Here is a 115,343-nt window from a genome sequence, read left to right on the forward strand (position 1 = left end):
TACGTATAAACCGACGACAGCGCCTGCACCGCGGCGATAATGGCGCCACGATCATCAGCGATCATCCGGACCTCCTTGAGGTCAATCCCCACCTCGTTCAACTGTCCTGCAAGGTGGTGCATGTTGCTGTCGCGGGTGCGCCCGGACAGGATTTCGTCACCGATAACGATCATTGCGGCTGTGGGGTTTGGCATGCAGGTCGCTCCTTGAGGCTGGCATGACTTGGGTATAGGCCGCTGCCCATGCGCTTTCAAACCCAACTTGTCCCCGCCCGCCTGATCCGCCGATACAAACGGTTTCTGGCGGATTGCGTGCTGGAAGAGACCGGCGACGAGGTAATCGCCCACTGCGCCAATCCTGGATCAATGATGGGACTGGCCGCGCCGGGGATGCGTATCTGGCTGGAGCCTAACGACGATCCCCGCAAGAAGCTGAATTACGGCTGGCGGTTGGTGGACCATGAAAATGGGCATTTCACCGGGGTTGATACCGCGCTGCCCAACCGTGCCCTGCGCCACGCCCTGATGGCACGCGCGCTGCCGCAACTGGCGGCCTATGATGTGGTGAGGCCCGAGGTAAAATACGGTGAAAATTCACGCATTGATTTCCTGCTGCAGGCTGATGGCCTGCCCGATTGCTATGTCGAGGTGAAATCGGTCACCCTGTCGCGCACGCCCGGACGCGCGGAATTTCCCGACAGCGTCACCGCGCGCGGTACAAAACATCTGGGAGAATTGGGCCGTATGGCGCAGGCTGGGCATCGCGCGGTACTGCTGTATCTTGTGCAGCGCACCGATTGCGCGGACATGTCACTGGCCGCGGATATTGATCCCACATATGCCGCCGCGTTCGAAGCTGCCCGTGCGGTCGGGCTGGAAACCATCGTTATCGGCACCGATATCACGCCCGAAGCGGTCACATTGGCCGCGCCTCTTGGGTTCGTGGGGTGACAGAGGCTGGCCCTTGGCCGCCGCCCGCGCTAGATAGCAAATAAGCAAATATGGAGAGACCGGTGAACAATACCCACCGCGGCCGCCAGACCAAGGACGGCATACGCATATACGACCCATCGGATTTTGCCGGGATGCACGCCGCTGGCCGCCTCGCCGCGACCATTCTCGATGAAATCGCCGAGCATGTGATCCCCGGCCAGACAACCGGAGCGCTGGATCAGATGATCGAGGACAAGGTGACCGCCGCCGGGGCAAAGTCGGCAACGATCGGCTACAAAGGGTATCAGCACGCCAGCTGCATTTCCGTGAACCACGTGGTCTGTCACGGTATTCCCGGCGACAAGCGGCTGAAGGACGGCGATATCCTCAACATCGACGTGACAGTGATCGTCGACGGGTGGTTCGGCGATACCAGCCGCATGTATGTGGCGGGCAAACTGCCGCGCAAGGCTGAGCGGTTGATCCAAGTTACCCATGACAGCCTGATGCGCGGGATCGAGACGGTAAAGCCCGGCAATACCTTTGGCGACATCGGCCACGCCATTCAAACCTTTGTCGAAGCGCACCGCATGTCGGTCGTGACTGATTTCTGTGGTCACGGATTGGGGCAGGTATTTCATGCGCCGCCGAATGTGCTGCACTATGGCCGCCCCGGCACCGGGGCCGTGTTGGAACCGGGGATGTTTTTCACCATCGAGCCAATGGTGAACCTAGGCCGGGCCGAGACCAAGACATTGGCCGACGACTGGACTGCCGTGACCCGCGACAAATCATTGTCGGCGCAGTTTGAGCATTCCGTCGGTGTGACCGAGGACGGGGTGGATGTTTTCACGCTGTCGCCGGGTGGGTTGTTTCATCCGACCTACACGCAAGACTGAACTGGCTGGGGGGCCAGCCCCCCAGACCCCCCGAGGGTATTTATGACCCAGAAAAGCTTGTTAGGTGGCGCCACTAAAGCGCAATAGGGTGACGTGGGTATCGCCGTATTTGCGTTTGTCGATACGCGTAAAGCCAAGTGGGGCATTCATTGGCGCGTTTTCTTCCCAGACAACCATGGCATCAGGGGCAAGCCACCCTCCCCTCGCTGCCGCGCTCAACGCCGCCTGGCCTAGGGATTTGCCATAAGGCGGGTCAAGGAAAACCAGATCGAACGGCGCCATCGGCCAGGCCCCAAGGCTCGTGGCATCATTGCGCATGATGGCTGTCAGGTCCTTTACGCCAAGCTTTTTGATATTCTGTGCAATCAGGCCTTGGCTCACGCGGCCATTTTCCACGAAACAAACTGATTTCGCACCCCGCGACAGCGCCTCTAACCCCAGCGCGCCGGTGCCTGCGAAGAGGTCGAGCACCCGCGCGTCGAGGATCACGTCGTGATGGGTAAGCATGGAAAACAAGCTTTCACGCACGCGGTCGGACGTCGGGCGTAGGTGGGCATCGGCATCCCCTTTGCCCACGTCAGCCAGAACAGAGCCGCGATAAGTTCCTGCAATGATCCTCATGGCCGCAGCAGCGCCTTGAGATCGGTTTCGGGGTCAGCGATCAACGCAGGATCAGGGGATCTTCCGCCTTCGATCAGGCGTTTGCCAACCATGAAACCGCGGGGATCATTCATCGCGTCCACCGCCAACAATTCCGCACCCCGGTAGTACCAAAAAGCCACGCTATCGGCGTCGGCGCGGCGGGTGATCACGTTGTCGTAGCCTGTATTCAATCCGGCGATCTGCAATTTCACATCGTATTGATCTGACCAGAACCACGGCTTTGCCACATAGGACTTTTCCGCGCCCATGATATTTTCCGCGACCAGTTCTGCCTGATCAATTGCGTTTGGCACGCTTTCGAGCCGGATGCGCGTCTCGCGATACGGAAAAGAGGTGCAATCGCCCGCAGCCCAGATGCCGGGGGCAGAGGTGCGGCCCATTGCATCCACCTTGATCCCATTTTCAATCGTCAGTCCCGCCTGTTCGGCCAGCGCCGTCGCAGGGGTAATACCCACGCCCGCAATAACAAAATCGGCCGCGATTTCAGTGCCGTCGCTGAGGCGCGCACCGGTTACGTGCCCGTCGCCAAGCAGCTTTTCCAGCCCCACGCCCTCGCGGATGTCGACACCATGCGCGCGGTGCAGGGCGCGGAAAAAGTTGCTGGTTTCGGGGGCGGCGACCCGTTGCAGGATACGATCCGCCATTTCGACAAGCGTCACCTGCAAGCCCAGCTTGGCGGCCACCGCCGCCGCCTCAAGCCCGATATAGCCACCGCCAACGATGACAAGCCGCGCACCGGGTCTGAACGCCGGCGCCATAGCATCGACATCCGCCAAATCGCGGACCACAAAGACACCTGAAAGGTCTCCACCGATGCTGGCGGGCAGGCGGCGCGGAATAGATCCGGTGGTCAGCACCAGATCATCGAAAGGGATCGTTGTGGCCTGGGTCGTGATCGTCTTTTGGCCCGGGTCAATCGCTTGCACGTGGGTGCCCATGGCCAGATCAATACCTTGATCGGCGTAAAAACTTTCGGGCCGCAGAAAAAGCCGCTCTCGGGTCATTTCACCAAGCAGGTAGGCTTTGGACAGCGGTGGACGTTGGTAGGGGGGCACCGGCTCGGCCCCTATTAGGGTGATTTTCCCCTCGAACCCACCATTGCGCAGTTTGGCCACACAGGACGACCCCGCCTGCCCTGCCCCAATCACCACCACGTTCCGCACAATGAAACTCCTTCGTTTACTCTGGCCCCGCTTCGGGCCAGACCCTATATCTTGGCGCAAGACAACCGCAATGACATGAAAGGTCTATCCATGACGATTTCCCAAGGTGATACCCTGCCAGACGCTACATTGGTTCAATTGGGCGCTGACGGACCCGCGCCAGTGAAAATGGCCGATAAGGTCAAGGGCCGCAAGGTTGTGATCTTTGCCGTGCCGGGCGCTTTTACACCCACCTGCCATTCGGCCCATGTGCCCAGCTTTGTGCGCACAAAGGATCAGTTTGATGCCAAGGGCGTGGACGAGGTGATCTGCGTGTCGTGCAACGACCCGTTTGTGATGAAAGCCTGGGGCGAGGCCACGGGAGCCACGGAGGCCGGGATCACGATGCTGGCCGACGCAAGCAGCGAATTCACCCGCGCCATTGGCATGGATTTCGACGCCGCCCCCGCCGGGTTGATGGCCCGCTCAAAGCGCTATGCGATGCTGGTGGATGACGGCAAGGTCACGCTGTGGCAGCCGGAAGAAAATTCAGGCGTTTGCGAGGTGTCTGGCGGCGAGGCGCTGCTGGACAACATGTAAAATGATCGGGCCGGGCAACACATGCCCGGCCCGTTTGCATCTTTATTCTGCGGCCTGCACAAGGGTGCGTGTAGGAAACGGAATATCGACCCCACCTGCATCCAGCGCCTCTTTGACCTTGCGGGTCATATCGGCCTTGAAGGCAAAATAGTCGCCCGCGCTGCACCAGACACGGACCAGAAAATCAACCGAACTGTCGCCCAGATTCGTGACCTGAATAAACGGCTCGGGATCACTGTGCGCGCGATCGTCTGAAGTGATAGTCTCGCGGATGATGTCTTCGGCGGTTTTCAAGCTGGCGCCGTAGCCCACCCCGAATGTCCATTCCGCGCGACGGGTCTGGTTAACCGAATAGTTAGTAATAACATTGCCCCAAACTTCGGAATTGGGCACGATCACCTGTACATTACTAAGGTCTGCCAACTCGGTGTAGTTCAGATTAATCTGCCTAACCGTGCCCATCTGATCTGCGATTTCAACGAAATCACCAATCTTGATCGGTCGGAACATAATCAGCATAACTCCTGCCGCGATATTCGACAGCGTGCCTTGCAGCGCCAGACCGATGGCCAGACCGGCGGCACCGACAACGGCAACAACCGACGTTGTCTGCACCCCAAATGTGTTGAGGACAAACAAGATCGTAAAGCCAAGCACCACGTAACGCACGATCGAGGCCAGGAAATCAAACAGCATCTCATCAAGGTGCCGGTTCCGCTTGCCTAGGTTCTGCACCCGGTTCTGCAACCAGCTGGACACGATCCAGCCCAGCAACAGAATTGCGATGGCACCCAAGACAGAACCCGCAGTGCTGGCGAGAAACTCAAGGGTCAGCAGATCGGCAACGGTTTTGCCCTGCCATAATTCTGTGTTCAATAGATCTTGCATCAGTATCCTTAATCCTTCGTCGTTTCGTGCAGACCGTCCATCTTGCGCGCCAATTTGGCATCAAGCGTGCTTAGTCCATCCATATCATGCGTGATCAACGTCACGTTTACCCGGTTGTAAACGTTGTTCCATTCAGGATGGTGATTCCATTTTTCGGCCCAAATGGCCACCCGCGTCATCCAGCCAAAGGCGTCGGCAAAGTCGTGAAACTTGAACGACTTTTGGATCGCGTCGCGGTCATCGGAGAGTTCCCAACCGGTATCGAACAGCGGTTGCAGCACAGTTTTTCGGGTCTCGTTGCTCAGTCGTTCAGTCATTCCTGTTCCTCGATTCTGGCCCGTTTGAAGGGGCCGTATTCTGTCAAAACCTCAATCTCTTCTTCGACGGCCGCACGCTCTGCCTGCAGATAATCGCCCACCGCCGCGGCAAACCCGGGGTCGCGCATCCAGTGCAATGACCAGGTCGGCGCGGGCAGGTATCCGCGGGCCAGCTTGTGTTCGCCCTGTGCGCCGGCCTCGACCCGTTGCAGGCCAAGGGCAATGGCCAGATCAATTGCACGATAATAGCACAGTTCAAAATGCAGACAGGCATGGTGTTCGACACAGCCCCAATACCTGCCGAACAGCGCCTCTGCCCCGATGAAATTAAGCGCACCTGCCACCCAGCGCCCGTCGCGTTCGGCCAGAACCAGTGCCATGTCATCGCGCAACGTCTCCTGCGCAATGTCGAAAAAGGCGCGGGTCAGATAGGGCGTCCCCCATTTGCGCGCGCCTGTGTCCTGATAGAACCGCCAGAAGGCATCCCAATGTTCCGGTTCAATCTGATCACCGATAAAGGTGTGGATACGACCGCCGAAATCCTGCGCCTGCGCGCGTTCCTTGCGGATGTTCTTGCGTTTGCGCGAATTGAGGCTGGCGAGAAAATCGTCAAAACCGGCATAACCTTTGTTGTGCCAATGAAACTGCTGGCTTTTGCGCGCCATCAGCCCTAGCTCTGGCGCCCTTTCAGCCTCTTCAGATGTGCAGAAGGTGATGTGCAGCGACGACAGGGCGTTGCTATCAGTTAGCTGTATCGCGCCCTGCACAAGTGCGGCCATGCCCGCCTGTTCAAATCCCGGTCGCGTCAGAAAACGCCGCCCGGTGGCAGGCGTATGCGGCACGGCAATTTGCAGTTTCGGATAATAGCGCCCGCCCGCCCGCTCATAGGCGTGAGCCCAGTTGTGATCAAAGATGTATTCGCCCTGGCTATGTGATTTGGCATACATGGGGGCCACCGCAATAAGCTGTCCAGCGATGCGCGCCGTCAGGTATTGGGGTTGCCAGCCCGTGCCGGGGCCGACCGACCCGCTGCGCTCCAACGCACTTAGGAAACGGTAGGTCGTGAACGGATCAACGGGCCGCCCGCCCGCCGCCGTTTCGGGACAGGCACAGGCATCCCAATCGGCTTGTCCAATCTGGGCAAGTTCCGGGACAACCGTGATTTCAATCTCTTGCGCGCTCATCTCTGCCTTGCCAGCCTTGGGGTTCTATGTGTGGCGCGCAGGCCGTGGATCAAGGCTGCGTCGGTGCGAGGTAGCCCTCAAAGGTGATGTTATCCGCAATTTCGCGGGCGGTAGCTTCCTCTTCGGGGCTGCGGATGGTCCAGCACAGCACAGCGGCCCCAGCCTGTTTCAGCGCCCCAACGCGAGGGCGGGACAGATCAAAGGATTCGTGGCTGATAAAACACGCACCCGCTGACGCGTAATCCGGAATTTCGCGCAGATGATCGCAGGTTTTGGCGGGCAGCGGCCAGTCTTCGGGTAAGTAGGCGCTGGTGGTGATGCCGCGCGGCACCTGTGGCAGCAGCCCGGCCATTTCGCCCACCGAATGCGGATTGAATGACATCAGCGCCACGTCGCCGCGGTAGTTGACCAGCGCGGCGGCAGTTGCGGCCTCCAGCGGGCCGATGTCGGGGCCCATGCCGCCGTCCTGATCCTTGATTTCGATGAGCAACGGCACGCGGCCACCGACCAGCGCCAGAACCTCGTCCAGCGTTGGAATGGTTTCATTATTCCCGCCGGTCAGCGGAATTTGCGCCAACGCCGCCGCACTGCGCAGCCGCAGCGCGCCGGTTTCAGGCGTCAGGCGGTCCAGCATGTAATCGTGGAACACCATCGCCACGCCATCGGCGCTGAGCTGCAAGTCAATTTCGATCCCATAGCCGCCCGCGATGGCTGCACGTATTGCGGCGCGGCTGTTTTCCGGGCGGTGATCGGTAACGTCATGCAGCGCGCGGTGCGCCAGTGGCGTGGTCAGAAACGCGGACGGTAGATTCATTTGATCTGAAAGATGCCTTCGATTTCAACTGCCACACCCAGAGGTAGCGATGCCGCCGACACGGCAGATCGGGCATGACGGCCCGCGTCACCCAGCGCTTCGGCAAGGAAATCCGACGCGCCATTGATAACCTTGGGCTGGTCGGTGAAATCGGCGGTGGAATTCACGAAACCGGTCAGCTTGATCACCTTCACCAGCCGCTCGATATCACCACCACAGGCGGCACGCACCTGCGCCAACAAATTGATCGCGCAGGACTTTGCCGCAGCCGCCCCTGCATCCACATCCATGCCGTCACCCAGACGGCCCTTGATCAGCCCGTCCGGCCCGTTGGAGATTTGACCGGAAACATAGAGGATATCCCCGACCTGAACAAAGGGTACGTAATTGGCGGCAGGCGCCGGGGCATCGGGTAGCGTGACCCCAAGGTCGGCAAGGCGGGCGGTGATGGACATGGCGCATTCCTTTGGCAAATGGTTTGCGCGGACGCTAGCGGCGATGCGCGCAAACGAAAAGGGGGGCGTTGGTTTTTACCCTAACTTTCACGAAACGCGCGGGCAAAATAATCTGCCATCGGCTTGATCAGATAGGCCATGGGTGACCGTTCCCCAGTGCGGATGAACGCCTCGACCGGCATACCGGGCAACAGAATGGTGCCTTCAGCCAGCTTGTCAATCTCGCCGGGGTCAAGCGCGATTTCCGCACGGTAATAGGATTGGCCCGACGCCTCGTCTTCAATGGCATCGGCAGAGATTTGCAGGACCTGCCCGACCAGCTCCGGCGTGGTGCGCTGATCCAATGCAGACAGGCGCAGGTTCACCGCCTGGCCGACCGCGATTTGGTCGATGTGAATGATCTGCACCCGCGCGGCGATGACCAGGGGTCGGTCTTGGGGCACGAGGTACATCAACGGTTCTGCCGCGCGCACGACCGAACGCGGGGTTTGAACCTGCATCCCATAGACGATGCCCGACACCGGAGCACGAATATCGAGGCGGTCAATCTCGGCCTGCAACGCACGGCGCTGCTCGGCCAGTTCCAGTTCACGATACCGCAGGTCGCGCAGGCGGGTGATCGCCTCTTCGCGGCCCGCCGAGCCAAGTTTCAGAACGTCGATGTCAATTTCGGTGATGCGTTCCTGCGCCTGCGCCTTGGATGCGGCGAGTTCGCCAATCTGCCCGCGCAACCGGGCCTGTTCGCGTTGCAGGGTCAACACCGCAGAGGCTTGGGTCAGCCCCCGGTCAAGCAGGGATTGTTGATTGCCCAGCTCTTCTTCAATCAGGTCCAACTGCCGCTCCAGCGCAATCTCCTGCGAACCAATGCCGTCAATCTGAGAGCCGATCTGCAAGCGGCGCTTGCTGAGTTGATCAATCTCTTGCGCCACGGACACCCGACGCGCGTCGAACAGGTTGCGCTGACCATCCATCAGCTCCTGTAGATCCGGATTGATTTGCCCCACGGCAATCAATTCGTCGTCAAAGACAATCTCATCGGTCTCGTCACGTTCGGCATCAAGCCGTCCGCGACGGGCCATCAGTTCAAAAAGCTGCCCTTCGGTGATGGCCAGTTGCGACGCCAGTTGTTGGGGGTCTAGCCGCATCAGCAGATCGCCCGCCGCAACACTGTCGCCCTCGTCCACGGTGATTTCGGCCACCACGCCACCGGTTTCGTGCTGAACGATCTGGCGGTTGCGGTCGACTTCGATCCGGCCCGACGCGATGATGGCGCCGGCAATCTGTGTTGTCATGGCCCAGGTGCCAAAGCCACCAAACAGCGTGATCAGCGCGACAAAGCCAAGGATGACAGGCCGCTTGGCGGACCAGCGGTTTGCGGGCGCGCCGATCATGTCACACCCCCGGCGCCTGCAGGGGCCTGCCGGATTTCGCGGTGGTTCTGCACCATGTCGGCGAGCACCTGATCCTTGGGGCCAAAGGCTATGCGCACGCCACCGTCCAGCACCAACAGCATGTCACATTCCTGGATCGCAGCGGGCCTGTGCGCCATGATCAACACCGAACGCCCGGCGGCCTTCATCGCGCGGATCGCGTGGTTCAGCGCCTTCGAGCCGGTGTTGTCGAGATTCGAGTTCGGTTCATCCAGCACCACGATTACCGGATCATCGTAAAGCGCGCGCGCCAACCCGATGCGCTGCATCTGGCCGCCCGACAGCCGCACCTGCCCGGCGCTGATCAGCGTGTCATAACCCTGAGGCAGTTCCAGGATCATCTCGTGCGCCGCGGCCATCTTGGCGGCCGCGACGACCTTAGCATCGTCCGGATTGGGCGACAGCCGGGCGATGTTTTCCGCGATCGTGCCGTCGAATAGCTGCACGCGTTGCGGCAGGTATCCGATATGCCGGCCCAGCGTATCCGGACCGTATTGATCCAGTGCCGCGCCATCCAGACGCACAAAACCACCCGCCGCAGGCCAGACGCCCATCAAAGTGCGCGCCAGCGTTGATTTCCCGGCACCAGATGGGCCAATGACACCTAACGCCTGCCCCGGCTCGACCGCAAAGCTGACCGATTTCAGCGCCGCCTGCTTGTCACCGGGGGCGACGACCGTCAGCCCTTTGGCGACGAGCTTGGCGCGCGGCTTGGGCAGGGTGGTGCGCACAGGCTCTATCCCAACGGCGCCCAAAAGTTCGGTTAGGTTGGCCCAACCGGTGCGTCCGCGCTGCACGATCTGCCATTGGTTCAACGCCAGCTCAACCGGGGCAAGCGCGCGCCCCAGCAGGATGGAACCCGCGATCATGGCACCTGCCGTCATCTGGTTTTGCAACACCAGATAGGCCCCAAGCCCCAGCATTGCGGATTGCAGGAACAACCGTAGTGTCTTGGTCATCGCAGAAAAGGTGCCGCCGATATCCGTGCTGCGCAACTGCTGCTCAAGCGCCTGCCCGCGGGTCGTCTGCCAGCGCGAAAATGCCGCCTCGCGCATGCCCATCGCCTGCACCATCTCTGCTTCGACCCTGATCTGATCCGACACTGCTCCGGCCATCTGTCCGGCAACGCCGGCCTTGGCCTGACTATCGCGCGACAAAATCTGGTTGGCAAAAGTGATACCGATTAGAACGGCGGCGCCGCCCACGGCCAGCCAGCCCAGCAACGGGTGAAAGAGGAATATCGCGGCGAAAAATATCGGCGTCCACGGCATGTCAAAGGCGGCCATGAGAACCGGAGAGGTGATCAACCGCTGCACCGCTTCAAGATCTGCAAGTCCTGCATTGGTTTTCACATCCGGGGCCACGGCGGATTTACGGACCACGGCATCAAAGACCCGGCGGTCCAAATCCGCCTGAAACCGCGCGCCGACGCGGGCCATGATCCGGCTGCGGGTGTGATCCAGTACCCCCATGACCCCGTAAAGAAACACAATCAGGATCGACAGCGCGATCAGCGTTTCCTCGGACCCCGATCCCAGCACCCGGTCATAGACCTGCAACATGTAGAGCGGACCGGTCAGCATCAGCAGATTGGCAAAAAGGCTGAACAGGCCCACGGTCCAATACAGCGCGCGGCTGCGGCTGCGCACTTGGCGCAGTTCGGCCTCTCCTCGCTTTACCAGATCATTCGGCATCAGCACCTTCAACATGCTCCCAGGCTTTCGGGAAAACCTGAACAGGCTGGCCCAACCCATAGACTAAGCCATAATTAGTTTAACAGCCAATTTCCAATTCTCGGTCCCCCCGTTGGACGGCGGCCAGGTGCGCGCAGTCACCAGCTGCGCGGACCTCCTATCTGTCTGATGGTCGCGGTGCCGGGGCGCCGCTGCCGCCGCCGCTACTGGTGTTGCCAAAGATGTCTCGCAGGACCTGATCAATGATATTGTCAGGTGCCCGACCTACCGGCGCCGGTGCCGAGGGTTCGGGTTCTTCGCCCAGACCGCTCCGCGGGGCCGGGGCCGCCATTGGAAGATCGGACAGCGGCACCCCCTCATGTACGCGGCTCATGGTTTCGCGCCAAATCTCGGTCGGCAGGCCGCCGCCGGTGACACCGGTCAAAGGTGTATTGTCGTCGTAGCCCATCCAGACCCCGGTCACGTAATCGGCGGAAAACCCGACAAACCACGCGTCTTTGTTGGCCGAGGTGGTGCCGGTCTTGCCCGCCAGTTGCCGCCCGCCAAACTGGGCGCGCTGGCCCGTGCCTTCGGAAATCACCTTTTCCATCATATAGACCAACTGGCGCGCGGCCTCTTCTTGGATCACCCGTTCACCAATACCGCCGCCGGTGCCCATCAATGCCTCTGTCTCGCCCATCAGGCGCAGATCGATCAGACCGTAGGGCGTGACCGAAGAGCCGCCGTTTAGGATCCCCGCATAAGCGCCTGTCATTTCCAACAATGTGCTTTCGGACGCACCCAAGGCGAGGGCGGGACCCGCTGCCAAATCGCTTTTGATGCCAAACTGGGTTGCCACCTGACTGACCAATTCGCGGCCGACGCTTTCCGATACCTTCACGGCTGGAATATTAAGCGAGTTTTTCAGCGCATCCGTCAGCGTTACGGTACCCTCGAACCTTTTGGTGTAGTTTTTGGGGCACCACTCGCCCGAACCGGGGATATTGAGGCAATATGGCTCATCAACGATCAGATCGTTGGGGGAATAACCCAGATCAAGCGCGGCGGCATAGACAAAGGGTTTGAATGCCGATCCGGTTTGCCGCATCGCCTGCGTGGCGCGGTTGAATGCCCCTGCCACCTTGGTCTTGCGCCCGCCGACCAGCGCCCGCACAGCGCCATCAGCGGACATCACGACAATCGCCGCCTGCGCCTCTGATCCGTCGCGCACCTTGTTGTCAAAGACCCATTTCAACCCGTCCTCGGCGGCGCGCTGCATGCGCTGATCAAGGGTCGTCTTGATGATGACGTCTTCGGTCGTGTTGCGGGTGAAAAATTCGGGGCCCGATGACATGACCCAGTCAGCGAAATAGCCACCTGCCTGCGCCTCGGCTGCTTCGGACAGTTGTGCAGGGTCTGCAATCGCTTGTTCTGCTTCAGCTTTGCTGAGGTATCCCTGATCCTGCATGAGGCGGATCACCGTTGCCGCGCGGCTTTGCGAACGGTCAAGATCATTTGTCGGTGAAAGCGTTGTCGGCGCGGTCAACAGACCGGCCAGCATCGCACCCTCCGCAGGCGAAACGGCAGAAGCCGGTTTGCCAAAGAAACGCTGCGCCGCGGCTTCGGCACCAAATGCACCGCCGCCCATATAGGCGCGGTTCATGTAAATCGACAGAATATCGTCCTTGGAATACTTGACCTCCATCGCAATGGAAAAAAGTGCTTCCTTGGCCTTACGGCTGAGCGATGAACGACGGCAATCGGCCTCGTACTCGCGTTCCGTCCGGCCCGCGCTGGGGTCGAATGGTTCGCCAAGACACAGCAGTTTTGCCACCTGTTGAGTGATGGTTGAACCGCCATGCCCCTGCAACGGCCCACGGCCCTCGCTCATGTTAATGCGCACCGCCGATGCGATGCCCCTGGGGCTGACCCCGAAGTGGCGATAAAAGCGTTTGTCTTCGGTTGCGATAACCGCGTTCTTGAGGTGCTTTGAAACGGAGTCAGCAGTGACCACGCCGCCAAATTGATCGCCCCGCCAGGCAAAGACATCGCCATCGCGGTCCAACATGGTCACGGAACCGCGCGCGCGGCCGTCCAACAGGGCCTCCAGAGGGGGCAGCGTGGTGTATAGATACCCGACCGACACGGCGAGCGCGATCAGCACCAGCGCGGATATCCGCCAAGTGATCTTCCAGATCAGCCGCCAGAACCAACCCACCAACGCGGCAAGCCATCCGATAGGACCACCGCGCCGAGGCCGTTTGGCCCGCACGGCTTTGCGCCGAGTCGGTGTCGGCTTCTTTGCGGTTGTCTTGGTCGGTTTCTTGGCCGCCGCTTTACCCCTACCCGGATACCGCCGGTCCGCCACGAGTGGGCGCTTACGCTTGGATGAATCGCTCATAATTTATGCCTGCCCGGCCAGAATTTTTGCCATCCTATCCTGCCTGCGCAGGATTGTTTAGCAGTGCATTCTAGAATCGGCGGCAAATTTATGCCAATTTTTTAGGCACAATTCGCCAATCGCATAAATTTTAGGCAATCAGGCGCTCTTTTTCCGCCCAAGTATCGCCCAACGCTATCCTAAGGGCCAGGTTTTCCGGTTTGCTGCACTTGCATCATCGCAGGTCACGCCTGCCAAACAGGAAAGGGACAGTTAGGTGAAACTGATCATCGCAACGATAAAGCCGTTCAAGCTTGAAGACGTGCGCGAGGCGCTGACGACGGCGGGCGTGCGCGGGCTCATGGTCTCCGAAATCAAAGGCTTTGGCGCACAATCAGGCCACACGGAAATCTATCGTGGCGCGGAATATGTCGTGAACTTTGTGCCAAAGATCAAACTGGAACTGGTCGTCGCAGATGCGCTGGCCGACCAGATCGTCGAAGTCATCACCAAAACCGCCCACACCGGCAAGATCGGCGACGGCAAGATCTTTGTTCTCGACGTGGAACAGGCCGTGCGCGTGCGCACCGGCGAAACCGGCGAAGACGCCATCTGAACCCGCTTTAAGGAAACACACAATGACACGTATCCACACTTTACTCCTTGCCGCGGCGCTGATGGCGCTACCGGGGCTGGCCTTGGCGCAGGAGACAGAATTTGCGACCCTTGCCGACACCACGTTCATCTTCAACACGCTGCTATTCCTGATCGGTGGCTTTCTGGTTTTCTGGATGGCGGCCGGCTTTGCCATGCTCGAGGCGGGGTTGGTCCGGTCAAAGAACGTCACCACGCAGCTGACGAAAAATATCGCGCTCTTTGCACTGGCCGCGATCATGTACTGGCTGGTCGGCTATAACATCATGTATCCCGGCGACGGTAACTGGATCATTCAGGATGTCGTTGGCGCGATCGGCCCAAAGGACATCAAGACCGACATTGACGCCGGCGGCTATTCCAATGCTTCTGACTTCTTCTTTCAGCTCATGTTCTGCGCCACCACGGCCTCCATCGTGTCGGGTACATTGGCCGAACGGATCAAACTATGGCCCTTCCTGATCTTCGTGATCGTGCTGACCGGCTTTATCTATCCGATGGAAGCATCGTGGCAGTGGGGTACGGGTTTCTTGGCCGATATGGGCTTTAGCGATTTTGCGGGCTCGACACTGGTGCATGCCGCCGGGGGTTTTGCCGCGCTGGCAGGGGCCATCGTACTGGGGCCACGTCTGGGCAAGTACAACAAGGACGGTCGCGTCGTGCCTATGCCGGGGTCAAACCTTGCGCTGGCGACGCTGGGTACGTTCATCCTGTGGCTGGGCTGGTTCGGCTTTAACGGTGCATCGCAACTGGCGATGGGCACGATTGCCGATGTCGATTCCGTGGCGCAGATCTTTGCCAACACCAATATGGCCGCTGCCGCCGGGGCTGTTGCGGCGCTCATCCTAACGCAGCTTCTTTATGGCAAGGTTGACCTCACGATGGTGCTGAACGGCGCGCTGGCAGGTTTGGTATCCATCACCGCCGGGCCACTGGACCCGACACTTTTCGGCGCGCTTTGGATCGGTGCTGTGGGTGGTGTGATCGTGGTCTTCGCCGTGCCGTTCCTCGACAAGCTCAAGATAGACGATGTGGTTGGCGCAATCCCGGTACACCTGATTGCAGGGTTTTGGGGCACGCTGGTAGTGCCGGTCTACACCGCTGACACATCCTTTGTGACGCAGGTGTTTGGTTTTGCTACCGTCGGCGCCTTTGTGTTTATCGTCAGCATGGTTGTCTGGGTTATCCTAAAGTCCACCATGGGCATCCGCGTCAGTGAAGAAAACGAAATCAACGGTTTGGACATGTCTGAACTGGGGATGGAAGCCTATCCTGAATTCTCAAATGGCTGACCCCCAACTCTAAGAAGCTTAAAAGCCCGGCAACCTTGCCGGGCTTTTTGCCGCCAGTTGGCAGCCGGGGTTATTTGCCTGGCGTCATCCGCTTGGGCGCGCCGCTGGCCATATCAGTCCCCATATAGGGCTGCTTGGCCTCTTTCCACGCGCCAAAACCACCACCAAGATGCGCTACCGGGTCCATTCCTGCGGCAATCGCCTGTCGCGCTACCTTCTCGGACCGGACGCCAGAACCGCAATGGAACACGATCCGCTTGCCATCTTGGGTTGGCAACGCCTTGGCATCAAAAAAGGCCAGCGGCATCAGCAGCGCGCCTTCGATATGCTCCAGCATGTATTCCTGCGGCGTGCGCACGTCGATCAGCACAATTTCGCGCTTTTCCAGCGCGTCGGCCACCTCGGCCACATCCCATGTTTCCAGGGTGGCGCCATCTGCTTGTTCTTTTTTCATCGTTCTCTCCTTCGCTGGATTTTCAAGTTCGGTAACCTCACCCTGCAACGGGGCGCACGTTCCACTGCCAGCGCGCGCGATCATGCTCTGATGCTATCGCTCAGGGGAACGCTCCACTCCGACAGGTGTCAGAGTGGTAACGCATTCACAGCCAGGAATGTTTCAGATGCCGACGTCGATAATCGCTTTGGCAAGGATCGGCACGCTGTCGCGGTTCAGCCCGGCGATGTTCATGCGGCTGTCACCTACCATGTAGATCCCGTGCTTCTGGCGCAGCGCCTCAACCTTGTCAGGCGTCGTGCCAAGGCGCGAGAACATGCCACGGTGTTGCGCGAGGAAGCCAAAGCGATCAGACCCGGCAAGCCGCTGCAATTCTGCGGCCAGTTGACTGCGCAGGTCCAGCATACCGTTGCGAACGTCTTCCAATTCGGCCATCCAGTCGGCCTTTAGCGCGGGGTCGTTCATGATTGTGGTCACGATGCGCGCACCGTGGTCGGGGGGAAAGCTGTAGTTCTGGCGGTTAAGAAAGGCCAATGTACCCTGGTTCAGTCCCTGCGCGCCATCAGAGGCCACCATCATCAGGATACCGGTGCGTTCCCGGTAGATGCCAAAGTTCTTCGAACAGCTGGCCGCGATCAGACACTCAGGCACCGCAGCGGCAACCTTGCGGGTGGCGGAAGCGTCGGCTTCCAGCCCGTCACCAAAGCCTTGATACGCGATGTCGATCATCGGCACGGCACCTGTTTCCAGCAGCACGTCAACAACGGCCTGCCATTCGGTATCGTTCAGGTTGGCACCGGTCGGGTTATGGCAGCAGCCGTGCAGCAGAACCACATCGCCTTTCTTGGCGGTTTTTAGGTCCGCAATCATGCCATCGAAATCGACACCACCGGTTTCACTATCGAAATAGCGGTAATTGACAACATCCATGCCCAGATAAGACAGAATCGACAGGTGGTTGGGCCATGTCGGGTCAGAGACAAAGACACGCGCCTCGGGGCGGGCCATCTGGATCAGCTCAAACGCCTGGCGCACGGCGCCGGTGCCGCCGGGTGTGGCCGCAGCGGCGACATTGCCGCGCGGCACGGCATCGCCCAGCACCAGCGAAACCATCGCATCCGCAAACGCAGGGTCGCCCGCCAATCCGGTATAGGCCTTGCTGTCTTGATCCTGCCAAATCTTCTGTTCTGCGGCCTTGACGGCGCGCATCACCGGCGTCAGCCCGCTGGCATCCTTGTAGACGCCCACCCCAAGGTCGATCTTGGTCGCGCGGGGGTCGTCGCGGTACATCTGAACTAGGGCGAGGATTTTGTCAGCGGGCTGAGCCTTGAGCGTCTCGAACATGGCGAAGAAAGTCTCCGGTTTGGGGAAAAAGGAATATCAGGCGGCGCCGGTGGCAATCGGCACGGTGGGGAACATGCCCCATTCGGACCACGACCCGTCATAAAGCGACCATTTCTGGTGGCCCATCCGTTCCAACGCCAGCGCCAGAACAGCGGCAGTGATGCCAGAGCCGCAGGAGGTGATCACGGGCTTGGACAGGTCCACGCCCGCCGCCTCGAAAATGGCGCGGGTCTGGTCGGGGGTCTTCATCGTCTTGTCGGCGTTCAGCAGGTCGGTATAGGGCACGCTGCGTGCCCCGGGGATATGGCCCGCCCGCAGGCCGGGGCGCGGTTCAGGTGCATCACCGCGAAACCGCGCGGCCGCGCGGGCGTCAACAATCTGCGGATCACCCAGTTTGGACGCATGGGCCACTTGTGTCACATCACGCACCAGATGATTCTGGAACCGCACGGTCATGTGGCGATCGCGCGGGATCGGGGGCATGTCTTCTACTGGGTGACCTTCGGCCTGCCATTTCGGCAATCCGCCGTCCAGCACCGCCACGTTTTCCTGACCCATCAGCCGGAACAGCCACCAGACGCGCGCGGCAGACATTAACCCCGCCCCGTCATAGACCACCACCTGATGCCCGTCGCCTACGCCCATAGCCCGCAGGCGCGACATGAATTTTTCAACCGGGGGCGCCATATGCGGCAGATCAGACCGCGCATCAGAGATATCATCAATGTCAAAGAACCGCGCGCCAGGGATATGATCGGTGGCGTATTCGGCCTGGGGATCGCGGCCCGCATCGGGCAAATACCACGACCCATCCAGAATCCGCAGATCGGGGTCCTTTAGGTGTTTCGCCAACCAGTCAGTTGAAACCAATGTCTTGGGATCGTCGGCCATTGGGGCCTCCTTCGTCGCGCGCTTTGTTCCTGACTATAACCGCCGCGTCATACTGGCAAGGGCAGCGGCACCGGCAAGCCGTCAATCCTGCGCAAAGGGGTCAGTCTGACGCAGACTGGGGCGGTGCGCGATCTGCGCCCACCAAGATGCAAGTGCGGGATACCTCGCCAGCGCCGCCGCCCCCTGGGGTGCCATCGTGAAGTAAGCCATCATCGGCGCAAGCTGCAGATCGGCCAGCGAAAAGGCGCCCGATGCCAGTTGCAGACCTTCGGCGGCGATTGCGTCAAGCGCGCGCAGTGCCGGCACGGAGTGCGCCAAACCATCGGTGATCTTTGCCGCCTCCACATCCAGACCATGTTGCGCACGATAGACCGCGTGCGAAAACACCTGCCGCACCATCGGTACATAGACATAGGCATCGACGATCCCGATGACCTGCGCCATGCGGGCGGCAGCATGCGGCGCTTGGGGTATCAGTGAAGGATTGGCGCTGAGCGTGTCGAGATAACGCAAGATGGCCGCTGTTTCGCTAAGCGTAAAATCGTCGTGACGCAGCACAGGCACCCGGCCAAACGGGTTGGCGGCCGCCAGTAAGGGATCAGGCGTATCGGCAAAAGGGTTCACTTCGATATACTCGGCGGTCAGACCCATCTCGATCAGCGCCATGCGCACAACGCGCGTATAAACACTGTCGCGGAAACCGATTAGCGTCAGCTGCTCAGCCATGATCTTTCAGCAGGCGCGCCTTTTGGCGTGACCAGTCACGCTTGGCCGCTGTTTCGCGCTTGTCATGGTTTTTCTTACCCTTGGCGATGCCGAGCTTGATCTTGGCCATGCCACGATGGTTGAAATACATCACCAACGGCACCAGCGTCATCCCCTTGCGCTGTGTCGAATTCCACAGGTCCGCCATCTGCTTGCGCGACACCAGCAGCTTGCGCCGACGCCTTTCGTCATGCTGAAACGTCTTGGCCTGCGCATAGGGGGCGACATAGGAGTTGACCAGCCAAAGCTCGCCCTCCTCGACCGCAGCATAGCTTTCGGCGATGTTGGCCCCGCCCATACGTAGGGATTTTACCTCGGACCCTTCAAGGATGATGCCACATTCAATGTCATCTTCGATCGCGTAATCAAACCGCGCGCGGCGGTTTTCAGCGATCACCTTGTAGTTCGGATCGGATTTTGTGTTCGACTTGACCTGTGACATGCCACTGGATGTAGAGCGCACCCCGCCCCGGCGCAAGATGGCCGCGTGCTATTCCCCACAAGCCGCCGTTGACAGACAGCCCGCCAACCGCTTTGATTTCCCACAAAGCAGGAGGGATACGCGGTGGCCGGTACATGGGTTCAGCAGATTGTCTGGAGCAAACCTCACAGCATCTATCAACTAACCGCCACACATGGCGCCCGCGGCGACGTTCCGCGCGTGCCGGGCTATTATGCCTTCGTCGAAGGGGCGCGTGCGCCGAACGTGGATCACTGCCTCTATATCGGCATCGCGGCCGGAAAGGGCGGGCTGTATCAGCGGCTGGGATCGTACCTGCGCACCTCTGTGACAGAACATAAGGCCGCTGGCATGAAGCACGAAGGCAAGCTGCGGCTGTCGTTTGCCCGGATCAAGGGCATTGAGGGCATGGGGGCCGCCACCAAAAACACCGCATCGAACGATCGCTTTATCCACGTCTGCTGGGCGGTTTCGCCAATCGACGTAACCGACAGCGGCGGGCGCGAGATGGCCTATCTTCTGGAGCGCGCGCTGATCGACTACTATCGGCCCCTGTACAACACCGCCGCCTGGGACCGCGACATGGACTTCGATCTGGAAGACACGGCATTCTGATCAGGCTGCACCCCAATCCGTTAACCACATTGTTGCCTTAATCAGAACACAGTTTTTCAACCCTGAAGCGTGCGTGAAGCCGGGCCGTACCCTATGCTGCACAAAGCGCCCGCGAGTCGCTCAGCAGCATAAAGGCCGATATCATGCGCATCCTAGCCGCCAAACTAAGCATTTTGTTGTTGATGATCAGCGCTTTGTGCGCAAATGCCAAGGAACCGATCCAGGTTCTGGTGATGGGCGACAGCTTCATGACGTCCAATGGCAGCGATGATCTGGCCGTGCCGGACTTGATCGAGCGTCATCTTGGGGCGCAGGTGCAGTCACGGGCGGCCACAGGTGCGCGTTTTGTTTACAAGTTGCCGATCACAGGTGCGTTGGGGCTTAACATATCCAAACAATACCGCCCCGGTCGCTGGGATTGGGTCGTGATGAATGGCGGCGGCAATGACCTGTGGCTGGGCTGTGGCTGTACCCGCTGCAAGGATCGTCTGAACCGGCTGATTTCGCCCGATGGCACGCGCGGCTATATCCCCGCGCTGGTGGCACGGGCGCGCCGTTCGGGGGCGCAGGTGCTTTATGTTGGCTATCTGCGCAGCCCGGGTGTGGGATCACCGATCGAACACTGCCGCGCCGCCGGTGATGCGCTGGAAGCCCGCGTTGCCGTGATGGCGAAACGCGATGGCGGTGTCAGTTTTGTCTCGCTTGCCGACATGGTACCGCATGGGGACAGATCGTTTCACGCAGGCGACATGATCCATCCGTCGGCCAAGGGCAGCCAAGCGGCGACCACGCGCATCGTCGAGGCGATGATGGCCGTGCAGTAACGGCAAGGGAAACGCCCTGCCGTTACGCGGTGATCGGGAAGACGCAAGCGCACGCGCGCCGGGTTAATCACCCAGCTTGGCGTGGACTTCACCCAGATCAATTTCGCCAACGGGCATCTTGTTGCCCGGATTGTCGAAATCATATTTGAACAGCTCAAAGTCACGCTTGTAGATTTCGCGCACCAGATGCATCGACAGATCGTCAAAGTAATCCTCGACCGGGTGCAGGCGTTTGGGGCCGTGGCCCTCGCTTTCGTTAAAGCGGGGAATTTCGGCCAGTTTTACTGCATGAGGTGTCTCAATCGCATCCAGAACGTCCTGCATCCCATCGTTGAAGCTTTCGGTCCAGACGATTTTGTCATAGGTGCCGCCGTTCACGATGAAGGTGCTGACATGGCCTGACATGGCCGACCAGTGGATGTCAGGGTCCATGGGCCGCCGCCACCGGATTGTATCACGGGCGAACAGCAGAAAACGGCGAAAGCTGGCAATCTGGTCAAATTCCTGTTTGCCGTCTTCCCCGCCCACCTCGATCCCGTATTTCTGGATCAACAGCGGCACAAGGTTGCCGCGATAGCGTTTGCCATTGCGCTGGATGCCGCAGATTTTGTCAAAGAACGACGACAGGATGCGCGTGTAGGGGTTGCGCACGCAGGTAAAGGCATAAGATTGGTGCCCGGTTACATTCCGGGTGATCGGCTCTTGGGAGGGCTCTAGCGCCCACTTGTGCATCCCGGACTGTGCATCGTGAATGTCGCCGTCGAAAAACGTGCCGTGGTCTGAGTAAAACATGATCTGACCGATAGTCGAACAGGCGCATTTGGGCACCACACGGTACACCACGCTTTCGCTCTCTGTCATCCACGTACCGGGAAAACCCATGCTGATCTGCCTCCTGCTGACCCTGACTGTTTTTGGCAACAGTTTGGCGTTGCCTTAAAAAAGCAAATTTATGCTGTTTATTCAATCAGTCTTCACCATTATCTAGGTAAACAATCAATCGCAAAGAGGTGGATCGTTTCCCCGTATGGCCAAGATTGCCTATATCCTGCTGTGTCACAAAGACCCAGCCGCCATTATCAGGCAGGCAGAGCGGCTGACGGCAGTGGGCGATTACATGGCCATTCACTTTGACGCCTCCGCCGATCCTGCCGCGTTTCAACTGATTTCAGAGACACTTGCCGATAATCCGAATGTAACATTCGCACGCAAACGCATCAAATGCGGCTGGGGCGAATGGTCTCTGGTGCGGGCAACGTTGTGCGCAGTGGAATCTGCGATCGAAGCGTTTCCCCGCGCCACGCATTTTTACATGCTGTCAGGCGATTGCATGGCCATCAAATCGGCGGAATACACGCACCAGTTTCTAGACGACAACGATGCAGACTTTATCGAAAGCTATGATTACTTCGAAAGCGACTGGATCAAGACCGGTTGGAAAGAAGAAAGGCTGATCTATCGCCACTGGTTCAACGAACGCGTTCAGCGCAAACGTTTCTACGGCATGTTCCAGCTGCAAAAGCGCCTCGGGCTGACACGCGAAATACCTGCTGACCTGCAAATCCAGATTGGCAGCCAGTGGTGGTGCCTGCGCCGCCGCACGATCGAATGGCTGCTGGATTTCGTGAAACAGCGCCGCGATGTGGTGCGGTTTTTCCGCACGACATGGATACCGGACGAAACCTTCTTTCAAACTCTCGTGCGCCACCTGGTGCCAGAGGAAGAAATTCGCACCCGCACGCTGACCTTCCTGATGTTCACCGATTACGGAATGCCGGTGAATTTCTACAACGACCACTACGATCTTTTGCTGGGTCAGGATTATCTCTTTGCCCGCAAGATCAGCCCGGATGCCCAGGATCTCAAGCGTCGGCTTGGCCTGCTATATGCCGCCCAAGGCGTGCAATTCCAGATCAGTAACGAAGGGCGCAGCCTGTTCAAGTTCCTATCGGGTCGGGGCCGGATCGGACGGCGGTTTGCCACGCGGTTCTGGGAAACGGAATCCACATTGGGCCGCGAGCGCGAGTTGTTGATCGTCATCTGCAAGAAATGGCACGTCGCCAAGCGGGTGCTGGAACGGATCAGGCAGGTCACAAACGTGCCTGCCATCGAATATCTGTTCAACGAGGAAGACACGCCGCTGCCCGATCTCGGCGGCATCCAAAACACGCTTGAAAAACGCACCCGCCACCGCCGGGCGCTGATGCGGATGCTGTTTGACTATTACGAGACCGACAGGCTGATCGTCTGCATGGACCCCGGTAACCTTGACCTGCTGAACGACTTTGCCTCTGACCGCTCAGTCACGAGGATGCTGGAGATTGAATGTCAGTTTTCCGATGATTACCTGACCGGCCACGCCACGCGCGTCGGCCTTGCCGGTGAACAGACGTCATACGACACGCTGGAACGGCTGTTGCCCACCATTCGCAATGATATGGTGCACGAAAGCGACCGCATCCGCGACGCGCAATTCGAAAACCACCACCGTCTACGCGAATCCGCCGACGAGGCGACCAACGCTGCCGCGCTCAGCCAATTCCTGATGATCCCGGAAGACAAAGCCCGCGAGATCGCGGTCACGGACCATCTGTTTGCGGATTAAGAATTAGCCCGTCAGCCTTGAACAAAGGCTGACGCTGGCCCTACTTCTTTGTTCTCCAAGTGTCCAACCAGCGCGACATCCGCCCCCGGCGATCGGCGAAATCATCCTCAATCGCCTCTAGCGTCGGGTCGATGCGCGCCATGCGGAAGCGCCGCCAGCGCACCCAGATCGCATAAACAATCGCAAAGAACAGCGTCAGGATAAAGATGTTCAGGAACGGTATCCCCTTGGACGCGTCTGGACCATCGACAGCCCGGACCGAGATGGCGTTGGGGAAGATCGTCATGAACTCGTTGCGCCAGCCATAGTGCTTGAGCGCATAATATTGCGGCGCGCCGGTCGTGCTCTTGGCGTCCGCCGCTTCGGCCTGCAGGTTCGACGTGTCAAACTTGAAATAAGGCGGCCAGCCCCAGCCCGTGTCCTCGTTGCGATAGACCATGACATCGCCCTTCGCCCGACGTGTCTGGATGAAAAAAACATCGCGGTTTATCGCCGTGCCATCGGTGCCCACATCCGCCGCCGCCCAAAAGATCGAATTTTCACCGAAGTCCATCCGCTTTTCATAGGTGTCCGTCACGCGCACGATGTCGACCTGCGGCAAGGTATAATGGAAAAACGCCCCCACCAGCAGCCACACCGTGACCCAGAACACCCATTTAACAATCGCCATATCGAGGCCCTTTCAGGAAAAATTCGTGAGGTAGATGACCACCCCGATCAGCACCACCGGCACCACATAGACGCCCAGGATCAGCTTGCGCCGGATCGAGCCGTCGTATTTCTCTAGCCCGCGCTGCACAAATGTGTCGCGGTCCACCTTGCGCGGCCCGGCGTCCCACTTCTGCAGCAGCTTTCCCTTGCGCACCGACCGCGAATAGAACGACAGGCAGACATAGATCACCGTCAAAACAACAAAGCCCATGACGATCAGGCGCAGCAGTGCAAGCATCCTATCTCCCCCTTACGGCGCCCCATGGACCGACCCGCGCGATCAGATCATCCACCGGGGCAGGCTTTTGCGCCACCGGCTCTTCCATCGCCGCATCATGCCCGAACAGGGCCGCCCGCGCACCTGCCTTATCCACCTGATACTCGGCGGCAAGGAATTCAGCAACATAAGCGCGCTTGTTCTCAGGCCAGCCGGCGTAGGTGCGGTAGAACAACTCCTTGTGACAGATAAACATCTGCCGCGCGTCCTTGGGGGCCAGCTCGGCCAGCAGCATGTTCACCAGCGCCGTGTCCTTGCCGCGTGCCGCGCGCAGCGTATAGAAATACGCCGGATGATCAGAGGTTATGCGCGGCCAAGCCCCACCATTTTCCGCCCAGTTCACCAAGGCACCAAGCGTATGAAACTCCTCCGGCAGCTTATCATGATGCTGCCGCGCCAACCGGCGCATATCGGCGCGGGTGCAATCGGTCAGATCAACTTGCCTGTCGGCCACCGCATCGACCAGTATAAAATCCATCTTCTGCCGCAGGATCGCGGCCGAATTGATCCCCCGCGCCTCGATGATGGTTTCGGTGAGGCCGTTGAGTTCAAAGAATTTGGCGACCTGATTACGCTGCGTCGCGTCGAACACATGCTTGATCGGCAGATCGTCCAGCCCCGCCTTCCCGCCGGGCGCGATCACCGCTGGATGCTCAAGATCCTGAAACAGATACAGCCCACCGAAATGCGCCGTCCAGAAATTGCGCTGATCAAACGACATCTGTTTTAACGTCACCGGGTTGCGCACCACGTCGCCGGTTTTGCCGGCAAGTGTAATCATGTCGACGATCAGCACATCGTCAAACCAGCCGTCCGGCTCGGTCTTGAACCGATCCACCAGATCACCCAACTTACCCGCATCGCGCACGGTGCCAGCGGTGGTATCGGCGTCGATGGTAATGCGGCGAATGTCGAACAGGCGTTTCGGCGATCCGACATCATAAACCGAATTCACCAACTCCCCCGCCACCGCATCACGCGCCGTCAAGGCAAACAACTGCGCCTCGTTTTCCGCAATAAACTGTTGCAGAATGCCGCGCGAGGTGGAGAATTTCATGTGCAGCAACGGGCAATGCCGCTGCTCCATGCTCAACAAGATAAACTGGCGGTTCACACCTGCGTGGTTGAGGTAAAGCGGGTCACCCAACTCATCTCCAACCTCGGGGGAAAAGCCGGAGATATCGACATGGAAATCGGTCAGTTCGGTGCGTTTGCCGGTGAGGTGATGCAGCGCACGGTTATAGCGATCGACCAGCGCGGGTGAGGCAACGTGGAATAGATTGCCGAACATGAGACCGTGGCGGATGAGGCGTTTCATTCGGGATTCTTCACGTAGAAAATCGGTGTCAATTTCTTTGATAGGTCTCCGACAAATTCTTTCGGCACATCATAGGAAACTGGTGTCAAATCACAACGGCCTAGCGGCTCAAAAATAAATTTTTTGGCAAACTTTGCATGCACGTCCAATAGCCAGTCAGTGGCTATAATATTGAAATCTAACCACTCCAAAAATAGCTTGTTTCGCTCAGCCTTAGAGGGCGTGGTTACCCATTTCCTATTTAACCTCGCCTGGAACATCACCTCCTCACCTATTGGATAGAAGTCATTTCCACCGGTATCGTGCGTGTAGAAATTATAATCCCCACTTTTAAATGCGTGCTTAAGGTTTTCTCTCGCTGACTTAAACGAGTAGTGATGTGAAGCTTCGTTTCGGATATGCCTCGCAACATCTGCACCTCCCCCGAAACTCAGCACATCAAAGCTCTCACTAGCAATACGAGCCATCTGCAGCAATTCTTCGTCTTTAGTTTCTTTTTTGCGGTGAATTTTATTAAGAGTTTCAACTGACTCAAATAATTTTGAGCTCCACGTTCGCAATATTAAAAACTTGTTAATATTACCTGCGCTGTCAATGCCCTTCTCATTAATATAAGGATGGGAGATAGATATGTAACTCTTACGAAGTACATTTATTTCACTAACTGCAAAACTCAACATTGAGAATGCCGCGACTTGATCTGCGGGCAACTTCTCTAGTTCCTCCCAAGCCAGCTTGAACTCCAGAAATTCAATTTTAGTTCGATTCACCCCTCACCCCCACTCAAATACCGCTTCTTCGCCGCCTCCATCCGCTGCATCTCCCGCACCGCATTCTCAATCGCCACCTCGTCCGACTTATCCGCATACCTAAACTCGGAATCCGCGTAGCGGTTGATCTCCTGTATCACCATCTCCACCGTGATTGGCTGCCGCATGTCGTTGATCATCGCCAGCTTCTCGTCATACCCTTTGAACAGGAACAAATCCGGCTCGGCCATCCATTCGTCCGGCAGTTCAAAATCCATCGCCCGCACCTTCACCGCGTCGGTGATGTTCTTGATCGCCCGGCCGGTAAACCGCGGATCGGCCTCTTGGATCGCCTTCAGATAGGTCCCAAGCTTCGCTATCGTATCCAGCGCCCCGATCTTGGCCGATACCTGATCATAAACCCGCAGCAGGCCGTCCTCATGCGGATGGGCATGCCCCTCAAAACTCGCCGCCACCGCGCGTTTGATCTCTTGCGCGGCGAATGCCTCGTGATCGCCCAGCGGAATGTCGTGGTTGCGGCCCATCAGCAGGTTCAGGATGTCGATGTAATCCTCCCGCGTCTGCGGCCCATCCACCAGAAACCGCGCCCCGGCCCGTTGGCGCAGGGCGTCGTCGACGTTTTCGGGATAGTTGGAAAACATCCCAAAGGTACAATTCCCGCGCACCACCGTATTGGCGCCGGCGAACGATTCCATCAGCACCGCCGTAATCTCCAACTGCCCCGCGCTTGACTGCCTGTCGCCGCGTTTGCCGGCCAGTTGGTCGATGTCGTCGATGGTGCCAAAGCCGATCACCGACGGGTCGATGATATTGTTGATAAACGCCTTGGCGTTTTGGCCCGATTTGCCCTGATAGCTATCGATATTATCGGTGCTCAGGTTCTGATAGCGAAACGGATAGCCCGCATTTGTGCAATACTCAGACACCAGCCCCGCCATCATCTGAATGAGCGTGGTTTTACCAGTCCCCGGCGCGCCGTCGCCCATGAACGTAAAGATGAACCCGCCCAATTCGGCAAAGGGGTTCAGACGGCGCTCAAAGTCATAGGCCATCAGCATTTTGCTAAGCTTCATCGCCTGATATTTCGCGATGTGGTTGCCCACAACCTCATTGGGTTTCTTGAACGTCATGGTCAACGTGGTCGATTTCGCCTTTGACGCAGGCGAAAACCCGGCGCTGGTGAAATCATCGGCCTCGACACGCCACGTGGCGGATTTGAACGCCTCCAGCCTGGGGGTCGTCTGGGCGCGCAGGGCGACTTTTTCCATCAGCGTCTCGGCAAAGGCGGCGACTGTGGCCACCAACCGGGCATCGTCACTCGCATGGGCCGCAATATCCTGATCCAATTCCCACAATGCGCCGTGCAGGGCGGTCTGGCCATTGTCGGTCAACACCTCATCGACATCGCCAACCTCCACGGCGACCTCGGGCAGATGCGACGACAGCAAATAGGCGGTCGCATTGCCAAACACATATAGCGTCACCAACGCATCGGCGGCCAGCAGTTCACTGAATTCAGCCCTGCGTGCGGCGGGCAAAGACCCCTCGAGATTGGCGCGTTTCAAATCACCCAATCCCGAATGTTCGGCCGCGTTTTCGGCCACAGCCAGCGCAATCGCGATGGCCCGGCGCAGGGCGTGCAGCACGGTGGATTGCAGCGGCGTCATCAGCGCGTCGTCATCAGCCCCATCAACGCGCGCCATCAACTGCACCGCCCCGGCGGGCGTGCGGCGCTGCGTCACCAGCCCCGGCGTGGTGCTGCGAAACCGCCGCCGCGTGCCGATGCCGGATGAGCGTTCGGCCTGCGCCACCTCGGCCGTCTTGGCGATACGCGGCGCGTGGTCGAACCCTTCTATCAACGACTGCGCCACACCGAGATGTTTGGCGATGTCTTCCTCACGAAGTTCCATAGCGTCTGATGTCTGGCTCATCTTTTCCGTCCCCCATTCGCTTCGCCAAATAAATTCTCGCCGAAGGCACAAAAGTTAATACTGCAACACCCGGCCCTGCGGGCTGACAACGAATTTCCGCACCGACCCAAAACCGGGCGGATTCTTCTCTTCCAAGACCTGATAGGGCCGCTGCGGCAGGATGATGCTGCGTTCAGTGGTTGTGGCCCCCAGATCGGCGTTTTGAATGCCAAAGGGATCAAGCGCAAAAACCTCGCGCTCCACCGTCGAAAACCAGCCCGATTTTTCCTCGATCACCCGGTCGCTGATCAATTCCTCTTCGGTCCAGACCAGCGCCCAATCTTGGCCCTCGGGTGCCCGCGCCTCGGCCAGCACCTCGCGCAGCGGCCCGGCTTGGCGGGTGTATTGATGGCTGTACATCGGTCCCAGATGAAACCGGCGCAGGCGTTTGGGATGCAGATCGTCAAAATCCTGATCAAACCCGCGCGCGATGGTGACCAATTTCAACCCGCCCAGCGCCTGCGCGCTCAGATGCGCCTGCACATTTGGCCAGCGGCGTTCGTCCTTGGGCAGGGCGATGCGGCCGGTGTCCTCCAACTCCATCAGATAGATCACCGGCAAGTTCACCTGACTGTCGTAGGTCGCCCAATGCAGCCGAAATGTGCGCCGCCCATCAGGCGCGTTGCCGATCCATTCGGCCTGCGGATCATTGCGCACCCAAAACAGATCGCCGCGCGCCAATTCTTCGTAATATAGCCGCTGCGACAGGGCGAATTGCAGTTTGGTGGGGATTTGCCGGTCACCCAAAATGGTCTGCACCATCTGGTCTTTCAATCGCTCTGTCGATGGCATGTTTTCCAGATGCGTCGCCGCCTGTTGCGCGTCATTGGCCATGGTCATAATTTCTTCGGCCACCGGAAACCCGCTGTCACGCTCGTCCATCGTCAACGCGCCGAAAAAACGCCCAGTCTCGCGGCCCACCATGAGGTACTTGAGGGACAACGCGCGGAACGTATGGGTCAACTTGGCGGCATAGCGCGTGAGGATTTCAACCTCGTCGGAGTTTAGTTTTCGCTCCGCCTCCATCACGCCAGCCACATGCAGCATATGGGCCATGATGCCCTCAAACTTGCGGAAGTAGCGGCGGCTGGCGAAGGTGTCGGTCAGGCCGATGTGGTCTGATGCGGGGTCAGTCATTCTTCGCCTTCAATCCGTCGATAACCCTCTTGCGCATAGCATATTGCTTTTCCCCCTCCGACCGCGTCGACGCGCCAAACGTCCAATACAAGCGAAATGCGAGAGCCAAGAAAGCTCCGACAACCAACAAAGGCAGTAATAGCCATTTGGGTACAAAAACAAATGGACTAACGATCATCAGGAAAGTTGCCAAAGCGATTAAGCCCAGGGGCCACAGCACTGGACCAGTTACCCGCTTACCCGCCATACTGATTGCTGTCATGCTTTTCGATGATCGCCGCAAACCGCCGGGCGAAACGTTCGTCGGCTTTGGCCTTGGCCTCCAGCACTTCACGGGCAAACACCATGTGGTCCTCATGTTTTTCCATCATCTCGGCCATCCGCGCGTTGGTGGCGGCCCCGATCCCTGCCATGGCGGATTGCGCCTCTTGGTCGGTTTTCACGCCGATTTCGTTGATGCGGTGGGCCACGTCCTGTTGTTGCGCGGTTTTCAACGATTTGGTCAGGGCGTCATACAGCACCACACGCTGCTTGGTGTCTGTCTGCAATTTGTTGATCAGCACCATCTGGGTAGCCGCCTGATTTTGCAGGGAATCGATCCAGGTTTTGCCCTTTTCGATATAGCGTTCCAGCGTCTGCGATTTCGCCAGCTTAACCTGCTCGTCCTGCACCAGCGCGTTGTATTTGCTGTTGGCTTCGGCCAGTTCAGTCTCCAGCTTGGTGCGTTTGGCCGCGTCTGCCTCTGACGCGATGGCGTTCTCCAGCTTGATGATCGTCGGGTCCATGCCGCCGATCTCGGTGCGGATCGCCTCCAGCTCACCCACCGTCATCTCACGCTCATCCAGCGTTTCGGTCAGGTTGGTTTCGACCTTGATCTTCTGTTCCTCCAGCATTGCCAACTGCCCTTCTAGCAGTTGCACGATCACGTCGGACTTGCTGATCAGGTCCTGCAATTTATCGTCGATAGAGGCAGAGCGCACGCGCTCCTGGCGCATACTGTCTGCCTTGCCACGCGAAAAGATACCGATAAAGGTTTCCATACTGGTCTTGTTGCGCATCTCGTCGAAATCGCGGCTGAACCCGGCGGTGATATCGTCCAGCCCCATGATCAACTCGGCGATATTGGCGTTCATGATGTCCGTATGGGCATGCACATCCTCAAGCGACGCATTCTCGATGTCGATCATCGCGTCATCGCCAGTCTTGAGCTTGGCACGCGCGGTTTCGATCCGACCTGTCAACTCGGCGATTTTGCTTTGCGCCTCCGCTACCTGTGTCTGAGATTCCTTAACCTGTGCATCTAAACTGGCCATAAAACGCTCCTGTCCATCAATATGTTAAAGTGAATATAGGCAATGTTACGATGATTTACATCTGGTATTCTTCAAAATTTTGCCAAGTGTCGCAAATGCCGTGGTTTTTGGAAAGGGTGAAGGTTGCACGCTACTGTGGGGGCTCGATCCCCACGCGGCGGGTGGTGACCAGCAGTGCGGAAAAACACGCCCCGCCGATCAACACATACCACGTCAGCGCCTGCTGAATGTCGCCAAATCCCATCGCATCCCCACCCGGCAACTGCCGCGATACAATCAACAGACTACCCGCTAGCAAAACCCTTCCACCCAAACTTTGAACCGACAGAAAAGTGGCGCGCCCGGCATCGCTAAGCAGCGGCTGCATACGCGCAATGATAAAGGGGCGGGCGAATGAATTTGGCACCATACGCAAAAACAGCACGGCGATGGCCAGCAGCGATTGTGTTGCAGCAAGCACCGCGATCAGTGCGATCTGCATGCCAAATGCCAGCAGCAATATCCGCGCCAACCCCAAGCGTCGGCGCAGGGCGAGCGCGATCAGCGAGGCACCAACTGAAACGATCATCATGATGGCCGACACCGTACCGCTGACCAGCGGCGCCTCGTCCTGCCAGCCGACGGTTTCCAGTGCTGCCGCGATAAAGGGCTGACCAAAGACAAAGGGCAGGTGGCTGAACGCATACATCAGCAGGCTCAGCGCAAACAGCCACGCCAGCACGGGGCGGCGCAAGGCCGCACGGATCAGCGCACCGTGTTCTGCCAGCGAAATATGCGTGCTCTGCTGGTCGGCGCGCGGTGGTTCGGTGAAACGCCACGCGATGCTGCATGCAATCCCCAGCGCAACCGCGCCACCAGCAAAGGCGATGGCATAGCTGTATTGCGCCACGACCCCACCCGTAAATGCCGACAGGGCAAGCGCGGTCAGTGAGAACCGCCAGCTTCGGGTTTCCTGCGCTTCGATCTCTTCTGCCCGGCCTGCCACCGCCAGGGATTCGTATAAAAACGCGCTGTCGGTGCCAGAGACAAAGGCAGCGCTTGCCCCCATCAATATCTGCGCCACGACAAAGACGGTGAAACCATCCCCGAGCGCCAGCAACGACACCCCGGCCGCCCCGGCCAATGTCGCAGCGATCAGGGTCAACCTGCGCCCCAACCTGTCGGACATATAGCCCGACGGCACCTCCAGCACGGTGGTGCCGATATCGTAGATCGCATACAGCAGCACCGCTTCTGCAGCAGACAGTCGGCTTTGGAAAAACAGAAACCAGATGGCCTGCCAGAACAGAAGGTTCAGACAGAATCGGAACCAAGGATAGAGCCGGATGTTACGGCCCATCGATTCTGCCAATTTGGGGTCGGTCATGGTCAATTTACTGCCCGATCATGCATGCGTGCGCCGCCTTTATTTGCCTTTTAGGTCATGAACGGGTGAATGGCGCAATGTTGTCAACAATTTGTCCAAAATTGCCCCAATTGCCCCGTCATTACTGGCGCTCAAATCAGGCCAGTTTCGGGTGCGCGCGATGCCTACTACCTTCAATGTGATCAGCTTGGGCACATTTGCCAGTATTGACCCTACAGAGGGCAATACGATCGCGGAAAACGCCAGCTCGCTTGTCGGGCGGACGATGGGCACCGTGCACGACCCCCTGTGGGAACAGGTACAGCAGTTTTCGCCCGGCACGGGGGGTTTCGGCGGCGGCACCAGCACAGCCTATGATCAGAACAACAACCTAGCCAATGAACGGTTTCGCATCAACGGCGGGCCAAACCAGACCTTTGATGCCAGCGCGATCTACAACGCGACGATCACCTATACCAATGGCACCACGGCCAATATCACCGCTGTGATATTTCAAGACACCGCCGGAAACACCTACCTCGCCCCCGAGTTTTCCAACAATTCAGACCAAACCGCGCTGCAGGCCGGACCTATCCGTTCGCTGCGGCTCAACTCGCTTGAGGGCAATAACTATTCGGGCCTGACGGGCGACCGCCAAGCCACCAATTTTGCGGTTTGCTTCGCCGCGGGCACCATGATCGACACCCCCGAAGGTGCGCGCGCCGTGGAAACGCTCACGGCGGGCGACAGCGTGATCACCCTCGACCACGGCGTTCAGACGATCCGCTGGATCGGCGGACGGACGGTGCCGGCAATCGGCCCGATGCAGCCAGTGCATATTGCGGCGGGGGCATTGGGTCACGGCCTGCCGACCCGCAGGCTGACCGTATCGCGGCAGCATCGGATCATGCTGCGCAATTCCATCGCCGAAAAGATGACTGGACGGGCCGAGATTCTGATCGCAGCGCGCAAGCTGACTGCCCTGCCGGGCGTAGAAGACGCCACCGACATGGGTTTTGTCACCTACTGGCATTTTCTGTGTGACACCCATGAAATTGTCTATGCCAACGGGGTGCCTGCCGAAACCCTGTACCTGGGCACCGAAACCCGCAAACGCCTGCCCAGGGCGGCGCTTGAGGAAATCGCGGCGCTGTTTCCCGCGCTAATGGCCCAGGCAGACGCTTGGGTCACCGCACGGCCCCTGTTAAAACACGCGCAACAAAACCGTCTGATGGACCGGCTTCGACGCAACGGCAAACCCGCGTTGGCCTAGGCCTGCGCCTCGGCTCAACTGCCCAGCAACGCCTTGGTCATGTCGCTGTCAGGCTCTGCCAGCGGGTCTATCACATCAAAGTGATGCTGCCCCTCGGCCACCACCTGACGTGCGCCCCAGGTACGGGCGAATTTCTCGGCCTGTTCCAGAAATGCCGGGCGCTCATTCGCCCCAACCCACACCGTGACGTCGACCCCATGCGGCGGGCTCATGTTGATCGGGCTTTCGGCTTCGGCTTCGGCCTCATCGATACGCAATATTTCGTTCATTTCAGTCTGCATCAACGGCGCCAAATCGGCCACAGGAGAGATTGACACGATGCGCGTCACGCGCCCGCGCACCTCGCCGGGCAGCAGCAGCGGATCCATCATTCGCGCCACCAGATGCCCCCCGGCGGAATGACCGACAAGAACAATGGTTCCCTGTGTGCGGTTTGCTACCTCGGTCAACGCTGCCGCGATCTGCATGGAAATGTCGGAAATACGCACATCGGGGCACAGGTCATACGATGGCATCGCCACCGCCCAGCCACGGCTCAGCGGCCCAGCGGCCAAATGCGACCAATAGCTTTTGTCGAAGGCCTTCCAATAGCCGCCATGTACAAAAACTACCGTGCCGCGCGAAACGCCCTCCGGCTGAAAGAAATCAAACAGCTGCCGGTCAGACGGACCATAGCGCACACCGATTTGCGCGCGCGCGCCCAAACCATCGCGGAACGCGGCCGCCTCTTGCTGCCAACGCGGCGGAAAACTGTCTGCCCCGTCGATATAGGCGGCGTTGGCATAGGCATCATCAAGCTTCATCTAAGGTCTCCCAACCGGGTTTCGTCGCAAAGTGGAACTGGACAATCATACCCGTTGTTGCTTTGGGTGCCATAGACAATAGCGGAGAGACCCAATGACCGATGCTAAAACTGATCTGAAATCGAAGCTAAAAGACCCCAGCCTGCTGGAAACCCGCGCCTATATCGGCGGTGAATGGGTGGATGGCGACGATGGCACCTTTGACGTAACCAATCCGGCACGTGGCGATGTCATCGCCAAGGTCGCCAACCTGTCGCGCGCCCAAGTCGCCGGTGCCATCGCACAGGCCGAAGCCGCCCAAAAAGAATGGGCCAAATGGACCGGCAAGGAACGTGCCGCCGTGATGCGCAAATGGTTCGATCTGATGATGGAAAACCAGGCCGATCTGGGTGCGATCCTGACCGCAGAGCAGGGCAAGCCTTTGGCCGAAGCCAAGGGCGAAGTTGCCTATGGCGCGTCCTTCATCGAATTCTTTGGCGAACAGGCCAAACGCATCTACGGCGAAACCATTCCCGGCCACCAGCGTGACAAACGCATCACCGTGATCAAACAGCCTATCGGTGTCGCGGCATCGATCACACCGTGGAATTTTCCCAACGCGATGATCACCCGCAAGGCCGCACCAGCACTGGCTGCTGGCTGCGCCTTTGTTGCGCGCCCTGCTGCGGAAACACCTTTGTCGGCCATCGTCATGGGCGTACTGGCCGAACGCGCCGGCATCCCCGCAGGTGTGTTCAACGTGGTGCCTTCGTCGTCCTCCTCTGCCGTGGGCAAGGAATTCTGCGAAAACCCCGCCGTGCGCAAACTCACCTTCACAGGCTCCACCGAAGTGGGCCGCATCCTGTTGAAGCAGGCCGCCGACCAGGTAATGAAATGCTCAATGGAACTGGGCGGCAACGCGCCGTTCATCGTGTTTGACGATGCCGATCTCGATGCTGCCGTCGAAGGCGCGATCCTGTGTAAATTCCGCAACAACGGCCAGACCTGCGTCTGCGCCAACCGGATCTATGTGCAGGCGGGCGTCTACGACGAATTTGCCAAACGCCTGACCGCGCGGGTCAAACAGATGAAGGTCGGTGACGGCTTTGAGGATGGCGTGGACCTTGGTCCGCTGATCAACTCCGCCGCCGGTGAAAAGGTACGCGAGCACATCGAAGATGCGGTGGCCAAGGGCGGCACCGTGGTGCTGGGCAACGATGGTTCGATGGATGGCAACTTCTTGGCGCCCACCATCGTCACGGGCGTCACCCAAGACATGAAAGTCGCGACCGAAGAAACCTTTGGCCCGATGGCACCGCTGTTCAAGTTCGAAGACGAGGACGAGGTGATCGCAATGGCAAATGACACGATCTTTGGTCTCGCCTCCTACTTCTATGCCAAAGACCTGAGCCGTGTGTACAAGGTGGCCGAAGCGTTGGAATACGGCATCGTTGGCGTGAACACCGGGATCATCTCGACCGAAGTTGCACCCTTCGGCGGGGTAAAGCAATCCGGCCTTGGCCGCGAAGGCAGCCACCACGGCATCGAAGACTATCTGGAGATGAAATACATCTGCATGAGCGTCTAAAACACGATAGCGGGACGGGCCGAATGCCTGTCCCGCGCCAGCATGTCCCGCTCTGCGCGTGTCAGGCGATGGATTGCCTGCTCTGTATCCCCACCGCATTTTTCCAGCGCCCTGCACCAGACGCGGTGCGCCGACTGCGGCGACCACGGCAAGGCCGCCTGCGCCAGCCAAGCACGAAGCCTTGGCGGAAGCCGATCATAGGACGCCATGCCATCGCCCTGCCGTCGCCGCCGCTTTAGGCTGCTGCGCATGTTGTCCTGCCTGCCCATGAGCGCCACCACACCTATCCCAAGGCTGCGGGCCTGACTCATCACGAATATTTCCCATGAGTCAGGCCACAACCTCTCACATTAGTGCGCCTGCATTTCCGCCGCGATGTCCGCGCCACTCAGGTCTGCTGGGAAATATGTTGGCCAATTGGTCAGCTCTTCCAACAACGCCGCACGATCATCGCCCCAATAAAGGTGATAATGATCGGCCCTGTCTGGGGCGATGCGGTGGTCACTGAACTGAATGAAACCCGGAGCGGCATCGTCGCCACTCACTTTTTCAAAGACAAAGCGTACACCGCGATTGCCCTTTTCGTAATTCAACACCGCATAGCTGTCATTTTCGTATTGCGCCTGCACCGGTGTGCCATCGCGGAAGAATGTGACTGCGTCACCCTCGATCAAAATGCGGTCCACGTCCGTGGCATATCCGACGTCATAATAGGCTTTGTACTCTTCGGCGGTCTTTTTGCCGTGTTCGGCCTTGTGCTGCATCACGCCATCCAGCGTGCCATCTTGCAAAAAGGGATAGACTGACTGCCAGTCGCCCGCCCAGTCGGACAGCGCGCGGTCCTTGATCTGGGAATCGTCAAAGTAGCCTTTGTAGATGTCGTCAGAACCATGGTCGTGCTTGGCACTCTCACTGGTTGTGGTGTCAGATTTGGTTTCAGCACTGACAGGGGCCGAGAACACCAAAAGCGCGCCAATGGTCAGGGCGCTGATCTGTTTTGCGACTGGGTTTTTCATATGGATACTCCAGATGTGGCCAAGCGGCCATGTGATTCGATATGTTATATCATAACATTTATGTGGAGTAACGCATCTCTGCCCACTGCGCAACTGCCCGACTGCGCACGCTACAGAAATGTCAGCCCGGTAGACGCAGTGCAGCAAACCCGATCACTACAGGTGACAAGAATTTCCGGGGCAACGACACTGCGCCCAACAAGGTAAGACAGCTCCGCGATTATCCCGGAAACGCCGTCATCATCGCGGCATCAAAGCGCGCCCATGTCATCGACGCCTTGTTGCCTGCATACCCGTCATAATGCGACTTGCCGCTACTGTTGGGCAGTCCTGCCCATATCTTTGCAAGGTTGTTCATGAACGCAAGGCGGCTGATTTCGCCCGCACGCACCCGGTTCAATCCCGCCTCGGCCAGCAAAACATCAGCAAGCCGATCCTGCATCCGCTTTGAAAACCGCTGTGCCGGATCAACGCCCAGTTTGTTCACCACCCGCTCCAGCGTTTTGGGAATGAATTGATAGCGCCCTATGGCATGCGGCTGGCCCGGTGTGGCTGCGATCCATGCATAGATTTCGGCCACGGTCATCTGTGTCGGCCTTTTCGGCGGTTTGATCCGCGCGCCGTGCTGCACAGCGTCATAGCCATCACGCCGCGATTCCGCCTGCCCGATCAGATGACGGATGACGTCAACATCCCTACCTCCATCACCAATTGCCGCATCATCGGCATAAACGGGGTCATGGGCGGGGCGATCCGCAAACAGGCTGGCACCGCTACGTCCGATAAACAGGCTCGAACTCATACCCGCGCCGTCCGGCGACACGCTGGCTTGATACAACCCACCACGCGGTGCCATCTGCGCGCTGAACAGCGAAACAGCCTCGGCCACCGCAAGCTGCGGCAAAATGCCGGGCATCATTAGCAATGCCCAAAAAATTCGCCCGCTTTGCATGACGCCCCCTTCTGGTGGTGTTGCCGTAAACTGCCGCCAAATCATTTAGATTTCGTTGGCCGCAAATTTTTTCCGCACACACCCAAGGATTGACGGCTGGCCCGCGTCATACGTAGGTGATGTTGATGACACCCGAGGACACCTCTTTGGCACTTGCCGCAGCGGGGGGCGATGCCGCCGCCTTTGCCACGCTATTGGACCGGCAATATGATCGGCTATTCCGACTGGTCTTTCGCCTGACCGGATCGCAGGCAGACGCCGAAGATTTGACGCAAGATATCTGCGCCGCCCTGCCCGCCAAACTGCGCAGCTATCGTGGTGATGCGGCCTTTACCACCTGGCTCTACCGACTTGCCGTCAACGCCGCTCACGACCGCCGCCGCCGCGCCGCAACCCATGCCCGCGCCGCCAGCGGTTGGGGCGATTGGGAGGTGAACCGTCAGGCCGCAAACGCCGAAACCGCCGAAGCCGTCGACTGGCTGACCCGCGCCATGTGCGCGTTGCCCGACGATCTGCGCGACACACTGGCGTTGGTGCTGGACGACATGACCCATGCACAAGCGGGCAGCGTGCTGGGTATTTCCGAAGGCACGGTCAGTTGGCGCATCTCTCAGGCCAAGAAACATCTGGCGCAGCTGCGCGCGGAGGACGACACATGAACGACGAGCTGGACGATCTCAAGGCGATGATGGACGCCGCCACCCCGCGCCCCGACGCCGCCCGCCGAGCGGAAAATCTGACCCTCGCGCAGAAAAACTTCGAAACGCTCCAAGGATCGCCGACCGGGGCGCGTCCTACTTCCAATCGCCCAATGACGGGCCTTTGGACAGGAGCGAAAACCATGTTGAACACCCTCACCTCCCGCGCGGGCCTGACAGCCTCAACCGCCATCGTTGCCGTTGGCCTGGTGGCCTTCTTGCCGCTGGACGGCATGTTGCAAAATGATGCGGGCCGTGGCGGCACCTTTGAACCTACGCCGCTGCCTGCGCCTGAACCACCAGCCGTCGAAATGGCCGAGGAAGAGACGCAGCGCGGCGACCTGAACAGCAGCTTGCAAAACCATGCGCCCGCCCCCACCACCGTCGCCCCCGCGCCGCGCGCCAAGCGGGCCGCCCCCGCAGACAGCGTCGCGTCTGGCGCGATCGTGGCCCAAGAGTCATACGCGCCCCCCGTCGTTCTAGACGACATGCGCCCAACACCTCAGCCCGATACCGAAGCCTTTGCCAACGCCGATACGAACCCGGTGCAGATCACCAGCGAAACCCCGGTTTCGACCTTTTCCATCGACGTCGACACCGCATCCTACGCCGTGATCCGAAACGCGTTGACCCACGGCCAGATGCCGCCGCGCGATGCCGTGCGGATCGAAGAGATGGTAAACTATTTCCCCTACGACTACGCGGCACCCACCGACGGCACCGCCTTCTTACCCACCGTTTCGGTCAGCCAGACACCGTGGAACCCTGACACCCAACTGGTGCAGATCGCCCTGCAAGGCGCGCTGCCCGACATCGCTGATCGCGCACCGCTCAACCTGGTGTTTCTGATCGACACCTCCGGTTCGATGAACAATCCCGACAAGCTGCCGCTGCTGAAACAGAGCTTCCGCTTGATGCTGGGCCAGTTGCGCCCCGAGGATGAGGTATCCATTGTCACCTACGCAGGTTCTGCCGGACAGGTCCTTGCCCCCACACCTGCAAGTGACAGCACAACTATCCTCGCAGCGCTTGATATGCTCGACGCAGGTGGGTCAACCGCCGGAGAGGCCGGGCTGCAACATGCCTATGCCACCGCCGCAGCAATGGCCAAGGACGGCGAGATCAGCCGCGTGATTCTGGCCACCGACGGGGATTTCAACGTCGGCCTAGCGAACCCGGACGCGCTGAAAGACTACATCGCGGACAAGCGTGACAGCGGCACCTACCTGTCGGTCCTAGGCTTTGGACGGGGCAATCTGGACGATGCGACGATGCAGGCGCTGGCCCAGAACGGCAACGGCATCGCCGCTTATATCGACACGTTGGCCGAGGCGCAGAAGGTGCTGGTTGATCAACTTACCGGGGCGCTGTTCCCCATCGCCAACGACGTGAAAATCCAGGTCGAATTCAACCCTAACCAAATCGCAGAATACCGGCTGATCGGCTATGAGACCCGCGTCCTGCGCCGCGAAGATTTCAACAATGACAAGGTCGATGCCGGGGATATTGGCGCGGGCCATCAGGTAACCGCATTGTACGAGGTCACACCCGTCGGATCACCCGCAGTTCTGAACGATCCGCTGCGCTATGGCGCCGGGGGACAGACGCCAGATACCACCGATGAACTGGGGTTCCTGCGCTTGCGGTACAAGGCACCTGGGGCGGAGGAAAGCCAGCTTATCGAAGCGCGGATACCAGCGGATACCAGCGCCGAACCCGGATTTGCCGCCGCCATCGCAGGCTTTGGTCAATTGCTTCGCGACGACGGCTATTTGGGCAAATGGTCCTATGCCGAGGCCATCGCGCTAGCGAATGCAACAAAGGGGGATGACCCCTTCGGCTACCGCGCCGAAGCGGTGCAACTGATGCGCCTCGCGGCCAGCCTGTCGGGGGAGTGAGGAGGGAGAGGGCCACCGCCTGCCCGTGGGGTGGCGATCTCAAACGGTGTTCCGTCCCACTTTATGGCGCAGCCTTGGCGCGCTCTATCAAACTTGATCCCCGCCTCACCAAATCGCCTCCCCGTGGGGCGGGCAGGCGATGGCCCGGCGCTTCGCTTGTTCCGGGCTGAGTTACCAACAACAAAGGCCCGCCAAAACGGCGGGCCTTCCTTGGTCTGGGGGAGGTCAGACCTTAGTTCACAGCTTTGCTGTCAACCACATCCTTCTCGATCGCCTTCACATCAGACGCGATCTGGATCTGACGCGGCTTCAGCGCCTCTGGCACCTGCCGCTCCAACTCGATGTGCAACATGCCATTGGCATGGGCCGCACCTGTGACCTGCACGTGATCGGCCAGATGGAACCGACGCTCGAACGCGCGGGTGGCAATGCCGCGATGCAGATAGGTCTTTTGCTCATCCTCATCCGCCTTGCGGGCCGATACGATCAGGGCCTTTTCGCGCACTTCAACGCTTAGATCCCCATCGGCGAAACCGGCAACAGCAATCGAAATGCGATAGGCATCACCATCAAGTTTTTCGATATTGTAGGGGGGATAGCTGGGGGTTGCCCCATCATTGGTCAGCGCCCGGTCCATCATGCTGGCGATCTGGTCGAAACCAACGCTGGACCGATAGAGCGGTGCAAAATCAAATGTACGCATGTGTTCATCCTCATCTTTGAGCGATTGACATATCGGGCCTTCCACCATTGGACAGACCCGCTTTTACAAACGCCGAAGCCCTATTAGGCACCCCGGCTCAACTCATGTGGGAATAGAATTAACCGCTTTCAAGACCCCTCAAGGCCGGACAAATTTGGCGCCGGTCTGATGCTGCTCGCCCACGGAAATGCGCTTGCTTGCGGGGCCTGCCTCTAGGAACACACCCTTGCCCGCCACCAGCTCGGCCTGCAACAACGCCAGCGGCGCGCCCAGTGCCGTACCCAGCGACACATGTTCGCCCTCGACCTCGGCCATGGCCGACACCACGGAAACGATCTGCGGCACCCCGTTGACAAAACTGAATATCGGCGCGCCGCTTGATCCGAAATCAACCGAACACGAGGTGACCAGTACCCCCTCCTGCTGGGCCAGAACCTTGCAGACCTCCTGCAACGACGGCGCCTCGGCGCGGTCGCGAGCATAGCTGACGACGCTTACACTGTCGCCAGGCCGGGGCCGGGCGGCTGTACTGAACGGCTGTATCGTCGTGTTCTGGATCGGACGCTCAAGCTCCAGCAGCGCCAGATCATTACGCACGCGGCGTGATGAAACATCACCGTCATAGACATAATCGGGATGTACCACCGCCCGGCGAATATTGCGGTACGCGCCGGCCCGCCCGTTTCGCCACCCGGCCAGAAACTGCACCTTGGCGTGGTCGATCCGCTGCTTTGTGTCGCGGTCAAATAGGCAATGTGCCGCCGTGAGCACCAAACGCGGCGCAATCAGCGCCCCGGTGCAAAAACCGGTCCCCCCAAGGTCCAGCCGCCCCACGGCTTCCCAGGCAGCGGCATCAACGCCACTATCAAGCCGTTTGAGCGGCGCATCCTGCGCACCCGCTGTCGAAGTGATGAACATCGCCATCAAGGAAAGAGCCAGCAAGCGCCGCAAAATATCACCTCAAGTTCAAGCTACCCCTGTGCGATACAGACGAGTTGCGGCAGAAATAGGGCAATTTGGTTAACGCAGGCGCGGAATTTCAGGAGCCTGATCCCGCCCCTTGGTCAGGGCCGGCGGTTTCGGACCACCCGTCGCCCAATCCAGCAGTTCGACACTATGCACCACAGGCACCCGCGTGCCCGACCCGATCTGCATCATGCAGCCTATGTTGCCTGCTGCAATGATATCGGGCGACTTCTCCTCCAACGTATTGACTTTACGCACTTTCAACTGCTGCGAAATCTCTGGCTGCATCAGGTTATATGTCCCGGCAGAGCCACAGCACAGATGGCTGTCTGCCGGTTCAACCACGGTAAAACCCGCCTGTTTCAACAGCGTCTTGGGGTGGGTCTTGATCTGCTGGCCGTGCTGCAATGAACACGCCGCATGATAGGCCACAACCAAACCGGCGTGATCTGGAGTTTGGCCAGATTGTGGCAGATCAAGCGTGACCAGCAGTTCCGAAATATCCTGCGCCAATGCCGCCACCCGCGCGGCATCTGCCGCCAGAGGATCATTGCGGAACATATGGCCGTAGTCCTTAACCGTCGTGCCGCAGCCCGAAGTGTTGATCACAATCGAATCGATCCCCTCGCCGTCCATCTCGGCGCACCACGCCTTGATGTTGCGCGCGGCGGCGGCATGGCTTTCGCCTGTCTTGCCCATGTGATGTGTCAGCGCGCCACAACAGCCCGCCCCCTTGGCCACCACCACCTCGCAGCCCGCCCGCGTCAGCAGCCGGATCGTTGCATCGTTGATATCCGTGTTCAGCGCTTTTTGCGCGCAACCGGTCATCAGCACCACCCGGCGCTTGCGTGCCCCCTGCGCGGCAAACGTCTGCGGATCGTCGTTGCGGCTGACGGGCGGGATCACCTTTGGCGCCATTTCCAACATCGCGCGCAACCGCGCATCCGGCATAAGCCGCGCAAACGGCCGCCCGATCTTCGCCCCCAGCAACGCAACCCGAAACCGCATCGGATAGGGCAAGATGCGCGCCAGCAGCCACCGCAGCGCCCGGTCACTGAAAGGCCGCTTGTAGCGTTGTTCGATATAGGCACGGGCGTGGTCGACCAGATGCATGTAATGCACCCCCGACGGGCAGGTCGTCATGCAGGCCAGACAGGACAAGCAGCGGTCGATGTGTTTGACCGTCTTGGCATCCGGATCACGGTCGTTCTCCAGCATATCCTTGATCAGATAAATACGCCCCCGCGGGCTGTCCAACTCGTCGCCCAGCACCTGATAGGTCGGACAGGTCGCTGTGCAAAATCCGCAATGCACACAGGCGCGCAAGATGTCATTGCTGCGCCGTATCTCAGGATCGCGTAGTTGATCGACGGTAAATGTGGTCTGCATCTCTGCTCCGGTCGTGAATGAATGAAAGTTCTAGCCGCGCATCAACTCGGCAAAGACCAGGCCGAACCATGGCACCGTGGTACCGGCCGCACCGACTGCAGATGTCCAACGCTGCATCTTCAGACCGGGATCGGCCCGCCGCAACGCCTGGACAACCAGCGCAATCGCGGCGATCCACGCCCCCCAGACCAGCGCGATCCAGACACCGATGAACAATGGGCTGCCGCCCCAGCGCGCGCTGCCCAGATAGCGCAGCATCACCGCCGCCGCGAAACATCCGATGCAGAACACCGCCAGCAGCCGCAGGGCCCTGATGCCGGGCTTGGGTGCCGTCAACCGCTGAAAAACCATCGGCCCCACCAGAAAGATGATCAGAAAAACAACTGTCAGCGTCATGTCACGTCCTGCATCAGCCCCGCATTGAATATGCCCGACGGATCAAACCGCGCCCGCAACCCGGCGCTCAGGCGCGCCACCCCGGCGCTCTCAGGCTCAAACCGGCCCCGCGCGGCCAATGTGGCCGCGTCCGCCCGGATCAGGGTCGCATGACCATCATAATACCCCAAGCGGCTGCGCAGGTCACAGCCCGCGGGCATCGCCAGCCAGACCAGTCCACCGGCCCAATCAAACAGATGCGCCTCGGCCCCTGCGCGCGCGGCAATCTCGGCGCCTTGCGTGGGGCGGCACGACACCCGCCAGATGTCGCCCGGCACCCCTTGAAATGCAAGCAAATCGCGCTGCGCGCGCCAGCATTCTACCGTCGCTGCATCTTCCAGCACCGACATCTCGGCCCCGCAATCTGCCAACCACAGCCGCAATCGGCCCAAACGATACCGTACCGAGGCTTCAAACCCTTCGACCCGCACCATGGTCCGCCCCGCCGCTGGATCATGCGCGGCGCCGGTGACATCATAAGGGCTGCCCATGGCACGCGTCATCGCCGCCACTGCCGCAGCATCCTCAAGACCATGCAACACCAAAGTCGCCTGCGTCTCGGGTTTGGGCAAAACCTTAAACGATACCTCGCTCAACACACCTAAGGTGCCGAACGACCCCGCCATCAGCTTGACCAAATCATAGCCGGTGACGTTCTTCATCACCCGCCCACCATTCTTGATCACCTCGCCCCGGCCATCGACAAACCGAACCCCCAGCAGGAAATCCCGCGCCGCACCCACCGCGATCCGCCGCGGCCCGCTGACATTGGCGGCAAAGACACCACCGATGGTAGGCTCCCCTCCACGTTGCAGCACCCCGCGGTGGTCCATCGGCTCGAACGCCAGCCGCTGCCCCTCGGCATCCAGCGCCGAAACAATCTCGGTCACCGGCGTCCCTGCCCGCGCCACCAGCGTCAGCGCGCCCGGCTCGTACAGCGTGATCCCACGCAGCCCGGCCAAAGACAGCGCCGCCCCCGGCCCCGCCATGCCGCGCGTATTGCCGCCACGCACGGAAAAAGCCCCGCCAGCCCCGCGCACCGCCGCCACCAACTCTGCCTCGTCGCTGATCTTCATTCTCTTTTTGGTCCTAATATTCCCGGGGGGTTTGGGGGGCTGGCCCCCCAATAAATATCTCGGTTTGGGGGGCTTTCCCAAAGCAGGCGTCTCGGTTTAGACCGCCAGCCCCCAGCAGGTGTCTCGGTCCGGGGACAGCCCCCATATCACGCCGCAGCCACCGCTCCCGCCCCGCGCCGCGCTTCGGTCACGTCCAGTGGAAACACCTTCGCCGGGTTCAACAGCCACGTCGGGTCAAACACATCCTTCACCACCATCTGCGCCTCAAGATCGGCCAAACCGTACTGCACATGCATCAGGTCGCGCTTTTCGATCCCCACGCCATGCTCGCCGGTCAGACATCCCCCCACCTCAACACATAGTTTCAGAATATCCGCGCCAAACGCCTCACAAAGCTCCAGATCGCCGGGCTTGTTGGCATCAAACAGGATCAGCGGATGCATATTGCCGTCGCCGGCGTGAAACACATTGCCAACCCGCAGCCCATACTCTGCCGACATCTCGCCAATCCGCCGCAGCACCTGCGGCAAGGCCGAGACCGGGATCGTGCCGTCCAGACACATGTAATCGTTGATCTGACCCATCGCCCCAAAGGCCGATTTGCGCCCCAGCCAGATCGCCGCCGATTCCTCTGCCGATTTACTCTCACGCAGTTCAACCGGATTATGTCGCCGCGCGATTTCCATGATCAGTCCAAGTTGATGATCAATCTCCGCATCCGACCCCTCAACCTCAACAATCAGCAGGGCCTCGCACATCGGGTATCCGGCATGGGCAAAGGCCTCGGTTGCCTCGATACAGGGCCGGTCCATGAATTCGATCGCCACGGGAAGCACGCCCGCCTTGATGATCTCCGACACACAGGCCCCGGCCACCTCGTTGTCGTCAAACCCCATCAGGACCGGACGCGCGCCCTCGGGTTTGGGCAGGATGCGCAGGGTCGCCTCTGTCACGACACCCAATTGTCCCTCCGAGCCGCAGATCACACCCAATAGGTCCAACCCTCCGGCGTCCAGATATCCGCCACCGATCTCGACGATCTCGCCGTCCATAAGAACCAGTGTCACCCCCATCAGGTTGTTGGTGGTCACCCCGTATTTCAGGCAATGGGCACCGCCGGAGTTCATCGCGATATTGCCTGCGATGGCACAGGCCAACTGGCTCGACGGATCAGGTGCATAGAAAAAACCGTCTGCCTCGACAGCGCCGGTCACGCTCAGATTGGTGCGCCCGGTCTGCACCCGGATCAGGCGGTTATCGTAATCAGTCTCCAGCACCTGCGTCATCCGCGCCACCCCCAGCACGACACAATCGGCCGTCGGCAATGCCCCCCCGGCCAGCGATGTGCCGGACCCGCGCGGTACCACAGGCACGCCTTCCTCAAAGCAGATGCGCAACACGGCAGAGACTTCTGCGGTGCTGCTGGGCAGAGTGACAACCATGGGCGGGCATTTGTAGGCGGTCAGCGCGTCGCATTCATAGGCGCGGGTCTGGCGAATGTCGTCGATCACTGCCGTGGTGGGCAGAACATCCCGCAGCCGTGCCACCACACGCGCCTTGCGGCCCATAACACCCGCATCGGGAATCGGCATTTCCATGGCTGCTCCTCCAAGTTGGTAAAATTATATGACCAATTTATCAAATTGACAAGCAACCCTGAGTTTGAACGTCCGCTTCCTCCAGCGACAGCCCACCAAAATAGTGGGCGTTGACCCCCTGCGCACTGGTGTAATTGCGCAACGCATCGGGCCAGTGAACAAGCAAATATTACATCGTGACAGCGAATCCCTTGGAAGGGTGCCGCGAGGCGCTATATGTCCTTCGTCCTTCACAAGGGTTAATCCCATGTTAATTCGTAGCCTAATCTTTCTTTTATGCGTTGCAGCCCCGGCCCTGGCCGATGTTCCTGTTGTGCAGAACGTCAACATGTCCCAATCCGGCGATCTTTGGCGCTTTGACGTGACGATCAAACACGACGACAAGGGCTGGGACGACTACGCTGATGCATGGCGTATCATTGATGCCAACGGCAAGGACTTGGGCACCCGCGATCTTGCGCACCCCCATGTCGACGAACAGCCGTTCACACGGTCGCTATCCAACGTACGCATTCCGGCGGATGTGACTGAAATCGGCATTCAGGTGCACGATACGATCAACGGCTGGTCGCCAAACATCAAACGCATCAAACTGCGCTGAACTGCGCGGTTTTGTGGTCATATTGCTATGCGGTTAATCCCGGTGGTACGGCCCGCCCGACAGGATGGACGCCGCGCGGTATAGCTGCTCGGCCAGCATCACACGCACCAGCATATGCGGCCAGACCATCTTGCCAAATGACAGGGCGTGGTCAGCTTCGGCCCGCAGACTGGGGTCGATACCGTCAGCCCCGCCGATAATCAGCGCCAGATCACCGCGCCCGGCATCGCGCCAGTCGCCCAGACGGCGGGCAAATGCAGGCGAGGCTTCCACCCTGCCACGCTCATCCAAAACACAAATGACCGCGCCCGCCGGGATGGCGCGGCGCAGCAACACAGCCTCTGCCGCCATGCCGCCGTTTTTCTTGTCTTCCAACTCGTACAGGCGCGCAGGGCCAAGGCCCAGCGCGCGCCCGGTTCTGTCGAACCGTGTGAGATAATCATCGACAAGTGATTTTTCCGGGCCGGCACGCAGCCGCCCCATGGCACAGATATGAACCCGCATCAGCCGCCGCGCGGCGTCAGTTCTGGGCGACAGTCGATGGCGTATCGCCGCCCTGCCACATCTTTTCCAACTGGTAGAATTCGCGCACTTCGGGGCGGAACACATGCACAATGACGTCACCGGTGTCGATCAACACCCAGTCGCCAGTTTCTTTGCCTTCCGTCTTGGCCGTGCGGCCAGTGGCATCCTTGACGGTCTGGGCCAGCTTTTCGGCAATTGCCGAAACCTGCCGTGTCGACCGACCGGAACAGATCACCATGTAATCGCCCATGGCCGTTTTGCCGCGCAGATCAATCTGCACGATTTCTTCGGCCTTGTCGTCATCAAGTGAGGTGAGGATAAGCGCAAGCAGGTCTTCGCTGTTTGCGATTTGCTGGGTGGCTGTCATCGCCACCCCATGATCCACAGCGCGGGCTGCGTCAACGTTAAGAGACAGGACATCGTCCTCCTTCGTGATGCACCGCCTATGCTGAACGCTTGTCCCGGTGCCGGACGTGCTCAATTTAACAGCGCCGGCACGACAATTCAATGAATCCATTTACACAACATGAACGGCGGCGAAAAACCCCGTTTTATGCAAGACTTCAGGCCGGTGTGGCCTGCCCAGAACGAACCCTCAATCGGGCAGGTCCGCCGCCGCCCTTTGCCGCGCCAGCGACAGCTTGCTGTCCTCCAGCATCAACACCTCGCGCTGCGGGAAGGGGATCGAAATCTCGTTTTCCTTGAACGTATCCCACAGCGCCAGATAGACGTTACCACGGATATTGGTCAGCCCGCCGGTCGGGTCCTTGATCCAGAACCGCAGGATGTAATCCACCGAACTGTCGCCAAAACCCACGATATGACAGACCGGCGCCTTAAAGCTCAGCACCCGGTCCACGCTCTTGGCCGCGTCGATCGCCAACTTGCGCACCACATGCGGATCGTCGCCATATGCTGTGCCAAAATAGATATCCAACCGCACGAAATCATTGGAATGCGACCAGTTCACCACCTGACCGGTAATCAGATCCTCATTCGGGATCAGGTATTCCTTGCCGTCGCGCGTGACCACCGAGGCATAGCGCGCGCCCAGCGTCTGTATCCAGCCAAAGGTCTCGCCCAGTGAAATCACATCCCCCGGCTTGATCGACTTATCCAGCAGGATGATCACCCCCGACACAAGGTTCGACACCACCTTTTGCAGACCAAAACCCAGACCCACACCAATGGCACCAGACAGCACCGCCAGCCCGGTCAGATCGATCCCCACCGCTTTGACGCCCATGAAAAAGGCGACACCGTAAAGAGTTATCTGCAACCCCTTGACCGCCAGCACCTGCATCGACGGGCTGATATCCTCGTTCTTGCGGATATTCGCAGCGGTGGTCGTGCTTATCAGCCGCGCCACGGTAAAGAGCACACCAATGATCACCACCGCCGTGATGATTTTCAGCACCGACAGGCGGAAATCACCAATCGTCAGCGCCAGACCATCTAGAAATACCGACACTTCATCAGCGACATTCAGGAAATACAGGGTGGCATAAATCCACAGCCCCCATGTCACCAACCGCCGCAAGGGGCGGTTGCGCACCAGCCGCACCGCAAAGGCAATGCCAACCAACACCGCCGCCAGCGTTGCCGCCAGCCCGATCAAATAGGACCGCGACGGCCAGGTCAGGTTCTGCATCACCAGATACACCCCACCCGCCAGCACCGCGAACCACATCAACCCCAGCCGCCGCTTGACCTGCACCACCACCCGCAACTGCCACTTCGACCAGCCTTCGCGCGACCGGACCCAGTTCTGCAACAACGTGCCGCTGACCCGGTGCAGGCCCCAGGCCACAATCACCAGCACAACCACGATAATGATTTGATTTTGCCGCCAACCGGGGGAGACGATGCTTTGGGCAAAGCCCCATACTCCGGCAAACAGGATTTGAAGCGATACGAGAAAATCCACAAAAGGATCGGTCTGCGGGGTCATGTACGTCCCTTACTGATCAATACTCAAAACTTGCACAGCAACCCCGCCGGGGCAAGAAAGACCGCCCTGCGCGGAACCAGACAGCGCAATTCCTGCATATATCTTTCAACCCCAAGTTGGACTTTGCAGCCGCCATGCTGCATCATGCCAAAGCATAATATGTCAAAGGCCCGCCCATGACCGCCTCTCGCGCCATCTTTCTGGTCTTCTTTATCTGCGTGATTGCCTTTGTGATCTGGCGCAAAAAGCGGGCGCGCGGCGTGCAACCGCCCGCGCCCGAACAGATTCATGCGCCGCACAGGCCCGGACCGGGCTATGATCCGATAGAGGTCGCCCGCATGGAAATGGAGAGCCGCAACAGCGACGGCCCAGCCAAGATGCACGCGCAAAGGCTACTATGATGACTGTTATCCAAATGATATGGGTCGCCTTCTTTCTGGCCGTGGTGTCCTTTGTCATCTGGCGCTGGCGGCGGCGCGCCCGCAACCGCCCTGTGCAGACACATCAGGCCCACAGCCCCGGACCGGACTATGATCAGGACGAAATCAATCGCACGATGTTAAAGAGCAAGAACGCTCAAGTCCTGATGCGCTGATGACTGTTATCAAAGCCATTTTGATTGCCTTCGCGCTCTGTGTTCTGGCCTTTGTCATCTGGCGCTGGCGGCGCGTGCGCCGAACCCCGGTACAGACTCATCAGGCCCACAGCCCTGATACCGGCTATGACCGCGCCGCTATGGCCCGCAGTGCGATGCAAGGTCACGCAAATGGTGGTGAGCATTAACCAAAGTTGGCACACAGGGCACCCCAGCCCCGACACACTGCCACCACAGCCCGGGATCAAGCGCGCAGCGCGCCGGGCCATCGCCTGCCCGCCGTTTGATTTAAGGCGCACCTTCGGTGCGACGGGAAGGCGATTTTGCGCACACCCTCACCCGCGCGCACTCATCAACGCCCATACTGCCACCCGCCCGGAATCAAGCTGCAGGCGCCGGGCCATCGCCTGCCCGCCGTTTAATTAAGGCGCACCTTCGGTGCGACGGGAGGCGATTTTCCGCACACCTTCACCCCCGCGCCCTCATCAACGCCCATACTACCACTCAGCCCGGAATCAAGCGCACAGCGCGCCGGGCCATCGCCTGCCCGCCCCACGGGGAGGCGATTTAGATAGGCTAGGATCAAGTTTGATAAGTCACGCCAAGGTTGCACCATTAAGTGGGACGGATCAGCCGAATTAATCGCCACCCCACGGGCAAGCGCTGGCCCTCAGCATCCAATCGCCACCCGTCACGCCAAAGGCATGCTATCATTCACGGCGCAGCCCCGGTGCGACGGGCAGCCGCTGGCCCTATCCACCCCTTATCCACAACGACACCTTGCGAGACTCAGCAAGGCTCTATATCCATCCCCCCATGATACTGGTGTTTGATCTGGACGACCGCGCGCGCCTGCGCGAACGCTTCTTCGGGGCGACGCACAGCGTGCTCGCGCGGGGCTAAGCCCACCCACACGCCCACCACCCCAAAATTTTCCAAACAACGGGAGAGGACCATCATGTCCCCCAAGACACTCTACGATAAAATCTGGGACGCCCATGTCGCCCACGAGGCCGACGACGGCACCTGCTTGCTTTATATCGACCGCCACCTTGTACACGAGGTCACCAGCCCGCAGGCCTTTGAAGGGCTGCGCATGACGGGCCGCACCGTGCGCGCGCCTGATAAAACTATCGCCGTGCCGGATCATAACGTGCCCACCACGCTGGACCGCGCCAATGCCGCCACCATGACCGAAGACAGCCGCATCCAGGTCGAAGCGCTCGATAAGAACGCCCGCGATTTCGGCATCCACTATTACCCTGTGTCCGACGTGCGCCAAGGCATCGTGCATATCATCGGGCCTGAACAGGGCTGGACCCTGCCGGGCATGACCGTGGTCTGCGGCGACAGCCACACATCGACCCACGGCGCATTCGGCGCGCTGGCCCACGGCATCGGCACCTCCGAAGTTGAACACGTTCTTGCCACCCAAACGCTGATCCAGCGCAAGGGCAAGAACATGAAGGTCGAAATCACCGGCAAACTGCGCCCCGGCGTCACGGCCAAAGACATCACTCTGTCCGTCATCGGCGTTACCGGCACCGCTGGCGGCACCGGCTATGTCATCGAATACTGCGGCGAAGCGATCCGCGATTTGTCGATGGAAGGCCGCATGACCGTCTGCAACATGGCGATCGAGGGCGGCGCGCGCGCGGGCCTGATCGCGCCAGATGAAAAGACGTTTGAATATTGCATGGGTCGCCCCCACGCCCCCAAAGGCGCCCAGTGGGAAGCGGCACTTGCCTGGTGGAAAACCCTCTATTCCGATGATGACGCCCATTGGGACAAGGTGATCACCCTCAAGGGCGAAGATATCGCGCCCGTGGTCACATGGGGCACCTCGCCCGAAGACGTGCTGCCGATCACAGCCAATGTCCCTGCCGCCGCAGATTTCAAAGGTGGCAAGATCGAAGCCGCCCAGCGCGCGCTTGACTACATGGGCCTGACCCCCGGTCAGCCGCTGTCAGAGGTCAAGATCGACACCGTGTTTATCGGCTCGTGCACCAATGGCCGCATCGAAGACCTGCGCGCCGCCGCCGCGATCCTCAAGGGCAAAAAGGTCAAGGACGGTCTGCGCGCAATGATCGTGCCCGGCTCGGGCCTTGTGCGCGCACAGGCCGAAGAAGAAGGGCTGGCCGATATCTTCAAGGAGGCCGGCTTTGAATGGCGTCTGGCGGGCTGTTCCATGTGCCTTGCCATGAACCCCGATCAACTGGCCCCCGGCGAACGCTGTGCCGCCACGTCCAACCGCAACTTCGAGGGCCGTCAGGGTCGGGGCGGACGCACCCACCTGATGTCACCTGCGATGGCGGCTGCGGCGGCGATCACCGGCCATCTGACCGATGTTCGGGACATGATGTAGTTTGCGTATGCACGCGCGGTGTACGCCCGGTGTACATCGTGTGACATTTAACCTTTCCTTAAAGACCACTAGATTTAGTGGTCGGAAATTAGGAGTTCATTAAGATGGACAAATTCGACACCCTTACAGGCATCGCCGCCCCGATGCCGATGATCAACATCGACACAGATATGATCATTCCCAAGCAGTTTTTGAAAACGATCAAGCGGTCAGGCCTTGGCGTGAACCTGTTTGATGAAATGCGCTATGGCGACGATGGGCAGGAACTGCCTGATTTCGTGCTGAATAAACCGCAATACCGTGATGCCGAAGTGTTGGTGGCAGGCGATAACTTTGGCTGCGGCTCCTCGCGTGAACACGCGCCTTGGGCGATCAAGGATTTCGGCATCCGCTGCGTCATCGCGCCGTCCTTTGCGGATATTTTCTACAACAACTGTTTCAAGAACGGCATCTTGCCAATCGCCCTGCCGCAGGAACAGGTGGACGTGCTGATGAAAGACGCCGAAAACGGCGCCAACGCCCGCATGACCATTGATCTTCAGGCCCAGACGGTCACGACGTCGGACGGCGAGACCTTTTCCTTTGAAGTGGATGCCTTCAAAAAGCACTGCCTTTTGAACGGTCTGGATGACATCGGCCTGACCATGGAAAAGGCCGCGAACATCGACAGCTACGAATCTACCCTCGCCCAAAGCCGCCCTTGGGTTTGATAAATTGTTAAGCCGTCGCCCAGCCTAAAATGATCAGGCTGGGCGCGCGCTTGTGGACGTTTCTGCCCCGCCCACAAGATGTTGCGGTCTGCCATCATTCCGCCATCAAATAGATGCAAGAACGCACCACCCCCACCTTCAAAATGCCCAAACCTTTACGTCTTGTTAACTAACAGCCTTGAGCAATGAGATGAAAGAAGGCACAAATTGGGCAATAATGAGGCAAGCCCCGCACCACGGGGAAAACAAGTTGGAACAAGCACGCGGCAATGCATCGCGGCTGGCCAGTTTGGAAGGGCAGAATAGTGATTGGACGGATGACAGGCGCGGCAACGCGTGGCCTTTTGGTGGCGTTGTTGATTGCAACACCGGCGCTCTTCCTGCCCGGCGTGGCTGCTGACTCCAGCCAGATCACTGTGCTAGTCGCCCTCCTGGCCGCCTTTCTGACGTTTGTCGAATACAACTCCAACTTTCCCAGCATTGTCGAATTTCGCGAGGCACCGCCGTTCAACCGCCTCCGCTTTATCTGCCTGTTCGTGACCGTTCTCATCCTGTCTGCCATCACCCGAGGCCAGACAGATCCGTCGGTGCTGACCGGGGCTTTGACGTCAATCGGTACGATCATCGGTAATGCCATTGATTTCCCCTATTCACCGGTGCGCTTGATTGTCCTAATGCTCCCGGAAGACGCGCCTGCAAGCCTTGTAAACACAGTGCGAACGGCGGCAGGGCTTGCTTATCTGGTCTCGCTCGTGGCGATGGCCGCCTTTGTAGTGCTCGTGCGACTCCTGGGTTGGCCTGCGCGTCAGGGTGCCTTCAACGTATGGGTTAACCTGCCTCTGTTTGACCCGACCGCCGGGGGCGACGTGCTCTATCGGCTGCAACGCGATGCGCGGGTGAACATCACGCTGGGCTTCTTGCTGCCTTTCATCATCCCCGCAGTGGTCAAGGCCGCCGCCGATCTGGTAGACCCAATCACGCTGAGCAATCCGCAAACCCTGATTTGGACAATAAGCGCATGGGCCTTTCTTCCCGCCAGCATGATCATGCGCGGCATCGCGATGAGCCGTGTCGCCGAGATGATCCAGGACAAACGCCGCCGCGCCTACGCCGACGCGCAAGCAGGTTTGCAAGCGGCCTGATCTGCGCCGCGCTTCTGGCCCTGCTGGGCACAGGCGCCGCTGCCGACCCACTGCGTGTCGCCACTTTCAACACCGAATTGTCCCGCGACGGCCCCGGCCTGCTGCTGCGCGATATCCTGCGCGGCGATGATCCGAAGGTGATGGCCGTCGTCCGCAGCATCACAGAAATATCGCCCGACGTAATTACCTTGCAAGGCGTCGACTATGATCTTGAGCTGAGCGCGCTCAGCGCCCTGGCCGACGCGCTGAGCGCTGCAGGCGCACCTTACCCCCACCGCTATGCCGCGCCACCAAACGCCGGGCGAATGACAGATTTCGATTTGGATGGCGATGGCAGGCTCGGGGGGCCAGGAGATGCGCAGGGGTATGGGAGTTTCTATGGTCAAGGGGCCATGGCGATCCTGTCGCGCTACCCTGTGCAGACGGCGGCGGTGCAGGACTTTTCTGCGCTGCTCTGGCGCGACCTGCCCGGCGCATCGCTGCCCTATACCGCTGCCGGACGCTTTCCCAGCACCGACGCGCTTGCGATACAGCGCCTGTCCACCAACGGCCATTGGAGCGTGCCTATCGACGTGCCCGATCTGGGCACCGTCACCCTTCTGACTTTTCATGCCACGCCGCCGGTTTTTGATGGGCCAGAAGACCGCAACGGCAAACGCAACCATGACGAGGTCACCTTTTGGACGCAGCATCTGGCCGGCACTATCGGCCAACCGCCCGTGCAGCAATTCATCCTGCTGGGCGATGCCAACCTTGACCCCACGCGCGGCGACGGGCGCGGAGCGGCGATCACCGCACTGCTCGGCAACCCAGCATTGCAAGACCCGCTGCCGGATCAGGCGACGGTCTCGTGGGATCAAACCGGACCGATGCGGGTGGATTACATTCTGCCCTCCTCAGATTGGCGCGTGGTTGATAGCGGCATACACTGGCAAGTCAGTGACCCTGCCAGCCGACACGCGCTGATCTGGGTAGATCTGGACAGGTAGGCGCGCGATTGCAGGGGTAAATTTGCAGCACTTCTTGACCCTGTGAGGCCCGCAGGCTACGCCGCTTGCGACAGTAAATTCAGGAGACATCCAATGGCCAACCCAACATTGCTTATCCTTGCCGGCGACGGCATCGGCCCCGAGGTGATGGGGCAGGTAACCCGCGTGATCGACTGGTTCGGTGCCAAACGGGATCTGGCCTTCGATGTGGAGCAGGATCTGGTCGGCGGTGCTGCCTATGACAAACACGGCACACCGCTGCACGATGACACGATGGCCAAAGCACTGGCCGCCGATGCGGTGCTGCTGGGCGCCGTGGGCGGCCCGAAATACGATGATCTGGATTTCAGCGTCAAACCTGAACGCGGCCTGCTGCGCCTGCGCAAGGAAATGGATCTGTTTTCCAACCTGCGTCCGGCGCAATGTTTCGACGCGCTTGCAGACTTTTCGTCCCTTAAGAAAGACATCGTTGCGGGCCTGGACATCGTGATCGTCAGAGAATTGACCAGCGGCGTTTATTTCGGCGAACCGCGCGGTATTTTCGAAGAAGGCAACGAACGTGTCGGCATCAACACCCAGCGCTATACCGAAAGCGAGATCGACCGCGTTGCGCGCTCGGCCTTTGAACTTGCTCGGCGTCGGGGCAGCAAGGTCTGTTCGATGGAAAAGGCCAATGTCATGGAATCGGGCATCCTGTGGCGCGAGGTCGTACAAAAGGTGCGCGACACCGACTATCCCGACATCGACCTCAGCCATATGTACGCAGACAATGGCGCGATGCAACTTGTGCGCGCACCCAAGCAGTTTGACGTGATTCTGACGGACAATCTGTTTGGCGATATCCTGTCGGATTGTGCTGCGATGCTGACCGGCTCTCTGGGTATGTTGCCCTCGGCCAGCCTCGGCGCACCCAATGCCGACGGCCGCCCCAAGGCGCTGTACGAACCGGTTCACGGCTCGGCCCCTGATATCGCGGGTCAGGGCAAGGCCAATCCGATCGCATGTATCCTCAGCTTTGCCATGGCCCTGCGCTATTCCTTTGACAAAGGGGACGAGGCGACGCGGCTGGAGAATGCCGTGGAGCAGGTGCTGGCTGACGGCGCGCGCACGGCCGATCTGATGGGGCCCGAAGGCGGCACGCCGATCTCGACCTCCGACATGGGCGACGCCATTCTCGCCGCTCTCGACGCGAGCCTGTGACGTTCAGCTTCCGTTGACACTTAACTGATAGCTTGCCCCTGAATTCGCAACAGGGGCAGCTATGGCATCGCAATCGAAATGGTCTGAAGACCCAATCGTCCTATTGGACAACGCCGTATTACCGGCGCTCTGGCAGGGGCAAACCTTGGTCTGCCAGGCGCTTGTCGCAGGCGACACACCTTTGACCGACGTGGATGTCGACGGCCTGAAACGCGCCAGCGCCATGCTGCGCCGGGGCGCGCAGGATCTGCTGAAAAATCGCAACATCCGCCCCAGCACCGAACAATTGGCGCCGCTCCCCCTTGCGGCGGATTCCATCGACCAATTGACGAAAACGCTGCAATCGGCGCTGTCTGGTGTCTTGACGCCAGAACGCGCCGCCACCCTGCTGACCCATATCCAAGAGCAGACCATGCCCGCCATCGACGCCGGTCTAAACGCCTTTCGCAGCATCTATCTTGGCCATACGTTGGATCAGCATAATCTGCAAACCAGCCGCGCACGAGAAGCTATTGAGGGGCTTGATCGCATCAGCAAGCAAATCTTCTTTATCTCCATCAATGCCAGTGTCGAAGCCGCGCGCGTCGGCGACGCGGGCCGCGGTTTTACGCAAATCAGCACAGACATCCGCGCCCTATCGCAATCCGCGCAAGACGCGACACGCGGCCTGTCGGAAAGTGTAAAAGAAGGCGAACACGCCGCTTAATCACCCGATGACGGGGAACTCTGCGCCGCTAAGCCATATCATAAGCCCCTGGGTATTGAACGGGTAACGCGCTGCCGCATAGTTCGTGCGCGCGAAAAGCATTAAACGGTGGTGACCCCGATTGGATTCGAACCAATAACCTGCCCCTTAGGAGTGTGCAGGACACACCATAATAAAATTATAATTCAATAACTTACGTATAAAGTTCTCAGCTTATTTCGTCCCATTTTGGCTCTTTTTGCGTCGTTTCGTTCCATTTCGTTCCGGGCGCTTTCCAAGCTGACTGACCCCGGGCATCGCATCCTCCTGATAGTCAGGGTGCAGATGAAGGTAGTTCTTCTTGATGGTTTCGTAAGTCGTGCTGAAATATTCGGCCGCGAGCATCGGATCACCGCCACCTGAAATGTAAAGTGTGATCGCTGTGTGCTTTAGGCCGTGAGTTGTAATCCGCTTGATACCTAAGCGCTTGCATGCGCCATCTATCGCTTGACCGATATCGCCAATTGGCTTCCCAGGATTCCGCGGGTGTTCCACCACATACTCTTGATCCGGAAAGAGGCGCTCCCATCTCTCCAACGCCAGCATGATTTTACCGGGAATCCTATGCGGATCACGCCTTTTCTTGGTGATCTGCTCTTCCGATCCGCGCCGATACCAGATTGCATTCTGCATATCGACCCACGGCCCGTCAGCGCGTTTTCTTCGCTTAGTCTTTGAGACTGTTGCAAATCGCGATCCGGAATAGAGGAGCAGTAGAAACATACGTGCAGCATGCCTGGTCTTTCCTGGTGAGCGGTGCAAGGTTCCATTACGAGCCCTCGTGGGTGCGCCTCGCCACAGCTCACGCAGGATCTTAGCCGCTTCACTACGGGTAAGGGACCGGTCGCGTGCGGGCGTCTCATTTGGCAAGACAACTTTTGGCATGGTGCCGAGAAGAATTCCGTCTGCCTGCGCAAAGGCAACGGCGGCTCTGAGAGTAGTTAGGTCGCGCCGCGCCGTTGATCGCGAGGTTTTCTGCTTCGACATCGATGTGTCTCGCGTCTTCAAATGGTGCTTCCGCAACCCGCCGTTCATCCTCCACTTGGTGTAGTCTGCGCACGACTCTCGATTGATATCAGCTGCCGTCTTAGTTCCCCAAAAAGGTGACAATGCCTCGATGGCATCAGCAAGCAGTTGCGGCTTTGCAACGTCGTCTGCTTTGGCCCCCGCGTAGCGATAGACCAAGTCCATGACGGGCGTCTTATCTGTCGTGCGCGGCGCAGAAGATCCAAGCCGCTCTCTGATCAGTTCGTCGGCGAATTCATTCTCCGCAGCTTCGCGAGAAGCCTCCCCTCGAAGTCCGAGCCTAAGGCGTTTGCCATTTGATTTGAAGATGCGCCAATCGCCTGTCTTGGGGTCCATTCCGAGGCGGGTTGGTTTTCTTGGCCTGGGCATTTCAGATACTCATCGATGTTGTCGCGATGAATACGATATTCCTTGCCGACTCGGCGCGCAACCAAACGCCCGGCGCGGATTTCCGCGAGGATCGTTTGGTAGTTCACACCAATCATGTCGGCAGTTTCTTTGGCGCTAAAGGCGAGGCGGGGGATGTGAGAATGTGTTTCCATCTCAAGGAAAGGGTATCGTTCGAGGCCCCCCAAAGTCGGTTTGGGTCGTCAATACAACCGGCCTTAGCCTCAGACGCTGACGGCCGAGGGGACCCCCTCGGCCGAACAGGTCACCGTTTCAACAGCACTGCAAGCTGCTTTGCTTCTTGGATTAAGATGACTTCGGAAATCTGATTTGCCAGATTGCGCAGCTCGGCGCGAAGGCGGATCAGGGCAGCCTCTTGCGCTGATGTGACGATTAACCGAGGTGCCACCGACGGGGTCTGTTTATCATGAACGAACCATGTATCGGTTTCACCCAAGATGACCGGCTCGATGGACTTCGCCATTGCGCGAAGCCTATCGATCTCCCGTGACGTGAAACTATCAGCGGTTAGTCTGCCGTCACGCAATCCTTCCAATTGCACGATGCGCGGAGGCGTTAAGACACCAACCTTGTTGATTTCCTCCACGGCTGCCGTGATCCTCTTTGCTACGCGAAGCGAATTGATGATCGCAACATGCATCATGTCTGATGGCACGGTTTCACTCATCTCTGGTGCGCCTTTCCCCATTCTGGCGCTGCCAGACTTGTTTCTTCAGCTCCAGTAGAGCGTCGCTGAGAGCCTCAGCCAGCAGGGCGATATCATCCAGATCTCCGGCACCAAGATCCGGCGCGCAATCGGCTTCGATGTCAATAAGTCCGCCTCCCTGCGCGAACAGCATCAGAAGCTCATATGCGTCGTGCTCTGTTCGTGACGAGATCGGACCCGCTGCGCGCAGGTCGTCGAGGACCCCCTGTGCCTTTCGGAGGTAGGGGCGTCCGCCCAGCCGCAATGCGGCATACTGGATTGCTTGGTGATAGTTTTCCGCAAAGCGGTGCAGCGCAGTGGCTGGCTGTGGGATTTCGAACATAAAGTTCTCCCTGCTATGCCTCGACGGGATTGCCGCAGGCTACAAGATGACCGTTCCTCCTTTCTCCGGCCGGTTCTGATAAGCCGCTGATTTTACTTTAAGAAGGCTGCTTGCTTTCTTGCTGCTCTCACCAAAGAGGGTAGCAAGAAAACAAGTCCGACCTCGCCCCCCTCCTCGGCCTCAGCCTCTGACTTGCCTTTGGCGCAATGCTTGTATCTTCGCCCGCCCCCGGCGGGCCGATCGTGTTCTTCGGCCTTCGAGGATGTAGTGTTGGGCGGTGCGGCCATTGCCTTGTCCACAGAGCGCCAAGGCGATCCATTGATCATCATTTTCACTCTCGAACATCAAACTGTGCCAGAGCGATCGGATGATATGCGCTCCGATCCCGAAATGACGGTGCCAGCAACGTGTTGGCCATGACGTGCCCGGAGTGCTTTCTCCACCATCCCGCGAAAATAGCGGCATCCCGCACTTTGCCTCGTAGGCCTCCCAGAAATCACTCCCGGTCATGTCGAGCATGATCAAAGCGTCGAGGAAAGGCGTCAGTTCCGGCCAAAGTTCCGGACGATGGTAAGGCTTCTCGCCTTTCCGCGTCACGATGTGCAAGGACCAACCCTCTGCGTGCCGGGACAACTCAGAGCGGATGGCGATCCGATGGAGGTCGCCGCAGCGGAGCGGACAGACCACGCTCAGCGCCAGACATGCCGCGTCAAGGGTGAGGCGTGCCCGCAGCGCAGAGCCATCTGGAGCCGCCTCTGACAGCGACAGGAGCTCTTCTGCCTTGACCCAGACATCGCCCAAGCCTTTGCCGCTCTTGGCCGCCCAGACGTCCTTGCGCTTCCGCTCGCGCTTGGCCGCGCGGTCATAGCGCTTCTGCAGACGGAACAACTTGGCGATGATTTCTTCATCGAGGTCGCACCAGAGGGCAAAGATGCGCAATTCCTTCAGACGAGACGCGATGGATGTGCTGGCATTTCCTTCGGCATGCCGCGCGGCCCGGTAGAGCTCGATGGTCTCGGATGACAGGTCGGGAAGCAGTGCGTGATCTTCGCAGACTCGGGCAAAGACCCGCAGGGTAGATGCCAAATTCCTGATCACTGACGCACTGGGGGGCGTGCGATCCTCCAAGTCGATCAAACCTCGATCAGCCGACGCACGACAACTACGCATCTCGCGTAACGCCCGCCGCCATGAGCGAGGCAATTGGTTCTCGGGCATGGAAAGCTTGGGCGAAATCCGTGATCTTCGGTTCTCAGCAGTCTCCTTTACAGGATTAGTTCGGCGCCATTTCTCGGAACGCTTTTGTCGCAATGCCAACCGGATACAGCCAAGCTGCTCCGGGCGGTTTGTGTTCAATGCGGCGCGCAGCTTTTCAAGCTTCGAAACACCTCCGAAGCTCAAGAAATCCTCCTGACGTGGCGCGCAGACACCCCGCGCTGCCAAATGGGCATCCCATCTCGCCAATAGTCGCCCTCGGGAGGTCTCCGCGGATGGTGTATATGTTTCCGGCTCAAGCTGCATCGTCGTATTCTCCCTTCCGGTGCTTACGAATGCCCTTGCGAGCCTGCTGGAGTTTTTCCCGACCAGCCTTGGAAGCGCGACGCTCATTCATCCAGCCGTAATATTTACGCACTGTGAATTCGTGGTCGCCCAGAAGCGCCGCAGCCTCGTCCCAGGCGTTCGGGTCCATGGACAGGATCCAATAAGCCGTAACATGGCGTGCTTGATGCATCGTCATGTCGAAGTTCACTTCGAGGCAGGCTCGACGGAACATCTGGGAAAAGCTTGACCGCTCCATGGGGCGCTCGGATGTCGAGGGGAATAGGTAGTCGCTGTCTGTGTAGGGTTTGTTGAACGGGTGGTCACAGATCAACCGGGAACGGATCTCCTTTAGATACCAAACCACGATAGGCGCGAGATCGTCATCGGCGATCTCGTCAATAAACGCGCCGTTCTTGACCTGCTCTCCCGGGATCGACAGGCGCAGCTCGCGCAACCGGCTGTCTTGCCCGAGATCTCGCACATCGAATTCTGCACCCTCTCCACGCATGCGGACTGTGCGCAAGTTGGTCGCCCGCAGAGGAGAAGCCCGAAAGAGCATGGCCGCTGCGAGTGCCGCCACCCCCGCACGGAGGGCCGCCATCATTTCGCCAGGGCGCACTTTTTGCCCCGCGCGGACTTTCGACAGGGTCCGCTCCGCGCGGTTCTGCAGTTGTTCCGGTAGCCGGTGCGCCCGTTCTTGCTTGGCCACATCGCGATCAAAGTCCCTGATCCAGGTTTCCCGAACCTCAGACATCTTCCCTACGGAAGCAGTTCTGATCGATGGCTTCTTTCGCAGTTTGACCAAGCGCTCGACTTCCTTTGATGAGGGGTCGAGGTAATTTACCGCGAGATGCACCAGGCGCGTCACGTGGTTGTGGAGCGTGCTGGACTTGGTGTCCTGGCTTCTTTCCTGGCGCGCTATGACCCAATGGTTAGTCGCGGCGACGAGATTGGCATAGGTGATTACGTCCGCAAGGTCAGCGTCTTCCTCCAAACGATCTGTGGCACCCAGACCGTTCAACAGCCAGTTAAGGGATTCCTCGTAGGATTTTGCAGAGTTGGCGCTGAACTGAACTGGCGCCCCCTCAATCGACGCATCGTCGCCATGACGTTTCAAATCGATGATCTCATCGAAGTCATTCCAAATTAGGGCCGCCCCAGGGTGATTGGCTTTTCGGCGCCATTGGTTTGACTGGGGGCGGAGGGGTGCTGGCTTGTTGATCTCTCTACTCGGAAGAAGTGTTTCCAGCTCTGGTAAGCAAGTTCGTTGCGCGATTATTGCGTTGAACCGACCGAGACCGCGAAGGAAGGACTTTCGTTGTGCGGAGTTGAGATGGCAGATCCGCTGTTGAACCCAGACATCAGTGATCTGGTTCGGTGGAGTGTTTGTCTGAGATGCCGCGCGCGCAAGCACACCAAACGTCAGATGGGAGTTAGGACCAAGAAGTTTACCTTTGCCCTGGTTCTCCTCAACAAAGGAAAACAGTGTTACCCATTCGGTCGACATCGCGACCGGCCGTGACGTTCCCGACAATTTCGCAATTACCATGCGAGTGTTCTTGCGCCAGGTGCGGAACTGGTCCGCTGTCCGAAACGGCTTGGGGACACGCCGCACACGCCCGCGTCCCCATCTGCGATCATAAGCCGCCAGGTCCGCTGGAATGCGACTTAGGTCCGTGTTGTAGACCTTCTCACACATGCGGATAGATGCTCGGAGGTTCTTCTCAAAGGAGGCAGCATAGCCGAGATCCGGCAGCGCCTCTTCAGCTTGTTTCATGTTGGTAAAGGTCATTTTCTCATCTTTCAGGTTGTCTGGGAGTTTGGTGAGGTTCGGCCAACAGCCTCCCCAAACTTCCAGATACACCTTGAAAGAAAGGGATCGCCGTTGCGCCAAATCAGCCGGTTTGGCGCAGATCGAGCGAAATCAGGGAGGTTTCAGCCGCACACCCTTCGCCATACATTCCCGGTATGTTGAGAGGTCTTCGGCTGAACCTGCGCGAAACATGTCAGCGTTGCGCCATACAGGTTCTTTTAGCGCGGGATCTGGGTGAAACCTGCAGTCAGCCATAGATCGCGGCCTCCTGCATGTCGCATTCGCGGAAGCGCCAATCTTTCCCGAGGAGGATCCCCGGCAACCGCCCCTTCTTCGCGCGATCCGTGATCGTGCGTGGCGCAAGATGCGGAAAGAATATCCTGACAACCTCAGCAGGCTTCAGCAGCGGAAGTTGGAAATCCTCCACCAGGTTCTCGGGCACGTAGCCTGCTCCCTCAAGACGCCAGATGTCGTGCCATGAGTATCGTTCCGGTTTGATCGCCACGGGACGCACATCCATAGCCTTGAGCAGCTTGCGGGTGGTCTCTTGACCAAGTTTGAAGTGGGCGGCGATCTCGCTGACCTTCGGTGATGCTTGATGCTGTATGTGCATGCGCCCAGTTCCTTTTTCAGGAACTGGGCCCCAGTATACTCAATCCGAAATATTCAGCTCATATTTTTCTTCAGATCAGTATTGCATTGGCAAAGGCCCTCAAGAGGCTTCTCGATCAACCTCATGCCGCTTGCCCATCGATACGACGTTGGTCGTCCTTTCGACCGGTTTCGGGTCGGTCCCAATACTGGCGCCGGCTTCGGACCGGTAGGCCTTGAGCAGGCGGTAGAGGCGTTTCTGGTTCCGACCGCGCTCTCGTTGAGCCCATCGTTCCAGAAACGTCGCTGCGCGAGTTTGTAAAAGCTCGATTTTCGCCTGACGCTGTGCAGTCAGGCTGGCGTCCTCGGGAACAATCTTATCAAAAAGTTCCTGCGAGTTTTCCAAGCTGTCCAGAACCCCGAGGATCTCGGCGATGCGTTCCTTGGAAAGCTCTTGGCCTTGCTTTTTGCTGAGACGACGCTGAACGTCCCGCACCTTCACTTCTTTCGCTCCATCGCGAAGCAGCCCTTCGCGCTTTGCAGCCACCATCTGAATATGAGAGCGTTCGCCCCGATCATATTCCCGCATCATGATCAACGTGCTTTCAAGGTGGAATTCGGCGTATTTGGTGGCCAGCTCTGCAGTTTCCAAATCGATGGGCCGCCGGGACTTCCCGAGCAGAAAGTGCAGCACGACAAGGTAGCTGAGGATAGAGAAGCCTGTCCGCCGAACGAAAGACCCTGGCAAGGCGGCATTGCCCCACTTCTTTCGGAGGCTCCGCCACCAACCCTCCAGATAAGGAAGGACGCCATCGTTCATTGTGTAGGTTTCCAAGGCACCCTCTTGGAGACAAAGAGCGTGCCAGAGCTCTGTGAGTTCTTCCTGCCACTGTTCGATGCCTTCGCCCACGAAATACATGAAATGATTGAACATGTCCGTGTCGGTTCGGGGCGGCGCGATCACGTAGTTGAACCGCTGGCAGAAGCCGTCAAGCATGCTCGCGGCATCTACGTTATCAGCCCAGGTCTCCCGAACACTCAGGCCCAAGAACGTGAAGTGAGGGTCTTCGACGGAAAGTTTCTCAACCTCTCCCTTCAGGCGATTTGAGATCGGCTTGTGGGAGTAAGCGTCAAGCATCCAGGGCTTGATGCGGGCGTAGTTCGACTGCTTGAGAACCTGCTGGAAAAGCTGCCCCACCTCATCTTGAAACCAGTAAGCTCCATTATTCTCAGCCAGATCCATGATCCATTGTGCGTCAGTCGATCCGGTTGGGAACATCCTGACGCCGGAATCCTGACGCTTCGGCATGAGGATCTCCGCCACCTTGTCCGTAGCAAGGGTCTTTGAACTGCCAGACCCAGCGAGTGCGATGGTCCAGAGGATCGGGCGCTTGGCGCCAAGCCCCGGAATCCAGAGGTTGGCACCCCCTTGCGTGAGGTAAGAAGAAGCGATCATGACCAACTGAAAAAGCGGGAGCGCGTAGCTTGCGTCAGTTTTCTTAAAGAACCGGCAAAGCCGTTCGAAGAAAGAGCCTTTCGGAACGAGACCATCGACGGACAGCGCTTCGGGGCATTCTTTGGCGGCAAGGAGGGCTACCAGCTGCTCACTCTCGTCTTGCTTCAGTGAGCGGCTTTTCCCCTTCTCCTTGATCTTGATGTCTTTGAACAAGAGGTTCTGAGCTTTCTGGGTTCGGGTAATTTTGGTGGGTTTGGTTGGCATCTTGTGCACCTTTCGGGGTTGTTGGTGCACGGGACATGAAGCCGTTCCGACGATTTCCATGTTGGTTTGAATCGATATTGCGCCTTCCCAGTGCACGCCCCCGAACCGACAACCGACAGCCCCCTAAGAGATTGATGGAAATTAGAAAAGTCTTTTGGGCGGAGCCGACACAAGACCGACAAGAGGTGCAATTCCCATCAATAGATTTCCCGTTTCGCGCAACTGATTAGCTCTTAATTGGAAAAGCTTTGGGGCGGCGATCACCAAAAACCATGCGCTAAATGCGCAGGTATAAAGAGCAATCTTATCTGAGCGCTGCGAAAATCATGTCTAACTTGTTCAGGCGATAGATTCACCTGCTTGGTCATCGGTCGATTTGCGATCAACGCCATTTCCTTGGGGCCTCATTCGACAGGTTGACCAATCCCTCAGGAGGATGTCTGCTCGACTAAAAAAGCTGGAGCAGTGATCTTGGGCCGAGAATATTCTGAGCATCAAGCGAAATTCTTCGCTAACTATTTGATATCAGAGGGAATATCCGATTCTGACGCGCTCACGCAGTCATTGTCTTCCGCCAAGGTCGATCTGAACCCTCACCAGGTCGACGCAGCCAGCTTCGCTCTGCGTTCGCCCCTGTCGAAAGGTGTCCTGCTGGCGGATGAGGTGGGTCTTGGAAAGACGATCGAGGCTGCACTCGTGATCAGCCAGCGCTGGTGGGAGAGGGAGCGAAAGATTCTCCTCATCGTGCCGGCATCTCTTCGAAAACAGTGGGCAGCCGAGCTCCATGAAAAATTCTCGCTGCCTTCGGTCATCCTTGATGCAAAACGGATCAAGGACATCGAGAAGGAAGGTAGGCCCAATCCCATTGGGCGTGATGACGCCGTGATCATTATGTCCTACGAATATGCGGCCCGGTTGTCGGAGACGCTCCGTCACATCCCATGGAACTTGGTTGTGTTCGACGAGGCGCACAAACTCAGAAACGTCTATAAGGCGGCCGAGAACTCCCGTGCGTCGGTGCTTAGGAAAGCTCTGGTGGGCCGTCAGAAGCTTCTCCTGACCGCGACACCCTTGCAGAACAATCTTATGGAACTCTTTGGTCTCATCAGCCTGATCGACGAGACCTACTTCGGATCCGAGCAAGCGTTCCGCAGTGAGTTCGGCGGGCGCGAAGGCGGTGCGTCGCAGGCGCTTTTGGCGAAACGCCTCGAGCCAATCTGCAAACGGACGCTGCGGCGCCAGGTTCAGCGCGCCGGCCTGATCAACTATACCAATCGCCTGCCTAAGACGTTCGACTTCACGCCGGGCCGCCTCGAGACAGAGCTTTACGACAAGGTGTCAGCCTATCTTCAGGACCCGGACACCATTGCCCTCGGGCAGAACGGCCGCCACCTCGTCACGCTGATGCTACGCAAAATTCTGGGATCGTCTTCCTTCGCGGTGACCCAGACCCTTGAGAAGATGATCCGGCGTCTGGAGGCGAAGCGCGTCGTCGACGATGAAACTCTCGATGATCTGGATGGGTTCAGCGAACATGCCGAAGAGTGGCGCGAAGCCGGGGCGGGTTCGGAGGCGGATGCTGTCGAAGATGACAGCGACGAGGATGCCGAGCGCGTCGACCCCGTCAAACTTGAACGTGAAATCAAGAGGCTGACCGAATACCGTGATCTCGCAATGTCGATCTCTGACAACGCGAAGGGCAAAGCGCTGCTCGACTGCCTTCCCAACGTGTTGGATGAGATCACCAACAAGGGCGGACAGCGCAAAGCGGTGATCTTCACCGAGTCCGTGCGCACCCAGACCTATTTGCGGGAGCTGCTTGAGCAGAACGGGTTCGAGGGCGAAACCGTCGTCATGAACGGCTCGAACTCGGACAAGGACAGCAACGCGCTCTACAAAGCCTGGCTCGAGAAGCATCGGGACACGGATGTTGTATCGGGCTCGAAAACCGCAGATATGAAAGCGGCCGTCGTCGAGGCCTTCCGCAACGACCGCAAGATCCTGATCGCGACGGAATCCGGCGCCGAAGGCATCAACCTCCAATTCTGCTCGCTCCTGATCAACTACGACCTCCCCTGGAACCCGCAGCGGGTCGAGCAGCGCATCGGCCGTTGCCACCGCTACGGCCAGAAGATCGACGTCACCGTCATCAACTTCCTCAACCGCAAGAATCACGCCGAGGCGCGCATCCACCAGCTGCTGGAAGAGAAGTTCAAGTTGTTTGACGGCGTCTTCGGGTCATCGGACGAAGTGCTGGGTGCCATCGAATCCGGCGTCGATATCGAGCGTCGCATCCTCGACATCGTCCAATCCTGCCGGTCGACCGTCGAGATCGACGAGGCCTTTGACCGGCTTCAGGAAGAATTCAGCGTCGAGATCGACGAGGCCAAGAAGAACGCACGTGATCAGTTGCTGGCCGAGATGGACGACAAAGTTATCGAACGCCTCCTGGGGCGCAAGGAGGCGGTGAATTCGGCCATTGGCGATTTCAAGCGCGCGCTTCTGGGTCTTGCCCGGGCAGAACTGCCGGACGCGAGATTCCATGAAGATCACGCGCAGCGGTTCGACCATGACGGCGCAACCTGGTCGACCGAGTGGCCAGAGGCGGACGAGCGCGGCTGGCGCTTCTTCCGGCTCGGGGATGAGGGGTTGGCCGACCGGCTGGTCGTGCAAGCTCGGGACCGGGACCTACCCCCCGCAGCACTTAGCTTCGACTACAGTGCCTATGACGGCAACATGGCGGATGTGGAGCGGCTGCGCGGACATTCGGGCTGGATGCGTGTGGCACGGCTGGTTCTCAACACCCCTGCCAAGGTCTATGATGAACTGGTCTATGCTGCTTTCACCGAGGATGGCACCCCCCTGCATCCGGAAACGGCAGAGCGAATGCTCCATGTTCCAGCGCAGGTGACTGAAGCAGGGCTCACCGCCCTACCCGAGCCGGAACTGCAAGAGGTGCAGGACGCGAGGCAAACAGAGATTGTGGGTCAGGCGCAGCAGATGCTGGCGACGTTCCTGAACGAAGAGGAAGACCGGTTGGACGCCTGGCGGGATGATGCAAAGGTATCCTTCGATCAACAGATCAAGGCGCTGAACAAGGGCGCTAACGACAAAAAGAAGCTTGCGCGCGCCACATTGGGTCTGGAGGAAAAGTTGTCATTGCAGCGCGAAGCAAAAGCAATGCAACGGCAGGTTGATGACCTGCAACATCAGCTATACACCCGATTACGAGAGATCGATCAGGATAGGGAACGCATGCTCGATGATATTGCCGAGCAATTGAACCTGACCCCCGAAATGACACCCCTGTTCACGATAAGATGGAGCCTCGCATAATGGCGCCCAAGAAAAACAAGCTGGAACTCACCTGGATCGGCAAGGACAACCGCCCGCGGTTGGAACCGCGCATCCTGATCGAAGAAACGGAGTTTTCGCATCATGCGCAGGCGCGCCGCGACGGCGATATCTTCGACAATTTGCTAATCCATGGGGACAATCTGCTTGCGCTGAAGGCGTTGGAAACCGATCCGGCTGTGCGTGGCAAGGTGAAATGCGTTTTCATCGATCCACCCTACAACACTGGATCGGCCTTCGAGCATTATGATGATGGAGTGGAGCATTCCCTTTGGCTTAGCATGATGCGCCACCGGCTCGAGATATTACGAGAATTGCTCTCAGAAGATGGATCACTTTGGATTACTCTTGACGACAATGAGGCTCACTATCTGAAAGTAATTGCCGATGAAGTATTTGGGCGCCGTCATTTTGTCTCATCTGTCTCGTGGCAAAAACGGACATCGCCAGCTAATGATGCGATCTTCTTTAGCCGGGATCATGACACAGTATTCATTTACGCTAAAAACATTGATATTTGGAGGCCCAACCGGCTAAAATTTAGCGCCTCTCAGGAGGGCAATTACAGAAATCCAGATAATGATCCGCGGGGACCGTGGAATTCAGCAGCCTATACGTGCGCAAAGTCGGCCGATGAACGCCCGAATCTTTACTACCCGATTACAAATCCCAATACCGGCGAAGAGATTTGGCCCAAAAAAACGCGTGTGTGGGCTTACGGTCCAGAAACTCATGCAGAGAACGTTGCCAATGAAATGATCTATTGGGGAGCGAAAGGGCAATCTTCATCGCCCCGGATCAAGAAATTTTTGACGTCAGCTAAGCCGGTTGTGCCGCGCAGCATTTGGCTAAACTCAGAAGTCGGCCATAACCAAGAGGCACGAGGCGAAAGCCTAAAGCTATTCCCAGGCAACCCCTTTACCGCTCCCAAACCGGAGCGCTTGCTTCAAAGGATTCTCGAAATTGGCAGCAATCCTGGCGATCTTGTTTTGGATAGTTTCGCAGGCTCCGGCACCACAGGGGCCGTGGCGCAAAAGTTGGGTCGCCGTTGGATTATGGTTGAGCTCCACGACACCGCGAAAACCCATATCGTCCCGCGCATGCAGAAGGTCATCGACGGCACCGACGAGGGCGGCGTGACAGAGACCGCAGGCTGGAAAGGCGGCGGCGGCTATCGCTTCTTCCGACTTGCCCCGTCGCTCCTCCAGAAGGACGTCTGGGGCAACTGGGTCATCAGCAAGGACTACAACGCCGAGATGCTGGCAGAGGCCATGTGCAAGCATTTCAACTACACCTACGCCCCCTCGGACGAGGCCTACTGGATGCATGGTTATGCCTCGGAAAGCGCCTTCATCTATGTCACTACGGCCAGCCTGACCTTTGACCAGCTGCGCGCAATCTCGGACGAGGTGGGCGAGGACCGCAGCTTGCTGGTCTGCTGCATGGCCTACGAGGCCCAGGGCGAGAGCCTCGATAACCTCACCCTGAAAAAGATCCCGCGCGTGGTGCTGGATCGCTGCGAATGGGGCAAGGACGACTATTCGCTCCGCATCGACGCGCTGCCGATGGCTGAAGAGGTGGAGGCGCCCGAAGACGTTCCCGAACCGAAGAAGACCATGGCCAAAAAGGCCAGCGAACCGGATCTGTTCGGGGAAGGGAAATAAGCCATGGACACCATCGACCCCAAACGCGCCGTCCACCAGATCAACCAGCGCCTGTCCTTGCGCAAACCGCAAGCCGAGGCGCTGCGCCGCCTCGACACCATCGTGACCGATATCGACCCCAAAAAGGACACCGATGTCGACATGGCCCGCGATGCAGTGCGCGCCTCCTTCGGCAATTTGGCTGATGCAGATTTCGAGGAGTTCGAGCGCGGCTTCCCCAGCGTCTGCTTTGCCCTTGCCACCGGCGTCGGCAAGACGCGGCTGATGGGCGCCTTCATCAGCTACCTCTACATGATTGGGAAGAGCCGGAACTTCTTCGTCCTCGCCCCGAACCTGACGATCTACGAGAAGCTGCTCGCCGATTTCCAGCCAGCGAGCCCGAAATACGTTTTCCGCGGCATCGAGGCCTTTGCGCACAACGCGCCGCTGATTGTCAACGCCGAGAACTACGAGGAAGGCCGCGGCGTGCGCGGGACCGACCTGTTCGGCAAGGAAGGCGCGATCATCAACATTTTTAACGTATCGAAGATCAACTCTGAGGCGCGCGGTGGCAATGCACCACGGATCAAGCGGCTACAGGAATACATCGGGGAGAGCTACTTTTCCTACCTTTCCGACTTGGATGACCTGGTCCTGCTCATGGACGAGGCGCACCGCTACCGTGGTTCGGCAGGGGCGCGGGCCATCGGGGAGCTGAAGCCCATCCTGGGGCTCGAGGTAACCGCGACGCCGAAGACCGTGGGTGCAAACTCGCAGGCCTTCAAGAACGTGGTCTATCGCTACGACCTGCCCGACGCGATGGAGGACGGCTACGTCGAAGAGCCGGCGGTCGGCACCCGTGCCAACTTCGACCCGAAGTCGGTCGACGCGGCGACGCTGGAGAAGATCAAGTTGGAAGACGGCGTGCATTACCATGAATACGTGAAGGTCTCGCTCGAGACCTACGCTCGCCAGAACGACGTAAAGGTGGTGCGGCCTTTCATGCTGGTGGTCACGCAAGACACGACCCACGCCCGGCAGGTGAAAGAATTCGTCGAATCCGACGGGTTCTTCGACGGGCGCTACAAAGGGCGTGTGGCTGAGATCCATTCGAAGCTGAGAGGCGAAGAGAGCGACGAGAACGCGCAACGCCTGCTGAACATCGAGAAAGCCGGCGACACGGATATTGTTATCCACGTCAACAAGCTAAAGGAAGGTTGGGACGTCTCGAACCTGTTCACCATCGTGCCGCTGCGGGCGTCAGCCTCGGACATCCTGACCGAGCAGACGCTGGGCCGTGGCTTGCGTCTGCCCTACGGCAAGCGGACAGGAGTCGAGGTGGTTGATACCCTGACCGTCATTGCCCATGAACGCTTCAACGAGCTGATTGAGAAAGCGAAGGAAGAGAACGGCGTTACCCGCAAGCTCAAGGCCGTCACCATCGGTTTAGGCGGGGATGTGGCCCCGACGAAGCCGATATCGGTTCCTGCGCCCTCGATCATCGATCAGATGCTTTCCCAGGCGGAGGCCAAGACGAAGCCGACCGTTGTTGTGGCTGATGACGAGGACGGAGATACTCGGGTTGTGCCTGCCGCTGAGGCTGGCGGGAAGGTCGACACCGCCACGCCCTTTACCTTCAGCACACCCGAAGAGGTTCAGGTCGCCCGGACTGTGCTCAATCATGTGCTGCCTCAGGTCAGCAAACAGGTCCGTTCGATCAAAGATCTAAACGACCCCAAGATCGTCGATAAGATCGCCGATGCGGCGATGACCGTTACAGCGCGGGATGGGGGGCTGTTTACCAGCGTCACGAAGGAACAAGCGGTGGCCGTGGCAACGGAGCTCTGCAAGAGCTTTGTCGAGCGGACCCTGGCGATCCCGGCTCTCACAATTACGCCGGAACAACAGGTTTCCTTTGGCTTCCGCCGATTCAACATCGATATGAAGTCATGGAATTTCCAGCCGTTGTCGCGCGAATTGTTCGTGCAGGTGCTTCGAACCGAGAAGACTTCGGTGGTTTCCGGTGAAGAGGAAGGGGAGACGGTCAATCGGCTGGAAGATTACATCGTCGCACGCCTCATCGACTATCCCGAAATCGACTATGATACGCATGCAGAAATCCTGTATGACCTCTCTGGACAGGCCGTTACCAATACCCGGGCGAGATTCCCGGGAGATGAGGATCAGGCTCTAAGCGTCGTGCGCGGCCATGCAAAGGCGATGGCCGAGAGTATCTTTTCGCAGATGAAGCAGAACATGTGGCGGGAACAGACCAACTACCGCGTCTCGCTGGCCTCAGCCTTCGGAGAACTGCGGCCGCAGACCTTCGATACCGCCGGCACCGGATACATTCGCGATTTCCGGACACCGCCAGACGAGAAGCAGAGCATCCGGAAATACATCTTCACGGGGTTTGCGCGTGGTTGCTATCAGCATGCAAAATTCGATTCCGATCCGGAGAGGAAATTGGCGGTTGTCCTTGAGAAGGATTCCACCGTCCGTCTGTGGATGAAACCCGGTCCCAATCAGTTCAAAATATTTGATGAACATGGTGCTCCGTATCAACCCGACTTCGTCGTCGAAACTGAAACGGATAAATTGATTATCGAGGTCAAGCGGCTTTCCGATATGAAAGAACCTGAAGTGTTGCGAAAGGCCGACGCTGCAAGTCTCTGGTGTCATGTGTCAACGAAGACCTGCGCCTCAGATGGCGAGAAACCCTGGAGTTATCTGTTGGTTCCAGAAACCGATGTGCAGGAGAACTTCACGATCGCAGGACTTATGGCAAAGCACACGCGTTCCGCGGACGCCGAATTGCTGTTGCGGTATCAGTTTGACGATCAATGCGAAGGTTCCGTCAATTGATGTGCGCATACCAACTCACGAGGTTTTTCAGTCTAATTTGGAATCCCTGCGAGCGCTAATATACTGACAAAGGGAGTATCTCCGTCATTGTCCCTCGGAGTGAAGGTAAATGCAGAACAGAATAGTAGTAACCTCGCAGCAGATCCAAATTGTGTGGTCCCTTCTAACTCGGGAAAAACTCGCCGTGCGGCCTCTACCGAACGGGACGGCAAAACGCATGGCGGAAAATGGGTGGGTCAGCCACTTTGAGTTGCGCGACGCCCTCGATGACATGTGTTCGTGGATTTCCAGAGCTTGGTTCGCAAATATCGATGACATGGAGGGCCATCTCCAGCTCGGTAGCGTAGCGGACTTTCGAAGAGAATGGAAATATGCAGAGGAAATATCCGGCCAGTTTCGGTTGTCCTCAAGTGATGTTCTCCAATACTTCTGGTGGCTGGAACGGTTGGGCTTTCCGCTGGATCTCGGGCCACTTCCTGCTGAAATAGCTCTCCGACTGCCCCGCACCGCCTATCTATCGGAGAAGGACATCAACGTGCTTCTATACGAATCCGAGCGGTTCAAGCTGCCGCCGGTAGAGTTGGTGGCGGAAGATGCTGACGAGGCTCGCATTAGCCGCACCGAACTGTTCACCTCTGCTACAAAGGTAGTGGTTGAGATCCGCTTCGATACAGAGAACCGCGCGGTGTCGCTGACATCAATGGCGCCTGGATACAAAGCTCCGCGTGAAGAAACTCGTGTAGTATGCGACGTTTGCGGAATGACCTACATGCATGGTGTGAAGAGCGATGAAGAAGACCATGCCGTTAGGCACCGCAAAGTGCTTGAAACGCTTGAACCCCAGCCATCGCGGGCTTGGCGGCGCGCTTTGGAGAAGGACCCTGACGCCGTCTGGGTGGATGCCCACTCGCCCGACTGGATGCATATTGCAATTACGCGGAGGGCGAGAGCTTTCAAGCGGGAATTCAGCTACGATTTCCTTCAATGGAGCGACGCTTCGCATGCGAATCCCGGCGCGGTAGCGTTCGCTTTCCTCGACGACGAGTTTCGGATGATCGGAAGTTGCGCCTTTCGCATCGGTGGCGGCAAGAACTCTCGCAACAAACTCGACTGGATCTGGCTCTGCCCGTCGGCACGTCGCCAAGGGCATCTAACTCGAGTGTGGCCGCAGCTGGTCGACCGGATGGGAGAGTTCGATCTCGAACCACCGGTCTCTGAGGCGATGCAAGCCTTTATCGCCGCCACGATGCGTAAACCGCGAAGGAGGGGATCGTGACCGTCCCAGCAAATAACCAGCTCGCGATCTGGAGCGTTGCGCCATGACAGAATGGTCCGAAGCCATCGCGGTGATGGAGAAGCTGGGTGGGGCCGCAACGCCATTGCGCAGCGCTACCGTCGAGGGTCTGAAAAGTCGCGGATGTCTCGTTTCAAGTATCACAAAAAAAATGTTGGGAATAACCTTGCCCAACAATGTCACAATTGGCTGGGAATACAACGAAACGCTCCAGACCTTCCACTTCGCAACCGAACATGCTCACCTGTTGCCAACGCACCGCGTGACGTCGCGAAAACACTCGGGTCGTAGGTCTCTCAAACTGGGATACGAAGGACCCGCCATAGAAATACGTGACGCCAGTGATCTGGCCGTGCTGAATCCATTCACCGGCAACCTCACGGAGCGGACGCTGGATGCTTGGGTAAAACGGTTCTTGGCGATTTTTCCTGGATTCACGACTTTTCCTGCAATGCACCCTCAGTTCGAAGCGGAAGAGCGGTCCGGCCCCGAAGCCCGAAAACAGGCCGCGCTCGAACTGGCAAAGTCGGAAAGACCGCAGGTGACCGATGCAGCCTCCGCGCTCGCGCTTGCCGATCGGGTTGTGCAGGCCAGTCATATTTTCACACAATCAAAGATGATCTTTCGCACAATGACGGAAGGGATCGGCACTCCGCCCGAAACGCTCGTGCCGCTTTTCTCGGGCGTTCCATCACCCCAGCAGTTCGCAGATTTCATAAGAGAAACAATGGAATTCGCCATAAGCACGGCGAAGGGCAAACCGGATCTGACGCAATTTCTGACCGGAGCTAATGCGCTCTTGATGTTTCTCCATCCCAGCACTTGGATCGAGATCAATCAAACGCGGCGTAAACAGGCGATGATGGCTTTGTTCGGCGAACAAGCGCCAGATCCCAAGTCAATCGAGGACTGCGTCCAAGCCGACCTCCGCCTTGGGCAAACTGTCCTCAACGGCCTTCAGTCCCGAGGTTTAGAGCCGCGCGACATGATCGACGTGCAAGGCTTCATATGGCGCGTTCTAAACGAAGAAGAACACAGGGCACCCCAAGCTGACGAGAACCCAGCCTATCCATTCCCTTCTCAAGAGGCGACGATGACGACACTGAACACAATCCTCTATGGTCCTCCGGGAACTGGCAAAACCTTCGAAACCGCTGCTCGCGCAGTCTTCATATGCGATGGGTCGGTGTCAGGCAATCGCGAAGCGGTGATGGCGCGGTATCGCGAGCTGGTCGAAGCCAACCGGATCGAATTCGTCACGTTCCACCAAAGTTATGGTTACGAGGAATTCGTAGAAGGTTTGCGCCCCACCAACGGCGCCGAGGATGGCGACGCCGAGGTGCAGGCAGGCTTCAGCCTAAAGGTGCGAGACGGTATTCTCAAAAAGATCGCCGGGCGGGCTAAGAATGCGCCTAAAGCTGTGAGCGACGAGTTCGACCGCACCGGCCGCCAAGTCTTCAAGATGTCGCTTGGTCGTTCGAATGACCCATCCGACGCCTATCTTCGCGAAGAATGCTACGAGAACGGTTACGTCCTTTTGGGCTGGGGCGGTCCTGTGGATTGGTCCGACTCCTCAATGACCGATTTTGATGCGATCAAGACGCGATGGCGTGAACATATGGCTGACGACACGATCCATGGCTACGACCCGAACATCAGCCAGATGTGGCAACTGAGGGTTCGTATGAATGAAGGCGACCTGATCGTCGCCAGCAACGGCAATTCCTTCGTTCAAGCGATTGGTATCGTTGCCGGCCCTTACGAATTTGTAGAGCGCGAGCAGGACGAATATTTCCACAGCCGCAAGGTCGATTGGGTCTGGGTCGCCAAGGAAGGAAAGGGGTTCGATGTTGCTGACATTTACGATAGCCGCTTTTCGATGGCATCACTCTATCTTCTCGATCCGAAACGCATCAAGTGGAGCGGGCTACTTCCTTACCTTCAACCACAGTCACCTGATGCTCCGTCGCCAAACTATGTGCTCGTCATCGACGAGATCAACAGAGCGAACATCTCGAAAGTGCTTGGTGAAATGATCACGCTCCTTGAGGAAGACAAACGGGCCGGCGCGGCAAATGCCCTGGAAGTCACTCTGCCCTACTCGGGCGATACGTTCTCAATGCCCTTGAATCTTCATATCGTCGGGACGATGAACACTGCCGACCGTTCGATTGCGCTGTTGGACACCGCTCTCCGCCGTCGTTTTATGTTTGAGCACCTCGAACCGAAACCCGAGGTTCTCGAACAAGTCGTTGCGGGTGTGCCTCTTTCCTCTGCTTTGCAGGCGATCAATGACCGGCTCGAATACATGCTCGGCCCGGACCACCTGATCGGACATGCGTATTTCTTTGGAAAGACGGAACGCGCAGAGATCGACGCCGTCATGGCCCACAAGATCATTCCCCTCCTGCGAGAGTATTTCCACGAAGACATTGACCGAGTGCGCGCAATTTTGGGCGGCACGGACGGTTTCCTCGCTCGGCACACGCTGACGCCGCCACCCGGTTTTGATGACGCCTATGACGCTCGCCATCGTTTCACTGACACCTACACCGACGGATATCCTGATCAAGCTTGGCGCGATCTGATTGGACGCGCTGCTTCTAATGAGGCCACCCAAGAGTGAGCGCGCGTCCCAGGCATTTTGAAGCCGGCGAATGGTCGCCGATCCCAGTCGGTCAATCGCCGGATGACATGACCGAAGCCGAAGCGCAGCGGCTCCTGTCGCTCGCCCGGAAGCGCGCGCGGGCCCTTCGTTTGCACGAAGATGCGATCCTTGCGCCATCCCACCGAAGCCTGCGCACCAAACAGGTCTGCGGGTTGATGAGCGTTAGCGCCACATCGCTTGAAATCCTGCCGAAACTGCGCGGCAGCGTTGGCGAAGATCGACAGGCCCTGATCCGGATGCTGATCATTGCGCATGATCTACCGACGGATGGCGGTGAGAGGACGCAAGTCGAACGCCCGTCACGCGACTTGCTCGACGTGTTCGGCCGCATATTTCTAAGAAAACTCTCGGATGCTGCGCGCAAAGGCTTGCCTCGCGCCTATGTCGCATTCCAAGATGATCTACCGAAGCTTCGCGGGCGTCTCGACATTCAGCGCCAGTTCACTCAGCATGCGGCGCGCTCAGACCGGCTGGCCTGCCAATTCGACGAATTCGCCGCCGACATCCCGGTCAATCGCTTGCTCTATGCCTGCCTCTCGCTCTTGCGCGCGCGACTGATCAATGGCGAAACGGCGCGCTTGATCCGCCATCTATCCATTCATTTCGAAGACGTGAGCCTTCCTACCCGCCCTCTCGAAGAACGCTTCACGCTCGATCGCAGCACAGGCAGCGTGCGCGACTGCGTGCCGCTCGCGCGCCTTCTGCTGGCCGCACAACATCAGAACACCCATGCAGGCTCGGATGCTGGTTTCGGCCTGATGTTCGCAATGAACGATCTGTTCGAAGCTTATGTCGCGCAGCTGGCCCGCCGAGCCTTCGGGCACTGTGCACGAGTTCAAGCAAAAGGGCGTGCCGTTATGACCAACGGGCTCTTTCAGATGAAACCTGATCTTGTGCTCGAGCTCGAAGACGAGACGGTGATCGTCGATACTAAGTGGAAGCGACTGGAACCAACGAAAGCCAATCTTGGTGTATCCCAGTCGGATGTTTATCAGATGCTCGCTTACTCAACTGCGTATTCGCGCCCAGGGCTTCCGACCCGACTGATGCTGCTTTTTCCGCAACAATCCTATTCGACATCTCAAGTTCATGCGCATTGGGAGGTCGCCGAGACCCGTGTCCCATTCCAAATCGCAACCTACGATATCGGCGAACCGGATCCGCATGGAACGCGGTTGAAGCTCCTGCTTACGGACCATACGGCCGTGCTTGCATAGGAGCATGCAACGGTGCACATACCGGTGCACACCGCCGTCGTCGAACCGGTGTCTGAGGAAAATTTCATTTTGATTTTATAGCTTACGGATTGCCAAGCAAGCCTCTACAGCCGGAGCCGAAACCGTCCCTCTTTTTTGGGCAGGACCCGCCTGGCCTCTTTCTACTAAGATCTGGCAGATCCAAATTCTATCGATCGTTGCCGCGTCTCCGGGTTCGTGACGCGGCAACGACACTCAATATATGAGCGTAGTCCCATATCATCTCATGCTGAATCTGAGGGCGTCGGCGACGGCCCTACCCTTTAATAGCAGTCAAACCAATTAAGAGCAGTCTGGATCAAGTGATCGTAGTCACTGGAGGTGGCCTCCTTCCTAAATTTTTCGAGTTCGGCCCGATCCAAACCCGCACCCCGGCCGGCACGGGCGCAACGTGCAAGAATTGCGAAGGCATTTCCGTCTTCTCCTACCAAGCGCACTTCGATGTGAGGGTATTTCGTATTCAATGGTCTTGCCTCCTTGCGATCTGATGAAGCGAATGTCCGCCTCACAAGGGACTTGGGTTCTTACGGCTATCAGAAAAATCGGTTCGGATTGAAGCCCGGCGTTCAAGAAAGAGGGTTCCGACTGCACCGACTATGCCCCCTCTGGTCGCCTACTATGACCCCTATCCTATGTTGAGAGCGCGTGACCACGCCGAGGCGTAGAACCGCACTTACCTCCCCCACACACAGCGGCGCGGGCACCACGTCACATCATGCCGCTCCTGGAAGAGGACAGGGTGATGCAAACAAAGTTCGAGCACTTTTGTATCCGGTATGCTTGGTCGCGGTGAGATCAAGAAGAAGTCGCCGCCGGGTCTGCCCCCACGGGAACTGGCGATCCAAACGACGCTTCCGGCCCCTACCGGACATTGACCAGATTTTCTAATGACGCGCCGCAGCTTACGGAAATCAGTGGAGCTTACCCAAAGTCAGTCGGAACGGAGATTCGGCGATTCTGCTTCAATCCCTTCGCGACTGACACCAAGTCGTTGTGATTATTGTAAATTCTTCCGGTAAGGGCGTTTTCTGCCTTAATTTCTAACGAGAGATTGCTTGCTTTTGCTTCAGATAGGTGTAATTCGTTACTCATGGCACTGCCACGGGGTCAGGCTATACGCCGACCGCCTCAGGGATCCTTCGGGATTCCTTGTGTGTTTCTGGGTTTTTTTCCACTCTCCGTATTCACCATCGTAGCAGGAATACTTCACCCCCACAGCATCGTCACGGTGCTTGAAATCCAATAGCATCTCGCGATTAACCAGTTGCTCGTAGGCACGGTTCTGCTTGCCACAAGCAATCTGGCTAACAGGATGAACAAAAAGGTCTGCCAGCTGAAGTAAGGGGTTTCCTTTACCATCGGGCCAGATGACGTTGAGATGATCCGTGAACTGCGCGCCGGTCAACGGCTCATACTGCTTCGAATTCTCGCCACAAAACCCCATACCTGAGACCTTTAGGTCTGCGAAGTAGCCCTCAAGCAACCTATCCTCTTTCTTGCCGGTGCGCTCATAGACCACGTCCAGCTGCCGACAACCCTGCATAGCGAGCTTCGCCGCCCGTTCGACAGAGATGTCGAAAGCCGTCTTGCTCATGGCCCAGCGAATGCCGTCAGTATACTTCTCAAGATAACGATCCCGATAGCCGGGGCGACAGATCACGCAGGCGTGGGCGACGAGACGATCATCCAAGACAAGATGATTTAGCTCGGCAAAGAAAGCTTCTTTTCGGTCATGATCCTTTTTGAGGAAACCGAATTTCCCTTTTCCGGACCGGATTTTATTACCATGAAGTGCGGGAACATCCCACTTTTTGCAAAACGCCTCTACATTGTCGGAGAGGGCGTCAATGTCTTCGGACGCAACCACGACTCCTCCGAGCGCAAAGCTCAATTCATGAGCTGGAGAAGTTGCGTCGGTCGCGCCCTTGCAAGTCGTTCGCGTCCCGAAGTCGTCCATGTAAAAAACGTATTTGCTGTTCAAGTTGGCCTCGGAATCTACGGAATACTGCCCCAGCATATTGGAACATACTGAGATTAGAAACATGCTGTGCGAGAAAGTGCGACACACTGTTCTCGATTGGTTGTGAGACCTACTTCGCCTATGGTCGCCCCTCGATCGATTCCACTAATCCAGTATCCGGATAAGATTGCGAAGGCTCAGGCAAAGACTGGTAACGCACGGCGTTATCCCAGCGCGCCGCTAACGGCTTCAACTACACGGGTCTAATTACTGCGGAGTGTTGCCCTTGTCGCAGACTACAGCAAGGCCGACTGCACGCATTTGGCTTTGAATGATCGCTATCGGTTTTATACAGACATGCTCCGAGCACGCGCAGCGAACGTCGGCATTCCGCCTCCCATCCATGATGCCTTTGCAACCAAAGCAAAAACTGAGCGCCCGCAGAGAACGTCTGGAATGCCTGCTTTCCATGTCCTCGACGCTCTCGACTGCAAGAGGGCATGGCGTTCCAAGTTTCGGATTCACGCACCAGCACCACAATTGACAATGGATTGAACCGAAGCAGTGCATTGGAATGTTGCAGATGCGCCCAATTTGGGTTCTGGCCTCTCAGCTATAGCCACCGACAGCAATGCGCTCGATGTGCGCCTTCACCGCATCCGCGCGCCCTTGGCGCACCAGGTCGGCGGGGGTTAGGTTGCCGAACGATGGCAGAGGTTGCTCTGCAAACCAGACGACGGCCTCATTTTGAGAACTTACCCAGGGCTCGACCAGTGCTATAAGTTGCTCGCCCATGTCATTTTCTTCTTTCGGCATTTAAGACCTCCGGGATGACGCGACGCAGTCGTTCAAGATTTCCCCTCCGCTCTTAGCCGCTGGCCAGTAAATCGTATAGGCAAGCGCGACCCTGCCCGAGACAACCAAAGAAACGGACAGAATGATGTCGAGAGTGGTCATAATAAGGAACATAGCACGGTTTGGGTGAATGTTGGAACCGCAGGCTTGCGAGATAGCCAAGCTTGCGGCGGCCCAACATAAAAGCCTGCTTCTGGAATGCCTGGAATGGGGCGTTAGCGGCAGGTGCCTATGCAAGGGTAACCAGTTTAACACGCCCGACCTTTCGGCAGGCTGCGAAAAGCCTATCGCAGCGAATAGCAGCCACTGGTCAGGGAAGACCGGCACCCGACCACAGTCATTTTCCGCCCCGCCCCCCAAAACGCCAAAATGACAAAAGTTTCATTCCGAGTTCCGTTCCGAAGCCGCGAAAAGTAAAAATAGATAAATCCCTAAAGCACTGATTTATTTGGTGACCCCGGCAGGATTCGAACCTGCAACCTGCCCCTTAGGAGGGGGCTGCTCTATCCAATTGAGCCACGGGGCCGCCTGAGCGCGGTTTAGCCCAGCGGGCTTGGGTTGTCATCGTCCGATTTCCCTATGACGCGGCGACGCTTGATCGTGTGGCCGTGTTCACGCTAACAATGGGGGGTATCATTCAGGAACATGCAATTGAATACCCCCCCAAAACGCCCATTGACCCTGCGCGATGTGTCCGAAGCCTGTGGCGTTTCAGAAATGACCGTCAGCCGCGTATTACGCAAACGCGGCGATGTCTCTGACGCCACGCGTAACCGGGTTTTGACTGCGGCCAAGGCCCTGGGCTATGTGCCAAACCAGATTGCGGGGTCGCTTGCCTCGCAGCGTGTCAATCTGGTTGCAGTTATCATTCCGTCGCTCAGCAATATGGTGTTTCCTGAGGTCCTGAACGGCATCAATCAGGTTCTTGAGGATACCCCTCTGCAACCGGTGGTCGGCGTCACCGACTATTTGCCAGAAAAGGAAGAGCGCGTTCTATATGAAATGCTGTCTTGGCGACCATCCGGTGTGATCATCGCGGGGCTGGAGCATTCGGACGCCACCCGCGCGATGCTGCGCAACGCGGGCATCCCCGTGGTCGAGATCATGGACGTCGATGGCACGCCCGTGGATGCGATGGTGGGGATTTCGCACCGCCGCGCCGGGCGCGAAATGGCACGTGCCATCCTCAAGGAAGGTTACGAACATATCGGTTTCATGGGCACGAAGATGCCGTTGGACCACCGTGCGCGCAAACGCTTTGAAGGTTTCACCGAAGGTCTGGCCAAGGCCGGGGTCGAAATTGAGGATAGGGCGTTTTATTCTGGCGGCTCGGCGTTGGCCAAGGGTCGCGAGATGACGCAGGAGATGCTTGAACGCTCGCCCGATCTGGATTTTCTGTATTACTCCAATGATATGATAGGCGCCGGTGGTTTGCTCTATCTGCTTGATCAGGGCATTGATATTCCCGGGCAGATCGGCCTTGCTGGGTTTAACAATGTCGAATTGCTGCAAGGTCTGCCGCGCCAGTTGGCCACGATGGATGCCTGCCGGATCGACATTGGTCAGGCCGCGGCGCGGATCATCTTGAACCAAACGCTCGACGCGCCCGACCCCGATCTGGCCCACCAGATCACGCTGACCCCTACCTTGTCTCTGGGTGATACGCTACGACGACACCGCAAGGGATGACCTTGCCGCGTCTTAGCAACACTGCCGCGCGACGGGTGTTTCTGGATCGGCACCAGCTTTGCGAAACGCCGCAAGGCCCGGCCCATGGCGTCGCATTGCTCGGGCTGATCAACAGCCTGGGCTTTGTGCAGCTCGACAGCATCAATACCGTGGCACGGGCGCATGATCTCATCCTATTTTCGCGCCGCCCACGGTATCGGCCCAAGGCCCTCAAGCGGCTGCACGAACACGACCGTGCGCTGTTTGAACATTGGACCCACGACGCCGCCATCATCCCGATGGCGTTTTACCCGCAGTGGCACCTGCGGCGTCAGCGCGATGCGCAGCGACTAAAGGCGCGGTGGCGCGACGATCGGCGCGCAGGATTCGAAGCGCAGTTTCAGGTGGTGCTGGACCAGATCCGCGAACGCGGGCCGGTCAGTTCATCAGACGTCGGTAAGGACGAACCGCGCGGTTCCGGCGGCTGGTGGGATTGGCATCCATCCAAGACAGCGCTGGAGTATCTGTGGCGCAGTGGCGCGCTGTGTGTTGTGGGGCGCGAGGGATTTCAAAAACGCTATGACCTGACCGAACGGGTGCTCGACGCGCATCTGTGCGACCCAAGCAGCGGCCCTGATTTGGACCAGACCATTGATTGGTGCTGCGATCAGGCGCTGGCGCGGCTGGGCTTTGCGACCCATGGCGAACTCGCGGCCTTTTGGGCGCATATCACCCCGGCAGAGGCCCGACAGTGGTGCGCGCGAGAGGTGGCGGCCGGCCGATTGCAGCAGATTGACTTTGAAGGCGCGGATGGTGATGTGAAACCTGCGTTTGCGCGTCCCGGCCTGTTGCACGATCCTGCCTGCGACACTGTGCCCAGCAGCCGCTTACGCGTGCTTAGCCCCTTTGACCCGGCCCTGCGCGACCGCAAGCGCGCCGAGCGGTTGTTTGGGTTTTCCTATCGGATCGAAGTCTTTGTCCCTGCCCCCCAACGCAAGTACGGCTATTACGTTTTTCCGATCCTGCAGGGAGACCGGCTTGTGGGGCGCGTCGACATGAAAGCGTTTCGCGACGAAGATGTTTTGCGTGTCAGCGCGCTTTGGCCCGAACGCGGTGTGCGCTGGGGCAAGGGCCGCTGTCAGGCGTTCGAAGCAGAGGTACAGCGCCTGACCGCGCTGGCCGGGGTCAGCCGGGTTGAATTTGCAGAAGGCTGGTTGCGCGATCCGGTCTGATGTCAGGGCCGATCAAAGGTTCGCGGACGCAGCCCAGCGTGAAACCAGCGCAAATAGGTATAGATCGAAAACACGGGCCGCCCTGTGGCCGCTGCAATCGCATCGGCATAAGGCACCATATTTGTACATTCCAGCAGAATTGCCCCCACGCAGGCATGATCTGCGACCAGTTCCTGCGCCGCGCCGACCATATCCCGCTCTGCCCCGTCGACATCAAGCGACGCGTGATTTCCAAGGATCGTTTGGGCAAACCCACTGTGCTCAAGACCCTGCACCGGACAGCTATGCGGCACCCCGGCCGTGCGCAAATGTACGGCCGACAGCGCCTCGGCTGATATCGTAAGAATGCCAACGCGCTGGTCAGGTGGCAACATGGCGGCGATCTGGCCCGCCTGTTCCAGTGCAGATGCCGCCACAGGCACACCCAATGCCGCAGCCAACCGACCGCGCAACGGCGCCAGAAAACCACAGGTCGTGGCAATGCCGCTGCACCCTTGTGCCACCAATCCCTGCCCGGCGCTGATGAACGCCTGCACGAACGGTTCGACGTCATCACAGACGATCGCGTCCGGCGTGGCGCCGGGCACCACGGCGTAGCGCACCGCAAACGGCCAGGTAACCGCATTGCCGATATCACCCGGTATGCGTGGAAACCGTGTATCAAGCATCATGATGCCCAACAGCGGAGGTGCTTCAGTTGCCATATCTGCCCTGCATTTACTTACTATAGTGTGCCGTAGCCCCCCGTGGAGAAGCAAGCGGCAGACCAACGATTACATTTTGTCAGCATTTTGTTGACGTATTGATCTTTTCTGCAAGTATACCCTCAAAGGAATCACACCCATGCCACTGCGCCCCACAAAGTTGCCCTGCGTATGACCCGCCATGTCGTCGTCATTGGCGCGGGCATCGTGGGTGTTTCCACGGCCATCTGGCTAAAACGCGCTGGCGCCGACGTGACGTTGATCGACCGGGGCGAACCGGGTCGCGGTACGTCGCACGGCAATGGCGGGGTGTTGGCGGCCTGCGCCATGGTGCCCGTGACCGCGCCGGGTCTGCTGCGAAAAGCGCCCGCGATGCTGCGCGATCCCGAATTTCCGCTATTTCTGCGTTGGCCCTACCTGCCCCGATTGCTGCCCTGGCTGCGGCGCTACATGGCCAACGCCAATGACGCCGACACAAGGCGCATTGCTGCGGCGCTCACCCCGATCGTGTCCGACAGCGTGGATCAGCACAAGGCGCTTTGCCGCGACCTGGGACTGGGCGCATGGGTCAGCGACAGCGATTACTGCTTCGCCTACACCGACCGAAGCCTGTTCGAGGCGGAGCGTTACACCTGGGCGCTGCGGGCGCAGGCCGGGTTTGTGCCAGACCTGATCGAAGGGGCCGACGTGCAGGATTACGACCCCGCCTACGGGCCGGACATCACCTGCCTTGCACGTCTGCGCGACCACGGTTTTATCACCGATCCCGGCGGCTACGTACGTGCGCTGGCCAAGGCGTTTGACGATATGGGCGGCACAATCCGTCAGGCCGAGGTCAAAGATTTTGATCTGACCGATGGCTGTATCACAGCGGTTCAGACCACCGAAGGAGGCCTGCCCTGTGACGATGTGGTGCTTGCGACCGGTGTCTGGTCGAAACCCTTGATGCGCAAGCTGGGCCTGAATGTGCCGCTGGAATCTGAACGCGGCTATCACATCGTGTTCGAAAATGCACAAGGCGGGCCCGCGCAACCTACGATGGTGGCTGCCGCAAAATTTGTCGCAACCCCGATGGCGCAGGGCCTGCGCTGTGCCGGGATCGTCGAATTTGGCGGGCTTGACGCTGGCCCCTCCAAGGCCCCACTGGCGCTGCTCCGGCGGCAGGCCAAGGCGGCATTCCCGCATCTGACCGCGACCAACGAAATCGAATGGCTGGGGCACCGACCTGCCCCCAGCGACTCTCTGCCTTTGATTGGGCAGATTGGCACAAGCCGGGTCTTTACCGCCTTCGGGCATCACCACATCGGGTTGACGGGCGGGCCAAAAACGGGCCGACTGATCGCCGGAATGATTACGGGCCAGACTCCAAACATGGATATGGCCGCGTATCACCCCCAACGCTTTGCCGGGGCGACCGCCAAAGCGTGACTACTAAATAATATAGGGAGAATAACATGACACTGACTGCAAAACTCATGGCGGGTGCCGCCACCGCGGCGCTGGGACTGACAGCCGCCCTTCCGGCCTTTGCCGCCGAGAAGTGGGACATGCCGATGGCCTATTCGGCCTCAAACTTTCACTCAGAAAACGGCGTTGCGTTTGCCACTTGTGTGACCGACGGCACAGGCGGCGAAATCGAGATCACCGTTCACCCCGGCGGCGCGCTGTTTGCCGGCGCGGACATCAAGCGCGCGATTCAGACCGGGCAAGTCCAGATCGGGGAACGTCTGTTGTCGGGCCACCAGAACGAAAGCGCAATCTTCGGTTTTGATTCCATTCCGTTCCTCGCGCCATCCTTTGATGACAGCGCCAAACTGTGGGACGCCGCCAAGCCCAAGATCGAGGCCCTGCTGGATGAGCAGAACCTCGTCTTGCTTTATAACGTGCCATGGCCACCGCAGGGTCTGTACTTCAAGAAAGAAGTGAACAGCGTCGAAGACATGAAAGGCGTCAAGTTCCGGTCCTACAACAACACCACCGCGCGTCTGGCCGAACTGACAGGCATGTTGCCCGTGACGGTTGAGGCCGCAGAGGTCAGCCAGGCCTTTGCAACTGGTGTCGCGGAATCGATGATCTCGTCCGGGGCGACAGGCTATGACCAGAAGGTCTGGGAAAGCCTGACAAACTTTTACGAAGTCGACGCATGGCTGCCGCGCAACTACGTGATGGTGAACAAGGACGTCTGGACCGATGTGTCGGATGCCAACAAGGGCGTGATCACCACCTGCGCCACCGAAGCCGAAGCACGCGGTTTGCAGGCATCCAAGGACTATACCCAGTTCACCTATGACGGCCTGCGCGAAGGTGGCATGAACGTGGAACCGGCCAGCGAAGAGCTGATGTCGGGCCTGCGCGAAGTTGGCGCCACCATGACGACCGAATGGCTCGAAGCCGCTGGCGAAGACGGCAAGGCCATCGTGGATAACTTCAAAGCGATGCAATAATCGCACCTGCGGCGGCCCCTTTGCGGGCCGCCGCTTGTCATTCCACGGAATGAAACGGGAGGGGGACAGCCCATGAAGGCGCTGCGCAAAACACTTGATTTACTTTATGCGGGCGCGGGGGCCTTGGCGGCGGTTTGCCTTGTCGCAATCCTGCTGCTGATCGTGGCCCAGATGATCGCCCGCTGGACCGGAGAAATCTTTCCCGGCGCAGCCTCTTATGCTGGATATGCCATGGCGGGCGCCAGCTTTCTCGCCTTTGCCAACGCACTTAGCCGCGGTTCGCATATCCGCGTGTCGATCCTGCTTAACGCGCTCAGCGCCGGGCCGAAACGACTGCTTGAAATCTGGTGCTTTGCCGTGGGGGCCGCCGTTGCGTGGTACTTCACCTATTACGCCTATTGGTTTGTGTACTGGTCGTGGAAGTTCAACGAGATCAGTCAGGATCAGGACGCAAGCCCGCTGTGGATACCGCAATCTGTCATGGTCATCGGCGGCGGCATCCTTGCCATCGCGCTGACGGACAACCTGCTGCACGTCATTTTCAAGGGGGATCACCGCATCACCCGCGATCTTGTCGATCAAAGTTTTGGGGAATGACGCGATGACCGAAATTTATGCAATCGCGCTGTTCCTGATCGTCCTCTTCTTCCTTCTTGGCACCGGCGTCTGGGTTGGTCTGGCCCTTATGGGCGTGGCCTGGCTCGGGATGGAGCTGTTCACCTCGCGCCCTGTTGGCGACACGATGATCACAACGATCTGGGCCAGTTCATCCAGTTGGACCCTGACGGCCCTGCCGCTGTTTGTCTGGATGGGCGAGATCCTTTACCGCACACGACTGTCCCAAGACATGTTTCGCGGATTGGCCCCCTGGCTGGCACGGTTGCCCGGCGGGCTGGTGCATACCAATATCGTCGGCTGCACCGTATTTGCCGCGGTTTCCGGTTCGTCCGCTGCGACCCTTACGACGGTGGGCAAGATGTCGATCCCAGAGCTGCGCAGCCGGGGCTATCCCGAAAAGATGATCATCGGCACATTGGCGGGTGCGGCCACGCTGGGCCTGATGATCCCGCCCTCGCTCGCGCTGATCGTCTACGGCGTTACGGTCAATGAAAGCATCACAAAACTGTTCTTTGCAGGGGTCATGCCGGGGCTGCTTCTGGCGCTGATGTTCATGGGCTACGTCGCCCTGAGCAGTGTGTTTTCCAAAGACTGGAACCCCAAGCCCGAAGCCCAAATGACCTTTATGCAAAAGCTTAGCAATTCGCGGTTTCTCCTTCCCGTCTTCGCGCTGATCTCGGTTGTAATCGGCTCCATGTACCTCGGCTTTGCCACCGCGACCGAAGCGGCGGCAATCGGGGTGATCGGGGCGCTTACGCTTGCGCTGTTTCAGGGGTCCCTCAACTGGCACAGTTTCCGCGAAAGCCTGATGGGCGCGATGCGCACCAGCGCCATGATCGCGCTGATCCTCGCCGGGGCCGCATTCTTGAAACTGTCCATGGGCTTTACCGGGCTGCCCCGCGCGCTGGCAGATGGCATCGCGGCGATGGAGCTGTCGCGGTTTCAACTGCTGATGGCACTCTTGGTGTTCTACATCGTGCTGGGCATGTTTTTGGATGGTATTTCGTCCGTCGTGCTGACCATGGCCGTGGTTGAACCCATGGTGCGGGGCGCTGGAATTGATCTGATCTGGTTCGGCATCTTTGTCGTCGTGGTCGTCGAAATGGCACAGATTACACCTCCCATCGGCTTCAATCTGTTTGTTCTCCAAGGTATGACGGATCACGAAATGGGCTATATCACGCGCGCCGCGCTGCCGATGTTTGCGATTATGGTGTTGATGGTCTTCGTCCTCATCTGGTTCCCGGAAATCGCGACTTGGCTGCCCGAAAACCTGCGTAAGGGGCCGGTTTGACAATGAACGGGATGCTACGACGTGTCTGAATGGCCCCAAATCCGCAGCGTTGGCCTGTCTGGCCTGTTGATCACCTTTGCCGCCCAGATGTCAGAGCCCGCGAACCGCGCGGCGCTCGCCTTTCGCGCGGCGATTGATCAACAGGGCTGGCCAGAGGTGACAGAGACCAGCACCTCACTGGTTTCAACTTTCGTGCAATTCGATTTGTCGCAGGAGGCGCTGACCACACTGACTGAACGGTTGCAAGAGCTGCTGAACCAGCGCAATTGGTTCGACGCGCCTTTGCCGTCGGGCCGCACGCTGTGGCATGTGCCGACTGTCTATGGCACCAATCTCGCGCCCCAGCTTGAGGATGCGGCGACAGCGGCAGGGGTGGACCCGGACACCGCGATCAAGCAATTGTCGCAGTCCCGCGTCAGGGTCCTGACCATCGGCTTTGCCCCGGGTCAGCCCTATATGGGTGAATTGGCCGAGCACTGGAACATCCCCCGCCAGCAGGGGCTGACCAAATCGGTGCCCGCAGGTGCGCTGGTCGTGGCAATAAGGCAGTTGATTGTCTTTACCAATGCCTCGCCAACCGGGTGGCGACATATCGGCCAAACGGCGTTCAGGACATTTCAGCCCGAAAGCGACGACCCCTTCCCCCTGTCGCCTGGGGACGAGTTATGCTTTCCCGCGATTGGTCTGGATGCCTATCAAAAACTGCGCGACAGCGGCCAAAGCGGTGCCGAAAAAGAGGCGCTGACATGAGCGTGCATCTGACGATCGAACAGGCAGGCCCGGCAATGAGCCTGCAAGACCTTGGCCGCCCCGGTTTTCGCGCGCAAGGGCTGACCCATGGTGGCGCCGCCGATCGAACTGCGCTCTATGAGGGCGGCGCACTCTTGGGCCAGGACCCCAACTCGGCCGCGATCGAGATGGCCGGCAGCGGCGGCAGTTTTCGCGCCGACAGCGATATCCGAATTGCCCTGACCGGCGCGCGCATGACGGCCAGCGTCGAGGGCGAGCCAGTGGCCTGGAATGCCAGCCATTTGCTGCCCAGAGGGGCGGTGCTCAAGATCGGCGGGGCCAGTGATGGGGCGTATGGCTATCTGCATGTCGGGGGCGGCTTTGCCACCGAACCGCGCATGGGGTCTCGCGCCAGCCATCTCTCTGCGGGTCTCGGCGCGCTGCTGGAAACCGGACAAACCCTGCCATTGGGCAAGGACACGGGCCGCGAAACCGGGCAAAGCCTGCCGCGCGAAAATCGGTTTGGTGGTGGCACGTTGCGCATCGTCGCCTCGATGCAGACCGAAGCCTTTACCCCCGATACCCGCAACCGCTTTATCGACACTGGCTTTCGGCGCGATGCCCGTGCCAACCGGATGGGTGCGCGCATGGATCACGCGGGCGACGGCTTTTCCACCCAGGATCAGCTAAGCATCGTGTCCGAGGTCATCGTGCCGGGCGACATCCAGATCACCGGCGACGGCACGCCTTTTGTTCTGCTTTGCGAATGTCAGACCACAGGGGGCTATCCCCGCATCGGCACAGTAATCCCATGCGATCTGCCGATTGTGGCACAGGCGCAGGCCGGCGACGCACTGCGGTTTGAATTTATCGAGATAGTCCAGGCGCTCGACCTGCAAGAGCGCCATCTTGCGATGCTGGCAGCGCTGCCCGGCAAACGCACAGCACTGGTGCGCGACCCCGCCACGATCCGGGATTTGCTGGGTTACCAATTGATCAGCGGTGCCGTTTCAGCCACCAACGACCCATTCGAACAGGAGTTTTGATATGCCGACCGTCGACCTGAATGCAGACATGGGCGAAAGCTTTGGCGCGTGGAAAATGGGCGACGACGCGGCCCTGCTGCGTATCGTGACCTCGGCCAATATCGCGTGCGGGGGGCATGCGGGCGATGCCGATGTCATGGCAGCGACGATGCGTCTGGCAGGCCAAAATGACGTTGGCATCGGCGCGCATCCGGGCTTCATGGATCTGGCTGGGTTTGGCCGCAACCGTCTGTCGATACCCCGCGGCACGCTGCAAAATCAGGTCCGCTATCAGGTGGCGGCAAGTGTCGGCATGGCCCGCAGTGTCGGTGCGCAAGTGCGGCATCTGAAATTACACGGCGCGCTGGCAAATATGGCATCCGAGGATGAAACGCTGGCCCGCGACCTTTATATTGCCGCGCTCAGCGTCGCGCCCGAGCTGATCGTGATGGTGCTGGCCGCTACCGCGCAGGAACGTGCAGTAAAATCACTGGGCTGCAAATGGGCCGGCGAGATCTTTGCCGACCGCGCTTACAACGACGACGCCACGCTGGTGGACCGCTCCCTGCCCGGTGCGGTGATCCACGATGCGGAACACGCGGCGCGGCGGATGGTGGATATGGTCAAGGCTGGGGCGATCATTACCGAAAGCGGCAAACACATCCCGACCCGGATCGACACGATCTGCCTGCACGGCGACACGGCAGAGGCAGTCGAAATTGCCACCGCCGTCCGCAAGGGTTTGCAGGACGGCGGGGTCACGTTGCAGACGTTCAACGGTAACGCTTAAGAGCGCACCAGCTTCTCATAGTCCTGCGCAATCTCGCGGGTCAGCGCGCCGACCTCGAAATTCCAGTCGCCGATTTGGCCCACTGGAGTCACTTCGGCGGCGGTGCCGGTCAGCCAGCACTGCTCAAACCCTTCCAGCTCTTCCGGCATGATGTGGCGCTCATGCACCTTGATCTGCTTTTCACGCAGCATCCCGATCACGGTCTGCCGGGTGATGCCGTTGAGAAAGCAGTCGGGGTCAGGCGTGTGCACTTCGCCGTCTTTGACAAAGAAGATATTCGCGCCCGTCGCTTCAGCCACATAGCCGCGATAGTCATACATCATGGCATCGGAACAGCCCTTGGCCTCGGCCGCATGTTTGGACATGGTGCAGATCATATACAGACCTGCCGCCTTGGCGTGAGAAGGGATCGTTTCGGGGCTCGGGCGCTTCCATTTGGAAATGTCGAGCTTGGCGCCCTTCATCTTGGCGTCGCCGTAATAGGCGCCCCATTCCCATGCCGCGATCGCCAGACGCACCGGGTTGCGGGCCGATGCGACACCCATGTCCTCGCCCGCGCCGCGCCATGCCACTGCCCGCACATAGGCGTCCTGCAGGCCTGATGCTGCCAGCACTTCGACCTTGGCGGCTTCGATCTCATCCACGGTGTAAGGGATTTCAAAGTCGATCATCTGGGCCGACCGTTTCAACCGCTCAGAATGTTCGCGGCTCTTGAAAATCTTGCCGTTATAGGCCCGCTCGCCTTCGAATACCGACGACGCATAGTGCATGGCGTGGGTCAGGATGTGGACATTGGCATCACGCCAGTCGATCATCTTGCCATCCATCCAGATGTGTCCATCACGATCATTATATGCGCCAGCCATGGTATTTCCTTCCCAAATTTCGCAGCCAAGTTTTCATTAGTTGCGCAATCAAGGTCCGAACCGGACATTTAATTGCGTAAAACCTGCGATTCGATAGCCTTTCACCCTTGGAATGTCAACAACACTGACGTAAACTGCCGCAAAGCGATCAAAGAGGCATCTCATGGCTGACGGGCGAATGCTCTCCCCTCACAGCGGCGAAAGCTTGCTGTTTCTGACCGACGAACAACTGCGGCAGGGGATCGAGGCGATGTTTTTCGCCTACCGTGGTTTCACCGCCGACCCTGACCGCATCCTCGTCGATCTGGCCTATGGCCGCGCCCACCACCGCGCCATCCACTTTATCAATCGCGCGCCGGGCACCACAGTGAACAATCTGCTGAATATCCTCGGGGTGACGAAACAATCACTCAACCGTGTGTTGCGCACATTGATCTCCGATGGTCTGGTGCTCAGCAATGTTGGCCGCAACGACAAACGCGAACGGCACCTGTATCTGACCGATCAGGGCCGCAAGTTGGAACAGGAACTGTCCGACGCACAGCGTGCCCGGATGCGCGTCGCCTTTCGGACCGCCGGACCAGAGGCCGTCGTCGGGTTCAGAACGGTATTGGAGGCGATGATGGACCCCGAGATGCGACAAAGCTTTGATCGCCTGCGCGAGAGCGGGACATGAGCGATCTGGATGCCCATCTGCTGATTGTCGATGACGACGAACGTATCCGCACGCTGCTGCGAAAATTTCTCATGCGGCACGGATTTCTGGTGACCGCCGCCCGCGATGCGGCCCATGCGCGACGTATTCTGGTGGGGTTGGATTTTGATCTGATCGTGCTCGACGTCATGATGCCGGGCGAAGACGGCATCGCGCTAACCCGATCTCTGCGCGAAACCATGCAGACACCGATCCTGCTGCTGACTGCCAAGGGCGAGACGGACAACCGCATTGAGGGGTTGGAAGCCGGGGCAGACGATTATCTGCCCAAACCGTTTGAGCCGAAGGAACTGCTGCTGCGGATCAATGCGATCCTGCGCCGGATGCCCGACACCAGCGCCGTCGATACCGCGCCCAAGGTGCTGTCGATGGGGGTAATCCGCTATGATCTGGAACGCGGCGAGATGTGGCAAGGTGATGATCTGGTCCGCCTGACCGCCACAGAAGTGCAGTTGATGAAGATTTTCGCAGCACAACCCGGCGTCGCGCTCAGCCGTGCGCAGTTGGTCGAGGATCTGGGCCGTGACCGCGGCCAGGCGCAGGAGCGTGCAGTCGACGTCCAGATTACACGGTTGCGCCGCAAGATCGAGGACAACCCAAAACAACCCCAATATCTGCAAACCGTGCGTGGTGCGGGCTACATGCTGGCGCCAGATTGATCGCCTGATCCAACGTCTGGCCGCGACCTGCTGGCGTTTCAGAATCCCAGACCCCCGGCGATTATTCGGCAAGATGAAGGGGGGAAGGCTGCTGGCCTTGCCCCGGCTTGCACTTTATGATTTTGAAAACCCGTGATTTGAGAGGCGCAAAATGGCAGATACCCCCGTAGACGAGATGAATTTTGAAACCGCCATGGCAGAGCTTGAGCAGGTTTTGAGCAAACTGGAACGCGGCGATGTTGCGTTGGACGAGAGCATCGCGCTCTATGAACGTGGTGCGCAATTGAAGGCCCGCTGCGAGGCCAAGCTGAAAGAGGCCGAAGAAAAGGTCGCGGCCATCACGCTGGACGGCGATGGCGCGCCCACTGGCACCACACCTGTCGACGGGCTTTGACAGGTCGGGCGTGACAGTTCTTTCGCAGTACACTCCGTTTAAGGCCGCGCTGGACCATGCGCAGCGCGTTGCGGTCGGACAGATTGAACTGGGTCTGGCTGGGCAAGGCGGCCCCGTTTCGGACGCGATGCGCTATGCCACCACCGGGGGCAAGGGGCTGCGCGCATATCTGGTGATCGAAACCGCGCGGCTGCACGGCGTGACCGCCGATGCTGCGGCCCCGGCGGCGGGCGCGATTGAAGCGCTGCACGCCTATTCGCTTGTGCATGATGATCTGCCCTGCATGGACGACGACGACCTGCGGCGCGGGCATCCGACGGTGCACCGCAAATGGAACGAAGCCACGGCCGTGCTGGCCGGAGATGCGCTTCAGGCGCTGGCCTTTGACCTATTGGCGCAGATGTCTTGCCCCGCCGAGCAGCGGTTGGCGTTGCTGGGCAGCCTGGCGCGTGCCGCCGGGATCGCGGGCATGGTGGGGGGGCAGGCGATGGATATTGCGGCAGAAACGGCCACCACGCCCCTGTCGCTGGCGCAAATCACGGCATTGCAGGCAGGCAAGACCGGCGCGTTGATCGAATGGTCGGCGCAGGCAGGCCCGCGCATGACCGCCGACGACCCTACCGCCCTGGGCGATTATGCCCGGCACCTTGGGCTGGCCTTTCAGATCGCGGACGACATTTTGGATGTCGTCGGTGACGCCGAAACCCTGGGCAAGGCGGTGGGCAAGGACAGCGACGCAGGCAAGGCCACCTTCGTGTCGCACCTGGGGCTCGACGGGGCAAAACGCCGCGCCAAAGAATTGGTGGAATTGGCCTGCGATGCCCTATCTACCTATGGGAAAGAGGCACATAGCTTGCGAGAGGCCGCCGCCTTCGTTATTGCCCGCGACAGCTAGCCGCCCCGGCCAGAGAGGCACGAGATGAACGACACACCTGTAACGCCCCTGCTTGATCAGGTCGCCCGCCCCGCAGATCTAAAGCATCTGACGGACGCACAGTTGACCCAATTGGCACGGGAGCTGCGTGCCGAAACGATTTCTGCCGTCTCGCAGACGGGGGGGCATCTGGGGGCTGGCTTGGGCGTCGTCGAATTAACGGTCGCCCTGCATGCCGTCTTTGACACCCCCCGCGACAAAATCATCTGGGACGTCAGCCACCAATGCTACCCACATAAAATCCTGACGGAACGCCGCGACCGTATCCGCAGCCTGCGGATGAAAGACGGGTTGAGCGGTTTCACCAAACGCAGCGAATCCCCTTATGACCCTTTCGGGGCGGCCCACAGCTCGACCTCGATCTCTGCCGCACTCGGGTTTGCCGTGGCGCGTGATCTGGGTGGTGTGGTCCCCGAAGGCTTGGGCGATGCGATTGCCGTGATTGGCGATGGGGCGATGTCGGCGGGCATGGCCTATGAAGCATTGAACAACGCGGGCGATCTAAAAAAGCGGCTGATCGTCATTTTGAACGATAATGAAATGTCGATTGCACCGCCTGTGGGCGCAATGTCCTCCTACCTCAGCCGTCTCTACGCCGAAGCCCCTTTTCAGGACTTCAAAGCCGCCGCCAAGGGCGCGGTAAGCCTGCTGCCGGAACCCTTGCGGATCGGCGCGCAGCGCGCCAAGGATATGCTCAAAGGCATGGCCGTTGGCGGCACCTTGTTTGAACAGCTTGGCTTTTCGTACCTCGGCCCCATCGACGGGCATGACATGGACCAGTTGTTGCCGGTCCTGCGCACCGTGCGCCAGCGGGCCACCGGGCCGATCCTGATCCACGTGCTGACCAAAAAGGGCAAGGGCTATGGCCCTGCCGAGGCGGCGCGCGACCGGGGCCATGCCACGGCGAAATTCAACGTCGTGACGGGGGAACAGAAAAAAGCGCCCTCTAACGCGCCCAGCTATACCCGCGTTTTTGCTGACAGCCTGCTGGCCGAAGCGGCGGCGGATGACAAAATCTGCGCCGTGACGGCCGCCATGCCCGATGGCACCGGGCTGGATTTGTTCGCTGAACGCTATCCCAGCCGATGTTTCGATGTGGGCATTGCCGAACAACATGGGGTGACATTCTGTGCCGGCCTTGCCGCGGCGGGGATGAAACCGTTTTGCACGATGTATTCCACGTTCCTGCAACGCGGCTATGATCAGGTTGTGCATGACGTCGCCATTCAGCGCCTGCCGGTGCGTTTTGCCATCGACCGCGCCGGGCTGGTGGGGGCTGACGGGCCGACCCACGCCGGGGCGTTCGACGTGGCCTTCCTTGCCAATCTGCCCGGATTTGTCGTGATGGCCGCCGCCGACGAGGCGGAGCTGCGTCACATGGTGGCCACCGCTGCGGCGCATAACGACGGCCCCATCGCCTTTCGCTATCCGCGGGGCGAGGGGCGTGGCGTCGACCTGCCCGAACGTGGCACACCACTAGAGATCGGCAAGGGCCGCATCATCGCCAACGGCGCGCGCGTGGCGCTGCTGTCGTTCGGCACGCGGCTTGAAGAAGTCGAGAAAGCCGCCGAGGCACTCAGCGCCAAAGGCATCACGCCCACCATCGCCGATGCCCGCTTTGCCAAGCCGCTGGACCGCGACATGATCCTTTCACTGGCCGAGGACCACGAAGCGCTGATCACCATCGAAGAAGGCGCGATCGGTGGCTTTGGCAGCCACGTGGCGCAGCTATTGGCCGATGAGGGTGTGTTTGACCGGGGTCTGAAATTCCGCTCCATGGTTCTGCCCGATACCTTCATTGATCAGGCCAGCCCAGCGGACATGTATGCTGTTGCAGGGATGAATGCCGATCATATCACCGCAAAAGTGCTGGACGTCTTGGGCATCGCCAGCTTCAAGGCGCAGCGCGCCTAGAACATATTCACCCAGCAGCGCACCTCAGTTTCGGCCCTCAACCTCAAGAAGCGCCGCAAGGCCGGTGCGGTAGTCGGGATAGGTCGGCTGCCATCCCAGCGCGGCTTTGACACGATCGTTCCGCACCTTCTTGCTCTCGGCATAGAAACTGCGCGCCATCGGCGTCATCTCGGCCTCTTCAAAGGCAATCGCGGGCGGCAGCGGCAATCCCAGCAGCTCGGCCGCATGGCCGATAACATCCTGCGGCGGGGCGGGATCGTCGTCACACAGGTTGTAGATCGCCCCCGGCTGCGGCGCGGCTAGGGATAGCGCAAGCGCCTGGGCGATGTCCTCGACGTGGATGCGCGAAAACACCTGCCCCTGCTTGATGATCCGCCGCGCGGTGCCGTTGCGCACCTTGGCAAAGGGGCCGCGACCGGGGCCATAAATGCCTGCCAGCCGAAATATGTGCAAAGGCAGATCCGCAATATCCTGCCACGCCGCTTCGGCATTGACCCGCGCCATACCGCGCCGGGTCGACGGGTCCAGCGGACTGGTCTCATCTACCCAGTCGCCCTGCCGGTCACCGTAAACACCTGTTGTCGACAGGTAGCCCACCCAGCGCCGATCAGACGCGGCGGCGCGTATCTGCGCCTCCATCTGGTGCAACACAGGATCACCTTGTGGCGCCGGCCCAGCCGACACCAACACATTAGGCACCGAGGCAAACACGGGACCAAGATCACCCCCCGGCCACAAAAGCGGCTCGACCCCGGTGGCGGCAATCGCGGCCAACTTGTCCTCGCTTCGGGTGGTGCCGATGATGCGCCAGCCCTCTGGCACCAGTTTCGCTGCCAGCGCGCGGGCGCTATAGCCGTGACCAATTGAAAGTAGCGTTTTTTCCATGCCGTAAAATGGCCCGCGCCCCCGCCAATCACAAGAGCCAAGCCCCGCACAAATGAAAAACGGCCCCCAACGAAAGCTGGAGGCCGTTTCACATTATCCTGCCCGGCGAACCGGGCGGCTACCCAATTAAGGGGTGCTTGTCACTGTGGTTTCATCTTCCAGCACGACGATCATCGTGATCAAACCGATACCGCCAACGATGCCTAGGCCTGGGTTCAGGCCATTGCCAAGCCCGGTAAGACCTTGGGCAGAAGCGGAGACTGTCAGGCCTGCGGTCAATGCGGTTGCGGCGATCAGAGTAGCAATCTTTTTCATTTCATTTTCCTTATGGGGTTGGGCTGTTCGTGATTAGCAATTTATCCCATCTCCTACAACAGAAACGGCATTTGTCGTCATTAAATAACTTCGAATTGTAACTATTTAGCACAATCCCGGTTAATTCTTTAGTCGTTCGATACTCATGTAGCCAAATACAGGCCCGCCCCACTGCCGCGAGCGCCGCATGCGGCCGCCATTGGTTTCTACCCAGTATTCGTTGGTGAACCGGGTTTGCCCATGCTGGCATGTTTCGCGCAAATGATAGGTCGACACACGTTGATCAACGATCTGGATAACCTCGCGCCCCAATTGGGCCACGTCGCATGAAAACGCTATTGCATCAGCGGTGCCGTCTAGCCGCGCCACGGTGAACAGACGCTCGCCACCCCCGCCAACACCGTCAAAGCCCGCAAGCGTCGTCTGCGCCTGCGCTGAACGGATATCCCCGCCCAGACCCTTGGACCCTACCAGAACACCGTCGCGCAAGATCAGCTGCGCATTGTCTGTCGATTTCCAGACTTCGATCTGTCCGGGCGTATCGTCGGTGCGCCGACCAACCAGAAACAGGAAATCCTGAAGCCCGGTCGAATCCGGCACCACCTGCAACACCTCGCCCGGCGTTTCATCCAGCAGTTTGCGGGTGACCGTCACCCGGCCCCGCGTCTGATCCGGCTTTGCCGCCGTGGCGCGCACAGCACCAACAAGCGATGACCCGACAGAGGCCAAATCCCCCTGGTTGGCGTCCGACCCGCCACTGCACCCGGCCAGAACGACTGCGGCAATCAGGCCGAGGCCCAGTGAAAAACGATTCATTCCCAAACCCTCGACCATTGCCCTTCGAGGGCGTTGCTGTGGCCACTGCGCACCTGCTCGTACAACCGGCCCGGCACGTCCAGCCGTGCCCCGCCATCGCGCTGGATGGGACGGATCGTGGTCGAAATGGCGCGCTTGTTCGGCGTGCCGAGGAACCAACTGACCGGGATCGTCAGGTTGATACCCTTGTCAAACGACCCTTCGCCAAATTCTGTCGACGACACATCCGTGAGCGTAAAGAATCCGCCAACGCGCCAGCCATTTTCAAATTCACGGGTCAGGGTGACAGTCGCCCCGATGTCTTTTGCCAGATAGCGTCCCACATCAACTTGGGCGTGATAGCCATCGCCAAATTCGTAATAGGCCGACACATGTCCGGTTGCGACGCCGTAGTTCTGAAACCCGAACCGTCCGTCAAAATCCCGTTGTTTGACGTAATTCGCCTCAACCCCAAGGGCCAGACTGCTTGCCACAGGTTTCCACAACAGTTCTGCCGACACGCCGCCGAACATCCGCTCCAGGTAACCGGCGGTCACGCGTGCATAAAGATCATTGCCCGGCTTCCACTGCTTGCTGACATAAAGCGTGTCGAGCACCGTGTCGTTGCCTCTGGCATACTCAAGCGAATCCGTGCGCACATGTTGCAGCACCGAATTGCTGGGACGGTTTGCATCGCCGATATCGCCGCCCAACCGATGTTTCAGACTACCCGCAACGGTCCAGCCCGGCGCCGGGCGATAGCTCGCCTCCAGCTTGAGCCCGGCATCAGCACGCACCGGCTGATCTGGGTCAAAGTAGCTGGGCGCGACATAGGGCCCCAATGACCACGAGAAATCGGGGTAAAGATCGGCGTTGGTCACCGCGCCTGGCAAGGTGGGCGTGGCCGACCCAATGGCGCTGACCGCCAAGAGGGCATCCGCCGCCTGCGGATCATATTCCAGCGCTTCCAGATCGGACCGTCGGATTGTCACCGTGGACTGGGCCAAGTTGCCTTCGACTGTCACGATACGGAAGGTTTCCACCGACGCTGGCAAGACTTGCGCCATTGCACGCGCGGCCCGCCCAACGGCAACCGATCGCGCCTGATAGCGGTCGTTGCGCAGCCGCAGTTCCGCCTGGTTCGGATCGACCTTTAGCGCCAGCAATGTCAGCCCGCTGGCCGCCAGCACCGGTTTCATCTGGTCGCGCAATGCTGCGGGCGCCCCCGCTTGCGTGGCCCAGCCCGTACCCCAGGCCTGCGGCGCACTGGCGCGGCTTGGGCGCAGTTTCAATGGTGTCGTCGGCGTCACCTTCATCGGCGCCTGCGCAATCTTGGGGTTCAGCTGCAATTGCAGATTTACGCCGAATTCCGACCCGTAAAGGTAATAGGCCCCAACGCGCATGCGGTCCGAATACTGATATTCCGCGCCAAAATTGAACCGTGATTTGCGCGTAAATACGCCCCTGTCCACCGCTTCGGACTGATAGGCATCAGAACTGTATTCCGCCTTGACCGCCCAACGGTCATCAACTTGCCATTCAACCCCGGCAAAGGGGGCAGCGGGCCCGCGAAACCATTGATCATAGGAAGGCTTGCCGCCGGTGCTGCCCGGCACAAACGCCTGCCGCGGCCCCCCAAAGGGCGACCCGATTGCGCCAGAACTGCCCAACCGGCCCCACCCAAGGCCCGCAGAAACCCGGACTGAACCGGGGATTGACGCGCCTTCAAATGTCTTGGTCGCGACGACGTATTCACCCGCATAGATCCCGGTACCGGCGAAATCCTGTAAACCAATCGTCACCGCAGGCCAAAACCGGTCTTCTTTCTTCAGCAGGTACCGCATGTCAAAGCTGCGGTCACGATAGGTTTCAAATCCGCCGAAATTCCAATCCTGAATGCCGACATAGCGAAAACTTGCAGACAGGCGCGGGGTGGCCTGGAATGTCATCGTCGTCCGCGTCATTCCGGCAAAATTCGCCACGCCGATCACGAACTGCCCGTCCGGCAAGGCATGCGCCGTGGGCATGTCCACCAACCCCGGCGAGCCGTAGAAATTCAACGAGGGACGATCAGGAACGTCAAAGATACCCGCAGGGTCAGCAGTCGCGGCCGACCCGGCCACCAGCGTAACCGCCAGCGTGCTCAGCAACCGTCTGGCACGACGCTCGTTTTTCAGATTGGAAACCTGCTGCACTGTGCTGCCCTTTGCCTGCGATCATTGTCTATCTGGTTCTGCATGGACCAGCGGCACAAATCAACACCCGGGAAACGCTTTGCCCGCTTACGCGCTCCGATTGCGGCAATCGGGCGACAGGCACCGCACGGTCACGACAGCATGCGTACCGCCGACGCTTCTTCTGCGCCCTCGACCCAGCGGCGCACCACGTCGCGGGCCATATCTTCGCTGCTGGCCACCAAGGCCTCGCGCAGCCGCCGCATCGCTGCGGCCAATTCGATCTCGGACAGGCCAACTTCGCGGGTGGAAAAAATCTTGGGGTGACCCGTGCCGATCAGGTCGCCTGACAGGGTCAACTCTTCGGTCATCTTTTCGCCGGGGCGCAGACCCGTGATGGCAATCTCGATGTCACCATCGGGATGGGCTTCGTCGCGCACCGTATAGCCCGCGCTTTCAATAACCTGCCGCGCCAGTTTGAGGATCGGCACCGGCTTGCCCATATCGAGCACGAAAACTTCACCGCCCTGCGCCATCGCGCCGGCCTGCAAGACAAGACGCACGGCCTCTTGTACGGTCATGAAATAGCGCGATACGGATTTGTCCGTCACCGTCAGGGGCCCGCCGCGGCTTAGCTGTTCCTGAAACAGCGGCACGACCGAACCCGACGATCCCAGAACATTGCCAAAACGCACCATGGAAAAGATCGTATTGCCAGGCTCCCCATGGATGCGCGCCATGTCCTGAACCACCAGTTCTGCCAACCTCTTGGACGCGCCCATCACATTGGTCGGGCGCACCGCCTTGTCAGACGAGATCAGCATAAACCGCTCAACCCCCGCCTTGGCTGATTGTTCGGCCAGCGTCTGGGTGCCAAAGACATTGTTGACCAGCCCGGCCAGCGGATTGGCCTCGACCAGCGGCACATGTTTATAAGCCGCCGCATGCAGAACCACATGAACCTCGTGTTCTGACATCACCTTGCGCAGCTGCCGGGCGTCCGTGATCGACCCCAGAACCGGTACGATCACGATATCGGTGCCTTCGGTCAGCTGCCGCAATTCCATATCAATGTTATAAAGCGCAAGTTCGCTAAGCTCGTAGAGGATCAGCTTCGTCGGGCGACACTGTAGCACTTGTCGGCACAGTTCAGACCCGATGGACCCCCCGGCACCAGAAACAAAAACCGATTTACCGGAATAGCTGACCGTCCCTTCCGCGATGGAATGATCCACCTCGGCGCGGTTCAGGAAACTATGTGCCGACAGCGGCGTCAGCTTGTCGACCAGCGCCTCTTCACCGATCAGTTGGGCAAAGGACGGCAGGGTTTGCACCTCCAGCCCCATCTTTTCGAGCCGCCGAACGATCTGTGCCTGCTTTGGCCCGCTCAGCGAAGGCACCGCCAGCAGCACCCGGTCGATCTGCTTGTCGCGCACCAGATCGGCAATGTGCAGCGGCGTATAGACCGGTAGATGTGCGACGCGCAGCCCTTGTAGGGCGACGTTATCATCGACAAACGCCACCGATTCAATGTTTTCGTGCCCGCGCAGCGCCGACACCAGCTGTGTCCCGGTTGTGCCCGCACCGTAAATCAACACGCGGCAGCGGTTCGCCCCATTTCGATAGATCGCCAGAACGATTCGCAGCAGCAAGGCCCGCGAGATCACGACCAGAGAAAAGAAACTGGCCCCAAGCATCACATGCAGGCCAATGGGCAGACCCAGACCCGCAATGTACGATGCCACCAAAGAGGTCATCGTCAACGCCCCGGCCAGCAGCGCGGTGTTTCCGATCGCTGCCGTCTCATAGGCGCTCAACTGAATGGTGCACACCCCCAGCCAGATCGATAAACCTGCCGAAACGATCAAAATGTAGGGGATTATCGGCGCGTAAACTACCATATTGTGCAGCACACCGCCCGGCAATCCACGTGACGCCAGGGCAAAGGTAAGCGACAGAATGATCAGTGCTGCATCCAGCGCCAACATCACCCCACGCTTCTGCTGCTTGGTCATTGATTTAATAAGGCTTAGCATCAGCGGCAAATTTTCCCGAATGCGGTGCAGCAAAGCATGTTGAGTAGCTAGGGTTTATAATAGGTTTGGCAACTAGAATACAACCTAATGCATGACAAGGCTGCTAATCCCCACACACGTTTCTGTCACATAATGCTGCCGATTACTACGTATAGGCGAATTGGCCGCCTTGTTCGGCGCTATCCGGCCTAGCTGCGTCCACCCTTGCGGCGAAACAGGTTGCCGATTGTCTGAAACACCAGATCAAAATCGTAGCAGGTGCTTTGGTTGCGCTGGTAAATCAGATCCAGTCGCGCCTTGCGAGGCACGCAGATGCGGCAATAGATATCGTCGGTTTGCTGCGGTGTCTGGCACCGCGCCAGCAACCGGTCCTCGTGCTTGTGAAACCGGATCGTCGCCAGCCCGGTGACACCCGGCCGCGAGCGCAGCACCTCGGCATAAACTTCGGGAAACCGCTCGACATATTCGCGCAGCGGCGGGCGGGGTCCGACAAAGCTCAGATCGCCGCGCAGGATGTTCCACAGTTGCGGAAACTCATCCAGCCGCCGCGCGCGCAGCCATGCGCCCGTCCGGGTGATCCGCGCTTGCTTGTCGCCGCCCGACACACCCTGATCCTCGGCTACCACCGTCATCGTGCGCAGCTTCCACAGGTCAAATCGCTGATCGGGGGCTTTCATCCGTTCGGCCACGTGAAACAGCGGTCGGCCTTCCTTTACCAGCAGCCAGATCAGCAAACCGATCAAGATGGGGCCAAGGATGACCACCAGCAGGCTGGCAAAGAACAGATCGAAAATGCGCTTGCGCCAGGTCATTCACAGGCTTTCATACTGAGGCTCTCATCGGTGGGCTTTCGCTCCGGTGTGGTCGTCCATCGTCAGGTTTGCAGATCACAGTCGCGCCGCCATTCCGCAACTATCCCTGCCGGGGTGCTGCTGTCTGCCGCAAAATCGACGTGACGTTCAAGCGCTTTTGTATCCAGTGCGACCTGGGCGATCGCGCCCTGTGTCGCGGGTCGCGGCCTCCACGCCAACCCGGCAGCATCCAGCAGGGCGCCCATCTCGACCGTGCCGGGGGCGGCGATGTTCAACACCTCGGGTAGGTCGGCGGTGCGGGTCAGGTGATGCAATACCCGCGCAAGTGTCACCGGCCCGATGTAACTGCGACGTGGTGTGCTGCCGTCGGAAAATCGGTCGATCTGCATCCCGGCGCGCCAACCGCCAACAATGGCGTCGGCCCCGGCGACATTCCCGATCCGCAATATCGTCAGCGCCACTCCTGCCTTTTGCGCCGCCGCACGCGCCGCTTGCTCCATCGCTAGCTTGGACGTGCCGTAGTCCGACACGGGCGTGGCCTGCTGGCCCTCGCTCAACGCGCCCACCGCCCGGCCATAGACCGCCGCCGAAGAGGCCACAAAAACGCGCGGCACGCCCGCCCGCCCCGCAAGGTCAATCGCGGCAAGAGCAAGATCACTGTTCAGATCAAAGGACACCCCCGCCGCAGCCGTGATGGGGGTAATCCCCGACAGGCAGATCACCGCCGCCACTCCCTGCGCGCTGGCCAGCGCCTGCCGCTGTTGCACCAATGGATCAAAGGCAAGAAATCCGGGCCGCGCCTGCCTGCTTTGACAGCGCAAGTCGGCGGGTGTCGGCCAGTGTCTGCGCAGCATTCCGCCAAGACGGCCAGTGGCCCCCAGCAGCAGCACATTGTTTATTTGACCGCAACGGTCCGAAGTCATTGACGCCATGGGTACAGCCAGTATCTTGCGCAGCATAGAATTCCAACTGGGGGTGGAGTTTTGCAAGCCGCTTATCCTCGTGCATCTTGTACAGGGGTTGCTTTGCATCCCCGAATGGAATCGACCTAAACGAGCGGTTGTGCAGATGATAAGCATGGTTTCCAAATTCCTGATCTCCTGCCTGCTTGTAGTCGGCCTAAGCGCCTGCGGCACGCTGCCCCGCGGTGCCGCCCTTGAAAAAGAGGTGATACAGGACGCCGACGCACCGGAATCTGACATCGCCGTCTATCCCGTCACACGGGCGTTTCTGCCCAGCGTCGCCCAGTGGCCCAACACCGGGGCATCGCGCCACGGTTGGCTGGGTCAAAGCCGTGGGTCGAACGCACAGGTCATCCGCCCCGGCGACAGCCTAGATATCCTCGTCTGGGACAGCGGCGAAAACTCGCTTCTGACCAGCCCCGAACAACAGGTCGCCGCAATGCCCGGCATCCGTGTGTCGGAAAGCGGGACCATCTTCATGCCCTACGTCGGCAAGGTGCAGGTCGCCGGCCGCACCCCCGACAGCGCGCGCCAACTGATCCAGCGACAAATGGAAACCATCGTGCCTGCCGCGCAGGTGCAACTGGCCATGACCGAAGGCCGTGCCAATTCCATCGACCTTGTCGGCGGGGTCAACCAGCCCGGCAACATCGTGATGCCGGATCAGAATTTCTCGGTGCTCGCTGCGATCTCTGCCGGGGGCGGTGTGCGTGACAGCATGGAGAACCCTCAGGTCAAACTGGTGCGCGGCTCGAAAATCTATGCCACGTCGCTTGACCGGCTCTATGAGAATCCCAGCCTAGATTCCCGCCTGCACGGCGGCGACAAGGTGATCATCGAAGAAGACCGCCGCTATTTCCTGTCTTTGGGTGCCGCCGGGCGCGAAGCGCAGCATGCCTTTAACCGCGATACAGTGTCAGCGCTTGATGCGTTGGCCATCATTGGCGGCGTCAATGACAACCGGGCCAACCCCCAAGGCATCCTGATCCTGCGCGAATACCCCAACAGCGCCGTCAGCGCCGGCACCCGTGGCCCACGCAAGACACGCGTCGTCTTTACCCTTGATCTGACCACCTCCGACGGCCTGTTCTCGGCGCGCAACTTCCCGATCCACTCCGGTGATCTGGTGCTCGCCACAGAAAGCCCGCTGACCAATACACGCACCATACTTGGGCTTGTCGGGTCGGTCTTTGGGCTGGTCAACGCCGCCAACAACGCCGCCAACTAACGCGGCATCCTAGCCAATCTGTTTGCTCTCGGGCAGCAACGCGTTGATCTGCGCCAAATGCTCGGGCAGGCATTTGCCAAGGAAATCATAGGTTTTCACCACATGCGCCCGCGCCGCACGGCCCAACGCCGCATGGGCATCGGGACGCGCCAACACATCGACCACCTGTGACGCCAATGCCTGCGGATCAAAGAAATCGACCAACAGCCCGGTCTTGCGATGGGTCACTGCCTCGCGCACCGGGGCCACGTCCGACGCCACAATCGTGGCTCCCATCGACATCGCCTCCAACAACGACCACGACATCACAAAGGGCATCGTCAGGTAGATGTGGCAGCGGCTGACCTGGATCAACTTGCGATAATCCTCATAGGGCACCTGCCCCAGGAAATGCACCCGGTCCCAATCGACACCCGCGCCGACTTCGGCCTCCATCTCGGCGCGCAGCCCGCCGGGGTGGGTGTTCTTGCCGCCATAAGACACGTCGTTGCCCCCCACGATCAACACTCGCGCGCGGGGTCGCTCCTTGAGGATACGCGGCAGGGCGCGCATCAGGATGTGAAAGCCACGGGTCTTTTCCAGATTGCGCGCGACATAGGTCACCACCTCGTCGTCGCGGGTCAGCGGCTGTGACAGTCGCCCCAGTTTAAGGCTCGCATTGGGATCAGGCAGCAAACGGTCGGTCCGGATACCGTCGTGACAGACATACATCTTGCGGTGAAAGCTACCCGGAAACCTGTCGCGCTGCCACTCGGTCGGGCAATGGCCCAGATCGACCGTCTCGATATTGCTCAGCGGCACCGCGTTACGCGCATGGGCCAGATAGGGCGCATGTTCCGATGGCGTATCGTCAGGGTCGAACCCCACCAGACCGCCGGTCATGTTATAATAATACTCGAAATAGCCGATGATCGGCACATCCGGCCAAAGTTGCTTGAAAAACGTCAGCTCGCCCCAGCCCACATGCCCGATGATGATATCGGGCCGAAACCCATCCCGCGCCTCGATCTCGCGCGCCGCTGCCACCGCGCCATAGCCGTTGCCGGTCGCCTCCTCCCAGACCTTCGACAATCCATAGGCTTTGGCACCGGGGCGGTGGTGTGGCTGATATATGCGGGTTTCGACGCCGGGCATTACAGGCGCCGCGCGTCGTTGGGTCAGGAAATAGATCCTGTGCTGCCCCGACAGCGCCAGCCACCGCACCAATTCCCGATACTGGCCCGGCATGTTCTGATGCACGAAAAGGATATTCATCTGCTCACACTGCCGCCATTCCAATCGCAGCCAGTTAGCGTCAACACCGCCTGTCTGGCAACCGGCGGTCTACTTTCCCTTCCAGACCGGATCACGCTTTTCCGCAAAGGCGCGCGCGCCCTCCAGCTGATCCTCGGACGCATAAAGCCGATCCACCGATTCCAACTGCCGCCCGGTGATGCGGTTCATCGCATCCTGAAACTTGGCATCCTCGGCATCGCGCACGATTTCCTTGATCGCGGCGTAAACCAGCGGCGGACCAGAGGCCAGCAGCCGCGCCAGTTCCCAGGCCCGCTTCATAAGTTGATCAGCGGGCAGTATCTCGTTCACCAGCCCCCAGCCCTTGGCCTCTGCCGCATCAAACCAACGTCCAGTCAGCAGCAGTTCCATCGCAATGTGATAGGGAATGCGCTTTGGCAGTTTCACACTGGCCGCATCCGCCACGGTGCCAGAGCGGATTTCAGGCAACGCAAAACTGGCATGATCCGCCGCTAAAATCATATCCGCCGATAACGCCAGTTCCAGACCACCGCCGCAGGCGATACCGTTCACCGCTGCAATCACCGGCTTGTTCAAGCCGCGCAGCTCCTGCAACCCGCCAAACCCGCCAACGCCGTAATCCCCATCCACCGCATCGCCATCGGCGGCCGCTTTCAAATCCCAACCGGGGCAAAAAAACTTCTGCCCCCCGCCAGTGATAATCGCCACGCGCAACGCTGGATCGTCACGGAATTCGGCAAAGACTTCGCCCATGCGCCGCGATGTCATCAGATCAATCGCATTGGCCTTGGGCCGGTCCAGCGTCACCTCCAGAATGCCGCCCTCGGCCTTGGTCTTTATCGGGTCCATGTCATTCTCCTTCAAGGGCGCGCCTGATCAGCGCATCAACTGCAACTGCCCCGTTGGGCGTGCAAATCAGTGGATTCACCTCAACTTCGCTGAGCGTCGCATGATGTGCAATCACATAGGCCTGCACCGCCATCACCGCTGCAATCACAGCCGACACATCGGCCCCCGGCGTGCCGCGATAGCCGTCTAGCAGGGGCCAGATGCGCAAGCGACGCAACGCGGCGTCGATATCGGCAGGTTCGATCGGCAACAGCAGCGATTGCGTGTCCTGCCACAACTCGGTCAGCACGCCGCCCGCACCCAGGGTCAGCACGAACCCGTGCGCCGCATCATTGGTGACCCCCAACAACAGTTCCGCCACACCGCCCTGCACCATCTCCTCAACCAGAAAAGCACGGGCCGACATCTGCGCCGCCACATCTTCGATCTCGTCCGGGCGCAGGTTCAACCGCACGGCCCCGGCTTCGGACTTATGCGCCAGCCCGATGCCTTTCAGGACCAACGGCGCCTGCAACGCCGCCGCTGCCTGCGCCACCTCCGCCGCCGTCCCCCCACCTAAGCCCAAAGGCACGGCCAAACCAAAGCCCGCCAGTTCGGACTTCGCCACATCCTCCGTGATCAATGTGACGCCCGCCGGATCAGAGCCGCGCAACGGCGGATGGGCCGACGCCGTGGCGCTCAAACTCGCAGCCTCCGCCGCCGCAATCGCCTCCGTCAGTCCCTGCAACGGGGTAACCCCGCCGGCCATCAGCCGCGCGACCACATCGCGTGGCAGCAATTCCGGCAAGGTGCTCACAACCGCAACAGGCCGCCCGGTGCGCCGCCGCACCTCCAACGCCGCCTGCGTCGCGCATTCCCAATCAGAAGCATCGGTGTGCGGATAATCGACGATGACCAACGTCAGCGCAATATGCGCCGCGGCCATGGCCGACCAGGCATCCGCCATCCGCGCCGCATCGCGCCAGATATAGGTGTGATAATCCAATGGGTTCGACAGCGCCACCATCGGCCCCAAAGCTGCCGCCAGCGCCACCCGCTGCGCCGCCTGCAACTGCGGGAAATACACGTCACGGCCCAGCGCCGTGTCAGCGGCCAGACTGGCCTCGCCGCCGGAGCAGGAAATCGACGACAGCGCCCTGCTGTCCAACCGCCCGTTGCAATGCAGCAGCTTCAGCGTTTCCAGAAACGTCGGCAGATCATAGACCCGCGCGATCCCCAGATACCGCAACAGCGCCGCTGCCCCTGCATCACTGCCCGCTAAAGACGCCGTATGCGATACCGTCGCGCGCTGCGCCTGCTCCGACGCACCGACCTTGAGCACGATCAACGGCACATCCCGCGCCGCCGCCTTGCGCGCCAGAACATGCCAAAGCCCTACATCGGCGAAACCCTCAACATGCAGACCAATTGCCGTGACACGCGGATCATCCAAAAGCGCCATGGCAATATGGGCCTGACTGGTCTGCGCCATGTTGCCACACGTGACCGTATAGGCAATCGGCAGCCCCCTCCGCTGCATGGTCAGGTTGATCGCGATGTTCGACGATTGCGTCAGAATGGCCACGCCTCGATCGACCCGCCCGCAGCCATGCTGATCCGGCCACAGCAAGGCGCCATCCAGCGCATTGATAAAGCCATAACAATTCGGCCCCAGCACCGGCATATCCCCCGCCGCGGCAACCAACGCGGCCTGCAAATCCCGCCCAGTTTCATCCTCTGCCCGCGCCTCGGCAAAGCCCGAAGCGAAACACACCGCACCACCTGCCCCTTTGGCAGAAAGCTCCGCGACGACATCAATGGTGACATGGCGGTTCACGCCGATGAAAACCGCATCTGGCACCACCGGTAGATCCGCAATGCTCGGGACCGCTGTTACCCCCTCAACGGTAATGCCACGGGGATGCACCAGATGGATGCCGCCGCCAAACCCCATCCGCCGCGATTGCCGAATGATCTGCGTGCACCAGGCGCCACCGCCAATGACGGCAATGTGACGGGGCCGCAACAACCGCGAGAGGTCACTCGTCATGGCAGTCGGTCCGCCAAAAGAAATTCAATGCCTCCGGCGGAGGGTATTTTTGACTCAAAAAAGTAAGAAGAAGGCCCCAAGGTGCCCCCGCCGTACGTGACGAGCGGGGGACTTTTCCGAGTGCGGTCATCGGCGCCTCCGCCTGTACCGCAACGAAAATCTAACCTTGCCAAAGTTAACGATCGGTAAACCAGAGCGTCCTTTCGGCTTTTTTGAGTCATAAATACCGCGGGGGGAGTCGCGCATGCGACGGGGGGCTGGCCCCCCGCTGCGGTCGGCGCGATCACGCGGCGAAACATCATGCCCCAAGCGCCCGCAGCATGTCGCGGCTGATGATATGGCGCTGGATTTCGCTGGTCCCGTCCCAGATCCGCTCCACCCGTGCATCGCGCCAGAAGCGTTCTAGCGGGTAGTCGTCCATCAATCCCATACCGCCATGTAGCTGTATCGCGGCATCCGTCACGCGCGACAGCATCTCAGACGCGTACAGCTTGGCACTCGCGATCTCGCGGTTGGCCGGCAGATCGCGGTCCAGCCGGTTCGCCGCCGCCAATGTCAGCAGATCGGCGGCGTCGATTTCGGTGATCATATCCGCTAACTGAAACGATACGCCTTGAAACTTGCCGATTTTCTGACCGAACTGTTCGCGCGTCGCGGCATATTCCAACGCATAGTCAAACACCCGCCGCGCGCGCCCGACGCTCATCGTGGCAACCGTGATCCGCGTGGCGTAAAGCCAGGTGTTCATCACCTCGAACCCGCCATCGACCTCACCCAAAACCTGCGCATCGGGCAGTCGGCAATCGTCAAAATCGAGGATCATATTCTTGTAGCCACGATGACTGACCGACTTGTACCCGTCCCGAATAACAAAGCCCGGCGTGCCGCGGTCCACCAGAAAGGCCGTAATGCGTTTCTTCGGCCCCTTGGGGGTCTGGTCCTCACCTGTGGCGATGAAAACGATGATGAAATCAGCATGCTCCGCGCCCGAGATAAAATGCTTGGTGCCGTTCACGACCCAATCGCCGCCATCGCGCACCGCGTTGCATTTCATGCCGCGCACGTCCGACCCCGCACCGGGTTCCGTCATCGCCAGGGCATCCATCCGCTCTCCGCGTACAGCGGGTATCAGGTATCGTTCGACCTGGTCACCTTCACAGGCCATCAAGATATTCTGTGGCCGCCCAAAAAAGTGGTTCAGCGCCATCGACCCACGTCCCAATTCACGCTCCACCAGCGCGAATTCCAGATGATTCAGTCCGGCACAGCCCACGCTTTCGGGAAAGTTGCAGGCGTAGAAACCCAGCTCGATTGTCTTGCGCTTAATCTCATCGGCGATCTCTTGCGGTACCTCGCCCGACCGCTCAACCATCTCCTCATGCGGGTAAATCTCGCGCTCCACAAAGTTGCGGACGGTATCGGCAATCATGTGGTTTTCTTCGCTCAGCCCATACAGCAGTTCACTTGTCATAATCGGAACTTTCTGCGTCCAAAATCGCCTTCAACTCGGCCAGATGCCGCGTATCCTGCTCTGGATACTCTTCCAACTCGCGCGCCGTTTTCTCGGCAATGTCATCAGGAATGCGGCGCAGCGGCATGCCGGTTTGCAGCGCCCTGATATAGGTCTCTGCCGCGCGCTCGAAATAATAGAGCCTGTTAAAGGTGTCTGCGACGCTATCACCGATCACCAGAACACCATGGCTGCCCATCACCATGACCTTCTGCTTGGGATCGCTTAGCAGCTTGGCACAACGCGCGCCTTCGTCGCCAAAGGCCAGCCCGCCGTAATCCTCGTCGATCACCACCCGGTTGAAAAAGGTACAACAGTTCTGGTCGATTGGCGGCAGGCGGCTGTCTTGTAAACACGCCAAAACCGTTGCGTGGATCGAATGCACATGCATGACACAACGCGCATGTTTGCAGGCGCCATGCACCCCACCATGCAGCCCCCAGGCGGTCGGGTCGGGCGCATCCGGCCCTTCCAGCGTCGCCGGATCATCGGCGTCAATCAGCAGCAGATCGCTGGCTTTGATGCGGCTGAAATGCACTTGGTTCGGGTTCATCAGAAACTGTGTCCCCGCAGGGTTCACCGCCATTGAGAAATGGTTCGCCACGCCCTCGTGCATGTCCAACCGCGCCGTCCAGCGGAACGCGGCAGCCAGATCAACGCGCTCTTGCCAATGGTCCATATTCTGTCGTGTCGGGCTATTCATCTGCGGCTCCTGCGATTTTGTCACAGCCTGCCTGATAGTCCCCTTGCCTGACCAACGAAAAAAACGCAGGTTTGCCAGTAGTGCAGCTTATGGATGGTTTATGCAGCGCAATACCCTGCCCCCCTTGAACTGGCTGCGCGCCTTCGAGGCCGCCGCACGACATCTGTCGTTCACCGGGGCGGCGGGCGATCTGAACATGACGCAAAGCGCCGTCAGTCAGCAGATCAAATCGCTTGAGGCGCATCTGGGCCGCCCACTGTTTCACCGCCGTGCCCGTGCGCTGGAACTGACCCAAACCGGCATGACCTATCTGCCCGTGGTGCGAGAGGCATTTCGCACCCTGACCCATGGCACCCGCGCAATCACCCGAACCACCCAAGACCTGTTGCGCGTGCAGTGTAACCTGACCTTTTCTATCCAGTGGCTCGCCCCGCGCCTGCCGCAGTTTCAGCGCCAGCACCCGGACATCCAGCTTGATATCTCGACCGAACTTTGGGCCCCTGAACATATGGTCGAAGGCGCCGACATCGAAATCCGCTATTCCCTGCGCCCGCCCGCGTCTGTTGTGGCGGAACTGCTGCACCGTGGCGACTATTATCCGGTCTGCGCGCCGGGCTACCCTGTCTCGCTTGCGACGCTTGCCCAGCAGCCCCTGTTTGATTGTTCCAGCATGATGGGAAACTGGGCAATATGGGCCGAAGAACAGGGTCTAACATGGGATAATCCGCCCATTACCTATGTCACCACATATTCAGTGCCTCTGGCCATCGCGGCGGCGGGCGGCGGGCTGGCGCTGGCGCATGATACCATCGCCGCCGGGATGATTACCGCAGGCCAGTTAATTGCACCATTTGCCCACCGCGCCCCGATGCACGAGGCGTATTACCTGATCCAGTCCGCCCCGGCACAAAGCCTGCCTGCGGCAGAGAAGTTTGTCGCGTGGTTGCGGAGCGAAATGGCGCGGTTTCATGCCGAGCATCACCAAACGCCTGTTTAACCCACTAAACAGAGCCTAATAAGGTCTCTTTGGCCAAAGAACCATTATCACTCCGCGCCTGGCGCTACCCGGGAAACCCGCGCAGCCCCGCTTGAACCTGCCCTGCCCTTGTGGCACCTTGGGACATGACACATCAAACTTTTCCCTCATGGCCAGACGTGGCCGCCGAATTGGTCAATGTTGCAGCGGGCCGCAGCCCTGCCGACACGATCATCACGGGTGGCATTTGGGTCAATGTTCACACCCGCGAATGTCTACCAGATCATGATATCGCCATTGTCGCCGGGCGCATTGCCTTTGTCGGGCCGGATGCCAGCCATTGCCGGGGCGATGCCACTCGCATGATCGACGCCAAGGGCCGGTTTATGGTCCCCGGCCTCTGCGACGGGCATATGCATATCGAATCCACCATGCTGACTCCTGCGGAATTTGCCCGCGCCGTCATCCCGCATGGCACCACCTCCGCATTTACCGATCCGCATGAGATCGCCAATGTGCTGGGCCTCGATGGCGTGCGCATGATGCATGACGAAGCGCTTATGCAGCCGATCAATATCTTCACGCAAATGCCTTCCTGCGCGCCCTCCGCTCCGGGGCTTGAAACCACCGGCTTTGAAATCACTGCCGATGATGTCGCCGAAGCGATGGCATGGCCCGGCATCATTGGTCTTGGCGAGATGATGAATTTCCCCGGTGTCAGTGCCGCAGACCCCAAGATGCTGGCCGAAATCGCCGCCACCCAGCGCGCGGGCAAAACCGTGGGCGGGCATTATGCCTCGCCCGATCTTGGCCCCGCCTTTGCCGCCTATGTCGCGGGAGGCCCCGCCGATGATCACGAGGGCACCTGCGAGGCAGACGCGATTGCGCGGATGCGGCAGGGGATGCGGTCAATGATCCGGCTTGGCTCCGCGTGGTATGACGTCGAAACCCAGATCACCGCCATCACCGAAAAGGGGCTCGATCCGCGCAACACGATCCTATGCACCGACGACAGCCATTCCGGCACCATCGTCAGCGAAGGGCATATGAACCGCGTCGTCCGCCACGCCATCGACTGCGGCTGTGACCCGCTGGTGGCGCTGCAAATGGCGACGATCAACACCGCCACCCACTTTGGGCTGGAACGCGAGGTGGGCTCTCTCACCCCCGGCCGCCGCGCCGATGTGATCCTGACCTCAGACCTCAAAACCCTACCAATAGAGACTGTTTTGGCCCGTGGGCAGATCGTGGCGCAGGACGGCGAATGCCTTGCCGACTGCCCGCATTTTAATTGGCCCGATGCCGCGCGTAACACCGTGAACATTGCGCGTGACCTGACAGCGGATGATTTTAACATCCCCGCCCCCGAAGGCGCAAATGCCGTGACCGCCAACGTCATCGGTGTGGTCGAGAATCAGGCACCGACACGGGCGCTTAAATTCGAATTGCCCGTTACCGATGGCCGGGTGCAGGCCACGGGCGAGGTC

At 59.2% G+C, this 115,343-nt stretch carries 107 protein-coding genes and 1 tRNA gene (2 of these 108 only partly in view); 45 read left to right on the forward strand and 63 right to left on the reverse strand.

What is annotated here, in order from left to right; all coding sequences use genetic code 11:
• Positions 1-194 carry the start of a competence/damage-inducible protein A gene (locus tag AC1965_RS17215; RefSeq protein ID WP_483885052.1) on the reverse strand. It extends 526 nt beyond the left edge of the window, so 194 of the gene's 720 nt are visible here — the first part of the coding sequence; the start codon lies at positions 192-194; its stop codon lies beyond the left edge, outside the window.
• Between the two features lie 48 nt (positions 195-242).
• On the opposite strand from AC1965_RS17215, the gene sfsA reads away from it, so the two are divergent.
• Both sfsA and map read left to right on the forward strand, forming a co-directional pair.
• Entirely contained in the window at positions 243-950 is a 708-nt protein-coding gene (gene sfsA, locus AC1965_RS17220) for a DNA/RNA nuclease SfsA (protein WP_483885053.1), read from the forward strand.
• Positions 951-1,000: 50 nt separating this feature from the next.
• Positions 1,001-1,831, forward strand: a complete 831-nt coding sequence (map, locus tag AC1965_RS17225; protein WP_483885054.1) for a type I methionyl aminopeptidase — start codon at positions 1,001-1,003, stop codon at positions 1,829-1,831.
• A gap of 60 nt (positions 1,832-1,891) precedes the next feature.
• Here the strand turns inward: map and rsmD are convergent, their stop codons facing one another.
• Together rsmD and AC1965_RS17235 are read right to left on the reverse strand one after the other, a co-directional pair.
• Entirely contained in the window at positions 1,892-2,452 is a 561-nt protein-coding gene (gene rsmD, locus AC1965_RS17230; protein ID WP_483885055.1) for a 16S rRNA (guanine(966)-N(2))-methyltransferase RsmD, read from the reverse strand.
• On the reverse strand, positions 2,449-3,657 hold the full coding sequence (locus AC1965_RS17235) for an NAD(P)/FAD-dependent oxidoreductase (protein WP_483885056.1): 1,209 nt from the start codon (positions 3,655-3,657) through the stop codon (positions 2,449-2,451). Before AC1965_RS17235 ends, rsmD begins: the two co-directional genes overlap by 4 nt.
• Positions 3,658-3,747: 90 nt before the next feature.
• On the opposite strand from AC1965_RS17235, the gene AC1965_RS17240 reads away from it, so the two are divergent.
• Entirely contained in the window at positions 3,748-4,236 is a 489-nt protein-coding gene (locus AC1965_RS17240) for a redoxin family protein (RefSeq protein WP_483885057.1), read from the forward strand.
• Between the two features lie 42 nt (positions 4,237-4,278).
• Here AC1965_RS17240 and AC1965_RS17245 read toward each other — a convergent pair whose 3' ends face one another.
• The 8 genes from AC1965_RS17245 to AC1965_RS17280 form a co-directional block, all read right to left on the reverse strand.
• Positions 4,279-5,124 (reverse strand): mechanosensitive ion channel family protein, encoded by an 846-nt coding sequence (locus AC1965_RS17245; protein ID WP_483885058.1) that lies wholly within the window; start codon positions 5,122-5,124, stop codon positions 4,279-4,281.
• 8 nt (positions 5,125-5,132) lie between these two features.
• A complete protein-coding gene (locus AC1965_RS17250; protein WP_483885059.1) occupies positions 5,133-5,441 on the reverse strand; it encodes a 4a-hydroxytetrahydrobiopterin dehydratase in 309 nt (102 codons plus the stop codon).
• Positions 5,438-6,625: a GNAT family N-acetyltransferase gene (locus AC1965_RS17255; RefSeq protein WP_483885060.1), complete on the reverse strand. Its 1,188-nt coding sequence runs from the start codon at positions 6,623-6,625 to the stop codon at positions 5,438-5,440. The genes AC1965_RS17250 and AC1965_RS17255 overlap by 4 nt, the downstream gene beginning before the upstream one ends.
• Before the next feature lie 49 nt (positions 6,626-6,674).
• Positions 6,675-7,439, reverse strand: coding sequence for a glycerophosphodiester phosphodiesterase family protein (locus AC1965_RS17260; protein WP_483885061.1), 765 nt, complete (start codon positions 7,437-7,439; stop codon positions 6,675-6,677).
• A complete protein-coding gene (locus tag AC1965_RS17265; protein ID WP_483885062.1) occupies positions 7,436-7,894 on the reverse strand; it encodes a RidA family protein in 459 nt (152 codons plus the stop codon). Before AC1965_RS17265 ends, AC1965_RS17260 begins: the two co-directional genes overlap by 4 nt.
• An 80-nt stretch (positions 7,895-7,974) precedes the next feature.
• Positions 7,975-9,285 carry an HlyD family type I secretion periplasmic adaptor subunit gene (locus tag AC1965_RS17270; RefSeq protein WP_483885063.1) on the reverse strand — a complete coding sequence of 437 codons (1,311 nt, stop codon included), beginning with the start codon at positions 9,283-9,285 and terminating at the stop codon, positions 7,975-7,977.
• A complete protein-coding gene (locus AC1965_RS17275) occupies positions 9,282-11,018 on the reverse strand; it encodes a type I secretion system permease/ATPase (RefSeq protein ID WP_483887077.1) in 1,737 nt (578 codons plus the stop codon). The genes AC1965_RS17270 and AC1965_RS17275 overlap by 4 nt, the downstream gene beginning before the upstream one ends.
• A 157-nt stretch (positions 11,019-11,175) precedes the next feature.
• The gene (locus AC1965_RS17280) at positions 11,176-13,398 is read right to left on the reverse strand and encodes a transglycosylase domain-containing protein (protein ID WP_483885064.1); all 2,223 of its coding nucleotides are present in this window, start codon (positions 13,396-13,398) and stop codon (positions 11,176-11,178) included.
• Between the two features lie 256 nt (positions 13,399-13,654).
• Here AC1965_RS17280 and AC1965_RS17285 point away from each other — a divergent pair, with 256 nt between their 5' ends.
• The gene (locus AC1965_RS17285) at positions 13,655-13,993 is read left to right on the forward strand and encodes a P-II family nitrogen regulator (protein ID WP_483885065.1); all 339 of its coding nucleotides are present in this window, start codon (positions 13,655-13,657) and stop codon (positions 13,991-13,993) included.
• Positions 13,994-14,015: 22 nt separating this feature from the next.
• Positions 14,016-15,323, forward strand: a complete 1,308-nt coding sequence (locus tag AC1965_RS17290) for an ammonium transporter (protein WP_483885066.1) — start codon at positions 14,016-14,018, stop codon at positions 15,321-15,323.
• 70 nt (positions 15,324-15,393) lie between these two features.
• Here the strand turns inward: AC1965_RS17290 and AC1965_RS17295 are convergent, their stop codons facing one another.
• From AC1965_RS17295 to smpB, 5 genes are all read right to left on the reverse strand, one after another.
• Positions 15,394-15,777 (reverse strand): rhodanese-like domain-containing protein, encoded by a 384-nt coding sequence (locus AC1965_RS17295; RefSeq protein ID WP_483885067.1) that lies wholly within the window; start codon positions 15,775-15,777, stop codon positions 15,394-15,396.
• A gap of 162 nt (positions 15,778-15,939) precedes the next feature.
• Positions 15,940-17,121, reverse strand: a complete 1,182-nt coding sequence (locus AC1965_RS17300) for an amino acid aminotransferase (protein ID WP_483885068.1) — start codon at positions 17,119-17,121, stop codon at positions 15,940-15,942.
• Between the two features lie 36 nt (positions 17,122-17,157).
• The gene (gene sseA / locus AC1965_RS17305; protein ID WP_483885069.1) at positions 17,158-18,012 is read right to left on the reverse strand and encodes a 3-mercaptopyruvate sulfurtransferase; all 855 of its coding nucleotides are present in this window, start codon (positions 18,010-18,012) and stop codon (positions 17,158-17,160) included.
• An 81-nt stretch (positions 18,013-18,093) separates the two neighbouring features.
• Positions 18,094-18,738, reverse strand: a complete 645-nt coding sequence (locus tag AC1965_RS17310; RefSeq protein WP_483885070.1) for a glutathione S-transferase family protein — start codon at positions 18,736-18,738, stop codon at positions 18,094-18,096.
• Complete coding sequence (gene smpB / locus AC1965_RS17315) at positions 18,731-19,219, reverse strand: SsrA-binding protein SmpB (protein WP_483885071.1); 489 nt, start codon at positions 19,217-19,219, stop codon at positions 18,731-18,733. Before smpB ends, AC1965_RS17310 begins: the two co-directional genes overlap by 8 nt.
• Positions 19,220-19,342: 123 nt before the next feature.
• On the opposite strand from smpB, the gene AC1965_RS17320 reads away from it, so the two are divergent.
• Together AC1965_RS17320 and AC1965_RS17325 are read left to right on the forward strand one after the other, a co-directional pair.
• A complete protein-coding gene (locus AC1965_RS17320) occupies positions 19,343-19,852 on the forward strand; it encodes a GIY-YIG nuclease family protein (protein ID WP_483885072.1) in 510 nt (169 codons plus the stop codon).
• Between the two features lie 143 nt (positions 19,853-19,995).
• Positions 19,996-20,676: an SGNH/GDSL hydrolase family protein gene (locus tag AC1965_RS17325; protein WP_483885073.1), complete on the forward strand. Its 681-nt coding sequence runs from the start codon at positions 19,996-19,998 to the stop codon at positions 20,674-20,676.
• Between the two features lie 63 nt (positions 20,677-20,739).
• Here AC1965_RS17325 and AC1965_RS17330 read toward each other — a convergent pair whose 3' ends face one another.
• Positions 20,740-21,558: a sulfotransferase family protein gene (locus AC1965_RS17330; protein WP_483885074.1), complete on the reverse strand. Its 819-nt coding sequence runs from the start codon at positions 21,556-21,558 to the stop codon at positions 20,740-20,742.
• Between the two features lie 145 nt (positions 21,559-21,703).
• Here AC1965_RS17330 and AC1965_RS17335 point away from each other — a divergent pair, with 145 nt between their 5' ends.
• The gene (locus AC1965_RS17335) at positions 21,704-23,281 is read left to right on the forward strand and encodes a DUF5928 domain-containing protein (protein WP_483885075.1); all 1,578 of its coding nucleotides are present in this window, start codon (positions 21,704-21,706) and stop codon (positions 23,279-23,281) included.
• A 40-nt stretch (positions 23,282-23,321) separates the two neighbouring features.
• Here the strand turns inward: AC1965_RS17335 and AC1965_RS17340 are convergent, their stop codons facing one another.
• The 8 genes from AC1965_RS17340 to AC1965_RS17375 all read right to left on the reverse strand — a co-directional run bounded on the left by AC1965_RS17340 (position 23,322) and on the right by AC1965_RS17375 (position 32,143).
• Positions 23,322-23,951, reverse strand: a complete 630-nt coding sequence (locus tag AC1965_RS17340; RefSeq protein ID WP_483885076.1) for a DUF1523 family protein — start codon at positions 23,949-23,951, stop codon at positions 23,322-23,324.
• 12 nt (positions 23,952-23,963) lie between these two features.
• The gene (locus AC1965_RS17345) at positions 23,964-24,230 is read right to left on the reverse strand and encodes a hypothetical protein (RefSeq protein ID WP_483885077.1); all 267 of its coding nucleotides are present in this window, start codon (positions 24,228-24,230) and stop codon (positions 23,964-23,966) included.
• Between the two features lies 1 nt (position 24,231).
• Entirely contained in the window at positions 24,232-25,587 is a 1,356-nt protein-coding gene (locus tag AC1965_RS17350; protein ID WP_483885078.1) for a DUF6638 family protein, read from the reverse strand.
• The gene (locus tag AC1965_RS17355; RefSeq protein WP_483885079.1) at positions 25,584-26,357 is read right to left on the reverse strand and encodes a hypothetical protein; all 774 of its coding nucleotides are present in this window, start codon (positions 26,355-26,357) and stop codon (positions 25,584-25,586) included. The genes AC1965_RS17350 and AC1965_RS17355 overlap by 4 nt, the downstream gene beginning before the upstream one ends.
• Positions 26,354-28,288, reverse strand: coding sequence for an AAA family ATPase (locus AC1965_RS17360; protein ID WP_483885080.1), 1,935 nt, complete (start codon positions 28,286-28,288; stop codon positions 26,354-26,356). The genes AC1965_RS17355 and AC1965_RS17360 overlap by 4 nt, the downstream gene beginning before the upstream one ends.
• Positions 28,289-28,342: 54 nt before the next feature.
• Positions 28,343-29,464 carry a hypothetical protein gene (locus AC1965_RS17365; protein WP_483885081.1) on the reverse strand — a complete coding sequence of 374 codons (1,122 nt, stop codon included), beginning with the start codon at positions 29,462-29,464 and terminating at the stop codon, positions 28,343-28,345.
• A 236-nt stretch (positions 29,465-29,700) separates the two neighbouring features.
• On the reverse strand, positions 29,701-30,777 hold the full coding sequence (locus AC1965_RS17370) for a hypothetical protein (protein WP_483885082.1): 1,077 nt from the start codon (positions 30,775-30,777) through the stop codon (positions 29,701-29,703).
• Between the two features lie 130 nt (positions 30,778-30,907).
• A complete protein-coding gene (locus AC1965_RS17375) occupies positions 30,908-32,143 on the reverse strand; it encodes an MFS transporter (RefSeq protein WP_483885083.1) in 1,236 nt (411 codons plus the stop codon).
• Between the two features lie 160 nt (positions 32,144-32,303).
• On the opposite strand from AC1965_RS17375, the gene AC1965_RS17380 reads away from it, so the two are divergent.
• The gene (locus AC1965_RS17380; protein WP_483885084.1) at positions 32,304-33,395 is read left to right on the forward strand and encodes a Hint domain-containing protein; all 1,092 of its coding nucleotides are present in this window, start codon (positions 32,304-32,306) and stop codon (positions 33,393-33,395) included.
• 14 nt (positions 33,396-33,409) lie between these two features.
• Here AC1965_RS17380 and AC1965_RS17385 read toward each other — a convergent pair whose 3' ends face one another.
• Complete coding sequence (locus AC1965_RS17385) at positions 33,410-34,198, reverse strand: alpha/beta hydrolase (RefSeq protein WP_483885085.1); 789 nt, start codon at positions 34,196-34,198, stop codon at positions 33,410-33,412.
• Between the two features lie 94 nt (positions 34,199-34,292).
• Between AC1965_RS17385 and AC1965_RS17390 the strand changes: the two genes are divergently transcribed.
• Complete coding sequence (locus AC1965_RS17390; protein ID WP_483885086.1) at positions 34,293-35,765, forward strand: NAD-dependent succinate-semialdehyde dehydrogenase; 1,473 nt, start codon at positions 34,293-34,295, stop codon at positions 35,763-35,765.
• On the opposite strand, the gene AC1965_RS17395 is transcribed toward AC1965_RS17390, so the two are convergent.
• The 3 genes from AC1965_RS17395 to AC1965_RS17405 form a co-directional block, all read right to left on the reverse strand.
• Positions 35,762-36,076 (reverse strand): DUF6525 family protein, encoded by a 315-nt coding sequence (locus tag AC1965_RS17395; protein ID WP_483885087.1) that lies wholly within the window; start codon positions 36,074-36,076, stop codon positions 35,762-35,764. The genes AC1965_RS17390 and AC1965_RS17395 overlap by 4 nt on opposite strands.
• Before the next feature lie 39 nt (positions 36,077-36,115).
• Positions 36,116-36,781: a ZinT family metal-binding protein gene (locus tag AC1965_RS17400; protein ID WP_483885088.1), complete on the reverse strand. Its 666-nt coding sequence runs from the start codon at positions 36,779-36,781 to the stop codon at positions 36,116-36,118.
• A gap of 220 nt (positions 36,782-37,001) precedes the next feature.
• A complete protein-coding gene (locus AC1965_RS17405; RefSeq protein ID WP_483885089.1) occupies positions 37,002-37,697 on the reverse strand; it encodes a lysozyme family protein in 696 nt (231 codons plus the stop codon).
• Between the two features lie 161 nt (positions 37,698-37,858).
• Here AC1965_RS17405 and AC1965_RS17410 point away from each other — a divergent pair, with 161 nt between their 5' ends.
• Together AC1965_RS17410 and AC1965_RS17415 are read left to right on the forward strand one after the other, a co-directional pair.
• A complete protein-coding gene (locus AC1965_RS17410) occupies positions 37,859-38,392 on the forward strand; it encodes an RNA polymerase sigma factor (protein ID WP_483885090.1) in 534 nt (177 codons plus the stop codon).
• Positions 38,389-40,329, forward strand: a complete 1,941-nt coding sequence (locus AC1965_RS17415; protein WP_483885091.1) for a vWA domain-containing protein — start codon at positions 38,389-38,391, stop codon at positions 40,327-40,329. The genes AC1965_RS17410 and AC1965_RS17415 overlap by 4 nt, the downstream gene beginning before the upstream one ends.
• A 232-nt stretch (positions 40,330-40,561) precedes the next feature.
• Here the strand turns inward: AC1965_RS17415 and AC1965_RS17420 are convergent, their stop codons facing one another.
• The 6 genes from AC1965_RS17420 to AC1965_RS17445 all read right to left on the reverse strand — a co-directional run bounded on the left by AC1965_RS17420 (position 40,562) and on the right by AC1965_RS17445 (position 46,496).
• Positions 40,562-41,032: an Hsp20 family protein gene (locus AC1965_RS17420; RefSeq protein ID WP_483885092.1), complete on the reverse strand. Its 471-nt coding sequence runs from the start codon at positions 41,030-41,032 to the stop codon at positions 40,562-40,564.
• A 138-nt stretch (positions 41,033-41,170) separates the two neighbouring features.
• Entirely contained in the window at positions 41,171-41,956 is a 786-nt protein-coding gene (locus tag AC1965_RS17425; protein WP_483887078.1) for a trypsin-like serine peptidase, read from the reverse strand.
• A 96-nt stretch (positions 41,957-42,052) separates the two neighbouring features.
• Positions 42,053-43,387: a glycolate oxidase subunit GlcF gene (gene glcF, locus AC1965_RS17430; RefSeq protein WP_483885093.1), complete on the reverse strand. Its 1,335-nt coding sequence runs from the start codon at positions 43,385-43,387 to the stop codon at positions 42,053-42,055.
• Between the two features lie 30 nt (positions 43,388-43,417).
• Positions 43,418-43,783 (reverse strand): hypothetical protein, encoded by a 366-nt coding sequence (locus tag AC1965_RS17435; protein ID WP_483885094.1) that lies wholly within the window; start codon positions 43,781-43,783, stop codon positions 43,418-43,420.
• Positions 43,780-44,898, reverse strand: a complete 1,119-nt coding sequence (locus AC1965_RS17440) for an FAD-binding protein (protein WP_483885095.1) — start codon at positions 44,896-44,898, stop codon at positions 43,780-43,782. Before AC1965_RS17440 ends, AC1965_RS17435 begins: the two co-directional genes overlap by 4 nt.
• A gap of 146 nt (positions 44,899-45,044) precedes the next feature.
• Complete coding sequence (locus AC1965_RS17445) at positions 45,045-46,496, reverse strand: FAD-linked oxidase C-terminal domain-containing protein (protein ID WP_483885096.1); 1,452 nt, start codon at positions 46,494-46,496, stop codon at positions 45,045-45,047.
• Between the two features lie 247 nt (positions 46,497-46,743).
• On the opposite strand from AC1965_RS17445, the gene AC1965_RS17450 reads away from it, so the two are divergent.
• Positions 46,744-47,097: a hypothetical protein gene (locus AC1965_RS17450; protein ID WP_483885097.1), complete on the forward strand. Its 354-nt coding sequence runs from the start codon at positions 46,744-46,746 to the stop codon at positions 47,095-47,097.
• A 33-nt stretch (positions 47,098-47,130) separates the two neighbouring features.
• Here AC1965_RS17450 and rlmH read toward each other — a convergent pair whose 3' ends face one another.
• The 3 genes from rlmH to AC1965_RS17465 form a co-directional block, all read right to left on the reverse strand.
• Positions 47,131-47,601, reverse strand: coding sequence for a 23S rRNA (pseudouridine(1915)-N(3))-methyltransferase RlmH (gene rlmH, locus AC1965_RS17455; protein ID WP_483885098.1), 471 nt, complete (start codon positions 47,599-47,601; stop codon positions 47,131-47,133).
• 16 nt (positions 47,602-47,617) lie between these two features.
• On the reverse strand, positions 47,618-47,989 hold the full coding sequence (rsfS, locus tag AC1965_RS17460) for a ribosome silencing factor (RefSeq protein WP_483885099.1): 372 nt from the start codon (positions 47,987-47,989) through the stop codon (positions 47,618-47,620).
• 228 nt (positions 47,990-48,217) lie between these two features.
• Positions 48,218-49,573 (reverse strand): mechanosensitive ion channel family protein, encoded by a 1,356-nt coding sequence (locus AC1965_RS17465; RefSeq protein ID WP_483885100.1) that lies wholly within the window; start codon positions 49,571-49,573, stop codon positions 48,218-48,220.
• 176 nt (positions 49,574-49,749) lie between these two features.
• On the opposite strand from AC1965_RS17465, the gene AC1965_RS17470 reads away from it, so the two are divergent.
• The 9 genes from AC1965_RS17470 (at position 49,750) to AC1965_RS17510 (ending at position 57,280) form a co-directional block, all read left to right on the forward strand.
• Positions 49,750-49,974: a hypothetical protein gene (locus AC1965_RS17470; RefSeq protein ID WP_483885101.1), complete on the forward strand. Its 225-nt coding sequence runs from the start codon at positions 49,750-49,752 to the stop codon at positions 49,972-49,974.
• Positions 49,974-50,168, forward strand: coding sequence for a hypothetical protein (locus AC1965_RS17475; RefSeq protein ID WP_483885102.1), 195 nt, complete (start codon positions 49,974-49,976; stop codon positions 50,166-50,168). Before AC1965_RS17470 ends, AC1965_RS17475 begins: the two co-directional genes overlap by 1 nt.
• A complete protein-coding gene (locus AC1965_RS17480) occupies positions 50,168-50,356 on the forward strand; it encodes a hypothetical protein (RefSeq protein WP_483885103.1) in 189 nt (62 codons plus the stop codon). The genes AC1965_RS17475 and AC1965_RS17480 overlap by 1 nt, the downstream gene beginning before the upstream one ends.
• A gap of 770 nt (positions 50,357-51,126) precedes the next feature.
• The gene (leuC, locus tag AC1965_RS17485) at positions 51,127-52,533 is read left to right on the forward strand and encodes a 3-isopropylmalate dehydratase large subunit (protein WP_483885104.1); all 1,407 of its coding nucleotides are present in this window, start codon (positions 51,127-51,129) and stop codon (positions 52,531-52,533) included.
• A 104-nt stretch (positions 52,534-52,637) separates the two neighbouring features.
• A complete protein-coding gene (gene leuD, locus AC1965_RS17490) occupies positions 52,638-53,243 on the forward strand; it encodes a 3-isopropylmalate dehydratase small subunit (protein ID WP_483885105.1) in 606 nt (201 codons plus the stop codon).
• Between the two features lie 317 nt (positions 53,244-53,560).
• Positions 53,561-54,385 (forward strand): hypothetical protein, encoded by an 825-nt coding sequence (locus AC1965_RS17495; RefSeq protein WP_483885106.1) that lies wholly within the window; start codon positions 53,561-53,563, stop codon positions 54,383-54,385.
• Complete coding sequence (locus AC1965_RS17500) at positions 54,382-55,374, forward strand: endonuclease/exonuclease/phosphatase family protein (RefSeq protein WP_483887079.1); 993 nt, start codon at positions 54,382-54,384, stop codon at positions 55,372-55,374. The genes AC1965_RS17495 and AC1965_RS17500 overlap by 4 nt, the downstream gene beginning before the upstream one ends.
• Positions 55,375-55,467: 93 nt before the next feature.
• Positions 55,468-56,574, forward strand: a complete 1,107-nt coding sequence (gene leuB, locus AC1965_RS17505) for a 3-isopropylmalate dehydrogenase (protein WP_483885107.1) — start codon at positions 55,468-55,470, stop codon at positions 56,572-56,574.
• 61 nt (positions 56,575-56,635) lie between these two features.
• Complete coding sequence (locus AC1965_RS17510) at positions 56,636-57,280, forward strand: methyl-accepting chemotaxis protein (protein WP_483885108.1); 645 nt, start codon at positions 56,636-56,638, stop codon at positions 57,278-57,280.
• A 213-nt stretch (positions 57,281-57,493) separates the two neighbouring features.
• Here AC1965_RS17510 and AC1965_RS17515 read toward each other — a convergent pair whose 3' ends face one another.
• The 8 genes from AC1965_RS17515 to AC1965_RS17550 form a co-directional block, all read right to left on the reverse strand.
• Complete coding sequence (locus AC1965_RS17515) at positions 57,494-58,510, reverse strand: hypothetical protein (protein ID WP_483885109.1); 1,017 nt, start codon at positions 58,508-58,510, stop codon at positions 57,494-57,496.
• Positions 58,511-58,563: 53 nt separating this feature from the next.
• On the reverse strand, positions 58,564-58,887 hold the full coding sequence (locus AC1965_RS17520) for a helix-turn-helix domain-containing protein (RefSeq protein ID WP_483885110.1): 324 nt from the start codon (positions 58,885-58,887) through the stop codon (positions 58,564-58,566).
• 110 nt (positions 58,888-58,997) lie between these two features.
• Positions 58,998-59,420 carry a hypothetical protein gene (locus AC1965_RS17525; protein ID WP_483885111.1) on the reverse strand — a complete coding sequence of 141 codons (423 nt, stop codon included), beginning with the start codon at positions 59,418-59,420 and terminating at the stop codon, positions 58,998-59,000.
• The gene (locus AC1965_RS17530; protein WP_483885112.1) at positions 59,413-59,781 is read right to left on the reverse strand and encodes a hypothetical protein; all 369 of its coding nucleotides are present in this window, start codon (positions 59,779-59,781) and stop codon (positions 59,413-59,415) included. The genes AC1965_RS17525 and AC1965_RS17530 overlap by 8 nt, the downstream gene beginning before the upstream one ends.
• 180 nt (positions 59,782-59,961) lie before the next feature.
• Positions 59,962-61,182 (reverse strand): hypothetical protein, encoded by a 1,221-nt coding sequence (locus AC1965_RS17535; protein WP_483885113.1) that lies wholly within the window; start codon positions 61,180-61,182, stop codon positions 59,962-59,964.
• A 109-nt stretch (positions 61,183-61,291) separates the two neighbouring features.
• Positions 61,292-63,115 (reverse strand): site-specific integrase, encoded by a 1,824-nt coding sequence (locus tag AC1965_RS17540; RefSeq protein ID WP_483885114.1) that lies wholly within the window; start codon positions 63,113-63,115, stop codon positions 61,292-61,294.
• Between the two features lie 268 nt (positions 63,116-63,383).
• Positions 63,384-63,749, reverse strand: a complete 366-nt coding sequence (locus AC1965_RS17545) for a hypothetical protein (RefSeq protein ID WP_483885115.1) — start codon at positions 63,747-63,749, stop codon at positions 63,384-63,386.
• A gap of 99 nt (positions 63,750-63,848) precedes the next feature.
• Positions 63,849-65,447, reverse strand: a complete 1,599-nt coding sequence (locus AC1965_RS17550; protein ID WP_483885116.1) for a DUF3987 domain-containing protein — start codon at positions 65,445-65,447, stop codon at positions 63,849-63,851.
• Positions 65,448-65,918: 471 nt separating this feature from the next.
• Between AC1965_RS17550 and AC1965_RS17555 the strand changes: the two genes are divergently transcribed.
• The 6 genes from AC1965_RS17555 to AC1965_RS17580 all read left to right on the forward strand — a co-directional run bounded on the left by AC1965_RS17555 (position 65,919) and on the right by AC1965_RS17580 (position 78,488).
• On the forward strand, positions 65,919-68,783 hold the full coding sequence (locus AC1965_RS17555; RefSeq protein WP_483885117.1) for an SNF2-related protein: 2,865 nt from the start codon (positions 65,919-65,921) through the stop codon (positions 68,781-68,783).
• The gene (locus AC1965_RS17560; protein ID WP_483885118.1) at positions 68,783-70,465 is read left to right on the forward strand and encodes a site-specific DNA-methyltransferase; all 1,683 of its coding nucleotides are present in this window, start codon (positions 68,783-68,785) and stop codon (positions 70,463-70,465) included. Before AC1965_RS17555 ends, AC1965_RS17560 begins: the two co-directional genes overlap by 1 nt.
• A 3-nt stretch (positions 70,466-70,468) precedes the next feature.
• Positions 70,469-73,309 (forward strand): DEAD/DEAH box helicase family protein, encoded by a 2,841-nt coding sequence (locus AC1965_RS17565; protein WP_483885119.1) that lies wholly within the window; start codon positions 70,469-70,471, stop codon positions 73,307-73,309.
• Positions 73,310-73,418: 109 nt separating this feature from the next.
• Complete coding sequence (locus AC1965_RS17570; protein ID WP_483885120.1) at positions 73,419-74,585, forward strand: C2H2-type zinc finger protein; 1,167 nt, start codon at positions 73,419-73,421, stop codon at positions 74,583-74,585.
• A gap of 43 nt (positions 74,586-74,628) precedes the next feature.
• On the forward strand, positions 74,629-77,229 hold the full coding sequence (locus AC1965_RS17575) for an AAA family ATPase (RefSeq protein ID WP_483885121.1): 2,601 nt from the start codon (positions 74,629-74,631) through the stop codon (positions 77,227-77,229).
• 68 nt (positions 77,230-77,297) lie between these two features.
• Positions 77,298-78,488, forward strand: coding sequence for an McrC family protein (locus tag AC1965_RS17580; RefSeq protein ID WP_483885122.1), 1,191 nt, complete (start codon positions 77,298-77,300; stop codon positions 78,486-78,488).
• Between the two features lie 1,123 nt (positions 78,489-79,611).
• On the opposite strand, the gene AC1965_RS17585 is transcribed toward AC1965_RS17580, so the two are convergent.
• The 3 genes from AC1965_RS17585 to AC1965_RS17595 form a co-directional block, all read right to left on the reverse strand.
• Positions 79,612-80,484, reverse strand: coding sequence for a DUF3800 domain-containing protein (locus AC1965_RS17585; RefSeq protein WP_483885123.1), 873 nt, complete (start codon positions 80,482-80,484; stop codon positions 79,612-79,614).
• A gap of 612 nt (positions 80,485-81,096) precedes the next feature.
• Positions 81,097-81,303, reverse strand: coding sequence for an antitoxin Xre/MbcA/ParS toxin-binding domain-containing protein (locus AC1965_RS17590; protein WP_483885124.1), 207 nt, complete (start codon positions 81,301-81,303; stop codon positions 81,097-81,099).
• Positions 81,304-81,791: 488 nt separating this feature from the next.
• Positions 81,792-81,868, reverse strand: a tRNA-Arg gene (locus tag AC1965_RS17595).
• Between the two features lie 125 nt (positions 81,869-81,993).
• On the opposite strand from AC1965_RS17595, the gene AC1965_RS17600 reads away from it, so the two are divergent.
• Both AC1965_RS17600 and AC1965_RS17605 read left to right on the forward strand, forming a co-directional pair.
• Positions 81,994-83,031 carry a LacI family DNA-binding transcriptional regulator gene (locus tag AC1965_RS17600; RefSeq protein ID WP_483885125.1) on the forward strand — a complete coding sequence of 346 codons (1,038 nt, stop codon included), beginning with the start codon at positions 81,994-81,996 and terminating at the stop codon, positions 83,029-83,031.
• A complete protein-coding gene (locus AC1965_RS17605) occupies positions 83,028-84,242 on the forward strand; it encodes a winged helix-turn-helix domain-containing protein (RefSeq protein ID WP_483885126.1) in 1,215 nt (404 codons plus the stop codon). The genes AC1965_RS17600 and AC1965_RS17605 overlap by 4 nt, the downstream gene beginning before the upstream one ends.
• A gap of 2 nt (positions 84,243-84,244) precedes the next feature.
• On the opposite strand, the gene AC1965_RS17610 is transcribed toward AC1965_RS17605, so the two are convergent.
• Positions 84,245-84,946: an aspartate/glutamate racemase family protein gene (locus AC1965_RS17610; RefSeq protein ID WP_483885127.1), complete on the reverse strand. Its 702-nt coding sequence runs from the start codon at positions 84,944-84,946 to the stop codon at positions 84,245-84,247.
• Between the two features lie 171 nt (positions 84,947-85,117).
• Between AC1965_RS17610 and AC1965_RS17615 the strand changes: the two genes are divergently transcribed.
• From AC1965_RS17615 to AC1965_RS17645, 7 genes are all read left to right on the forward strand, one after another.
• Positions 85,118-86,374, forward strand: a complete 1,257-nt coding sequence (locus AC1965_RS17615) for an NAD(P)/FAD-dependent oxidoreductase (protein WP_483885128.1) — start codon at positions 85,118-85,120, stop codon at positions 86,372-86,374.
• A 26-nt stretch (positions 86,375-86,400) separates the two neighbouring features.
• Positions 86,401-87,390 (forward strand): TRAP transporter substrate-binding protein, encoded by a 990-nt coding sequence (locus AC1965_RS17620; protein ID WP_483885129.1) that lies wholly within the window; start codon positions 86,401-86,403, stop codon positions 87,388-87,390.
• Positions 87,391-87,462: 72 nt separating this feature from the next.
• On the forward strand, positions 87,463-87,987 hold the full coding sequence (locus AC1965_RS17625) for a TRAP transporter small permease (protein WP_483885130.1): 525 nt from the start codon (positions 87,463-87,465) through the stop codon (positions 87,985-87,987).
• A 4-nt stretch (positions 87,988-87,991) separates the two neighbouring features.
• Positions 87,992-89,302, forward strand: coding sequence for a TRAP transporter large permease (locus AC1965_RS17630; protein ID WP_483885131.1), 1,311 nt, complete (start codon positions 87,992-87,994; stop codon positions 89,300-89,302).
• Positions 89,303-89,323: 21 nt separating this feature from the next.
• Entirely contained in the window at positions 89,324-90,052 is a 729-nt protein-coding gene (locus tag AC1965_RS17635; RefSeq protein WP_483885132.1) for a 5-oxoprolinase subunit B family protein, read from the forward strand.
• Positions 90,049-91,077 (forward strand): 5-oxoprolinase subunit C family protein, encoded by a 1,029-nt coding sequence (locus tag AC1965_RS17640; protein WP_483885133.1) that lies wholly within the window; start codon positions 90,049-90,051, stop codon positions 91,075-91,077. The genes AC1965_RS17635 and AC1965_RS17640 overlap by 4 nt, the downstream gene beginning before the upstream one ends.
• Before the next feature lies 1 nt (position 91,078).
• Positions 91,079-91,846, forward strand: a complete 768-nt coding sequence (locus tag AC1965_RS17645; RefSeq protein WP_483885134.1) for a LamB/YcsF family protein — start codon at positions 91,079-91,081, stop codon at positions 91,844-91,846.
• Here AC1965_RS17645 and AC1965_RS17650 read toward each other — a convergent pair.
• Positions 91,843-92,712: a branched-chain amino acid aminotransferase gene (locus AC1965_RS17650; RefSeq protein ID WP_483885135.1), complete on the reverse strand. Its 870-nt coding sequence runs from the start codon at positions 92,710-92,712 to the stop codon at positions 91,843-91,845. The two genes, AC1965_RS17645 and AC1965_RS17650, sit on opposite strands and share 4 nt — an antisense overlap.
• Before the next feature lie 163 nt (positions 92,713-92,875).
• Here AC1965_RS17650 and AC1965_RS17655 point away from each other — a divergent pair, with 163 nt between their 5' ends.
• The 5 genes from AC1965_RS17655 to dxs all read left to right on the forward strand — a co-directional run bounded on the left by AC1965_RS17655 (position 92,876) and on the right by dxs (position 97,328).
• Positions 92,876-93,388 (forward strand): MarR family winged helix-turn-helix transcriptional regulator, encoded by a 513-nt coding sequence (locus AC1965_RS17655; protein WP_483885136.1) that lies wholly within the window; start codon positions 92,876-92,878, stop codon positions 93,386-93,388.
• Entirely contained in the window at positions 93,385-94,086 is a 702-nt protein-coding gene (locus tag AC1965_RS17660) for a response regulator (protein WP_483885137.1), read from the forward strand. The genes AC1965_RS17655 and AC1965_RS17660 overlap by 4 nt, the downstream gene beginning before the upstream one ends.
• A 151-nt stretch (positions 94,087-94,237) precedes the next feature.
• Positions 94,238-94,480 carry an exodeoxyribonuclease VII small subunit gene (locus AC1965_RS17665; protein WP_483885138.1) on the forward strand — a complete coding sequence of 81 codons (243 nt, stop codon included), beginning with the start codon at positions 94,238-94,240 and terminating at the stop codon, positions 94,478-94,480.
• Entirely contained in the window at positions 94,440-95,375 is a 936-nt protein-coding gene (locus tag AC1965_RS17670; protein ID WP_483885139.1) for a polyprenyl synthetase family protein, read from the forward strand. Before AC1965_RS17665 ends, AC1965_RS17670 begins: the two co-directional genes overlap by 41 nt.
• Positions 95,376-95,399: 24 nt before the next feature.
• A complete protein-coding gene (gene dxs, locus AC1965_RS17675) occupies positions 95,400-97,328 on the forward strand; it encodes a 1-deoxy-D-xylulose-5-phosphate synthase (protein WP_483885140.1) in 1,929 nt (642 codons plus the stop codon).
• Positions 97,329-97,352: 24 nt separating this feature from the next.
• Here the strand turns inward: dxs and AC1965_RS17680 are convergent, their stop codons facing one another.
• The 7 genes from AC1965_RS17680 to AC1965_RS17710 all read right to left on the reverse strand — a co-directional run bounded on the left by AC1965_RS17680 (position 97,353) and on the right by AC1965_RS17710 (position 105,277).
• The gene (locus tag AC1965_RS17680) at positions 97,353-98,213 is read right to left on the reverse strand and encodes an SDR family oxidoreductase (protein ID WP_483885141.1); all 861 of its coding nucleotides are present in this window, start codon (positions 98,211-98,213) and stop codon (positions 97,353-97,355) included.
• Positions 98,214-98,339: 126 nt separating this feature from the next.
• Positions 98,340-98,528, reverse strand: a complete 189-nt coding sequence (locus tag AC1965_RS17685) for a hypothetical protein (protein ID WP_483885142.1) — start codon at positions 98,526-98,528, stop codon at positions 98,340-98,342.
• 120 nt (positions 98,529-98,648) lie between these two features.
• Positions 98,649-99,344: a YjbF family lipoprotein gene (locus tag AC1965_RS17690; RefSeq protein ID WP_483885143.1), complete on the reverse strand. Its 696-nt coding sequence runs from the start codon at positions 99,342-99,344 to the stop codon at positions 98,649-98,651.
• Complete coding sequence (locus AC1965_RS17695) at positions 99,341-101,518, reverse strand: YjbH domain-containing protein (RefSeq protein WP_483885144.1); 2,178 nt, start codon at positions 101,516-101,518, stop codon at positions 99,341-99,343. Before AC1965_RS17695 ends, AC1965_RS17690 begins: the two co-directional genes overlap by 4 nt.
• A gap of 131 nt (positions 101,519-101,649) precedes the next feature.
• Positions 101,650-103,533: a polysaccharide biosynthesis protein gene (locus AC1965_RS17700; protein ID WP_483885145.1), complete on the reverse strand. Its 1,884-nt coding sequence runs from the start codon at positions 103,531-103,533 to the stop codon at positions 101,650-101,652.
• Between the two features lie 188 nt (positions 103,534-103,721).
• Positions 103,722-104,345, reverse strand: coding sequence for a sugar transferase (locus AC1965_RS17705; RefSeq protein ID WP_483885146.1), 624 nt, complete (start codon positions 104,343-104,345; stop codon positions 103,722-103,724).
• A 62-nt stretch (positions 104,346-104,407) separates the two neighbouring features.
• The gene (locus tag AC1965_RS17710) at positions 104,408-105,277 is read right to left on the reverse strand and encodes an NAD-dependent epimerase/dehydratase family protein (RefSeq protein ID WP_483885147.1); all 870 of its coding nucleotides are present in this window, start codon (positions 105,275-105,277) and stop codon (positions 104,408-104,410) included.
• A 136-nt stretch (positions 105,278-105,413) separates the two neighbouring features.
• Between AC1965_RS17710 and AC1965_RS17715 the strand changes: the two genes are divergently transcribed.
• Positions 105,414-106,535, forward strand: a complete 1,122-nt coding sequence (locus AC1965_RS17715) for a polysaccharide biosynthesis/export family protein (protein ID WP_483885148.1) — start codon at positions 105,414-105,416, stop codon at positions 106,533-106,535.
• Positions 106,536-106,544: 9 nt separating this feature from the next.
• Here AC1965_RS17715 and AC1965_RS17720 read toward each other — a convergent pair whose 3' ends face one another.
• From AC1965_RS17720 to AC1965_RS17740, 5 genes are all read right to left on the reverse strand, one after another.
• Entirely contained in the window at positions 106,545-107,789 is a 1,245-nt protein-coding gene (locus AC1965_RS17720; RefSeq protein WP_483885149.1) for a glycosyltransferase family 4 protein, read from the reverse strand.
• Between the two features lie 69 nt (positions 107,790-107,858).
• Complete coding sequence (locus tag AC1965_RS17725) at positions 107,859-108,638, reverse strand: carnitinyl-CoA dehydratase (RefSeq protein WP_483885150.1); 780 nt, start codon at positions 108,636-108,638, stop codon at positions 107,859-107,861.
• 1 nt (position 108,639) lies between these two features.
• Positions 108,640-110,667, reverse strand: coding sequence for an acetate--CoA ligase family protein (locus AC1965_RS17730; RefSeq protein ID WP_483885151.1), 2,028 nt, complete (start codon positions 110,665-110,667; stop codon positions 108,640-108,642).
• Between the two features lie 298 nt (positions 110,668-110,965).
• A complete protein-coding gene (locus AC1965_RS17735; RefSeq protein ID WP_483885152.1) occupies positions 110,966-112,138 on the reverse strand; it encodes an acyl-CoA dehydrogenase family protein in 1,173 nt (390 codons plus the stop codon).
• Complete coding sequence (locus AC1965_RS17740; RefSeq protein WP_483885153.1) at positions 112,128-112,880, reverse strand: class II aldolase and adducin N-terminal domain-containing protein; 753 nt, start codon at positions 112,878-112,880, stop codon at positions 112,128-112,130. The genes AC1965_RS17735 and AC1965_RS17740 overlap by 11 nt, the downstream gene beginning before the upstream one ends.
• A 100-nt stretch (positions 112,881-112,980) precedes the next feature.
• Here AC1965_RS17740 and AC1965_RS17745 point away from each other — a divergent pair, with 100 nt between their 5' ends.
• Positions 112,981-113,877 carry a LysR substrate-binding domain-containing protein gene (locus AC1965_RS17745; RefSeq protein WP_483885154.1) on the forward strand — a complete coding sequence of 299 codons (897 nt, stop codon included), beginning with the start codon at positions 112,981-112,983 and terminating at the stop codon, positions 113,875-113,877.
• Positions 113,878-114,002: 125 nt separating this feature from the next.
• Positions 114,003-115,343 carry the 5' portion of an adenine deaminase gene (gene ade, locus AC1965_RS17750; protein WP_483885155.1) on the forward strand. Its footprint extends 462 nt past the window's final position, so 1,341 of the gene's 1,803 nt are visible here — the first part of the coding sequence; the start codon lies at positions 114,003-114,005; the stop codon falls past the right edge of the window.

The sequence above is a fragment of the Sulfitobacter sp. KMM 9851 genome, assembly GCF_057178245.1.

Bases quoted from the DNA above. Each gene is read 5' to 3' on its own strand.
- sfsA (WP_483885053.1), top strand. From the start codon at position 243: ATGCGCTTTCAAACCCAACTTGTCCCCGCCCGCCTGATCCGCCGATAC.
- map (WP_483885054.1), top strand. From the start codon at position 1,001: ATGGAGAGACCGGTGAACAATACCCACCGCGGCCGCCAGACCAAGGAC.
- rsmD (WP_483885055.1), bottom strand. From the start codon at position 2,452: ATGAGGATCATTGCAGGAACTTATCGCGGCTCTGTTCTGGCTGACGTG.
- AC1965_RS17240 (WP_483885057.1), top strand. From the start codon at position 3,748: ATGACGATTTCCCAAGGTGATACCCTGCCAGACGCTACATTGGTTCAA.
- AC1965_RS17245 (WP_483885058.1), bottom strand. From the start codon at position 5,124: ATGCAAGATCTATTGAACACAGAATTATGGCAGGGCAAAACCGTTGCC.
- AC1965_RS17250 (WP_483885059.1), bottom strand. From the start codon at position 5,441: ATGACTGAACGACTGAGCAACGAGACCCGAAAAACTGTGCTGCAACCG.
- AC1965_RS17255 (WP_483885060.1), bottom strand. From the start codon at position 6,625: ATGAGCGCGCAAGAGATTGAAATCACGGTTGTCCCGGAACTTGCCCAG.
- AC1965_RS17260 (WP_483885061.1), bottom strand. From the start codon at position 7,439: ATGAATCTACCGTCCGCGTTTCTGACCACGCCACTGGCGCACCGCGCG.
- AC1965_RS17265 (WP_483885062.1), bottom strand. From the start codon at position 7,894: ATGTCCATCACCGCCCGCCTTGCCGACCTTGGGGTCACGCTACCCGAT.
- AC1965_RS17270 (WP_483885063.1), bottom strand. From the start codon at position 9,285: ATGATCGGCGCGCCCGCAAACCGCTGGTCCGCCAAGCGGCCTGTCATC.
- AC1965_RS17275 (WP_483887077.1), bottom strand. From the start codon at position 11,018: ATGCCGAATGATCTGGTAAAGCGAGGAGAGGCCGAACTGCGCCAAGTG.
- AC1965_RS17280 (WP_483885064.1), bottom strand. From the start codon at position 13,398: ATGAGCGATTCATCCAAGCGTAAGCGCCCACTCGTGGCGGACCGGCGG.
- AC1965_RS17290 (WP_483885066.1), top strand. From the start codon at position 14,016: ATGACACGTATCCACACTTTACTCCTTGCCGCGGCGCTGATGGCGCTA.
- AC1965_RS17295 (WP_483885067.1), bottom strand. From the start codon at position 15,777: ATGAAAAAAGAACAAGCAGATGGCGCCACCCTGGAAACATGGGATGTG.
- AC1965_RS17300 (WP_483885068.1), bottom strand. From the start codon at position 17,121: ATGTTCGAGACGCTCAAGGCTCAGCCCGCTGACAAAATCCTCGCCCTA.
- sseA (WP_483885069.1), bottom strand. From the start codon at position 18,012: ATGGCCGACGATCCCAAGACATTGGTTTCAACTGACTGGTTGGCGAAA.
- AC1965_RS17310 (WP_483885070.1), bottom strand. From the start codon at position 18,738: ATGGCTGAGCAGCTGACGCTAATCGGTTTCCGCGACAGTGTTTATACG.
- smpB (WP_483885071.1), bottom strand. From the start codon at position 19,219: ATGTCACAGGTCAAGTCGAACACAAAATCCGATCCGAACTACAAGGTG.
- AC1965_RS17325 (WP_483885073.1), top strand. From the start codon at position 19,996: ATGCGCATCCTAGCCGCCAAACTAAGCATTTTGTTGTTGATGATCAGC.
- AC1965_RS17330 (WP_483885074.1), bottom strand. From the start codon at position 21,558: ATGGGTTTTCCCGGTACGTGGATGACAGAGAGCGAAAGCGTGGTGTAC.
- AC1965_RS17335 (WP_483885075.1), top strand. From the start codon at position 21,704: ATGGCCAAGATTGCCTATATCCTGCTGTGTCACAAAGACCCAGCCGCC.
- AC1965_RS17340 (WP_483885076.1), bottom strand. From the start codon at position 23,951: ATGGCGATTGTTAAATGGGTGTTCTGGGTCACGGTGTGGCTGCTGGTG.
- AC1965_RS17345 (WP_483885077.1), bottom strand. From the start codon at position 24,230: ATGCTTGCACTGCTGCGCCTGATCGTCATGGGCTTTGTTGTTTTGACG.
- AC1965_RS17350 (WP_483885078.1), bottom strand. From the start codon at position 25,587: ATGAAACGCCTCATCCGCCACGGTCTCATGTTCGGCAATCTATTCCAC.
- AC1965_RS17360 (WP_483885080.1), bottom strand. From the start codon at position 28,288: ATGAGCCAGACATCAGACGCTATGGAACTTCGTGAGGAAGACATCGCC.
- AC1965_RS17365 (WP_483885081.1), bottom strand. From the start codon at position 29,464: ATGACTGACCCCGCATCAGACCACATCGGCCTGACCGACACCTTCGCC.
- AC1965_RS17370 (WP_483885082.1), bottom strand. From the start codon at position 30,777: ATGGCCAGTTTAGATGCACAGGTTAAGGAATCTCAGACACAGGTAGCG.
- AC1965_RS17375 (WP_483885083.1), bottom strand. From the start codon at position 32,143: ATGACCGACCCCAAATTGGCAGAATCGATGGGCCGTAACATCCGGCTC.
- AC1965_RS17380 (WP_483885084.1), top strand. From the start codon at position 32,304: ATGCCTACTACCTTCAATGTGATCAGCTTGGGCACATTTGCCAGTATT.
- AC1965_RS17385 (WP_483885085.1), bottom strand. From the start codon at position 34,198: ATGAAGCTTGATGATGCCTATGCCAACGCCGCCTATATCGACGGGGCA.
- AC1965_RS17390 (WP_483885086.1), top strand. From the start codon at position 34,293: ATGACCGATGCTAAAACTGATCTGAAATCGAAGCTAAAAGACCCCAGC.
- AC1965_RS17395 (WP_483885087.1), bottom strand. From the start codon at position 36,076: ATGAGTCAGGCCCGCAGCCTTGGGATAGGTGTGGTGGCGCTCATGGGC.
- AC1965_RS17400 (WP_483885088.1), bottom strand. From the start codon at position 36,781: ATGAAAAACCCAGTCGCAAAACAGATCAGCGCCCTGACCATTGGCGCG.
- AC1965_RS17405 (WP_483885089.1), bottom strand. From the start codon at position 37,697: ATGCCCGGCATTTTGCCGCAGCTTGCGGTGGCCGAGGCTGTTTCGCTG.
- AC1965_RS17410 (WP_483885090.1), top strand. From the start codon at position 37,859: ATGACACCCGAGGACACCTCTTTGGCACTTGCCGCAGCGGGGGGCGAT.
- AC1965_RS17415 (WP_483885091.1), top strand. From the start codon at position 38,389: ATGAACGACGAGCTGGACGATCTCAAGGCGATGATGGACGCCGCCACC.
- AC1965_RS17420 (WP_483885092.1), bottom strand. From the start codon at position 41,032: ATGCGTACATTTGATTTTGCACCGCTCTATCGGTCCAGCGTTGGTTTC.
- AC1965_RS17425 (WP_483887078.1), bottom strand. From the start codon at position 41,956: ATGGCGATGTTCATCACTTCGACAGCGGGTGCGCAGGATGCGCCGCTC.
- glcF (WP_483885093.1), bottom strand. From the start codon at position 43,387: ATGCAGACCACATTTACCGTCGATCAACTACGCGATCCTGAGATACGG.
- AC1965_RS17435 (WP_483885094.1), bottom strand. From the start codon at position 43,783: ATGACGCTGACAGTTGTTTTTCTGATCATCTTTCTGGTGGGGCCGATG.
- AC1965_RS17440 (WP_483885095.1), bottom strand. From the start codon at position 44,898: ATGAAGATCAGCGACGAGGCAGAGTTGGTGGCGGCGGTGCGCGGGGCT.
- AC1965_RS17445 (WP_483885096.1), bottom strand. From the start codon at position 46,496: ATGGAAATGCCGATTCCCGATGCGGGTGTTATGGGCCGCAAGGCGCGT.
- AC1965_RS17450 (WP_483885097.1), top strand. From the start codon at position 46,744: ATGTTAATTCGTAGCCTAATCTTTCTTTTATGCGTTGCAGCCCCGGCC.
- rlmH (WP_483885098.1), bottom strand. From the start codon at position 47,601: ATGCGGGTTCATATCTGTGCCATGGGGCGGCTGCGTGCCGGCCCGGAA.
- rsfS (WP_483885099.1), bottom strand. From the start codon at position 47,989: ATGACAGCCACCCAGCAAATCGCAAACAGCGAAGACCTGCTTGCGCTT.
- AC1965_RS17465 (WP_483885100.1), bottom strand. From the start codon at position 49,573: ATGACCCCGCAGACCGATCCTTTTGTGGATTTTCTCGTATCGCTTCAA.
- AC1965_RS17470 (WP_483885101.1), top strand. From the start codon at position 49,750: ATGACCGCCTCTCGCGCCATCTTTCTGGTCTTCTTTATCTGCGTGATT.
- AC1965_RS17475 (WP_483885102.1), top strand. From the start codon at position 49,974: ATGACTGTTATCCAAATGATATGGGTCGCCTTCTTTCTGGCCGTGGTG.
- AC1965_RS17480 (WP_483885103.1), top strand. From the start codon at position 50,168: ATGACTGTTATCAAAGCCATTTTGATTGCCTTCGCGCTCTGTGTTCTG.
- leuC (WP_483885104.1), top strand. From the start codon at position 51,127: ATGTCCCCCAAGACACTCTACGATAAAATCTGGGACGCCCATGTCGCC.
- leuD (WP_483885105.1), top strand. From the start codon at position 52,638: ATGGACAAATTCGACACCCTTACAGGCATCGCCGCCCCGATGCCGATG.
- AC1965_RS17495 (WP_483885106.1), top strand. From the start codon at position 53,561: ATGACAGGCGCGGCAACGCGTGGCCTTTTGGTGGCGTTGTTGATTGCA.
- leuB (WP_483885107.1), top strand. From the start codon at position 55,468: ATGGCCAACCCAACATTGCTTATCCTTGCCGGCGACGGCATCGGCCCC.
- AC1965_RS17510 (WP_483885108.1), top strand. From the start codon at position 56,636: ATGGCATCGCAATCGAAATGGTCTGAAGACCCAATCGTCCTATTGGAC.
- AC1965_RS17515 (WP_483885109.1), bottom strand. From the start codon at position 58,510: ATGGACTTGGTCTATCGCTACGCGGGGGCCAAAGCAGACGACGTTGCA.
- AC1965_RS17520 (WP_483885110.1), bottom strand. From the start codon at position 58,887: ATGGAAACACATTCTCACATCCCCCGCCTCGCCTTTAGCGCCAAAGAA.
- AC1965_RS17525 (WP_483885111.1), bottom strand. From the start codon at position 59,420: ATGAGTGAAACCGTGCCATCAGACATGATGCATGTTGCGATCATCAAT.
- AC1965_RS17530 (WP_483885112.1), bottom strand. From the start codon at position 59,781: ATGTTCGAAATCCCACAGCCAGCCACTGCGCTGCACCGCTTTGCGGAA.
- AC1965_RS17540 (WP_483885114.1), bottom strand. From the start codon at position 63,115: ATGACCTTTACCAACATGAAACAAGCTGAAGAGGCGCTGCCGGATCTC.
- AC1965_RS17545 (WP_483885115.1), bottom strand. From the start codon at position 63,749: ATGCACATACAGCATCAAGCATCACCGAAGGTCAGCGAGATCGCCGCC.
- AC1965_RS17550 (WP_483885116.1), bottom strand. From the start codon at position 65,447: ATGCCAACCAAACCCACCAAAATTACCCGAACCCAGAAAGCTCAGAAC.
- AC1965_RS17560 (WP_483885118.1), top strand. From the start codon at position 68,783: ATGGCGCCCAAGAAAAACAAGCTGGAACTCACCTGGATCGGCAAGGAC.
- AC1965_RS17565 (WP_483885119.1), top strand. From the start codon at position 70,469: ATGGACACCATCGACCCCAAACGCGCCGTCCACCAGATCAACCAGCGC.
- AC1965_RS17570 (WP_483885120.1), top strand. From the start codon at position 73,419: ATGCAGAACAGAATAGTAGTAACCTCGCAGCAGATCCAAATTGTGTGG.
- AC1965_RS17575 (WP_483885121.1), top strand. From the start codon at position 74,629: ATGACAGAATGGTCCGAAGCCATCGCGGTGATGGAGAAGCTGGGTGGG.
- AC1965_RS17580 (WP_483885122.1), top strand. From the start codon at position 77,298: ATGACCGAAGCCGAAGCGCAGCGGCTCCTGTCGCTCGCCCGGAAGCGC.
- AC1965_RS17585 (WP_483885123.1), bottom strand. From the start codon at position 80,484: ATGGACGACTTCGGGACGCGAACGACTTGCAAGGGCGCGACCGACGCA.
- AC1965_RS17590 (WP_483885124.1), bottom strand. From the start codon at position 81,303: ATGCCGAAAGAAGAAAATGACATGGGCGAGCAACTTATAGCACTGGTC.
- AC1965_RS17605 (WP_483885126.1), top strand. From the start codon at position 83,028: ATGACCTTGCCGCGTCTTAGCAACACTGCCGCGCGACGGGTGTTTCTG.
- AC1965_RS17610 (WP_483885127.1), bottom strand. From the start codon at position 84,946: ATGGCAACTGAAGCACCTCCGCTGTTGGGCATCATGATGCTTGATACA.
- AC1965_RS17615 (WP_483885128.1), top strand. From the start codon at position 85,118: ATGACCCGCCATGTCGTCGTCATTGGCGCGGGCATCGTGGGTGTTTCC.
- AC1965_RS17620 (WP_483885129.1), top strand. From the start codon at position 86,401: ATGACACTGACTGCAAAACTCATGGCGGGTGCCGCCACCGCGGCGCTG.
- AC1965_RS17625 (WP_483885130.1), top strand. From the start codon at position 87,463: ATGAAGGCGCTGCGCAAAACACTTGATTTACTTTATGCGGGCGCGGGG.
- AC1965_RS17630 (WP_483885131.1), top strand. From the start codon at position 87,992: ATGACCGAAATTTATGCAATCGCGCTGTTCCTGATCGTCCTCTTCTTC.
- AC1965_RS17640 (WP_483885133.1), top strand. From the start codon at position 90,049: ATGAGCGTGCATCTGACGATCGAACAGGCAGGCCCGGCAATGAGCCTG.
- AC1965_RS17645 (WP_483885134.1), top strand. From the start codon at position 91,079: ATGCCGACCGTCGACCTGAATGCAGACATGGGCGAAAGCTTTGGCGCG.
- AC1965_RS17650 (WP_483885135.1), bottom strand. From the start codon at position 92,712: ATGGCTGGCGCATATAATGATCGTGATGGACACATCTGGATGGATGGC.
- AC1965_RS17655 (WP_483885136.1), top strand. From the start codon at position 92,876: ATGGCTGACGGGCGAATGCTCTCCCCTCACAGCGGCGAAAGCTTGCTG.
- AC1965_RS17660 (WP_483885137.1), top strand. From the start codon at position 93,385: ATGAGCGATCTGGATGCCCATCTGCTGATTGTCGATGACGACGAACGT.
- AC1965_RS17665 (WP_483885138.1), top strand. From the start codon at position 94,238: ATGGCAGATACCCCCGTAGACGAGATGAATTTTGAAACCGCCATGGCA.
- AC1965_RS17670 (WP_483885139.1), top strand. From the start codon at position 94,440: ATGGCGCGCCCACTGGCACCACACCTGTCGACGGGCTTTGACAGGTCG.
- dxs (WP_483885140.1), top strand. From the start codon at position 95,400: ATGAACGACACACCTGTAACGCCCCTGCTTGATCAGGTCGCCCGCCCC.
- AC1965_RS17680 (WP_483885141.1), bottom strand. From the start codon at position 98,213: ATGGAAAAAACGCTACTTTCAATTGGTCACGGCTATAGCGCCCGCGCG.
- AC1965_RS17685 (WP_483885142.1), bottom strand. From the start codon at position 98,528: ATGAAAAAGATTGCTACTCTGATCGCCGCAACCGCATTGACCGCAGGC.
- AC1965_RS17690 (WP_483885143.1), bottom strand. From the start codon at position 99,344: ATGAATCGTTTTTCACTGGGCCTCGGCCTGATTGCCGCAGTCGTTCTG.
- AC1965_RS17700 (WP_483885145.1), bottom strand. From the start codon at position 103,533: ATGCTAAGCCTTATTAAATCAATGACCAAGCAGCAGAAGCGTGGGGTG.
- AC1965_RS17705 (WP_483885146.1), bottom strand. From the start codon at position 104,345: ATGACCTGGCGCAAGCGCATTTTCGATCTGTTCTTTGCCAGCCTGCTG.
- AC1965_RS17710 (WP_483885147.1), bottom strand. From the start codon at position 105,277: ATGGCGTCAATGACTTCGGACCGTTGCGGTCAAATAAACAATGTGCTG.
- AC1965_RS17715 (WP_483885148.1), top strand. From the start codon at position 105,414: ATGATAAGCATGGTTTCCAAATTCCTGATCTCCTGCCTGCTTGTAGTC.
- AC1965_RS17720 (WP_483885149.1), bottom strand. From the start codon at position 107,789: ATGAATATCCTTTTCGTGCATCAGAACATGCCGGGCCAGTATCGGGAA.
- AC1965_RS17725 (WP_483885150.1), bottom strand. From the start codon at position 108,638: ATGGACCCGATAAAGACCAAGGCCGAGGGCGGCATTCTGGAGGTGACG.
- AC1965_RS17730 (WP_483885151.1), bottom strand. From the start codon at position 110,667: ATGACGAGTGACCTCTCGCGGTTGTTGCGGCCCCGTCACATTGCCGTC.
- AC1965_RS17735 (WP_483885152.1), bottom strand. From the start codon at position 112,138: ATGACAAGTGAACTGCTGTATGGGCTGAGCGAAGAAAACCACATGATT.
- AC1965_RS17740 (WP_483885153.1), bottom strand. From the start codon at position 112,880: ATGAATAGCCCGACACGACAGAATATGGACCATTGGCAAGAGCGCGTT.
- AC1965_RS17745 (WP_483885154.1), top strand. From the start codon at position 112,981: ATGCAGCGCAATACCCTGCCCCCCTTGAACTGGCTGCGCGCCTTCGAG.